The following is an 84,501-nucleotide window of genomic DNA, read 5'->3' on the forward strand; positions in this document are numbered from 1 at the left end:
AGGCCCGACGGAGCGAGGCCCGACGGAGCGAGGCCCGACGGAGCGAGGCCCGACGGAGCGAGGCCCGACGGAGCGAGGCCCGACGGAGCGAGGCCCGACGGAGCGAGGCCCGACGGAGCGAGGCCCGACGGAGCAAGCTGGTAACTTAGCGCGGCTAAGTTGGCTCGATCCTCGACTTGTCGTCTAGGATGCGGCACACTTGTCAGTGTGGTCCCCGGGTTTCCGGGTTCGCTGCGCTGGCAAATTCGAAGGGCGGGACAAGTGAGTGATGGCAGTGGCTTCGCCGGTTGGAAATCCCGTCGTCGCCGGGCGAATGTTGACGGCGGCCGGATGCACCGTCACGAGGTCAAGGTCAGCCCGGAAGAGGAAGCCCAGCTCCTTGCCCTGGCGGAGAAGCACCGTGTGACCATCCCGCGGCTTTTGATCGAGGCGGCGCTCAGCGAGGGCACAGAGAATCCGTCGGAGCGGCGGGATCAGTTCATGCAGCTCTCTACACTGCAGCGCCTTGTCGGGACCGTGGCAAACAACATCAACCAGATCGCACGTCACGCGAATGCGACGGGGGAAGTGCCGGCGGAAGCTGCCGCTTCCATCGCCCATGCACGCGCTGTCATCATCCGGATTGACCGTCAGCTCGCCGACATGGCCGGGCGGTAATTTCACCGTGATTCCGAACATCACCCAGGGCGACCGCATGGCGGGTCTGATGATCTACCTCGCAGGACCGGGGCGGGCAAACGAACACGAAGAACCGCACCTCGTTGCGGGCGATTCGGCGCTCATGGCCTGGCATGATGACAACGAGCTGAACCGCGATGCTGCCCTTGACGTCGCCAATGCACTTGACCGCGCCAAGCAGTTCTTTGACACCGACGTGGACGGCGGACACGTCTTCCACTGCTCCCTCAGCCTGGCCGCAGAAGAAGGCCAGCTCAGCGACGAGCGGTGGGGTGTCATCGCGAACGACTTCATGAAGGAAATGGACTTCACCGAGGACGGCGGAAAGGCCCCCGCCCGGTGGGTTGCGGTCCGTCACGGACTGAGCAAGAACGGCAACGACCACATCCACATCGTCGCATCGATGGTCCGGGACGACGGCACCAAATGGAACGGCTGGAAGAGCAAGTACAAGTCTCAACAGGCTGCCAGGGCGCTGGAGAAGAAGTACGGACTGAACGCTGTCGGGACCCTACGCGCCGAGCGCGGATTCACCCCGGCCGAACAGTCCAAAGCCATCCGCCAGGGGCTGCCGGAAGTCGAGCGCCACAGCCTCGCCCGCAAGGTGCGCGTCTGCGCAGCGGCATCGACAGATGAGGCGGAGTTTGTCCGGCGCGCACGCCAGGAGGGCATGCTCGTGCGTCCCCGCTACGCGGCCGGGCGTACCGACGTCGTGACCGGCTACTCCGTGGCCGAACGCCCCCGCAAGGGAGAACGCGCCGTGTGGTTCGGCGGCAACTCGTTGGGACGTGACCTGGCACTGCCCAAGCTCCGGGCAGAGTGGGAAAGCACCCCGGAGTCAGCGGAGAGCGCTGTCGCGGAATGGAACGCTGCGGCGCGCAACCGCCGGCCGGTAAGCCCCGGCCGGGAGACGTCGCAACCATCGGCTGAGCTGTGGAGCAAGTACGCCAACGACGTCAGTTCCCTCCGGGAGAAACTGGCCACCACCCCGCACGATGATCACGCCGCCTGGGCGCAGGCAGCCCGCGAGACTTCCGCGGCGTTCGGTGCCTGGTCCAAGCGGATCGAACCGACACCGGGACCGCTCGCAGACGCTGCCCGAGAACTCGCCAAGTCCGCCCAGCTGCGCCGTTACCCGGCACGCCCGGCAGTGTCCTTGCCGTCCGCACGCGGGGCCACCATGATCCTCCTCGCCGAGACCTCCAAGAGCGACCGCGCCGCGTACGCCCTCATGTTCCGGCAGCTCGCCCAGACGGCCCGGGCCATCCACGACATGCACAAGGCAACGGACGATCTGCGCCGGGTCCGGGGACTTGCCACAGCCGTCAGAGCGGCCAGCAAGGTTGTCGAAGCCAGCGCCAACGCGCAGACACTCAACGCACAGCCGATGTCCATGGAGGCGCTGCGCCAACAGCACCCGGAAGCGTCCGAGGAAGCCCTCAAATCAAGACTCCTGGGCGAACGTTCACGAGGCGGCTCACCCCTGCCTCCCGTACTGACCCGACCAGACGCAGCGCAGCTGCAGGGAGCGCAGCCACGGACCGAAGAGACCCAAGGTAAGAACAATCCAGGCATCGAGCGATAGGGGAAGAGCATGAGCGAAGCAGACGGAATGGAAGATGCAGTGGACGGGGCGATGCGTACCGGGCTGATGGTTGCCAGCCGAATCGGCGAGCAGCTTGCCAGAATGCGCGAACAGGAACAGCGCACCATCGCCGCAGCAGAGGAACAACGGGCCCGGGAGCTGCAGGAACGCTTCGACGCCCAGCGGGCTGCCGCCCGGGCCCAGCTGGCGCCGGTCTCCCGCGAGGACTGGTGGGACAAAGCCACCCCCGAAATGATCGAACGGGTTCACGAGACGGCCACGGCTTGGAAGGACTACGACCCCGAAGCTGCGCAGGCGGCCGAGAAAATCGGCGAACAGGTCCAGAGCCGTTACGGCATCGACGTGAACAACACCGGAGCGGACGAGGCCTCCGTATCCGAGGCCCTTGCCCGTGCACAGCAAGCCCGCCTTGAGGCCGAAAATGAACGGACCAAGGGAGCGGCGGCGCGCACCGATGAGGTCGTGGCCGGCGCAGCAGTTGCCGGCGCCAACCGACAGGACCGGGCAGACAGAAGCGAACCGGCGTGGGACACAGCAGAACGGCGCCAACAGCTGGCCGAAAGCCTCAAAGGCAAAGGGGACCGCGAAGCGGTCAACTCCAGGCTCCTGGCAGACAAGTACCAGGGGATACCGGCGACGGCTGCTGTGGCCAACAAGCCCTCGCTTGCCAAGACGTCGAAGATTGCCAAACTGGCCGGTCAGGGGAAGACATTGGAACGCGGCGGGATCGAACGTTAGGATTCCCGCCAGACACCGCGACAACAAGCCAGGCGGTGATCAACGCCGGGTATCAGGACGGACAGAGGAGAGTGCGTGTCTGAAAAGCAGTACCGCGACAAGTTAGTCCAGATTGCCCGCCAAGAGGGTGTCGAACAAACCAACCTTTCGAAAGCGCGCGCCGCCGCCTCTAAATACCGATCCAGTGCGGCCGCGGCGTTGAATAGAATAACGCGGACAACAAGCGAATCCATGTCTCGCTCCCATAGACGTACGGCTGAAACCGCGGAGAAGCAGGCAGCCGCTGAGGACGCCAAAGTGGCGAAAGCGTCCATGAAGCTAGCTCAGCTAGCCAAGGACTCCAGTACTGCCCGCACAAACCTGAAACGGGAGGAAAAAGCCACAGCCAGGAAAGCTGAAGCGCAGCGCAAACAAGCAGCGCAGGCCGCGACACGCGAACGACAAGTGGAAAAGGCTCACGCACGCGAAATCGCTCGCTTGGCACGCCCTGAAGTGCGATATGTACACGAGGTCCGCGTCATCCCCGAGCCCAAGCCCGAACCTCTGCGCGTGCTCTACATGACAGCCAACTCCGAAATGAACTTGAGGACCGACGCTGAAGTTCGAGGTGTGCAACAGGCCGTGCGCGGATCACTGCATCGAGATTTGATTGACATCACCTACAGGCCCTCCGTAACCCCCGAAGATATGCTCGACGGGCTAAATGACCTGCGTCCACATGTTGTCCACTTCTCCGGCCACGCTGGCGACGCTGCTCTGCTGTTCGACAATGGCGACGTCGCTGTACCGGAGGGGCGGGACGTTCCCTACGATTTGCTGGCCCTGGCGCTTTCCTCCACGGACACACCTCCCGCACTTCTCATCCTGAACGGGTGCGACACCTTGGAAGGAGCTGAAGTCCTTCTCGACGTCACAGGAACGATAATTGCCACCGCCGACTCAATCGGAGATTTTGCAGCAGCCACCTTCGCCGCAAGATTTTATGCAGCCGTGGCATCAGGCCAATCAGTTGCAGCGGCCGTAAAGCAGGGCAAGGCCGCCGTCGACTTCATGGGGTTGGGGGAAGGATGGAAACACGATGTACTCGCCCGTACTGATATCAACCCTGAAACCCAGGTTCTGGTAAAAGCGACCCAGGAATGACAGTCATCGCCACAAGGGTCGTTTGACCTGCGGGAACGTCGTTTTCGTCAAGGTGCGGGAGTTCTCGCAGCCGCTGCAACTCCCGCGCTTTTAACGCCGATAGCGGATATTCCGTCAACCATGCATGTTGCCCACTACATCCTGCGGTTCGGGCACTCCTTTCCTTTCCGTAGTCGATACAGTCAGCGCATGGGGATATGGGACAAGGTGAAGTCAGCGCTGGGCGGGCCAGCGCAATCTGTGACGGTTTCGGAACAGGATCTGCCTGCGGCAACGCCGGAAACGGCAAACGCACCTGCTGAGACTGTAGAGCTGACGCGTGAAGAACCAAGGGCTCCGTCTCAGCCCCCGCCGGCAGTGCGCAATTACGAGGCGGAGAAGGCCAAAGCGTCAAAAGCTATCGCGCAGGCTATGTCCCGCCTGCCGCGGCCAAGAGTCAGCTCGTGGCGGGTCCCGATGGTATGCCACCCCTGAGGTTGGTCTCCTCCCACAACGGCTTTGATCTGGCCCTGCCCGATGGGGAGTTGGTCGATTACAAGATCCTCGTCCTCAGGCACTTCCAGATTTTCTCGTTCCGCGTGGTGGGCATGGGCTTTTATGAAGACCCTGACAGGCCGTTCAAATTCCGGAATGGCCAGCGCGTTCAGGCAGTGCGGGAACCCGAGAACGAACACGATGCCAATGCCGTTACCATCACCACGGGGCGTCCAGCGAAGAAGATCGGCTACGTGAACAAGCAGCGGGCCGCCTGGGTCGCAAAACTGTTGGATGCCGGCCAGGAGCTCGACGGCATCATCATCCAGAGCAAGGCCGCTTCGCCACGCGTACTCCTGACCACTCCAGAGATGCTGGCATACCTTCAGCGCGGCTGAAGCTCTGACGGGACACGGCGACCCGACCTTTCATAGCTGGCGGTGATCAAAAGAAAGTGGCAGGAGAACAAATGGTGAACGACTCGAGGAAGGCTGCAGCACTTCGGACAGTCTCCCGGTTCGTGCTGCGCGCTCGTCTGGTTCAGGAGCACTCTTTGGCGGCCGACAAGGACAACCTGAAGAAGCACGCTGCCTGGACGATGTCCTTTCGTGTCGTCCAAAATTTGGCCACCGGGGAGCGCACAGTGGCTATGGTGCCGGCTCCTTTACTCCCCACCGAACAGGTCGAGTCAGCGGCGGCCAGAGTGCGCCCCGTCTTTCTGTTCAGCGACGGCGTCCATTACGACAAAGTGCTCAATGCGCTGGTAGAGGCAGCGACGGCCTCCACCGTCCTGAAGAAGGAGATCGAGGGGCTGCGGGCACAGTTCCGAGCTGCGGACCCTGACTATCCGAAAGGCCGCCCGACCGAGCCCCGAAGCGGACCGAGCATGACCAACAAGGAGGTCGCCGGCGCCTGGCTTTACGGTCAACTGTTGCACGAGGATGAGCTGCGGCGTTCCTACGGCGCCGGCATCAGCGCCGAAGAGATGCTGCTGAATGCCACAAAGACAGTCTGCAACGAGATGCTGGGGACCGTAGCAGCCCTGCACTTGATCGAGCGGCTCGTAGCCGATGGCTCATTGGATCTGGCCGAAGATCTGTTTATTGACCCCGTTAGTGTGACGGCAACCGAATGGGCCCCTCAAATTGCGGGCGCCTATGTTGCTGACGTTGGAACAGCCATGCCTGAAAGCCTTACAGAACCGCTGGGCAGTGAATGGAGCGAGGTTCATGAGCTCTTCGATTTCGGCACAGCCACCCCGGCTTCATCTGGCACCTCTAAAGCAAGCGGCCAGGTGTAGCCATAAGTGATGGAGAGATGACCTTTTGCTTAGGTGAAGGAGGGCCCTTTTCGGGCCTCTTGCCCGGCAAATTTCAAACGCCGATAATGGATCTTATGTCAACTCGCCGTATTAGATCGTTCGTCTTCAAGCTTCGGGAGCTCTGGCTCCGACCCCTATTGTCGTAACCTCACCTTGGTCCGAGAGTTGCCGTTAGGCGCTGGCTCTTCGTGTATTTCTAGATAGTCTCGCGATCGAACGAGCTGCCCGAGTCGAGCGAATCCGAAGTTACGTGAATCGAATGCAGGATAGTTTCCAACCAAAAACCATCCAATGTTCGATAGGAGAGACCAACCGTCGTCTTCTACTTTGCTCGTAACTGCTGCTCGAATCATCGTGTCAAGGTCAGGCAGGTCACCCGCCTCGGGCGCGGCAACGGCTGGCTCGCTTTGGATAGGACCTTCGGGAACTGATTGGCCGGGCGGCGAGGTAGCAGGAGCCATCGAATTCCCGCTCTCCTGAGAGAAGCTCGCATCGTCTTGGAGCAGTTCGAGAAACGTGAATCGGTCACATGCATTGCTGAAGGCCGCAGGTGTCTTTTTCTCCCCCATGCCGATCACACGTTTGCCAGCCTCTCGGAGCCTGATAGCCAAGCGGGTGTAATCGCTGTCAGAGGCTACGAGACAGAAGGTGTCAACGGCTCCGGAGTACAACAGATCCATTGCGTCAATGATTAGGGCCGTGTCGGTCGCGCCCTTGCCAGGAACGTATGCGACCTGATGAATGGGCTGCAGGGCCATGTCAGTCATAACCATTCGCCAACCGCTTAGTTGAGGGCTTCCCCAGTCGCCATAGCCGCGCTTCACACCGAGTACTCCGTGAGTTTGGGCTTCAGCGAGGATGGCGTGCCCACGGCGGGGGCTGACGTTGTCGCAGTCAATGAGAACTGCCACACGTGGGGACCGCCCCGTCGCGACGTGGTTGAACTGCTCCATAGAACAGTCTTATCCGCTGCCTCTGCTTACGTAAAGCCAAGTTTGGGAACGGATACAGAGATACCGGAAGGAAGCGCTGCAGGTGTTTAGCTGGTCCTTGCAACGCCTCTGGCCCGCGATCTTGGACCGTAGACGGTTTGACTTATGGGGTTGAAGGGGAAGGCAGTAAAGGCGAATTGCTCGATGACGCCGGCCCGGAAGAGGGCTTGTGTCGCCCGGGCTCGAGGCCCCTATTCAGCATCCGGATAGATGCTGCGGCTTTCAGCCCGATCGTTGCGGGTCCGGATCCATTCCGTCGGGTGGATTTTTGGCAGGACTTTTGCGAAGGCCAATGCCGCATACATCACTGTGTTGATCGCCACGAAGGTTGCGAGAATTGCGAACCAGTCCGTGTGGAGCACTGATTCCGGGAATAGCAGGCCAACTGGAACCCCGAGAGAAGTGGTCATGGGCGCTCTGCTTCCTCTGAATCTCGAATGCGAGTGGGGGTGAGGTGCTTCCACGTCGCCGTTCGGCCCAAGGCGATGTCAGCCACACCTTTGAGATACACAATGTTCAGGAACATATCGAAGAAGAGCTCCGGAAAGAGCGTGGCGGCCAAGACCCGGGCCCTCCAACCGCCAGACCACACGGTCACCACCCGCTCAGCCATGAACAGCATGCCGAGCCCAAGCCAGAACGGGAACCATATCCACGTGTCCAAAGAGACGACCATCAAAAATATCAATAGCAGGTAGGAGCCCAGAGCGATGACGCCGTAGCCGATTCCCAGCTGTTGGGCCCAGTACCGCATTGTCGGGGGAGTAAGTCCGTAAGCTCCGATGTTCTCCAGGGCACCGCGTTGCCAGCGAAGGCGTTGAGCCCAGAGGGTCCGCCAGCCTGGCATCAGTTCCGTCACGACAGTGCACTGGGTGGGTGAAATCATTAAACCGCCCAAGGACTTGAGGGCGATGGTGAGCTCGTTGTCTTCCGTCAAGGCTGCCGTGTCGTAGACGTCACCCAGGGTACCAGGTATCGTTTTCCCCCGGTTCGCCGCGACTGTGCGCAGTGCCCGGGACCGGAACATTGAAGCGGTTCCGGTGAGAACGAAGACTCGACCGCGGCGCCGACTGATTTCGCGGCCGTAGCGCAGGTATTCGTTGCGCTGGAACTGCCCGATCAGGCCATGGCCCTCCTCGCCATAGAAGAGACCGCCAACGGCCATGAGCGCCCGGTCCGCGGTAAAGCGGTTGACGGCAGCCTCGATAAAGCCGTCATCGAGCATTGTGTCCGCGTCCATGATCATAACGACATCGTTATCGCCCAGGTCCGGCAGAATTTGCTTGAGCACCTGGTTGAGGGCGCCCGCTTTTTTGTCGCTGTTCTCCACCGATTCGATGACTTCCACGCCGGCTGCTTGGGCCCGTTCGACGGTTTGGTCCGTGCAGTTGTCGGCTACCACGATCACCCTGTCCGGGCGCAGGGACTGCTGCAGCAGGGATGCGATCGTCAGGCCCACGGACGCTTCTTCGTTGTGGGCAGGGATCAACACCGTTACGGTCACCGGCCCGGCGAATTCTCCACGGGTCGCTCCCATCACGACCCTCGGCGCCAGAGGCCCAGTGAGAGGGTTCAGGGACCTGCGGGATCGGTTGACTATTCGGCGGTCGACGGTGGCAACGCCAGCGGCCAGGAGCAAAGCCAGAGCACCGGCTGCCAGGAGTACCCTCGGCGCGGGAGCATCAGTGTTGTAAAAGATCCGCCAGACACCGAAGAAAATTCCCTGTGCCGGCGACTCGCTGAGGGCCGGGCCCGCGGCCGCCACAGCGAACCAGAGGAGGGCGGCGGCACCAACTGCTATGAGAGCAATAACGACTCCGACGGCCCGGTTTAGCCTTCCCGTACGCATGGCAGCGATTTTATCAGCGTTCCCAGTAGCATCACCTGCCACATTGCCAAGTTACGTTTGGTCCGGATAGGCGGCCTTGGCAGCATCAATAGATTCGCCCGGCGACCCGGTCAAACTTTTCTGGCGCCCGGAGGCCCTGGCGTCTAGTCGGGTTCGGATGCCCTACTTATCGGCCCGGTAGAGGGCCCATTGGCTTTCGTCGGGGGAACAAACGGCTTGGTCCCTGCCTCTGGCCTTCGCTTCGTAAAGAGCCCCGTCAGCGGCCTGGGTCAGCCGTGTCAGGGAGCTATCTAGGGCGGTGGAAGCGATCCCGTAGCTTACTGTCGGAAAGACCACCCCGTCCGGGGCAGCAGTAGATCTGTAACGCTGGCTGATGCCGGCAGTGATTGCTTTTGCCTTTTCCGCGTCCGCCTCAGGCAGGAACAGGATAAATTCCTCTCCCCCAAATCGTCCGACAAGGTCTGTGCGGCGTACGGAAGCCCGCAGGGCGTCCGCGAAAGCATGGATGGCTGCGTCCCCGGCCGCGTGCCCGAAGGTGTCGTTAACCGACTTGAAATGGTCCAGATCAGCCAGGACCAACGTGGAGACGGACTTGCTTCCGTCAAGTCGGATGAGTTCTGCCCGGGCCTGGTCCAGGAAGGTTTCTCGATTCAATAGACCTGTCATTCCGTCCCGGGCTGCCCGCTCGCTGAGGGCAGTGACGAGGCGATCATTACTGAGAGTCGTCATGCTGAAGGAAACCGTCACCAGCAGGACGATGAGCAGGATGCTCGTAACCCCCGGGCCCAGATAGGTGCGGAAAAATTCTCCATCGGGCCCCGCGAGCCCGTACACGATTGCCCTGCACGTGAAAAAAATTACCAAGGCTGCGGCAGCGAGCAACACCGATCTTTGGGCCCGTGAATCCCCCGGGAGCAGGATGAGTTCTCTTGCCGCAAACGCCAGGCCGAAGCCCATCAGTCCGAAGTAAACCACACCCCCAGACCATGCATTTTCGGCCGGGTTAGCCAGAAATGAGGCGCCGAGAGTCACTATTGGTGCAAGCAGTAGGGGCCAACGTCTCGGCCCGATCCCGCGGAGACTCCGGCAGCCCGCCCAGGCGCTGAATGATCCGCTAACAAGAAGCGCGTTACCTAGCGGATTGGCCCACAGCTGATGATCAGTCCCGTTGAAGAGATAGACGATGTTTCCAGAAAGCCATGAGGCCAGTGCGACACACCACCACGCGCTGTATGGCGAGCCTGTGCGCCTCGATGACGCGAAAAAGAGCAAACAGAGGGTCAGGGTTACAGCACCCAATGCCATCTTCAGACTGAATGTATCCAGCACTGTTCCCCTATCTCGTCGCCGCCTCAGCCTAATGAGTTCCCGGCCACGTCGCCATGTCACGCTTGTGACGTTTTCCGGGGACAACTTGATCGAGACGCGGATTGGGTCCTCTTCGAAGATTTAGTCGGGCCCATAGCCGACCCGCCCGTCGAAGGTCATTCCGGACCGGAACGAAGACATTCTGGGCTTGGCTCAGACGCTATGGAGGCCATATCGAATGTGGGCTCCGCTGAGGATGTCGGAGGCAGAGTTCATCGGCGAGGACCTGAATCAACGCGTCGACAGTGTAGCGGAGAGTTCCGTCTGATTGAGGCATCAGAACCTCTGGTCTTGCGAGCAAAGAGGAAGCGGACAACATACGACGAAGCTTTGTGGCGTTCCAAACCCAGGTGCCGGAAGAGGTGCCCAGCGTCAATGATATTTCGGACCCCCACCCAGGACGAGGTGCCAGCCCGGTAGCGCTGAGGACGTCGCGGATGCCCTCCGCCTACGGTACCGAGTGGCGTTCACCTCGAGCCTGGAACGCAGTGTCAGCGGGCTAGTTTAACTCCTACGACGCAGTAGAGCTCCCCCGAATTATGTACAGGGGAGCTCTACCTCGCCGCTGCTAGCCGTCGCTGCCGGCAGGGGTGGTGGTTGCGGTGTATCCCTCCAGCTTGAGGGCCGCTTGGGCGTACTTCTGGTCGAACGTGTCAGCCATGTTGACCTTGGAGGTGTCGACGCCGATGGATTTCTCTTCGTCGAAGACCGTCTTGGGTCCGCCTGCCGGCATGATGCCGTCGGGGAGGAACTGGCCCTTGTCCTGATCGAGCGCCTTGACGTAGTCGGCCTTGCTGATGGTGCTGTTCTGGACGAAGTTCTGGGGCAGCTTGTCGGCAATTTCCTGCGCGGAGTGAGTGCTGATCCAGTGCATGGTGTCCACCAGGGCGTTGACCACCTTTTGCACTTCGTCCTGGTGGCTGTTGACCCAGTCGGTTTGGGCCAGGAGACCCGCAGACGGCAGCGCGGTGCCGAGGGCGGACTTGGAGCCCTCAGCTGAGGCAAGGTCAATAGCCGGGACAGCCAGGTTCTTGCTCTGCAGCGCTCCGACTGTTGGCTGGGTGGTCATGACGCAGTCTGCGGAGTTGCGCTGGATGGCAGCGATGGCGGTGGCGCCGGCACCGACGGCGATGGTGTGGTAGTCGTTCTTGGACAGGCCGGCCTTGGAGGCAATGAACTGGGTGAGTTCGTCAGTGCCTGAGCCCAGGTCGGTGACCCCGACGGTCTTGCCCTTGAGGTCGGCGCCGGAATGAACGTTGGCGTTGGGGTTGCACATGATTCGTTCGCCCGGGGCGCCGGATAGCTGGACGAGGTTGGTGACCTTCTTACCCTTGGCCTGAAAGTCCACGGTGTGGATGTACCACGCGCCGGCCATGTCGACCTGCCCGGATGCCATGGCTTCCTCTGCTCCGACGCCGCCCTGCTGCTCGGTGGAAAGTTCCATCTTGACCCCGTACTTTTCGTAGTAGCCCAGCTGCTGAGCCAGCTGGTACGGGAGGTAGATCTGCTTGTCGATGCCACCGACCATCATCTTCACAGTGGGCATCGAGCTGCTGTCGGCGGCAGCGCTGCCGCTGGCCGGCCCGCCGCTGGCTGCAGGGCTGGCGCTGCCGCCGCACGCTGTAAGGCTAAGGGCAATTGCCCCGGCAGCTGCTGCGGCAAAGAGTGGGCGCTTCATCATCATTGGTTTACGCATCCTTGTGTTTGTCCCTAACGGGATCCGTGTGTGAGGGGTGTTGCTGGGTGAAAATGTCATCCGGGTCAGATTGCCTGCGCCTCGGAACGGTTTGGGGGGCGCCACTTGAGGAGTCGGTGCTCAAGCAGGTTGATCAGGGATTCGGCGAAAAGTGTGACGACGGCGATGATCACCATGCAGGCGAAGACCGTGTTCGGGTCGAACGTTCCTTGCGCCTGGCTGATGATCAGGCCGATACCTTTCTGGGCGCCCAGCACCTCGGCGACGAGGGCGCCGATGATCGCAAAGCCGAACGCCGTGTGCAGGCTGGCGATAATCCAGGTCATGGCGGAGGGAATGGTCACGTGCACCGCCACCTGATAAGGCGACGCTCCCAGGACCCGCACGTTTGCCACGAGGTTCTGGTCCACCTCGCGGACGCCCTGGAAAGCATTGAAGAACACGACGAAAAAGACGAGCACGGCGGCGAGCAGGATTTTCGGGAAAACGCCGAGCCCGAAAGCCACAATGAAGATCGAGCCAAGCACAATTCGTGGAATCGAATTGACAATTCTGATGTAGGGCCCGACCACCGCCGAAAGGTATTTGTTGGAACCCAGGAGAATACCGAGGACCACGCCCACGAGCGTTCCAAGGAGGAAACCAAAGAACGCTTCCTGTGCCGTGACACCCAGGTTCTCCCAAATGGTTCCGAACGCGGTACCTTCGGTGAAAAGCTTGACCAGGCTGTCCCAGATTTCGGAGGGCTGGCCAAAAAAGAACTTATCCACCCACCCCACAGTGGTGAACCATTGCCAGCCGCCGACAACCGCGACGGCGAGCACCACCCGGCCAATCCAGATGGACAGGGAGCGTCGCCGTGCCTTTGTCCGGCCCTCATTCTTCGCTACTGATTCTGCTTCCACGGGCGTCTCGCTCTTGCGGTTCTCGGTCTGGGTAAGGGTTGTCATGCCGCACCTGCAGAGATGGCGTAGGCACGGGTGACCTCGTCCTTCAGTGACTCCCAGATACGGCCTTGGAGTTCCAGGAAGCGCTCCTCATGCCGGATTTCCTGGACGTTGCCGCGGGGACGGGGAAGATCAATGTCAAAGACGTCTTTGACCGAACCGGGACTGCTGGTCATGATCACCACCCGGTCGGACAGCGCCACGGCCTCGTCCAGGTCATGGGTTATGAACAGGACCGAGGGGCGTAATTCCTCCCAGAGCTTGAGGAGCTCGTTCTGCATGATGGCCTTGGTCTGCACATCGAGGGCTCCGAACGGCTCGTCCATGAGCAGGATCCGGGGATTGTTGATGAGGGCAGCCGCCATCGCCACGCGCTTGCGCATACCGCCCGAGAGCTGGTGCGGATAGCGATCCTCGAAGCCGGCCAGGCCAACCCGGCGAAGCCAATCACGGGCCAGATCCGTCGCTTGCCGCTTCGGCATTCCGAGCAGAATCGGCCCCATCATGACGTTGCCGAGCACGCTCTTCCACGGGAAAAGTGCATCCGCCTGGAACATGTAGCTCACGCCATTGGTGATGCCGTCCACGAGGTTGCCCCCCACCCGGACCGAGCCTGCGCTCGGGTTTTCAAGGCCTGAGACCTGGGCCAGGGTCGTGGATTTGCCGCAGCCGGTGGGGCCGACGACGGAGCAGAACTGACCCGCTTCGACGGTCACCGTGACGTCCCTGATGGCTGTGAAGGTCTCGCCCTTTGGGGTGAGGTACCGCTTGGTCAGCCCCGAGATTTCGATCCGTGCCCCATCGGCCGGGTGGTGCGCAGAGCCGGGCGGCTCCCGCGTGGGGTTGTTGTTCATTACAAAGACCTCGCTGTCTTGTGCTCGCACATTTCGAGTCCGTGATGTAGATCACCGGAACTGTGTGAAGCTTAGGGAGTGAGCATTCCCGCCAGAAAGACTTCAGTAACATGTGCGCTTTAGCCGCAAAAGTGCATGTTTTGTGCAATTTCTGCACAGGTGCAAGCAGGACGTTTCCGTGTCCCCAATGAGCCGTAAATGGGCGGCCAGCCGGCTGTGGGCAAGCCGGCGCTTTTCAACCCTGACCGCGCAGATCCTCTTGGCGTTGCTGTCGCTTTTGATTCTCACGGTGGCCCTGGGCGGATTTCTCTTCTCGATCATCAGCAATCAGACTCTCGACCAGCAATACCAACTGCGTGCCCTGGGTATTGCGACCACAACCGCGCAGATGACGGAAGTCCGTTCCGCCCTGAAAACCGGCGATCCTGACCACGTCATCAACGGAATTGCGAGGCAGGTGATGACCGCGGCCCAGCCCGACTATGTCGTCATCAGCGACAGGGAAGGCAAGCGGTTCTCGCACCCGGATCCAGCGCAGATCGGTCTTCGGCTGGAGGAACCGGTTGCCGTCCTGGACGGAAAGACCCACGTGGGCTTTGACCCCGGCAGCCTGGGACGTTCCGCAAATGCCAAGGCGCCCATCTTCGACTCCAACGGCGCGGTGATTGGCCAGGTTTCGGTAGGCATCGAGGACGCCCAAGTCCTGAGCAACCAGATGCAGAACATATGGCTGATCACCGGCTTCTCGGCGCTGGTCCTCGGATTGGGAGTTGCTGGGTCGCTTCTACTCTCCCGTCGGATCAAACGTGTCACCTTCGACTTGGAACCGGCAGAAATCGCGTCCCTCCTGCAGGAACGAGAAGCGCTGTTGCACGGCATCCGGGAGGCCGTCGTCGGCCTTGACGATAACGGCAGGGTGACTGTCATCAACGAGGAGGCCCGGCGCTTGCTTCACCTGGAGGGTGACGCCTTGGGGAAACCCATAGCGGACTTACTGCCGCAGGGCCGTCTGCGCGAGCTCCTGGCCGGCGGCCTCCCGGCGGCCGACCAGGTCGCACTGACCGAGGAGGCACTCCTCGTTGTCAACCGCATGCCGGTGTCGACCGCCGGACGCAGCATCGGATCCGTGGTGACGCTCCGGGACCGTACGGAAATCGAGGGTCTGGTTCGGGATCTTCACTCCATCAAGGGCCTTATGGAGGCCATGCGGGCCCTCGAGCACGAATACGCCAACCGGCTGCACATCGTTGACGGCCTGCTGGAGATGGGCGATCTCGGCCAGGCCAAGAAGTACGTCTCGCAGGTTTCGAGCATGTCAATGTCGCTGGGTGAGCGGCTGCGCGCTACGATTGCCCCGCCCGAACTGGCGGCCCTGCTCCTGGCCAAGGTGGCTGTCGCGGCCGAACAGGACGTGGAGATGACGGTGACGCCCGACTCCCGGCTGGAAAATCCGGACATCGACCAGACGGACTTGGTGACGGTGGTTGGCAACCTCCTCGACAATGCAGTCGATGCGCTTGCCAATACTCCCCGGCCTCGGACCGTGACGGTACAGTTCGACGACGCGGACGGCGTCTTCATCGCTGTCCGGGACAACGGACCCGGTGTTCCGGCGGACAAAATCGGCCAGGTCATGGTCGATGGCTACTCAACGAAGGACCCCCGGCCTGGAATGCGTCGGGGCATCGGTCTGGCGCTGGTGAGCAGGATCGTTCGACGGGCGGGCGGAACATTGGATGTGTTCCCGGGACCCGGCGGTAACTTTGAGGTGTGGCTGCCCGCGACGACGCAGGCAGCAGGTGAAGACAGGAGCGCAGGCGTTGATTAAGACGCTAGTAGTCGACGACGATTTCCGGGTGGCAGGCATTCATGCTTCCCGGGTGGCACGGGTTGACGGGTTCGAGTGCGTCGGTCAGGTCTACAGTGCCGCTGCCGCACGCGAAGCCATCGGGCGGTTACACCCCGACCTCCTCCTGCTCGATATACACCTTCCGGATGAAGACGGACTCTCGCTACTGAGAACGCTGCAGGCGGCCGGAACGCCAATCGACTGCATCGTGATCACCGCCGCCCAGGACCTGGTCACGGTAAGAGCTGCCATGACCAGCGGTGCGGTCTACTACCTCGTCAAGCCCTTCGGGTTTGAACGGCTTCGCGCCCAGCTCGAGGCTTATAAGGCGTGGCGGCAGGAACTCGAATCGGTATCGATGGCCAACCAATCCACGATCGATAACCTGTACAAAGCACGGCTGGCCGGAATTAAGGAACCCGCCGACGCGGCCCCGCGCCTGCAGCCGACCATGCAGAAAGTCTTCGACGCTGTCAGGGGCGCCCACGGCCCGGTGAATGCCGCCGAAATCGCCGAACAGCTCGGTGTCAGCAGGCCGACGGCGCAACGCTATCTGAGTGCCCTCGAACGGAAAGGCCTCCTCGCGTTGGACCTTACCTACGGAGGAACTGGCAGACCGTTGAACTCGTACACGGTGGCCGGCTGATACCAAGGTGATGGAATAGCGGGCGCAAGTGTCAACAGACTTTCACAGGTAATTCGTGGGCAACACCTTGCCGACGACCGGCCCCTGCGTGTCACAGTTGCCCGAACCGGATACTTCGTGTTCTAGGCCATCGGGAGACTCCATGACGGATCCACATCACTTCTCCAGAACCGGACACATGAGTGGGCGGCACCGCCGTCGCTTCCTGGGCCCGCTGGTTTTTCTGCTGTCGGCGATGGCGGCGGTATCGGGTTGCGCCTCGACATCGGGGTCTGATCCCTCGCAGGCGGGCACTCCTGCGACGCGTTCCGGCACCCCTGGACACGCTTTCGTCATCAACCTCGAGAACAAGGGCTATGACCGGGTCTGGGGCAGCGGTTCACCCGCACCTTACTTGTCGGGAACCCTCCGCTCCCAAGGAGTCCTGCTCAGTAACTACTACGGCATCTCGCATAACTCCTTGCCTAACTACCTCGCCCAGATCTCCGGGCAACTTCCAAACGACAGCACCAAACAGGACTGCCACACGTACACGCCGTTCACCTCCACCGGGGTCGACACCCAGGGCCGGCTTCAGGGCGACGGCTGCGTCTTCCCGGCCGACGTACCTACCCTCGCCGGTCAACTCACCGGCGCGGGAAAGTCCTGGCGCGGCTACATGGAAGACATGTCTTCTCCTTGCCAGCACCCCGACCTGGGCACCGCGGACGCGCACGTTGCCGCCACCCCAGACGATCAATACGCCACGCGCCACAACCCGTTCGTGTACTTCCGTTCCATCACCTCCAGCCCGGACTGCGCGAAGAATGTGGTGAATTACTCAACGCTCCACCAGGACTTGAAATCGGTAGGCACCACCCGGAACCTGTCCTACATCACACCGAACCTTTGTCACGACGCTCACGACAGTCCCTGTGCGGACGGCACCAGTGGAGGCCTCGGAACTGCCGACGCCTGGCTCAAGAGCCAGGTTCCCTCCATCTTGTCCTCCCCGGCCTTCCGGCAGGATGGAATGCTCATCATCACATTCGACGAAGCCGACGGCGGCGCCGTCGGTCCGTCGACGGGTGTCACCGGAGGCACGGAAGGAGGCAAGGTCGGAGCCCTGGTCATCTCGCCGTTCTCACCGTCCGGAGCAACGTCCGACCGACCGTACAATCACTACAGCCTCCTGGCCAGCGTGGAAAACTTCTTCGGCCTCCCGCGTTTGGCCGGTGCCTCCGAACCCGGCGTCAACACCTTCGGTCCAGACGTCTACCGATCGGGCGCCTAACTTCATCTCCGCCCCGTGAGCGACTCAGCGGCGTCCGACGTCGTAGGAGGCCACCACCAAGGGTAGGGAGACGAGACACCCGATCCCGGCCGGGAGCAGATGCAATGCCCCGGAATCCGGCACCAGCACCCAGATCAGCGAGCCGATCAAAGCTCCGCTCAGAATCTGCACAGCTGCCCGGACCAGGAAATACCGGTTCCGTTCCTCCCTGTTCATGAATCTCCTTCCGTGAACTGTGCTGAACCATAGAAAAGTCACCCCTCCATGCTGCCCCGGACTAGCCTCCCAGCGAAACCCTCCTTAGCCGAGTCCTGGGTCTTCGCATCAGGCGCCGGGAGCGGCGGAACTGTCAGGACTGTGAAGGATCCCTTGCCAAAAACTGCGCTGGTCTTGCGATCCGGCTACGTAGGCGCGGGAGACACTAATGGTTGAATTCCGCCCGCTCACCAACCGAGGAAAATGCGAAATCGAGTCGAGATCCAACGGAACAGCGAACGGGGCGCCGTCGCGATACTTGTCGCGCTTCTTCTGGTCGTGCTGTTGGGATTTGCTGCCATTGCGGTGGACATCGGGCTGATCGCCTGGACGAAAACCCAGTTGCAGACCGGTGCCGATGCGGCCGCATTGGCCATCGCCCAGGACTGCGCCAAGTCCGGGACAACCGTTTGCCAATCCACGGCTCCCGTCAAGGCGCAGACCCTTGCGACAGCGAATATCAGAAGCGGAAACGCGACCGCGGACGCTCCGAGCTATCCCACCCCCGCAACAGTCACCGTCCACGTTTCGGCCCAGGACAAAACCGGCCCGGGCCTGCAGCTCGGATTCGCGCAAGTCCTCGGAATCTCCCGAACAAGCGTCGATGCCACCGCGACCGCTGCGTGGGGCTCCCCCTACGCCGGAACAGCCTCCATCCCCCTGGCCTTCTCCGAATGCCAGTTCAACCTCACCGGAACCCCACAGCTGCTGCAGATCGGCGGGGGCCAAACCTGCAGTAGCTCCTCGAACTCCGGCCACACTATTCCCGGCGGCTTCGGATGGCTCAAACCGGACGCCGGCGTGTGCAGCGTGGCGATATCCCTGGCGCATGCCACCATCACCTCCAAACCAGGTAAGCCCGCCCCTCACGAATGTTCTTCCTCGGACTTCATGGCCCTCATCGGCCGCACCGTGCTCCTTCCCGTCTTTGACGACGCCGGCAGCCAGGGAGCCAACGGGTGGTTCCATATCAAGGGCTTCGCCGCATTCCAACTAACGGGATACAACTTCCCCGGGATGAGCTACAACAACAATCAAGGCGGCAACTCCTGCTCGGGCAACTGCGCGGGAGTCATCGGTCAATTCGTCCGGTTTGTGAGCCTGGATAACGCCTTTACCCCCGGCGGCCCGGACCTCGGAGCGGAGCTCGTCCGGCTGACGCACTGAAGACTGATGGGCCCGGCCGCGATCGCCTTCGAGGTGGTCCCGCCCGAGGCTGAGTAAGGCCACTACTAGATCAAGTGACGATGCCTGGTTCTTCCGGCGTGGGACCGAACGACCCTGTCCGCATGGACGGCCAGGTCTCGGGCCATCCGGGCGAAGGCAAGGGCATCTAGCGGGTCCGAACGTTCCACCACCGCCGCTGACCGGAGCGAACGCTCCGCCTCGTCGAGCCGCTGGCAGGCCCACCACCCAACCGAAGGACTAACGTCCGCTAAAGAAGCCCTCGTTCCATCTTTCCGCTGCCGAGCGTCAGAGAATGCCCCCGGTAGATCCAGAACGGCCCTGCGGACCCGGCCGGGCCGCCGCGCCACCACCCCGAGTCGAACGCACCCATCATCGGGCGCAAAAGACGCTGGAGGTACGTCATCCCACAGCCTCCCTTCTCTCCGCTTCCCTCTTCAGCGAGGTGCGCTCCACGCTGACCGGTGAGGCATGGCTCCGGGCGGCCCTAGGCTTTGGGAGCTGATCCGAGGGTGAGATCCACCTGCTGCTCTTTGCCCCCGCGCAGGACAGTGATCCTCACCGTGTCCCCAGCTGCGTGTTCCCGGATCGACGCCGTCGCTTCTTCCGCGTTCTGAATGGCACGCCCGTCAAGGGCAGTGATGACGTCGCCGCTGCTGATGCCGGCTTTGGCAGCCGGGGTGCCACCGCTGACGGCTGTCACCCGGGCGCCGGACGTGAACTGTGAACCGGAACCGGCCTGTACATCAGCCAAGCTGGCACCGAGTTGGCCGTGGCTGGCCGACCCACCGGCGATGATTTCCTGGGCGACGCGCTTGGCGTCGTTGACAGGGATTGAGAATCCGACGCCGATGCTGCCCGACTGGCCTCCCGACGTCGAAGCCCCGGCTGAGGCAATCGCCACATTGATCCCCAGGACGTCACCGGAACTACTGACCAGGGGCCCTCCGGAGTTCCCAGGATTGATGGGGGCATCCGTTTGCAGGACGTTGATACTGATATCTGAAGAAGGGGTCCCGCTACTGTTCTGAGCCCCCGGCTGAGAGTAGCGGTATCTGCGCCCGCTACCTCCGGCGCCATTAGCTCCAGAGGAGCCGGTCGTGTCAGGCGCCGCCGAAGACGCGATGCTGATGGTCCTGTTCACAGCGGAGACGATCCCGTCGGTTACCGTGCCCTGCAGTCCGAGGGGGGCTCCGATCGCGATCACGTTGTCCCCAACATTGGCTTTGGATGAGTCGCCCAAGGTGGCCGGGACCAGTCCCTGCGCGTCGATCTTGACCACAGCAAGATCCGATAGGGGGTCCGTGCCGACTACGGTGCCGGGGTAGACGTTACCGTCGTTTGTTCGTACCTCGATGCTCGCAGAACCGGACTGCCCATCGAGGGTCACAACGTGGGTGTTGGTCAGGATATGGCCCTGCTGGTCAAGAATGATGCCCGATCCGGTGCCCCCGGCACTGCCTGAGGTCGCCGAGATGGTTACGACGCTGGGAGAGGCCTTTTTGGCCGCGGCCGCCACGGTAGCCGCGCTGTCCGTGCTGTTGACCACCACCTGGGCGGTCACCGGCGAGCTCACCGAAGCGGTGGCACCGGCCGGGGGTTCCAGGAAGGACCCGGCACCGGCTGCCGCCGCTCCGCCCAGCACCCCACCGGCCAGGATCGCACCGATCAACACCGGAGCCCGAAACGTCCGGGCCCTCCGGATCCGATGGCCCGTAGAAAACGCCGGTTCCCGGCTGGTCATCGTAGAGGCATTGCCCGCCTGATCGGCTTCATCCTGAAACATGGGTTGCTCCTCCGTTGTGGTGACCCCAGTCTCTGCCCGGAGGATAGGAAACCTATGAGGGGCCCCTGTGTATCGGCTGTGCAATTTCTGGCAGAAAGGGCAGCCGCTGGACGCGGATGACCTCTAAGTAGAATTTCAGATCCCTAGTTTCCGACCGATGCACCCGAGCTAGACTAGACGGCCCTGCGGGCGGGCCAGGGAGTGAGGTGCATCGCGCGAGGCCACGGCAAAATCTCCGGCATCGCTGATGCCATCAGCTCAGACTCGAGAGTGCTCTGGGTGCGCCCACGAGGTCCCCTGCCTCGCCGACTTTTCTTGACCATCAACCTCGCGCCCATCCAATCGCCAGCTTGGACCAGGGCTCCACCGCCGCTCGGGCCCCCAAGCGCCGGAGCGGGAGACGCCCCCGCAAGAGCCGGGGGCAGCTTTTACGGGGGCGTCCCATGAGGCCACCAAGGGTTGGGGCAGATGGCCACGACCACATTATGGGATATGCGGATGGCCGTCTAGAACGAATAACCGCGCACGGCCCGCAACGCGCAGTATCGAGCTGCCATGACCTGGGACATGACCTCCTTCACAAGGCCTAAATGGGCGCCCCGAGTTCTTCAGCGTAAGTGAGGCCACTTAAACCGGCGCGGCAGCATCGTCACCTGCCGTTCCACATTGGGTCGCTGACACTACGTCGCCGTTAGGCTGGGTCTCCCCATCAGGTTTCACGACATGTGGTCTCGACAAGCCGGGCCGAGCCCGGGCAGGGTCCCCTCCGACAACGATGGACTGGTTCGTATGATTAGACCAAACTTGGGTCTTATGACCCCGACGCCGTTAGACCAAACGCGCAATAGTTGGGCGATGGAGCGAAAGGAGGGGGCCGCGGAGTCCGTTAGCATTCCGGATCTACTTCTGGAAACGCAGGCCGTCGCCGACTTCCTCGACGAACTCGCCTGTTATGCGTCCGCAAACCTACTGCTCGGCTCCGAGGAGATCTATTGCGGCATCACACTGCTCCGACAGGAGAACGTCGACACGATAGGGTGCAGCGGCGACAAGGCCCGGATGCTTGATGAGCTGCAACACACCCTCGGAGACGGACCTTGCCTTCTGGCAATACGGAGCCAACGCTTAGTACATGTCCCGGATACAAGAGTCGGAGACGTCTTTCCGGAATACACATCCCTAGCCGCGGCTCAAGGGGTTCGCTCCGTTCTCGCGGTGCCGTTCCACCTGCCTGACAATCTTGCCCAGGCTGGCCTTAACATATACGCCGAGCGGGAGAACGCATTCACCCCAACGGCCGTGAGTCGGGCGCAAAGCTTTGTTGCTCAGGCCGCAAAGGGGCTAAGGCTGGCCCTGCTTCTGGCCGAACATAGCCGGACCGAGGAGAACCTGAAACTGGCAATGGCATCACGCACGACAATTGATGTTGCGGTGGCGTAATCATTGCGCAGAATCGATGTACACAACAGGAAGCCTTCGAGATTCTCGTAAGCGCCTCAAACCACAGAAACGTGAAACTCAGTGAGGTGGCTTCTTCGGTCGTGGAATCCGCCGGCGGTGGAAAGGTAGCGACTCACTTCGACGCCTCTGCACGGCGGGCTTCATACCACTGATGGGCGGCGTGGGTATTCCGTAAATTCTTGGACAAGCGATTCTGAGCTAGAAACAAGGTCCCTCAGTGAGGTCGCATTTGGGCCAAACGGCTTCCGATCTCATACCAAATAAGTGCATCGTGCGCAGGATTTGACGTAGCCAGATACCTGAAGAGGGCGTCTAACAGATCTCTCAAATCAGGATCGCTCAGCACCATCATGGTCGCGTACGGCCCCCGGGGGTCCCTGAGAAGCTCAAGCATTCTGTGCTCGTTGATTCTCATCTCCGGACTCCTCTCCAGGCAGCAAAATACCATGCAATAAGGATCCCCGAAGCTGCGTAGGGCATCGTGGAATTGCTAGCCGTAAAGGCTATCTCGGGAGAGCGACACTTTCGACGGGCAAGGAGCGGCTCCCTAACCTCCGGTCAGTGTGTTTTGCAACGGCTAAGCGGGATCCACACCTTTGTCAGGCCAGTAGTAGAGGGTGCCCCGGTCCGGACCGGGCAAACCAATGGGGGTGAGATCAAATGTGTTTTCCCAACCCGCAGGCCCGCTTACCCTCCGGCGGCGCGCCTACCTGCGTGGTCAGTTTGATCGTTCCCACGCACCTGTCGCAGCTGACCTCGATGGGCGCCCCCCTCTTGGTAACCCGGCGGCCTGAGGGCTGATGTATGCATGGCTCTATGCCCACGAACGCAGCCTCAGCTCGTATCCCGGTTTGTTCTACCGAAGGGGCGGTCAGTCCGTTTCGGTCCATCCCAGAGCGGCCGTTAGGTGCTCTGCGTCCGGCAGCCCCTGGCGGACCTCCATGGGAAGTGAATCGTAGGTATAGGCGGCGACTGCCATGGGTGAAGTTGCGCGTCCGAGGCTGTATCGAACGCTGCGGTCGTTTTTGCTCCCGCAGATCAGGATCCCAATGGTCTCGTTGTGGTGATCCCGGCGGAGGACATCGTCGACGAGTGCGACGTAGAAGTTGAGTTTCCCGGCGAATTCGGGCCGGAACTTGCCGGTTTTGAGCTCGATGACGACGTAGCGGGATTGCTCGATGTGGAAGAAGAGAAGGTCCACGTAAAAGTCGTCGCCGTCGACGTCGAAGTGGACCTGCCGGCCCACGAACGAGAATCCCGGGCCGAGTTCGCGGAGGGTCTCGGTGATCCTGGCCGTCAGTGCGTTTTCAAGGTCGCGTTCGGCCACTTCACCGGACAAGCCGAGAAATTCGAAGTTGTAGGGGTCTTTGGCGACCTGCTGCGCCAACTCGGAATGTGGCGCAACAAGCTGTTGCGCAAAGTTCGAAGGCGCTGCCCCGGTCCGTTCGAGGGTCCTGTTCATGATCATATTCATCAGCACGTTGCGCGACCAGCCGTATTCGACGGCAGCGGCGGCATACCAGTCCCTGTCCTTCTGCGGCTGGATCTTGTCGAGCAAAACGGTGATGTGGCCCCAAGGCAATTGCGCAACAGGCTGTTGCGCAATTGCGGCTCCGGGCCAGGCGCGGGCAAAAGTAGTCATGTACTGCAGATTCCGTGCGGAGAATCCCTTCATTTCGGGGAATTCAGCGCGTAGGTCATCGGCCAGCCGTTTGATGACACCACTCCCCCACCCTTGGCTCTCTTGTTGAACACTCACGTCACGCCCGATGGACCAGTAGAGCTCGATCAACTGGGTGTTGACGGTCCGGAGGGCTGCCGTGCGCGCTGCCCTGACACGGTGCTTTAGGTTGCCCAGCAGATCGGTGTAACCGTTAGGAAGGGCGAGATGGGGCGGTGGGGTCATGGGTTCCATCCTAAAGAGCATCCAGGACTGGTCTGCGTGGCGTGCCGTCAATGGTCCCTAATAAAAGATGCCGGCCTCGGGCCTGACGTGGGGCAGCGCTGATTTCCCGGGCGTTGGGGTTTTGTGGCCGTCGTAGGCGCATTTTTTGAAAGGGCCTTCTTTGTCCATGAGGACGCGCATGTGGGGGTCTGCGTGGTTGAGCCACCAGGTACTGATCCCTAGGGATGGTTCCAGCCGGAGATGCTCCCAAGCCCGCCAGATGGCTTCCATCCGTATGAGAGCTTCGGGGTGTTTGTACCATTCCGGGCACCAGGCGAACGCGGCGCCTTCGTTGACGTCGCGGACGTATGACGGTGCCAGCAGCTCGACGAAGAATTCAATGACGCTGTCGAAGACCAGCACCGCCTCGGTCTCTTCATGCGGATCGGCTGCGCCGGCCTGGGGCGCGTCCTCGTCGGGAAAGGCGTCCTCGTCGGGAAAGGCGTCCTCTCCGAACTCTGCACTCATTGCCCGGTCCCGTCGACCCAGGGATTGTGCGCCGCAACCGTTACCGGTTGCGGCTGCTTCTTCGGGGCGGCGAGGGAGTCTTTGACCTTTTGAGCGTGGGGGCCGTTCATCCAGGGGATGGTTTCGATCATGGTTGCCGGTGCGCCGGAGGCGAGCAAGACAGCCCGGAACCTCGGCAATGCCGTCAGGTCGGCCACGGACAGGATCTCGTCTTTGTTCTCCTGGCGCGAGGATGAGGACCCGTGTTTGCTGTGGCTGCGGGAGATGTTGATGTAGCTGTACTGGCCGATCAAACGGGAGAGTTCATCGAGGTAGCCGACCTCGGACACGCCGCCGCCGTAGATTTTCACGTTCGACGCTGACCAAAGCTTCCGCATGCCTTCGAGGGACCAAACCTCAACGCCCTGGGACCAGGACTGCAGGATGGTCATCAGGATAATGCCACGGGATCCGTAGTGGCTGTACTGGTCCGGCAGCGCCTTCCAGCGGCAGACGTTCGCAGCCTCATCCAGGATCCCCAGCAGCGGGGTAGCTAGCCGGCCTCCGGGCTGGGAGGTCGCGTACTTTTCGGCCGCTTCTGCGACGGCGACCGTCAGCGCGGTCACGAGCGGGCCGGCGGTGCCGACTCCTTCCCGGGAGAGGCTGTAGAGCGTGCCCTTCCCGCGTACGAAGTCATCGGGGACGAACTGCGGCCGCGGGTCCGTGTCCACGGTCGTGTCCCGGGCCGGGGTGACCCATCGGCTGACCTCGCGGTCGGTCAGGCAGGAAACCATTTGTCGGGCGGTGCCGTAGACACCGGCCCGCTGCTTTTCGGGTTCCCGGATGTGGCCTGTCACCATGTCCGCGAGCAGGTCATAGCCGGCGGCCCGCAGCAGCTCTGCGGGCCTTTCGTCGTGCGGGCGGGTCAGCCAGGTGTAGACCTGCGTGACCGGGGCGGAGTCGAGGGAGGCGGCGAGCAGGAACGCCTTGAGGAGGTTCTGCCCTGCCGGGTCGAAGTAGGCATCCGGTTTGGTCCCGGGTTCCCGGGAGCCGTTGGCGAAGTGCTGTGCCATGTTCCCGGCCGTCGCTTCGTTCTTGACGTAGGAGAGCGGGTTCCACCACCAGGAGGGTTCCTCTTCTGCGACGGATTGCGGGTCAAAGACCCACACGGCGCCGGCCTCTGCCCGAACCGGGCGGGTCACGTCGACGATGTCGCGTTTGTTCGAGGTCGCGATCACGGCACCGGGAGCGTCGAGGATAGCCGGGACGGCGTAGGAGGTGGTTTTCATCGTGCGGGGGCCGGCGATGAGGATCAGCATGTCCTCCCATGAGGCCCACAGCGGGCGCTTTCCGGCGACACTGCGGCCAAGCCGCACTCCGGTGGATTTCTCTACGCCGAGGCGCACCGCGGTGGCTGAGGCGCCCTTGGTGCTGAGGTGGTCGAGGGCTTTGCCGCGGCCCATGTGGGCGGCGGCCTTGTCTACCCGGGTTTGTTTGTGAGCTGTCCGGGAGCGGACCACCAGCACCGTGATTGCCAGGGCAACGAGGGTTCCCAGGAGGACGCACGCGACGATGGTGGACTGAACCGGCCAGGGCACCCGGCCTTTGACCAGTCCGGCCACCAGATCAATCGGGTGGGCCGGGGGCGCGGCGAGGCCGGCCATCCAGGATCCGAGCTGAGCCGAGACCCAGGCCCCGCCCCCGAAGATGACAGCTGCGCCGATGGCCAGCCAGATTCCGACCGCGTCGCCGATCCCTGTGCCTTTACGGTTGGGAGCGCTCATGCTGCACCTTCTTCTTGGACCGGAGCGCTGGCTTCCAGCAGGGACTCTGCCGGGGCGTGCCAGCGTTTGTTGGTGTCGTTCAGGGATGCCTCGATGGAGGTGAGGCCGATCTGGACGGGGATGCCGGGGCGGCCGCCGACCTTGATCAGGAACTTTCCGCGGCCGGGGGGTTCGACGTCGCCGCCGCGGGAGTCCCAGGCGGGCGGGTCCTGCCAGGAGATGAGCTTCTGCTGTTCCTGCCGGGAGAGCGGTATTGCAGCAGTCAGCAGCGGCATTTCGGAGGCGGGGAGTCCGCCGCAGATGACCATGCCGGAGCGTTCGACGAAGCCGCGGGCCTTCATCCGGTCCTCTTCTGCAGGCAACGCGAGCAGGTCGGACATGGTGTGGGAGATCATGACCTGCCCGACGCCCACGGAGCGGTTCAGGCGGGTCAGGGCGTCCACACGGTCGACCATGCCTTTACCGGCGCGCAGGGCCCGCCACAGCTCGTCCAGAACGACGAAGTAGTTCCGCCGTGGCTCCAGGCCGGCGTCGGCAAGGGCGTTGGCGACGTTGACCGTGCCGAAGCCGTAGGACCAGCAGGCCAGCAGCACGGCGGCCTGCAGGTCAGTTTCTGTCTCGTCAATGCTGGAGACGTCGAAGACCACGGCCCGGTCACGGCTCATGGGGTTGGTGGTCTGGCGGGAGAAGATTTCTCCGAGCTTTCCGCCACCGGTCAGGCCCAGCAGTGTTGCTTCCAGCGCCCGGGTTTCCTGCAGGTAGACGGTCATGTTTCCGCGGTCCAAGGCAACCTGGCGCAGCTCATCCGGGGCGGCGGTGATGACGTCCAGCAGGTCTTTTAGGACCGGAACGCCGTCGAACCGGTCATCGAGGACGCGCAAGGCCCGGTCGAGGATGGTCTGTTCCTGGTCGGTCGGCGGGCTGTTCCGGCTGATCGTGATGAGGGAGACGACCATGTTCAGGCGCCGGCCGTGGGCATCGGCCCGGACCCGGACGGCGGCTTCGTGGTGGCCGCGCTCCTCGAGGAGCTGGGCGACCTCGATAGCCTGTCCCGGGTCGAGGATGTTCAGGTATCCCCGTCCGCGACCAAGTTCGATGACCTCGCCTCCGATGGCCCGGACGGCGTCCACGTGCTCGCCCTTCAAATCCCCGAGCACCAGCGGGTGGACCCCCCGGCCGGAAAGGCCCAGCATCATGCGGCGCACGAGCGTGGACTTGCCCAGACCCGGTTTTCCGAGGATGAAGGCGGACGGGTTGGAAATCAGGTGCGCGCGCTGGAACCAGCTGATCGGGTCGCAGCAGACCGTGGCCTGCGTTTCCTCGTGCCGGCCCAGCGGAACGCCAACCAAGGGAGAGGACGTGCCCGAGGAAAACGGCCACAGGCCGCAGACCTGAACCGTGGTCCCGCGATACTCACGTACCGCAGGGACCAGCGCGGTGGCCCCTCCCCCGCGCCCGGCCCAGCCGCGTGAGCCGGGAGCCCGCCCGCGGACCTTTGAGGACTTTGCCGGCAGAGACTGCGCGCCGCCGGCTCGCATTGCAGTCAATACTGTCTTTGCTGTCATTTTGACCGAGTGCAGTCGACGTCCCACTTAGAGTGCCTCCCTGATTTCGCTGGGCAGCAGGATGTGCTTGGGCAGGACGAGTCCCAGTGGCAAGGATGCGGCGAAGGCAGTGTCCTGGGATCCGTAGGCGCGGCGCAGCAGCACCCGGGCGCTCCCGGAGGTTTGTTCGATGGCGGCAACCGCATCAGGGAGCCGGGCAGGTTCGGTGACGGTGGCGGTAACGACCATGCCGAAGTTCACCAGCCCGGCGCCTTGGGCTTCTTCCTGGGCGGTCTGAGCCGCGGAACGGGCGTCAACCAGGGCACGGGCCGAGGGGCGGGTGCCGGAGGTAATGCGGACGTTGGCGTTGTTCTGGTCCCGTTCGACCACGGCCGCGGCGCGGGCCGAGTCCATCGGACGGTAGAGCAGAGAGATGCGCTTGCGGTCGATGTCCCCGTGCGGGGCCAACAGACGGGAAAGCACCGAGGAATTCACGGACCCGCGAGGGGCACCCGTCATCGTCCAGGACGCGGACAATGCGCTGTCGTGGCGGTAGTCGTCCCAGCCGGCCTGGGTGGCAGTGGGGCCGACTTCGCCCCAGCTCAGGGACACAGGGGAGCCGGCGGCGTGGGCTTCATCAATGATCAGGGCTGCCGGCGGGTCATAGGCGATCCGGACGACTTCGCAGAGTTCCTGCGCGGACATCGGCCGGGCGATGCCGGCACCGGTGGACTGGAGCCGGGCACCGAGGCCCGGGATGCGGGAGGCCAGGTCCCGGGCGACCTCTTCAGGTTCGCGCTTCCGGGATCCGGAGCGGAGTGCTGCGGTGAAAGTCAGGGACACCCAGGCCCGCACGGTGGCGGAGCCTTCCGGGTAGGTGCGGACGACCTCGCGGAGGATCGCTTTCGCAGCCTCCGGGGCGTCGGGATCGATGTTCATCTCCACCTCGTTGCGGAGCCGGTAGCCCGAATCGGGCGCGGTTTCGACGGTGACGGCCGCGGCTTCCAACCCGGCTTCATCGGCCAGGCCGGCCAGCCAGCCACCCCAGTTGGCCACCCACGCATCAACCTGCTCGGGATCGACCAGGGACGCGCCGTCGGGTTCGGTGGAGAAGATCACCGTGAAGTGGTTCGTGGTGGGGACGTGGAGCATAGCGAAGGGACGGCTATAGGAGTCGTTGAACTCGTACAGGCGCGACTTCGCCGCCAGCCCGGGGAGTTGGTACATGCCCCAATCGGTGACCCCGAGCGGGCCGGAGCGGTAGAGGTTTGTCCCGGAGGACTGGGCGAGGCGGAAGTTCATGCGCGTAGCGAAGCGGTCAACGATGGACTGCCCGTGCTTGTCCTTGACCGTCAGCAGGAGAACAAGCACGCCGGCGACCCCGAGGACGCTCAAACCCGGCAGCAGACCCCAGATGGCGAACGTGATGATGCCGACCAGCAGACCGGCCATGACAATGCCCGTGCCGATGGCTCCCAGGCTGCCGAGGCCGGCCGAGCGCGGAACCCGCCAGTTGCCGTAAGACGGTTCTTTGTATTCGGTATTAATTGCTGCCACTGGGGCCCTCCATGGATGCTGATTGGCCGGTTGAATCCTGTGCGGTTTGCTGTGCGGCCGACGCGGCCCTTGATGCTGCCTGCGCCCCGGCGGCGACAGCGATTCCGGCAGGGCCGGTAACGGTTGCCGCCTTCGACGCGGCACCTGCTCCTGCGGCCGAGCTGGGCGCACCCGTCCCCGCAGTTGAAGCGCTTCCGGGGGTGCCCTTGCCCGGCGCCCCGCCGGGGCCCATCGACCCGGGGGTAGGTTTACCGTTGCCGCCGCTGCTGCCCCCGGCGCCCTTGCTCCCCTGCGCTCCCGCGCCCTGGCCAGGCTGACTGGCCGGTGTGGGGGACGCATTACCGCGTCCACTTCCGGAACGGCCCATCGAGACAGCACCGGTGGCGATGGCACCTACAGCTGCTCCGGCTCCTCCACCGGAACCGCAAGCGACAGCTCCGACCATTGGGGTGACGAATCGCATCATTGCCGGCAGTGCCAGCAGCGCGACGATCATCAAGGCGAAGCCCGTAATGGACCCCAGCAGGACGTTGCCCCCGGAGGACCCCATGAGCTTGAAAGCCACGGCATAGACGATGGCCGCGGCGGGCTTGTAGAGAATGAAAGCGATGGTCCAGCCGATCGCCTTCTGGAACCACTGCCGTCCCATCTCAGTGTTGGTGAAGGCAGCGGTGGTTGGCAGGATGCCGGCCAGGATGACCAGCATGCCGCCGCGGACGACCATGAGGACGATCTGTACCAGTGAGGCAAGCAAACCTACGAGGCCCAAAATGATGAGAATAAAGACCCCCACCCCGGTTTGGTTTGTCATGACGAGGATGGCCATCGACTGAGCGAATCCCTTGCCGTCCGTTGCCCGGTCAATAATCGAGGCCGAGAACGCATCGGCAGCAATCACCAAAATGGAGATGACAGCGAGGCCAAGCCCGGAAACCAGCGTCAGGGTGAGCAGGGCCCGGAGCAGGTCTTTCAGCGGCGCCCCCCGCTGTTCCCAGATCATCCGGGTGCCCCCCAGGATCACCGAAAGAACCGCCAGGGCCAGTGTCCAGTAGCCCAGTTCAGAATTGATGAACCCAACCACCGGGCTGGCAGTGACCCCGTCCTCGGATGCGAGGTTGGCTGAAGGCATCGAGACCCAGAAAGTCGACAGAGTCGTCACCATCTGACTCATGCCTTCCATGATCGCTTTCGCCATGTTGGTCATGGCGTCGTTGACCATTCCGGAAACCGCGTTACCGCCCTTACAGATGAGATCCAGGGGAGCGCACTCGGCCACGTTAGGCACCGGCCCATGCAATAAAGCCACTCATGTCGCTGAGAGCAGCAACATCATTGATGAGCTGTCCGTCGTCGGACACCTTGATCTTCCAGTCTCCATCAAGCCACTGAAGCGGAAGAACGGCGTGAAAGAGCTTTCCGCCGGAGGTTTGGAATGCCAGGTCAACATTGGCGTCAGAGGCCGAGTACGACTTCAGCATGAAACCACGAACTTGAACGGTGTCAGTTGCGCCGGAAGTGGGATCCAGCGTTGATGCTTGTTGCTTGGCTGCATCCCGCCCGACGCCGGGGACCACGAGCTTGTCCGCCAGCTCCATATTCATCTGCTGCGACTTAGAGGACCCTAGGGCGACAAGATTGACAGCCGCATAGACAGCGCCGGTGGGTGAGTGGGCAAAGCAAGACCTAAAGCCGGCGGAGTCCGTGCGCCCTGGGCCGAAGGTCTTAGGGTCAGTGGGCGTAGCCATCTTCCCTACGAGCTCCCACTTGGACTTCGGCGCGACGCCTAGGGCCGTATCCGTGCTGGAGGGCAGCCCGCAGACGCTTCGGCCTGCCGCGTCCGCCGGAGCTGAGGTCGTTGAAGAGGCGCCCCCCGAGGCGGATGCGGGAGCGGGCTGGGCCGTGCCGTCGCCCTTGGGGAGCAGGAAGATGACGGCGGTGGCCGCGAGGAGCGCCAGGACCAGCGCCGCAGCGATGATGAACCCCGGCTTGGTGAAGGGGTTGGCCCCGGGGGTGCTTTCGGTGCACTGACTCATGGTGAACCTCCGTGTGGTGGTGGTTTAGGCGAACGCCTGGACGATGCCTGAGGCGCCGGTGATGATGATGCAGCCGGCCAGCACCCAACCGAGCTTCCCAATGGCTTCGCCACCTTCGCCGCGGCGGAGCTGGATCACCATGGTGATTCCGACGATGATCACGCCGAGCACGCCGAGGACCAGGCCGATTCCGGCGGCCCAGTTCAGGACGGTCAGCAGGCCCTTGGCCTGGTCGGGAACCGTGGGTGTGGGGTGAGGGATGACGCTTGAGTCGAAGACGGCGAGAGAGTTCATGGTGAGACCTTTCATTTGGTGGTGCTGGTGTCAGCTACGAGTGCAGCTATGTCGGTGGTGAAGCGCTGGTATTCGCGGGCCGCGGGGACACTGGGGGTGTCTTCGTGCCGCCAGGCCTCGACCCAGGGCAGGGTCCAGAGGCGGGGCGCTCCACCGCCGACAATGGCGGTGAAGTCGCGAAGGGCTTTGGGGGTTTTGCCGGGGGCGTCGGCCAGGACGGCCAGGCCGAGGAGGTCAACGGCCGGAGCTGCGCCGGAGGCCCACTGGGTGAGGGCGCTGCGGGCCGCGGTCAGTCCACGCATATCGGCGCGGCAGACCAGCAGCAGCTTCGGGGCGCTTCCGTCCTGAGGGACGGGCCAGCAGTGTCCGGTGGCGCGTGCCCCGTCCAGGAGGTCAGCGAGCCGGCTTTCACCGGAGCCGCCGTGCGCCCCGGTGATCCAGAGGCCTGCGGTTCCGGCGACGGTCCGGCGGCCCAACCGGTCAGCGGCGTCGGGTTCGACCATGCCCCGCAACGGAGCGGTGATGGCCGCCGCCGGCGGGGTGTGTACCTCCGGCTCCGGCGTTTCCGTCTCGACGGCGGGGCGGCTGATCCAGGGGTTCAGGGTCTGCTGCATGTGTCCTCCTTTCGAATGTCCGTTGCGTGGGTGGTTAGAAGCCGTCGGCGACGGCGGCGGCCGCGGCGAGCCAGGCCCGTTGGGTGGCCGGCTGGAGGGCTTCGTACCGGATGGGTCCGTTGACCAGGGCGGGGTCGTAGGGGATGCGGACGACCGTGCGGACGAAGGGTTCGAAGCCCTTGGCGATTCGCTCGGCCTCGTCCTTGGCCCGCTTCAGGGCGTCCCCGCTCATGGACCGTTTCGCGTCGGTGGACTCGGAGACGATCACGACCGCGTTGCGGGCAAGCTCCGCGTCGTGGCCGCCGCGGGATTCGAGGGTCTGCAGCGTCAGCCGTGCGGCTTCGGCGCGGTCCTCGATAGCGGTGACTGGGACGACGAGCTGGTTGGTGTGGTCGATCATGCGTCGCCAGTTCGCGGCGCGGGCGGTGTTGCCCGAGTCCATGACAACGAGCCGGTAGTACCGGGTCAGGACCTGGTGGGCGATATCGACTTCTTCTGCGGTGACTTCGTGGTCGCCTTCTTCGTTCTCATCGGAGCGGAGGACGTCGAACTTGTCCGCCGTCTGGTGGTGGACGAATTTGGCGATTTCGGCCGCGTTCGTGGACGGGGACAGCAGTTCGGTCGAAGAGTCGATCAGGTCCAGGACGCTGCGGTCGTGGGATCCCTTTTCGGTGCGCCAGCCCAAGGTCCCCTGGGATTCGTTGTTATCCCATGCGACCGTGGCCGCGCCGCTGTAGCGGGCGAGGATTGCCGAGAGCATGACCACGGTGGGGGTCTTGTTGGCCCCTCCCTTGCGGTTGACCACGGCGATGGTGCGCGGGCCGGGCCAGTGCTGGCTGACGGTGCGGATGTCCTCGCGTTCTGAAAGCTCTTCTTCGGAGGGGTCCATCCGGATGCCCAGGCGCGTGAGTGCGCCGCGCCAGCCCTGGGTCGCCGGCTCGAGGACCGGGGCGCTGACCAGGAAGGAAGTGTCCTTCAAGCTGCGCCGCGTCGGAGCCTCTTCCGCAGCAACCGCCGGTTGCTCCCGGGCGGCCACTGCCGACCCGTTCTGCTCTGCCGGCGCGGGAGGCCACGGCTGGTCCTCGGCCACGGCCGCAGGACCCTCCGCATGAACCGCCGACTTCGCTGCGGGCTCCGGATCCGCAACGGGAACGGTGCTGATCACTGCCGGGGCGACTGTCTCCGGTGTGGTGGTCGGGGCTTCCGCGCGGCGGCGGGGCGTACGGGGTTCGTAGGAGACGGATTCGATCTTGTTGTCCGGGTGGACGATCAGCTCACCGTGGCCCTCGGGATCCTCGATCTGGACCCGGACCGGGCGCTGGAGCGTCTGCGCTTCGCCAACGACCAGGGCCAGGGCGTTGTTGCGGAGGTCCTGCAGGGATTCCCCGACAGGCACGATGCGGGAGTTACCCGCGACGACGACCTCAGCGGTGCCGTTATCGCGGACGATGGCCTTGATGCTGGGGAAGGCCATGACCTCAGTTGGTGCAGTACCCATCGGCTTGTTCCTTAGGTGTGAGAAGGGAAAGGGGGTTGGCGTTCAGGACGCGGGCGGGGTGAGACGGTGGACCTTCCACGGAGCATCCTTGCCCGTGCGGAGCAGCTGCAGCGTGTAGGTCCCGGCGTTGGTTGGGACGGCCGCGGTGACCCCGTAACCGTTGGCCTCATCGACGGACAAGGCGGCAGCTCCCGTGACTCGGGATGCCGGAATATTGGAAGGGTCAACGGAGGAGTAATCCGCCGTGGCCTGAGGAGTCAACCAGCGTGCCAGGTCATTGGCCCACTGCTTCTCATCCAGGCTCGGACGCGCGAAGTCGGTCATCGCGTTCTCAGCAACGTCCAGCGCATCGTCCTTGCTGGCTTGATCCCACGTGATGGCAATGGTGGGAGGGACGGTGCCGCCGGGTGCCTGGGGGCCGCTGTTGGCGCTCAGAGAGACCGGCGCAGAGTGTGTGGTGCTGGCGCTGGAAGACGGCGCAGGCACGGTCCCGGTGGAGGCAGCGGGCGCGCAGGCCGCGCACAGCAGCGCCACGGCGAGCAGGGTCAGGGGCTTCTTCACTTCTTCTCCTCTTGGACGGGCAGGTACAGGAATGCTGAGGGAACCGTGCTGGCCACGGTCCGGGTGTAGTAGTTGTGGTCATCCGGGGCAGGGTTGCCGTTGTAGCCCTCTTCGACGTAAGTGCCGTTGTCTTTGACTTCCTTCACCACGCCGACGTGGCCGAAGCTGGGGTCCGCTCCCCCGGCCCCTGGCGCGTACCAGACCACTGCACCGACTTTCGGTGCGCGGCCGGTGGGCCAGCCCTTGGCATCCCAGCCTTCCTTCCACGTCAGCGCCGAACCCAGGCCCTGACCGTCGGGACGGAAGGTGCCGTTGAGGAACTTGAACGGGGCACTCGTTGAGCCCATCTGCTGGTTCACCCGCCACAGGGCGAAATCCACGCACTCCCGGTAGAACATGCCCAGCGGTGAGGTGCTGGAAGCGTTGGCACCGGCCTGCATCCAGGTCGGTGAGTTCTTCCACGGATAGTCGTTCCCGGCGCCTGACTGCCCCGGGATCCCACACTCGCTTCCCTGCAAAGAGAACTTCGAGGTTGAGAGAGCCTGGACGATCTTCACGGCGTCGGGCCAGTACTTCTGGTAGTGGTACGGGTCACCGTTGCGCTGGACCTTGTTGGCCGCGATCGTTGGCTCAAGCAACTCCCACCCCGGCACACCCTGCAGCGCCTTCATGAAGTTCGTCGCGCTCGTGGCCGGGTTCATGCGGTCCTCGTAAGAGCCCCATGCGCCGTTGCCACGCTGCTGAAACAGGCCGCGGGAGTCCGGGCCGGCGAGATCGCCGCTGTCGAGAACACGAAGGCCGGACTCCCCCAAGGCAACCATTACCGCGATCATCTGACCGTTCACGGACAGGTTCAAAGACTTACCAGCGCCCATGATCGACGCAGCATTCTTCAGCTGCTCCTGGGTGTAGCCGTCGACCTTGGTGTTGGCGTCCACGGACACGGAAATCGCTGGGCCGCAGGCGGCAGCAGGAGATGGCTCGGAAAGGAGCAGCACCATCGACAGGACCAGGCCAAGAAAGATCGAGAACAAGCCAACTGCGGCGCCTACTTGCAGCCGCGGCACCCTCAATTGCGCCACAATGATCGACCTACAATAACTCTATTATTTATTGATAGAGTGTGTCCTCGAAAAGGGTCAGGCAAGATTGAGGCATGCCGAATTTGCTTCGACCGAAGATGCCCGTCGATGTTGAGGCAGCAGTCAGCCTCATTGGCAATCGAGCCCGCGCTGACATCTTGCATAACCTCTCCAGGCTCGGCCCGTCCACGGTCGGGCGTCTGCACTCTGCTCTGGATATCAGCCGGCCGAGCCTGAACCGACACCTCGATGTCCTTTCCAAGGCGGGATTGGTCCAAACTGATCCACCTGCGGGTCTGCGGCATGGCAAGAATGTTGTATACGCGATCCACCGAACTCGGGTTCGCGAACTGGTTCAGGCATACGCCGCCTTTATCGAAGGCGCCTGACTGAGATTGGTGCGGGGTTGGGTGGTGGCAAGCGACCGCGCAGGACCGGATCTTGGAAGATGTCGAAGTGCGCACGCATCTACGATATCAGGATTGAAACATGTTTCAACCATGGTTCAAACTAGGGCAAATTGACGCCCTCATCGCCATCCACATCATCCAGGAGCGCGTTAATTGCCTCGAGGGTCTTGATGTCTATGTCGCCGAGAGTCCGCGCGGCGATGTTCTTTAATCTGTTGCGACGCATCCTTTTCAAGAGCTGCAACTCGCGCTCAATCCGTTCCGGAAGCTCGCCGGTTTCATCGGTCAGGTATGCCGGATCTACCTCGAAGAATTTGGCCAGCGCAACCAGAGCTTCTCTTGGGACAGCGTCAGGTGACTCACCGGAACGAATACGCCACCAGCGCGTCCGAGAGAGTTCGTACCCATTTTCGCGCACGCCCGCTTGGATGTCGGAGAACTCATAGGGTTCCCCGCCTTCGGCCACGACGACATCCAGGAGGAGGTTCACCTTGCGAGCGAGTGTCTCCGCTCGCTCCAGTCGAGTCTGGGGGCTGTCACCGCCAACCATAAATTCAACCATCTACTTTCATTCGCTGGCTGTCGCAGCTTGTTTTCCGGTCGGGCCAGAACGGAACCAATTCTCGTACCAGCGGCGGACGGCTAGGTTCCACCATACCGGGTCGGAATTCCATTCTTGAGTGTGCCCGGAACAGTCAAACTCAACTAGTTCGATCCAATCCTCGTGAGCCTGTGCGAATCGAGTCGAAATTTCAAAAGGGACAGACCAATCGTTCTTGTTATGGATGATCAGGACCGGAATGCCCAGATCGCCCGCAACCCTGGTCCTGTCAGCACCTCGTACATCGATCGGAGCCTCGAGGCCTACCAGTCTGCTGAATGAGCTGAGCGCTAGGAGACGGGCCATGAGCGAGCCCAACACCCGGGGCCACCCGTGATGGTGGGCGTTCGCACGCAGCACCTCCTCCCAAACCAATGCCGGCGAAACCATGACTAAGCCCTTAATCGTCCGAGCCAGCGGTGACCGCTGTACGGCATTTAGAGCCATAGTGGCCCCGAGTGACCAGCCAAACACTATGCACTCAGTTCCACCGCGCTCCGCAACAAATTGAAGAGCCGCTTCTATGTCGTGCCACTCTGATTCGCCCAGATGGCATCTCGCGTCCTTCGAGCTGGGACCCTCACCATCGTTGCGATATGAAATCACCAACGAGCTGAGTCCCAGCCCCGATGCGCTCTCAACCCCACGCAAAGTCTGAGCCTTCGAGCTTCCCTGCCCATGGACATGGATGGCCCAGCAGTTAGTTCCGCGGTCGATCACCCATGCAGGGGCTGAGCCGAGGGAAGTCTCTATAAAGGCCGCGGTCGCGTCAGGTGCAACGGACAAAGGGTTCACCGAGACGATGCCACTCCACCGCCCCCGGGAATAGATGGAAAGATCCGCGGGCCGAAAAAGAAGTTGGCGCAGGACCTTTCCCTTTTGGACAGATACGACCGGTCCGATTACGGCCGGCGGGCCGCCACTAGAAAGGTGAAACCCGAATTGGCCCGGCGCTAGTGTGCGTCGCGAGGCTCGAAACAGAATCTGGTCGTCGGAAATTTCTAAGGGGACGATGTCATAGGTGGGCTTGTAGGTCGGTGACGTTGCCTCTCGGGCCGCCCAAATCAGCGCGGCCCCACCTACTCCTGCAGCCCCGAAAAGGCCTGCTCGCAACACGTAGCTCAGCGAGGACGCCACGAGAGCCTCTCGAGGTGATCGGAGGCATTCGACAGCTTAGTGAGGCCTTTGGTCCCGATTTTGTCCCGTACGTCTGGATCCCGTGCAAGAGAATCCTGGATTTCTACAACCATGCGGTGCAGCTCCCTGCGCCGTCGATCTGGACGTTTCGGAACCACGCCAAGATCCAGTGTCAGCCCGGCATTCCCTGCTACTGCCTGCCCCCAGACTGGTTCCAAACCAGCAATCACAGAGCTGGTTCGCACTGTTTCGCGCATGGCCGCGACCTTGCGGCTGGCCGGAGGCAAGGCTAAGCCGGTGCAAAGCAAAAAGAATGTAAGCGAGTTCAACCCCGCATACACTCCGGACAGCACCGAGAGAGGCGCGACGATGTCGAGAACATGGAGGGTGTCCAGTAATAGAACATCTAGGACTAACAGAACCGCGGATAGGCATCCAAAACCAACCAGCGCGAACGCGATGGTATAGACCCTCGCGGTCCACGATTTTCGGAACCGCACGCACGTCCAACCTGCGGCTGCCATAACCGCGCCGATGTAGAGATACTGCACAGCGGAATATAGACCCGCCGCCCATGCTCCACCGAAGTCCCTCATAAAAGTGGTCGACGTTACAGGGGCATCAACCAAAAGGAACAGGGCAGTGGCCGAGATGGTGGCACCTGCAAGCCCCATCTTGGCCCACCTGTCATACGAAGATTCGTTGCCATAAGACGCCGGCCCCGCAGCGCGATGGATGGCTCGGGCAAGAAAATAGATCCCTGTGAGCAGAAATAGATTTGATGCCAGGTCCGCGAAGTTCTTCCCCCCGACCCAGCCGTCTGCAAGCACGTATAAAGCGTCAACATTGAGAAGCATTGCCACTGAGATCAGCATCGAGGCGAACAGAATGCTGGTGTCCTTACCCTGGCCACGCGACGCGATAACAACAAGAGTCAGGGCCACCATGAGCCCTGCGGCGATGATCTCCATTAGCCGAACACATCCTCAAAGGCACCCGGTTCGCGGGGCCCCTTCCTCAAGGCCTCCGCCAAGAGATCGGCAAGATACTCGGCCGTCGCCTCTTCGAGGGTCCGATATTCGGTCCGCATAAGCGCCCTGCGCACGATTTCGGGAGAAAGACCGCGAAAGCCGCTCTTCAGAACGGTCCCTGCGCCCGGTGTTGTGTCATGGCCAAGAACCATGTGGGCAAGCTCGTGAAGGATGAATTGTTGACGCTGTAGCTCCCAGGGCGTTGGAGGATGAAAGACCCACTCGACCTTCGTTCCAGGAAGCCAGAGACCACAGATGGAAGTCCCGACGAGTTTTTCAGTGGCACGTATCCGGATTTGCTTGCCACGGATCCCGGCAACGACGCTGACGAGGCGGTCTAGAGTCAGGGCGCTTGGAAGTTCCAAGGATGAGAATGCGGACGATGCATCGCGGAAAGCCCGCTGAGAGGTGGTCACAGGCAGGGATCGCAAGGGTTGCGTCACGACTACTGGCCCTTCGGTATCTTCAACGGAACATGGCTTGAAACATGTTTCGAACATGGTTTAGGCTGTTTCAGGCATCCCGGATGGAACGGGGACAACCATATCAAGCGGCTTGGGGACGCCGCCCTCACTCCACGAAAAGGGGACGAGCATGCGCGATCAACGGTCCTGCGCTGGGGCGCCCCGGGTCCACCCGGCAGTCGTGAACGTCAATTCGCTGATTTCGCTGGGCATTCGGGGCCGGAGCGACGCGACACGCGGGTTTGTTTTCTGTAAACAAATCCCCGGATGCCTTCGAAAGCAGTGCTAGTTTCGACTCAGTCGATAGCTGTAAACAGAAACCTGATAGTGATCGACCGCAAGTAGCACCAGCGATGAAGCAGCCGCAACCGCAGGTTGTGCGAGATTCAAAGGACATGACCATGAGCGCAGTAATCAATCGTGGAGGCGGACGGCCCAGCAAGGGACTCCGCAAATACATTGGCTTCCGCACGCAGGCTAAGACCGCGGAGGACGTTCAGATGATCGCTGCCGCCAAGGGCATGACTGTCACAGACTACGTTTCATCCGCCGTAGACCGTTCCCTGCGCGAAGATCTGGCTCTGCTGGATCACTTCGCACACCAGGAGGAACTGCCGATACGCATAGCCTCATAACAGAAGAAGGCCCGCACTAGGCGGGCCTTCGAAGCTGAAGATCCACGATCCGGGAAGCTTGCCGGCGAACAGATCGTAGATCGGATAGAAGACCTTCACAGGGCTTCATTTGTGTTGCAAACCGATCTTGCAGGATCGGTCCTTAACCATTCCCTCGACAGGAACATCATCATCGTACAACAGCACGGTCGCGTGCTGCCAGCCCAATACGGGGATGGCGTGTCGCGCGAGCCATCCTCTGCTCACAGCCCCGCTCAGGCCTGGGCTGCCCTGGCACCTATCCTTGCTGGCCAGCCCCGTGTTCGACTCTCCCGGGACGCCGGCAAGACCTACCCGCAGAAGCACGAACGCGCCCTCTGCGAGACGCTACCCACACTTCCCGCCGCGGTGCGTATTTTCGGTAAAGACGGCACATGCGCTGCGATCTTCCTCGACTTCGACTCCTCGGTAGCCGGTGTCGACTGGGTTTTGGCGGACGTCCGCGCCGTCCAGGCCTGGCTCCACTCGTTCGGGGCGCGGTGGATCGAGGACTACTCGCCAAACGGCGGCCGCCACATCTACATCCCGCTTGCTCAAAGGGTCACCTTCTCTGAAGCGCGCGATCTTGTAGAGGCCCTGGGCACCCGGTACCGGACACTGGACAAGACCCCGCACCAGAACCTTCTCCACGGCTGCATGCGGACCCCGGGTTCCCCGCACAAACGCGGCGGCCACCAAGAGCTAGCCATGTCGTTATCCATGGCCTACGACGTCGCCCGCCGGCCAAACCCGACCGACATCTGGGCAGCCATGACCGCTGACCTGGCGGGCGAAATCAACGCTGCGCGGGCGCTCCGGCTTGAGGAACCCTTCGCTCCGGCAGCCGATGCGGCACCCGCGGTCAAGCACCCGGCCGGCCGAATGTCACGGGTTATGCAACTTATGGCGCAGACCGGACTCTACGACACCACCCGGTACGCCACCGACTCAGACGCCCGTCAGGCGATCGTCACCGGAGCAGCCGCCGCTGGCCTCCAGCTCGTCGACGTGGAACGCCGCATGAAGCAAGGGACCTGGCCCGGGCTGGCCTCCTTCTACGCCCGGTACGCCTCCCGCCACCGGATTCCGGCTCTGCGCCGGGACTGGATCAACGCCGTCGCCTATCTCAAAAAGAGTGCACCCGCGGACGGGAATGACAATGTCCGTAGATCCCCCACAAGCCAGCCAAATACACAGCCCCCTGTACTAAAGGGTTCGAATCCAATTTCGCTGAATCCTGGTGCTGAGCACCAGTTCATTAGGACATGGAGGAACGCGCTTCGGATCAGTGAGGTGCACTACCAGGAATCCAGAACAGGAATGGCACGAAGAATGGTGCTGAGATCTCTCGGTGAGGCAGCCCACATGACCGGGTCCCGGTTTATTGAATTCGGGGTGAGGTCAATGGCTGTGGCCACGGGTCTGGATCACACCACCGTGGCTCTCCACTTGAAGGCGCTTCGGACAGAGAAGGACCCGCTCGTTACCTTGGTGGAAGAAGCTCGCGGGACTAAGGGCGATCTGTACATGCTGACCGTCCCCGAAGAACTGAAGACGGCCGCCGAGGATGCAGTATGGCAGAAAGGAAAGATCCACGCAGTACGCCCCGTCTTCCGGGAACTGGGCCTGCCGGCGGCGTTCGTCTACGAAGCACTCGAGAACTCCCCCGCCATGCCGATCGCCGAAATCGTGCGCGTTACCCGGCTCTCGAGGTCAGCGGTAAACGAAGCACTGGAAATCTTGGCGGCCTGGAACTTGGTGGCGCGGAATGCCGGGAAGTCCTGGGCCGTGGTGTCATCGACGTCGTTGAGACAACTCGCTGAACAACTCGGCGTCCTGGAGGCGGTCGCTGCGCAGCTGCAGCGCTACAAGCAGGACCGGATAATCTGGCGCGAATGGCTGGCCAAACACGTCAACACCGTCGCCGAGCTCCTCTCCCCCAGCGAAGACTACCCGTGGGAGACATTCGAAGGGCCGCCCGATGAATGGACCCTCGCAGACGTCGCATTCAGTAGAGCCGGCTAGGGTCAACGCCGAAGTTTTGTGTGTTCAGCATTCCTCTGCCGAGGGCCAGCCCACTAACTTCGTGCCATAACCTAAGCCATAAGAACTATAGGAGGGATGGCCGCATCCCATAGCGATGAGTCCCTCACTCCTTCGCGGTTAGGCGTGCGGGGACGTGAAGCTTGAAGACTGCGGAGACAAGGGCGCTGCGTGACGGAGCGCCGAACTCCACGACTTTCTCATCCAGCCAGGCGACCTGCAGACCGTCGAGTCGCAGCTGAATTTGGATGCCGGCCTCTCCCCTTTTTCGAGGTGCGCGCCGCGGCATGCCCGATCTCGTCAACATCGTCTCCACCGTGAACTCCCCCGATATCTGCTCTTCATCCAGAGCCTCAAAGGCATCGATGAGCAGATCCGCGTATGTCGTTCGGGCGTGGTACACAGCATCCTTGACGTCGGCGAGCAAGGCCGGCGGCAGGTAGACCCCGACGTTGCGCAGCCCCCCAGGCACCGTCTCGGAGGCCTTCACTGCAGATGCGGCGCCCCGCTTAGCCGCCGGTTGCTGCCGCGGAGCTGGTTTCTGAGTCTGAGTGGTCGCAGAAACCAGCTCGGGCTCAACAGTGCTGCGCTCCCGCTCTTTCGTCGATGTCTGCTCGACGGTACGACCCTGTTCGATATTGGACTCGAGTTCAGACGTGGGCGGAACTTGGACGGTCTTCTCCGCCAGCGCTTCCGCTGATCTCTCAGGCGACTCGGGTTCCTTGGCCGGGGCTGGCGCTTGGGCAGCGCTCCCCCGCCGCTTCGGTGCGAGTAGGCCCTGCAACGCTGCCCCGCGCGCGGGAGCTACGGATGGCGCGAAAGCACCAGAAAGGTTAGGCCGGCCGCTCATGCCTGGTTCCCGCTTTCGATCTCGTTAAGGCGGGCCAGTATCTCGCCGGTCAACTGCTCGTATTCTTCAGCCAGTCCCCCGGCGTTGCGTGAGAAGAACCCTTCTGCGGGCTTCTCCCCTGCCCGGAGGGCCTTTAGGCGTTTCTTCTGGGCGTCGGTGACTGCACCCTCCAACTCGTGGAACAGCAGGCCCTTGCGGCGTGCGTCCGCGCTGGCGCTCTCCAGGTTCCGGATCCGGGTTTCGAAGACGGGGGCGACGGTGCCGAGCATCTCTTCCAGCGTGTCTCGTACGCTGCGTTCCAGGCGCAACGAGCGGGGTCCGACGCCGAACAGGACGATGCCGGCCAGTTGCAAGTTCGGATTCCGGTCCCGGACGGCCATAAAGCGGCGGGCGATGCGTTCCACGCCGTCGATGCTCGCGTCATCGGAGCGTGTAGGAATCACGACGGCGCTGGAGATAGCGAAAGCGCCCTCAACGAGAATCCGTTCTCCCGGAGGGGTGTCTATCAGGATGAGGTCATAGTCGTCCGCCAGAGGCGCGAGGACGGTGTAAAGCATGTCGCCGAAGTCGCCGGCGTCCGAGCGGCTGGAACGCGAGAGCATGATTCCTTGGATATCTTCGAGGTCTTGACCGCCGGGGATGACATCTAGATTCTCACGGACGTTGCGGAGGATCATCGGCGCTGTCCCGGCGATGAGTGCTTGGAACAGCTCCCGACCGCTTTGACGTTCATAACCGAGATCCCGAGCCAGGTCGCCCTGGGGGTCGAGGTCGACCATTAGAACCCGCGAACCGGCTAAGGCGACGTATCCGCCAACGTTTGCCGCGGTCGTGGTTTTACCCACTCCCCCTTTGCCGTTAGCCAAGGATATGACCCGGTCAATTGCCCGTGTTTCGCGGGATTTCGGGGGTACTGAGGCTTGCAGTGATCGTGCCATCGGCCGGTCATTCTCCTACGTACTGGAAGGCGGACGTTCCTGCCTCTAAGGCTACGTGCGCTGATGCGTGGTCCTTGGTAGTGACACGCGTTTGAAGCGAGGCGGAGCGTGTTGTCGGACGTCTAACCCTGCTATCCATGGGTTCACTCGTGCGGTTGCATGCCTGAAAGCGCGTCGGGTAACTGGCACGTACGCACGTTGGTTATAAGGCGGAAGAACAAGCGTGAATAGATGCATTGGCTCAAGTACGGAAGCTAGCGGTGCGTTCGGTATGACGCTACGCCGCATCTAGTGCTTTTGTCTGTGCATCACTTATGGCGCGCCTTATGGCATGGCGTATGGCGCATGAGTGGAAAAGTCGGCGTGAAAGTCTGGCGGCTTCCTATGGACGGAAAATCCAGTCCTGACGCAGCCAATGCTCCTTTGACGGTAAAGACGTCAATAACGGCATTGGAGTCAAAGCAAGGGCGGAGGGCGGCCGTCTCTAGAACTGGCTATCCGGAGTGGACTAGTCGCCGGTTCGGATCACGAGAAGCTTATGGCCCTCTGGAATGCTGCCATTGAGAGCTTCGCGGGCATCTTCATAAGTTGCCTCTTGGGCGCTCACGCGCTCCTGGCTGCCCTCGGGTGCTTGGATTGTGCCAATAATTTCCACCTAGTCACCATATGCCTGGGTTGGAAGGGCGTGCCGCGCGAACTTCCGGACTTGCCGGTCCCCGGGCGGTAGTCTTTGGCCCAGCGGCCCTCGGCGGCCGGCAGATCAACCGAAGGAGCACCTGTGGCAGGCAGGTTCGAGGTCTACAAAGACAAATCCGGCGGATACCGTTTCCGTCTCAAGGCCGGTAACGGCGAAGTGATCGCCTCATCGGAGAGCTACAAGTCCAAGGCCAGCGCTCTGAACGGCGTCGAGTCCGTGAAGAAGAACGCAGACGCCGCGGTCGTGGACGTGACCGAAGAGTCCTGACCGTAGTCCAGGTCCCTAAAGGACCCGGCCGCCCCAAAAGGCGGCCGGGTTCTTCCTCGTCCAGGCCCGGCTCGGCACTCCACACGTGCTTTCAAAGGGGTCTACTGCCAGTGAAACGACTCAAGGGCGTTCATCAGGGGAGTGGGGGCGGCGTTCAAACGGTCCACGGGCCGGGCTCCGGCCAGGTCTCGGGACTTGGTGACCATCCATACCGTGAAGTAGTTGTGCGGGAGCTTCAGCTCCATCGCCCGCCGGAACAGCAGCGTGACCGTTGGGTGGAGATGGCCACCGGGGAGGAACTGGAATCCCGGGCAGAAGGTCCCGTCATCAATGAAGACTCGGACGAGCTGGCGCATGATCGGTTCCGGGTCTTCCACGAGTTCAGAGAGCCGGCGGCGGACCTGGTCGAGGGTTGGCAAGGTGAACTCGGTGCGGATTTCCGCCCAGGTCTGATCGCTGATCGTTTGATGGATCACTGTGGCCTAGTCGCTGAGGCTTTCCAGCAGCCACTGGGTCGAAAGGGGGTTTCGGCGAAGGGTGAAGGTCCGCAGTGGGGAGTTGGATCCGAGGCGGACCTGGACCTGCCAGTATTCGACGCTTACGACGTCGCCTGCGCCCACCGCTGCGGTCCGGCGGGTGTCCCACCAGGCGTCCCGGGCGAACCAGTGCACCGGGTCCGCAGCCACGGCCCAGATGCGTCCGTCGAACCGGACGGCGAGGGGAGCGCCGGCGGCGGTAAAGCGGACGTCGACCTCGACGTCCAGGGTTGTTTCATTCGCTACTGCTGTCACGGTCTACGCGCTCTCCCAAATTTCTGGTCATCATGTCTTGCCGGCGGGTCACTGCCGAGCTCCACACCCAGGTCCGGTACGTCACCGGCCCGTCCTTCCACGTCACTTCAGCGGCTTTGGCGGTCCAGGCGTACACCTCGCCATCGACCAGCTCCGCACAGTTCGGGAACCGGATCCACGCCTTCACCGGGATGCCGGGGAAGCCGTTCTTGACGGGGAAGTGCTCGAAATCGAGCTCTTCCACTGTCAGCCCTATCGGGCCGGCCCGCCGCGCGTACTGCGCTTGCAGCCTGCTCGCCTGCTCCGGTCCCATACCACCACTTTAGAACATATGTTCGAATAGACACGCCAAAGAAAAGCAGGAATCCGGCGGATTGCATCAGATGCCGAAGTCCCGCGAAAACCAGTATGGACGAGGGGTACGACAACTACTGCACGCAGCGGGACGGGCCTGTTGAGAGGGAATACCTACCGCTTGGTGGAGTCCGTACCTGGTGAGGGTTCCGAGGCCACGATGTCCAAGACGTGTGCGTAGTTCTGGAGGAGGGTAGGTGTCCTCATGTTGAGGCGTCTCTCGGCTATCGAAACCACGGAAACCGCGGTGGTTCGCGTGACGCGCACACATGGGCTGCCTTCCACGATGACTTCCCAGTAGGCGCCCGGAACGGTGTGCGTGAGGAGATCACCGTAAAACATGCCGATGGCAGGGGCTAGCTCTGCCAAAGCTGCTCTGTCATCGAGTCCGTCTATGAGACGGTCGATGACGCAAAGACCCTCTTTGGTGCGTGGAAGCTCGGTCCCGAGTGCGTGGAAGTAGATGAGCAGCTCTTCATAACCGCCGACGTTGGTTGGTCGAGGAGTCGATGCGGGATTCTGAACTGGTTTGTAGTCGGCGTAATAGCGGGCGATCCCCGCTGGGAGTTCCTGAAGAGGCTCGCCCGAGGGGACTGGGTCCGTCATCTGGAAAGAATACTTCCGGGGGCTATTCGCCGGAAAGCTACTCGCCGGATTACCGATACCGCTTCCGACCGCTGAACTAATTATGGGCCACCCCTACGACAATCTTCGCCAGTGCGTTCTGAGCGCCCGGTTGTGCCCATTGGGGACAGCTCTGAGCTGTGCGGAGGGCTCCACCTGCCCCCAATGGGCACAACCGGGGAGGACTGAGCCGTACGGGGCCGTTCAGCGACGCGCAGCGCGGCCCCTCGTTCTTCCTTGCTGCCAGCCCGGGATTGCAGCGTCGAGCTGGGCGGCCTTGTCGGGGGAGAGGGTGCCTTCCCTGAACTTCTGGCGCTGGCCGTGGGTCCACACCCCGAGGACGCGCTCCTCCTCGGTGTCGTATTCGCGGTGACGCGGCCAGTCGTTCCCCTCGGCACGGTAGCGCACCAGCTCTGCCAGCCGGGCATGCCAGCGTGCTTCATCTGCAGCTGTCCTGGCGTTGGTGTCCCAGCCGGGGATCCGGGCCAGCCCGTCCCGGTAGGAGGGGTGAAGCGTCCCGGCGGCCGCCTCGCTGCGGCGTTGCCTGATCCACGCCTCCATGGAACGCTCTGCCTGGTCCGCGGAACGACCGCGCGGCAGCCGGCCTGCCCCGGTGACCCAGGCGATGACTTCCTCCATTCGCGCCACAGCCGCCGCAGACGGCGCTACCCCGGCGGCGCGGTGCGCCGCTTCAAGCTGGGGATCCTGGAAGCGGGCTACGCGCAGGTGGTAGCCGACGGTCGCCGGCGGGGCGCGGACCAGAGCGGCGATGCGGTCCCGGCCCAGCCCGAGACGGTACATCAGCACCCACTCCGGGTACGGGGCCTTCCGCATCAGTCTGTCCATGATGGGGCTCATCCTGCCACGAGGATTCGCGTCGAAGAAGGGAACCGGGCGGGTGCCGCGGCGTCCGGGGAGGGACTGGCTTCCGCTGCGCTCCAACCAGTTATCGGGCGTCCGCTGGCGCGGCCGGCTGTTGGGTCCAGGGCTTCCGTCGCAGAGCTCCGAAGTCCCTGGCCCTGGTGTTTACGTCTTCGACGATGCTCCTATAGTCGTCAAATTGCTGTTGATCGTGCTTTTTAGTGGTTGGCTCGCTCAGCTGGTGCGGACGGTGGGAGGCAGGGGTTGGCTGCGTCGTAGGTGGGCGGCCGTTATTGCCAGCCAGGTCCAAGCGAGGACTACGGCTGCTGTGAAGCTAAGAACGATGACGGCTGACGTTGACCCGCTGGCAATGCCGACGAAGGCGGCGAGAAAGAGGATTCCGGTAGCAAGGGAGAATGCTCCGAGCCTCCGGTTTTCGGATGTGTAGAACCGGCGGGCCATAACGCAGCAGGCAGCGATGAAGGCGGCAAAGCCAATCCCTGCGGTAACGAAGTGAAGAAACCCGTGGAGGGACCCGGAGATAGGGGGTCCGGGAGGTGCGCCTTGAGGGAATCCGTTCATGGGATCGGCGGTGAAAATCCCCGCACCCACTAATCCGGCACCGTAGATTCCGACGAGAACCGGCCCCCAGGTGGCTCCTCGTCCGGGGTTGAGTGCGCGACGGAATCCGACGGCGGTCAGGAGGGTTAGGGCGCCGGTGAGGATCAGGTTTGTGGTTTGCATCCAGCCTAGGTCGCCGTTGGCTAGGACGCTGAGGTCGTTATGTGCCGCGTCGAAGCCCGGGCGAAGAAACGCCTGGGCATAGCTGACCAGAAGGTATAGGGGGCCGGCGGTGATGCCACAGGCCAGCAATACCCGCGTGGCAGAGGAGGCGGGCGGGCGTCGTTGGGATCCCTGATGTTCGGTCTGATAGCTGATTTTGGGCATGGTCTATTCCGGTCTGTGGGCGAAATGAATTTGGTGAGAGTGGTCAACGGGTCAGTTGGTGAAGAACCCGCGGAGTTCGGCTGCCATTGCTGCGTCTGAGACTTGGTGTGTTTGGCCCTCGAGGGTGCGGTGAAGGGCCTGGGGGATCGCGGCGGCTGTTGTTGCTTGAGCTGAGGTCATGACCGGGGCGGCTTTTCCACCGACCATGACAAGGGTCGGCACCGTGATTTTGGCGAACCGGCCGGTGGGTGCGGTGAAGTTGTTGGTAACGGCAATTTCATTGGGGAGGGTGTTGGCGGCGTCCTTTTGGCTCTTCCAGATCTTTGGCATGAGGCGCAGCATGAGGGGCACAAATGCAGGGACGCCGATCATCTTGACCAAGAAGTAGGAGACCATCGCGCCGCGCTTGTTTTGGGCGAGCAGTGAGTTCAGGTGCCCGGCGTGGTCGACGGGCGTTCCGTCGACGTTCCCGATTCCCGTGTAGGGGGCCTCGTAGGTGGCGAGCTTGCGCATCGGGATACCCGCCGCTGCTGCTTCGAGGGCGAGGGCCGCACCGGAGGAGATGCCATAGACGTAGGGGTCTCCGCCCGCATGGGTGATGACGGCGGCTAGGTCTTCGATTTCGCGTTCCACGGAGTAGGGCCGTGTATCACCGCTGTCGCCGCGGCCGCGACGGTCGTAGAAGTACACGGTGAAGGAGTCGGCCAGCGTGGTGGCCAGGGCCCGCGCCGGGCCGAAGGACCGGCCGCAGAAGGCGCCGTCAACCAGGACCAGGGAGGGGCCGGAGCCGATGTGTTCGACGGAGATGGGGGTTCCGTCCGCTGAGGTGATCTGGGTGACCTGGCTTTGGGCGGCGCTGGTTTTCATGCTGTGGGCCTTTCGAGGAGGGTGTCGAGTTTGGTGAAGGACAGTATCCATCCGGCGTGGGTCATGTCCCGGATCTCGTCGGTGAACGGGCCTTGATGGAGGGTCATGCGCGTCCGGTCGCCGTGATCGTGGAACTGAAGCCGCAGCACGACGTCGTCCACGGGCCCAGCCTCGGTCAGCGCTGTCAGTTGAATCTCGAGGGATTCCGGTGCCTGAAAGGCGGTGATGCGCCCCCGGATGGGGTGGCTGGCCCCGGTAGCGTTGTCGACCATGGTCAACTCCCACCGGCCCTGCTCCACGAGCTCCACGATGATGCTGTCCACGGGTACGTGAACTCCTTCAGGCCCGAACCATGAGGCGAGGAGTTGGGGTTCGGTCCAGAACCGCCAGACCGTGTCCCTGGGGGCGGCGAAAGAGCGGGAAATGAAAACATCGTGTTCTGTGACTTCCTGCTGGCGCCCCTCAGACATCTCGGCCCTTTCCCGTAGGTGGGGTGTCGCGCTGAAACGAGGCCAGCGCGCCGTCGAGTTTGTCGAAGGACTCACCCCAAAACTTCTTGTACCGCTCCATGTACTCGCTCGCTTCCTTAAGCCGGTCGGGCTCCAGATGACTGAACCGGGCAGTCGCTACCCGGTTCCGGGAGATCAGGCCAGCATTTTCCAATACCTTCAAATGCCTCGAAATCGCCGGTTGGCTGATCCTGAAAGGCGCCGCGAGGTCGGACACCTGCGCGTCACCGTCAGCGAGCCGCTGCAGAATAGCCCGCCGAGTCGGATCGGCCAACGCCGCGAACACTGCACTCAATTCATCAACCATCAAAACCATAACCTTGTCGTTATATAACCTTGTGGTTTTAGAGTAAGTCTGGTTTGAGTAAAGCGTCAAGCCTTGAGTCTCAGCTAACGGCGCCCGGTAACGCATTTGTCCTTGCTGCAGCTGTCGTCGGAGGTGTGCGGCGTGGCATTTCGGCCTGGTCGATGAGCCATTTCCGGTAGGCGCCGGCCAGGGCATCGTTGCGGATATGTCCGCGTTCCAGACGCGAAATGATGGAAACCCATTGACCAAGTTCGCCGGCGACGGTCGTTAAGGTCATGCCGAGGTCTGTCCGCCTGCGGCGGAGGTCGGAGTTGTCGGGTGCGGGCCGGGGATTGGTGATCTGACGGTAGATTTCCCTGGCTGCGTAGCGTTTGAGGCAGCGCATGATTTCGCGTTTGCTCTTTCCCTCGGACGTGCGTTTAGCCACGTACTCCTTGGTCCGTTGGCACGAGCCCATGCGCACCAGAACAACCTGGTGCAAGGCATTATTGGCGCTGCGGTCGCCGCCCCTGCTGAGCCGGTGGCGGGTTGTCTTGCCCGATGAGGCTGGCACCGGGGCGACGCCGACGAGCGAAGCGAACTGGGCCTCGTTCCCCAGACGGTCCGGATTGTCCCCGACGGTGATCAACAACTGGCTGGCCACTTCGGTTCCGACTCCTGGGAGATCACAAAGCATCGGAGCATAGCCGTCCAGGATTTCCTTGAGTGCAGCGTCAGCAGCCGCGATTTCCGTTCCCAGCGCTTGGCATCGGGCTGCCAACGCCTTGAGCGTCAGCAGAGTCACGTACTCGGGGTCAGCCATATGCCCGGAAGGTCTCGTGCGCTGCAGGGCAGGAATCAGCGCTGAGGTGGCCAGCGCCCGGTATTTCGCCCGGATCTTGTCCCGGGCTGAAACGAGGAGCGCCTTGATCTGGTTGATGGCCGCAGTGCGGGCCTTGATGGCTGATGCGCGCCCGGAACGTACGATCCGCAGGCATTCGACGGGGCCGTCTTTGGCCTTAGGGATCGCCTTGGTCCGCCCCTCGAGCACGGACTTGGCGGCCTGGTAGGCATCCAACGGGTCTGACTTCCCTTTGAGGCGACGGGCGGCCCGGTTCGGGCGGTTTACCTCCAGCACGGTGAGCCCTTCACCCCGAAGAGTTCGGGCGAGTTCGGCACCGTAGGAGCCTGTTCCTTCGACCCCGACGGCTACGACTGTGCCGTAGGAAGTGATGAAGTCGATGATTTTCCGGTATCCGGATCCCACGGCCAGGAATTCCCTGTCTGCAAGGGGTTTGCCGTGTTCGTTGATCACGGCTACGTGGTGTGTGTCGGCGTGGGTGTCGATACCCGCGATGACTTTTATTGGTTCGCTTGCCAAGATGGAAATTGCCCCTCAGTCGCGTCGAATGCTGATTGATCGGGCGCGGGCCAGGTGGGCAGACAAAACGGTAATGGGACTGGTCGTATCAGGCTCCTATGAGGTCATGTCCGCCTGGCCCGACACCCCTTTTAACGGACCTTGAGCCGGCGGACAGATCGTCGGGAAGACAGTGCCGCCTGGTACGTCAATTTTTGGCTGGGTCACGCCGGCTCAAGGACTGTTCCAGTATTACCGTTTTTTGGCTGCTGTCCTTATGTTGTTACCGGGGTCAGTTCCTCGGCCATTGTAGGGTCGTGGCTACCCAGGGGAGGAGGGTATGGCTTTGGTTGCTGTGCCGGACATTTTGTGTGACGGCTTCGAAGGATTGGCCGCCCGCCACCCCGCGATGACCTGACCGCTGATTGAGAGACGCGACATGATCGCCGAATAAGGACACGACGGCGCGGTTATCTGCTGGGCCTTGACCCAAACCGACAGACTGGAGGCTGTTCTTGGTGCACCTATGGGCCGGAATCGACGCCGGCAAAGCCCACCATCACTGCGTCGTGATCGACGCCGACGGAAACCGGCTGCTCTCCCAACGAGTCCCTAACGACGAACCAGCCCTGCTCGACCTCATCGCTGCCGTCCTGAGACTCGGGAACGGGGACGAGGTCATCTGGGCGACCGACCTGAACCACGGCGGACCCGCGCTGCTCATCGCCATCCTCCTCGCCCACGGCCAGAACATCCTCTACATCCCCGGCCGGATCGTCCACCACGCCTCCAAGCTCTACCGCGGCGAAGGCAAGACGGACGCCAAAGACGCCGCCGTGATCGCCGACCAGGCCAGGATGCGCAAAGACCTGCAACCCCTGCGCGCAGGGGACGAGATCAGCACCGGACTGCGGCTCCTCACCGCCCGCCGGGCCGACAAATCCGCGGACCGGGTCCGGGCGATCAACCGCCTGCAGGCCCAGCTGCTCGAATACTTCCCCGCCCTGGAACGGGCCTTCGACTACAGCCGTTCCAAAGCCGCTCTGCTGCTACTGACCAAACACCGCACCCCGGACGGGATCCGCCGCACCGGCCAGACCAGGCTGCATGCCTGGCTGAAGAAAAACGGCAGCCGCTCCGCCGCCGCGGTCGCCCAGGCCGCCGTCGACGCCGCGAAATCCCAGCACACCACCGTCCCGGCCCAGCACCTCGGGGAACAGATCGTCGCCGCCCTCGCCCGGGAAATCATCACCCTCGACAAGGAGCTGGCAGAGCTAGATGCGCTGATCAGCGAGAAAGTCACCGAACACCGGCACACCTCGTCCCTGCTCAGCATGCCCGGTTTCGGGCCCGTCCTCGCCGCCGAGTTCCTCGGCGCCACCGGCGGAGACCTCACCGTCTTCGAAACCGCGGACCGGTTCGCCGGCGTCGCCGGCCTCGCGCCCGCACCGCGGGACTCCGGCAGAATCAGCGGCAACCACCACCGCCCCCGACGCTACGACCGCCGGCTCTTGCGGGTCTTCTACCTCTCCGGCCTCTCAGCCCTAAAAAGCTGCCCCGCCTCCCGCACCTACTACGACCGAAAACGCACCGAAGGCAAAACCCACATCCAAGCCATGCTCGCCCTGGCTAGACGACGCCTCAACGTCCTCTGGGCCATGCTCCGCGACGGAACCCTATATACGCCGGTACCCGTGCCGACGCCGGCGCCGCCACTGGCCGCCTAACATAGGACGCGTTCGGAGAATCCGCTTTTCAGCGCTGACGGCCGACGTCCGGGCTGGCGCCCGCCTTGTATGCTCTGGTCAGGGGGTGTGGCCATGGCTGAGGACCTGTTGACTGGTCCGCGAGGACGGCGGTTCTGCTTGGGCGTTCTCACGGCCGCCCGACCGGAGATTTGGACGTTGGCATTTGGATCTGCCATGGCTCCCGGTGATCAGAGGCTTATGGATGAACTGGTCCGCGCTCTCGGCAGCGCTGATGCACTGGCGGTGGCGGAATCTGCCGCAGGATCCGGGCTGCTGGCCGGGCTCGCGGAGGCAGTTGATTCTGCCCGTTATTGGCAGGAACCCGACGAGACCGATCAGCTCCTCACGCACCGACCCGTGCTGACGGCGCTCGGCCCCGTTGCCACTTCGCTGTCAGGTTCCCTGGCGGCATGGTTGCGCCCAAGCACGGCGGCTCTCGACCGGCAGTGTTTCGTGCAATGGACTGATGAACACCGGCTGCCACCTCCAAGCCTCACCGGTGCCGCCGAACAGCTCGCCCGCTGGAAGGCCTCGACTCTCGCGGACGAACGTCAGGCAGCTGACCGCCCAAGGGACCCCGCAGCCCTTTGGAGCGGACGATGGTGGTCCACGCCGGCACTGTCCGACCTGGTGACAACTACCAGGAGCATCACCGGGCTGGGGGCCATGAAACTGGTGCTGGTCGAAGACAGCATCGGCTGGAAGCACGCCATGGTCTGGCCGCTCGAACCGGCCTCAGGGTCGCGCATTTACGAAATCTCGGAGCCAGCGGCGTGGACAGGCCTTGTGGCTCGCTATCCTCTGGACGTCAGCCTTGCGAAGCGCCATGACTGGTGGCGAACAACAAGGGTGGAAGGGCCCTGGCTCATGCCTGACTGGTCAGCCGTCGCCGCCGACTACGACGGCGTTCACCTCACCGTCGCCGGCTACCTAACGACCGCCGGGAGATACCTCCCCGTCGGTCAGGCCGGCACGGTTCTAGCGGGCTGGAGCCCTGACGAGACCTATTGGCTCAACGACGTGCTCCGTCCTGGCACGGCCCCCTCAGAGTGGCACAGCAACGAGTCCCAACCGCCCACATGGACGGGCAACGCCACCGCACTGTAGACACCAAGGCCTCGCGAGGCGAACGAAGCGGGCCTCGCTGCGCTCGGGCAGCACAAGCATTTTCTTTCCTTTTTTGCTGCTGTCCGTCGGATCATACGTGCCCGCTCCACCGCTGCAACCGTCCTGCGGACGGCAGCGCACCGGATGCCTTGGGTCGGCGCTGCGCTTATTTCCTCCCGCAATCCATCCACTGCTTGCCCTTCGGGTTGCCTCGGCTCCGTCGGGCACAGCTACGCGATGCTCCGCCAGCAGGCAAAAAACATGGTGGGGGAGAGGGAAGCCGTTAGGTCAGGCACCCGCCCCGCCCCAGCGGAACGGAACATCGCCTCATGAACACAGAAACCATGACCCGCACGGCCACAGCCGACACCGCGGAACCGGTCACCGCCCCGGCCCTGCCCGCCGACGACCGGACCGGGGACGGGTACGACTGGATGGACACCCTCGAAGGCACCGCCTGGTCCGTGCTCCCGAACTGGGGCAGCGAAGGCTGGGACGCCGGAGCCTGGCCCTACATCATCTTCGCCGTCGCCCGCACCCGCGACAGCAACGGGGAACTGTTCGGCTACGGTACCTACGTCGAGGGCGACACCGCCACGCACTGGTTCCGCTCCGAGGACGCCTGCTTCGAAGCCATCACCGCAGAGGTTTACTTCCACTGGGCCTCAGGCCAGTCCGACGGCCCGGACAACCTCCCCGCTACAGCCGCCGAACTCCCGGCGCAGGACCGCAGGCCCTACCCCGGCTGGACGAAGTAGAAGCTCCTGAGGTGTCCCGGCCAACACCGGCCGGGACACCTCACGGCACGCCAACATTCGTTGACAACATCATTGAGATTCCTTCGGATCGTACGTGCCCGCTCCAGCCCGTCTAGCCCCTCCGTTCCTCCGGGGCCTGCGGTGCGGGAAGTTCCCTGCGGCGCTCCTTCGTCGCTTATTTCCTCCGGGAATTTCCCGCCCCTTGCCTTCGGTAGACAGGCCTCCGTCGGGCACAGCTCCGCAAGCTCCGCCAGCAGCCAAAAAACAACTGTGAGTCTTGCAGTGGCTGGTCTGGGACTAGCTGGCAGTGTTGATGCCGGTCGTTCTGCCTAGCGCGTGACTCGAAAAAACAATTGCCCCTTGAGGGTGCGTTTCCCCCGACTTGTCCGCGCCAGGTGGGACGGCCGGCGTTGGTCTGTCCCACGACGGTGGCTTGATTAGAAGCTTGCCCGGCCCCCTACGGTTGTGGCTCATCACAGTATTGCCTCGAAGTGACTCCTCCCAGGTCAGCGCCGGTCGCGATGCGACCAGTCTTGCCCGCTCGAAAGGAAGGAGGTGGCCGCGTTGACTATCGTTGCGCAGACCCGCCCATTCGTCATCGGCGTGGACTGCCACGCCCGCACACACACCTACGCCATCATCGAGGCCAGCACCAAGCGACAGATCGCATGCGAGCAGTTTCCGACCACCCCGGCAGGGATTTCCCGCGCACTTGCCTGGGTAGGCCGACGGACAGACGGCGACATGGCCTGTCTATGGGCCGTTGAAGGCATCGGCTCCTACGGGGCACGTCTGGCCAGGACAGTAACCGACGCCGGCTATGACGTCGCCGAAGCTCCCCGGATGAACGCCCGGGGTCGCCGGGGGATCGGCAAATCCGATCCGCTGGACGCCGCCGCCATCGGAACCGCAGTCCTGGCCATAGAGGAGTCCCGGCTTCGTGCGCCGCGACGGGATGAAGGGATCCGTGCCGGACTCAGGATCTTGAGCGCTGCCCGGGATCGGTTGACCCGGGAACGAACAATGAACGTCAATGCACTCGTCGCCTTACTCCGTCCACACGATCTGGGAATTGACGCTCGTAAACCGTTGGTTCCAGCCCAGATCGGCACGATCACCAGATGGCGGGAACGACAGGAGCAGCTCGAGCTATCGATCGCGCGCGAGGAAGCAGTTCGGTTGGCGCGCCGCGTTCTCGAAGTGACCACCCAGCTGACTGCGAACCAGAAGCGCATGACAGAGCTGATCCAGCAAAGTCCCGCGGCGCCGCTGTTGGAGATGGTCGGTGCTGGGGCTGTCACAGTCGCCATCGTCCTGACAGCGTGGTCGCATCCAGGAAGGGTTCGCAGCGAAGCTGCCTTCGCCTCACTGGCAGGGGTGAATCCCTTGCCGGCCTCAAGCGGTAACACTGTCCGGCACAGGCTCAACCGGGGTGGTGATCGGCGCCTGAACCGGGCTTTGCACACCATCACCATGACCCGGATGGTCCACGACTCCGGAACACGGGACTACGTCACCAAACGCACCCAAGAAGGCCGCAGCTACCGCGAAATCCGCAGGTCCCTCAAGCGCTACATCGCCCGAACACTCTACCGCCAGCTCAACGCCCTTTACGCAACGACGGAACCGGCCTCATCCCACGCTGCCGGGGCAGATGGTTCAGGTGGTGTCCCTTAAAGGAGGGTCTATCGGGCGCGGTTCAGCTCGTGGGTGAGTTTCGAGCGTGGACCGCTCGGAGGGCCTGCAGTCCCTCTTCTCGCCAGGCTCGGGCGGAGGCCATGACCTTAGTGAAAGCGCTGGATCCGTGGATGTGCCCGAGTTGTAGGGAGAACGTGGCGTGCACTCCAGCGGCGGTGAGGCGTTCGGCGTAGCGTGCGCCGTCGTCGGCGATGGGGTCGTATTCGGCGGACATAATGTGTGCCGGCGGCAAGTCGCTGAGGTTCTCGGCGAGCAGCGGTGATGAGTAGGGGTTCGTCGCTTCTGTTTCTGATTTGAGGTACAGACGTCGGCAAAGGTGCAGTGTTTGTTCGGTGAGTCCGTAGCCGGTGCCGTTGGAGCGGATGGAGGGGCTCCTGAAGGTGAAGTCGAGCGCGGGGACTTCCAGCAGCTGGAAGGCGATCGCGGGGCCGTTGTTGTCTCGCGCTTTCAGGCAGAGGGCGGCGGCGAGGTTGGCGCCGGCGGATCCTCCGCCGACGGTGATCAGGTCGGCGCGGGCGCCGAGGTCCTCGATGTTCTCGGCGACCCAGAGGAGCGCGGCATAGCTGTCGTTCAGGGCGGTGGGGAAGGGGTGTTCGGGAGCTTTGCGGTACTCGACGGCGACGACGATGCAGTCCGCTCCGGCGGCGCGTTCCTGGCAGAGGTTGTCGATGAGGATCGAGTGGATGGTGCCGCCGATCCAGCCGCCGCCGTGGAAATAGAGGTGCACGGGGTGGGGGCCGTCGCTGTCGGGGTGGAAGACGTTGAGGGTGGTCTCCCCGTCCTGGACGGGAAGGGTCACGGTGCGCTTGCTGCGGACGGGTGGGGCGGGTTCGAGGAGCTGCTCGGCGAGTGCGGCAGAGCCTGCGTTCTCCTGCGCGCGGAAGGCGGCGATGTCCTCGATCTCGGCGGGGACGGTCGGCAGGGTCTCGAGCAGGGGAACGAGGAACGGGTCGAGGGGCATCGGGTCTTCTCCTTCGAAGAGGTGGGGTGTCAAAGACTGCCGCGCAGTGCGCGGCAGAGGGCTTCGGCGCGGTCGTCGGGGTAGCCGCCGGGGCGGATGGTGGCGTATCCGAGGGAGACGCCGGATTCGGGGTGTGCGAAGCCGAGCTGGCCTCCGGCTCCGTCGTGGCCGAAGCTGCCGGGGCCGGCCATGCCTCGGGGGATGGAGTCGAGCATGAATCCTGTGCCCCATCGCAGACCCGCGTCGGGGCCGAAGAACGGTGCGCCGACCGATTGGGGGAGGCGGGCTTCGCGGGTGGTGGCGGGCTGGAGAAGACGGATCCCGTCGACCTCGCCGATGGTCGCGGCGTAGAGGCGGGCGATGTCGTGGGCGGTGCCGACGATGTTCGCGGCGGGGTTCTCGAAGCCGAGGAGGTCGGGGGTGTTCGCGGAGGCGAACAGGTTGAGGCCGTCGATGGCTCCGTTCATCCCCATGACGCGCGCCAGCATGTCCGGGTTCGGGCTCTTCCACGGCGGTACGGCAGTGTCGGGGAGTGGCTGCTCCTGCAGCGCGAAGTTCGAGTCGGTGTCGGGGTCGGTCCCGAAAGTGAGTCCGAGGCCGAGCGGGCCGGCGACGTGCTGGTGGAGCCACTCCGCGGGGCGCAGTCCGGTGGTGCGGCGGAGGACTTCGCCGGTGAGCCAGCCGAAGGTGAGCGCGTGGTACGAGTGCGCGGTTCCAGGCGCCCAAAGCGGGTTCTGCCGGGCGAGGGCTTCGGTGACCGGATGCCACGCGCGTAGGTCCTCCACGGTGAGGGGCTCATCGGGGGCGATGAGTCCGGCGCGGTGCGCGAGGAGCTGGCGGACGGTCAGTGCGCTCTTGCCGCGTTCGGCGAACTCTGGCCAGTAGGTGGCGACCGGTTCGTCGAGGGCGAGATGGCCGGCTTCGACGGCCATGAGCAGGCAGATGGTGGTGACACCTTTGCTGACGGAGAAGAGGATGCTGCGGGTGTCGGCCGTCCACGATCCATGGCGGAAGGCGCCGGCGTGGAGGTCGACGACGGGGACGCCGTGGAGGTAGACGGTGCAGGCGGCGCCGGTGTCGCCGCGTTCGGTGAAGTTCTGCGTGAACGCGTCGGCGACGCGCTGGAATCCGGGCTCGACGTGTCCGTAGATGGTGGGGGCAGGAGCGGTCATGGGTGGCGTGGAGGCTTTCTGGGTGGAGGTGATCATGATGCTGCCAAGGACGCGGTGGCGGCGGCGACGTCGATGCTCTCGGTCTCGTGGTGGAACTCGTTGATGAGGCGTCCGCTGCGCACCCCCCACCAGCCGACGGCGATCCCGGCGGCGGCGAGGACGGAGAGGGCGATCAGGAAGCCGTTGATCGAGTTCGCGAGAAGGACCGGCACAGGGGCCAGGAGCAGTGCAGGCACCAGGCGGGCGGTGGCGAAGATGAAGCCTTGGCCGGTGGAGCGGAGCATGGTCGGGAGCGCTTCGTTCACCCAGACGCGGAAGATGGGCTCTCCGCAGAAGACGGTGCCCATGCCGGACACGAGCACAGTGGTAACGAGCGTGGCCAGGTTCATCCCGAGGACGACGGGAATCAGGTACGCCGCGACGTACAGGATTCCGCCGAGGATGAAGAAGGTGAGGCGGAAACGGGTGTCGACCACCCGCATGAAGATGACCTGCACGATGATCGCGAGCGGCACGAGGAACAGCACGAACACGGAGAATTCGGACACGGGCGTGCCGGTGAAGTTCGCTCCGATGTAGGCCGCGTAGGAGCCGAACAGCGTGATCGGGATGCTCACCAGCGTGAAGAAGCCGACGAGGATGAGGAACGGGAAGCGCAGCGGAGGTGTGATCAGGTCCCGCAGCTTCGAGCGGTCAGCGCGCACGGTGTGCACGCCCTGTGTCTGTTCCAGGCGGGCAGCGCGCCAGCTGGTGGACTCAGGGATCGTGAGCCGCAGCGCGAGCACGATAATCGCGACGACGGCGATGAGGCCGAAGATTGCCTGCGCGGCGAAGATCCCGGTCCCGCCGGTGAGGGTGGCGACGAGGACGACGGCTCCGATGCCAACTCCGGCGAGGAGGTTGGACATCACGAGGATCTTCCCACGGTTCTGATCTGTCGCCGCTTCGGCGATGGTCGCGAGGGAGACGGGGATGTCGGCGCCGATCGCTACCCCGAGAACACCCAGACCCAGCAGCAGCAGCGGGAACGCGGTGGCGAAGATCGGGACCGACGCGCCGAGGGCGATGAAGATCATCGTGACCACGAACACCCGCCGCCTCCCGAAACGGTCGCCGAGGCGACCGCCGATCAGAGCGCCGACCGCCACCCCGAAGGTGAGGGCGCTGGTGAGCACCCCGATCTGCCCGGGGGTGAGCCCGATCGTCTGCTGGAGGATCACCAACGCGAAACCGATACCGTTCAGGGCTGCTCCATCGACGAAGGACGCCATGCCGGCCACGGTCCCCACCCACCAGGCGTTCAACGGGCGAGGGGGTGCCGGAATCGCTTCTGTCATGACCTTCTCCTTTGAAGACGTCGAGGCCTGGCCTCGTCGTGGGTGCCGGCGAACCCGGCTGCAACTGACAGTAGACCAACATTGTCCAGTGTGGCAAGCATTCACTGTGGTAAATATTCGGTTTGGCAAAAGTTTGTGCGAGGATGAGGTGTCGGGCGGGGTTCCCGCGGATCGAAGGAGAGCCGAGATGACGGTGGAGACGACGGAGCAGCCGGCGTCGGTGAAGCGGCGCGGGCGCTACGCGAACGGTCTGCAGCGGCGAGACGACTTCATTGACCGCGCGTTCGAGATATTCGCGACGCACGGTTTCCAGCGCCTGTCGTTGCGGAAGATCGCGGAGGAGCTCGGGGTCAGCCACGCCGCCCTCAGCTACCACTTCCCCTCGAAGGAGGATCTGCTGCAGGCAGTCTTCGATCGCCAGGCGGAGCGGGACCGGCCCCTACTGGAGCAGTCGCTCGCCGAGCGGGGCTTGCTGGCAGCACTCCCGGAGCTCGTGCGACAGAACGAAGATTTCCCGGGACTGGTCCAGCTCGACGCCACCATGCAGGCGGAGGCGATTCGCAAGGACCATCCGGGGCACGAGTTCACCCACCGCCGGATCGACCTGTTCAATGCCGACGTTCGCCGGGAGCTCGAGCGCGAGCAGGAGAAGGGTCGTCTGCGCACAGACCTCGACCTCGACCTCACCGCGCGTCAACTCACCGCCATGGCGCGAGGTCTCCAGATGCAGTGGCTCTACGACCCCACCGTCGACGTCGCCGCGCACCTCGACGGGTTCCTGGCGTTCCTGCGAGCCTGAGCACGCGATCGCCGCGAGGGCGGCGCGACCTGCCGTCAGTTTGAAGAACGGCTGCTTCGCCTGACCGCGTCGACAGCGCCTGTCAGGGCGTCGTGAATAAGTGCCAGGGTCTCCTCGTTCTCGCGGTCGGATCCGAGGAGCAGCTCCACGCGCACGACGATCCCCGCCACGATGCCCAGGGTGATCTGCACCCCCGGGTGATCGGGCGGGACCCCGAGGTCCTCCGCGATCGCGTCCGCCGCGATGGCGAGCAGGGGAGGAGGGTCCTCCGGTCCAGATCCCTGCAGCACCGGATTCCGCTCGAGCATCGCGGCTCTCAGCCGCCACTCCTCCTCGGGAACGAAGGCCGGTTCTTCGCGAAGCCACTGAACGACACGATCGACGACCGACGCGCCCTCGTCGCGTGAGCGCAACGCGAGGATCAGGCGATCAGCCGCCGCGGACGAGGATGCCGTGGCGATGTGCAGCTTCGTCGGGAAGTACGCCGACACGGACCGGGCCGACACCTCCGCCTCCTCGGCGATCTGCGCCACCGTCGTCGCGTCATAGCCCTGCTCGGCGAACAGCCGCATGCCGGCGAGGAGAACAGCACGGTACCGGCGCTCCTTCGAGCGCTCTCGAAGCGAAGTCGCAGCCATACAGCAACCTTACCTTGTCTGCATTTCTGCATTCAGATGTATAATTGCAGTGAACCGCAACTTTGGAGGACTTATGGTCGACCCCACCCCCACCCGAATTGAACGCCCCCGATGGACCCGCTGGGCGCTGCTCGTCGTCGGCCTCTGCGTGCTACTCATCGCCTGGGCCGAGCCGTTCTTCGTGCGGTATCCTCCGGCGGGATCCTTCCTGCTCGTAGGCCTGCTCGCCGCAGGTGTGGCCTGGCGCCGCCCGCACGGCAGTAAGGCGGCATGGGTGACGATCCTCTCGGTGATCATCAGCGCCGGCGCGCAGCTCGCGTGGCTCGTGACCGCCTGGTACCCCGCGTGGGCGCTGGCCCTGGGGTTCGCACTGGTGGTCGCCTTCTCCTGCTTCGCCGGTTTCTGGGAGCTGAGCAGGACACGTCGCCGCGCCCTCACCCAGGACCGTAGTACTCCGTCGGCTCGATCCCTCCTCAGCATCCTGCGGAGCGTTGTGAACAGCGTCCTCGTCGTCATCGCCGCCGTGACCTCCACTGTCGTTCTCCTGGTCGCCGCGGCCCCCGCGGCGGTGGCCATCCCGATCCAAGCCGCCGCCGGTCAGACACCGTCGTTCCAGCCCCGAGGACCCGAAGGAGCTATCAGCGTGACAGCGAACGGAGACGGGCTCACGAGCGACGTCCGATACGGCGACGAGTACCCCAGCAGCTATCTCGACGTCTACATCGCCGATGACGACGCATCCGTCACCCGACCCACCTACATCTACATCCACGGTGGCGGCTGGATCGGCGGGACCAAATCCGACGGCGATCCCAACGCACCCGGCGGCGGTTTCGCCGTCACCACAGACCCCGTCCTCGACGGGGGATTCAACTTCGTGAGCCTCGACTACGGCCTCGCCCCGACCGTCGAGTACCCCACGCAGGTGAAACAGATCTCGCAGGCAGTCGCCTTCCTCCAGCAGAACGCCCAGCAGTACGGCCTCGACATGTCCGAGGTCGTCATTGCAGGAGGAAGCGCCGGCGGACAGCTCGCCGGCCAATTCGCCAACATCCAGACCAACCCGACCTACGCCGCGCAGATCGGAGTGCAACCGGTCATCGATGACGCTCTGCGAGCAGTCGTGCTCGACAGTCCTGCGCTCGAGCTGGAGAAGACAGGCGAGACGCAGACGCCGCAACCGGTGAAGGACCTCATCTTCGGACTGTCTGCGCGCAGCTACGTAGGCACCTCCGTGGCCCTGAATGAGGAAGCATCCGTCACCAACCACGTCACCGTAGACTTCCCTGCCACCTTCATCGCAGACGGCAACACCGGCACGTTCCCGGATCAGGCCGAGAACCTGCACGAGCGCCTCGACCAGCTCGGAGTGACGAACGCTGTCGACGTCCCGCCGGCGAGCTCGGTGATCCTGGGCCACGGCTACATGGCGATGCCGGGCACATGGACTGACACCTACAACGAGAAGAAGCTCGCGTTCTTGTCGGCACTCGGCCTTTGACCACTCACCCTGCACCGCAGTGCGTCCGAACACGCCCTTGCGGAAGTCTGGTCCGATGACCAGGGGCGTCCCGTATGGGGATGGCGTCATGGTGGAGCTCGTCTGAAATTCGACCTCGGATCTCGCTGTCACACCGGCGCCCCGTCCGCCGTAGCCCAGATTCGCTTTGCCCGAACGCTGTTTTACGGTCTTTTCCACGATGTCGGCTTGAACCGGCATTCGCACGCCGTTGTACTCAGCTTGCGCGAGCTGGGTCTCTAAGTCGAGGTAAGCATGGTTTTTGAGGGCCATGAGTAAAGCATCTCAGGCGTAAAAGACATCCTCGGTGACAACGCCCGTAAGCCGGTCGATCACCGTGCCGCGGAAGCCCGCCGCCACGGTCCGGGCGATTGCTGGCGTAAGCCAGGTACGTGAGACCCGCACGGTGATAAGCGCGGTGACGGGGGGATTACTGCAACCCTGTTCGTCATGACTGGAATGAAGATCGGCTATGCCCGCGTCTCGACGAACGACCAGGACCTGACCGCCCAACGAAATGCCCTCTTTGCCCTTGGCGTTGAAGAGAAGCAGATCTTCGTCGATCACGGACTTACCGGAGCGAACCGGGTCCGCCCTGGACTCCGTGAAGCGATGGCGGCCTGCCGAACCGGCGATACCCTCGTGGTGACCAAGCTCGACCGACTGGCCCGGTCCCTTTCAGATGCCAGGGACATTGCCGATGAGCTCACGGCCAAAGGGGTTGTGCTTAGTCTCGGCGGCAACAGTCACGACCCGACCGACCCGGTAGGCCGGTTGCTGTTCAACATGCTGGGAATGGTGGCCGAGTTCGAGGCGGATCTGATCCGGGCGCGCACCCGCGAGGGCATGGCGGTCGCAAAGGCCAAGGGGCGGCTGAAAGGCAAGCAACCCAAATTGTCCAAGACCCAGCGGAAGCACCTCCTGACACTGCATGACGCCGGCGAGCACACGCAGGCCGAGCTGGCCGAACTGTTCGGGGTGTCACGGACGACTGTGTACCGCGAGCTCCAAAGGCGCACCATCTGAAAACCTACGTGGCGCCGCCTGCCAGGAGTGCCACTTATCGCTGCAAAAAGAACACGATTTAGCGCCGCGATTCGCAGGTTGGAGCCGCGCAGCGCTCTGCGCGACCAGCAAGCCCGTGCTGCGCGCGAGAGCACCACAACGAAGCCCGGAACGACGTGCTGTCTGAAGACTCTGGGTTCCGGCGTCGCCCAACAAGCGCCCAGGCCTACTGCACGGACCTCGCTTCGCTCGGGCTGTAGAAGCGCTATTTCTGTTTTCGCTGCTGTCCTGTCGGATTGTACGTGTCCGCTCCGGCCCGTCTAGCCCCTCCTTCGTCGGGGCCTGCGGCGCAGGAATTTCCCTGCGGCGCTCCTTCGTCGCTGATTTCCTCCGGGAATTTCCCGCCCCTTGCCCTGCGGGTAGACGGGCCTCCGTCGGCCACAGCTCCGCAAGCTTCGCCAGCAGCCAAAACAACGGTGGGGGAAGGGAAGCTGGCCGGCCACCAAAGCCGCCCCACCCACCATCATCCTCAGCAAAGGACTCTCAAAACCATGACTGATGCAATCCGCATTTCCAGCCCCGCCGACATCCTCGGTTTCATCCCGCACTCCCTCGGGTTCGTACCGCGTGAATCCTTCGTGTTCCTGACCATGCGGGGCAAGACGCTGGGCGCGACACTGCGCGTCGACGCCCCCGCGTCCGCGGAACCTGCCGGGTTCGCCGCCTCCATGACGGAGTACCTCGCACTGGACACGCAGGCCACGGCGGTGCTGCTGGCAATCTACACGGCCACCACCCCCGAGCCCGGGAAGGAGCGCCCCTTCCACGACCACGTCGAGGCCGTCATCGAGGCGCTGGACAGCGCAGGTGCCCCGCTGCAGGACGCCTGGCTGGTCACACCGTCGCACTGGCAAAACCTGCTGTGTGACAGCGAAGCCGGGTGCTGCCCGCCCGAACCGCTCGAATCCATCACCGACGGACAACTGAATGCGGAACTGGTGTTCCGTGGCAGCAGCTACCAGAAGACGCCCGGCACCAGCTACGCACCGTTCGCCGGCCCGGCAGACAGGGAGGAGCAGATCCGTCACGCGCTCCCGGGAGTGCTCGGCGCAGAGCTGACTCCGGGCCGGGAACTGTGGGCCCAGACCCTGACCCGGGGCGGCTGGTTGGACCCGCAGACCGCGGTGGAGCTGCTGGCGTGCTTCCAGCGTCCGGACCTGCGCGACACATTGTTCTGCAACGTGATCGACCCGGAGGCCCCAGACGCCGAGGGAAGCGGGAATCTGCTCGTGGGGGAGGGGATCGCCCCGGACTGGGACCGCGCGGACCGGGCGCAGGAAACCGCCCGCGACCTCATCGACGCCGCGCCGGAAGGGTACCGGGCGCCCCTGCTGACCCTGATCGGCTGGCTGGCGTACCTCAAAGGCCAGTCGTCGGTAGCCGGAGACCACTTCAAGCTCGCCCTGACTGACACGCCGGGCTACCGGCTCGCGGAACTCATGGACCAGCTGGTGAGCCGGGGAACCATCGCCCCCGTCGCAAAGAACCAGGCAACCGCCTACAAGCGGCACCGCTAAACGGGTGGGGCCGGGCCGGGGAAGGGTCCGGCCCCCCTGGGGTGCGGGGGCGGCCTCCCCCGCGTGCGCTCCTCCGGCCGCCGATCACGCTGCCGCGGGCGCAGCCCCAGAAGCCCAGCAACGGACGGACGCCGGGCTACAGTGGAAAAGGAACACAAATCCACTAACAGCCCGGGGGCAGCACATGAGCCACGAGTACATCCTCACGGACGACGACGCCGCACCCGCCGATGCCACCCACGCCCAGGACGTTCTTGAGCTCTCGATGTTGACCATGCCGCAGCCAGGCGCCCCCATCGTTGATATCTCCTGGGAGAAATCCCCGCTGGACCTATAACTTCATGCAGCAATGACGCTGCAGCACTGGTTTTCCTTTTGCTGAGGGAAAAACTGAGGCCGGCCCCAAGGGGCCGGCCTCAGCCCCTTTAACCGCTAAAGGACCTCGCTCCGCTCGGGCTGCAGAAGCGCTTTTCTGTTTTGCTGCTGTCCTGACGGATTCCTTAGGCGCGTCGCCGACTTGCAGAAGCCATCCACCAGCAAACGGCGGCCACAGCACTGTTAAGCACCGCAATATAGATATCGCCGGCAGCAGGCCGACCAATGTTCAGGTCCACGGCTACCAACACCACTGAGGTGCCCGCTGCAACACTGAACACCACCGCCACGATCTTCATGGACCTCCCGGTCGGCGGCCTCCGCCCGTGAATGGTGGCTTGTTTAGCTGTCATCAGTTCGCGTCTACTGCTAAAGCCGGTGTCCCGTGTTGGGCTACGTACCAGATGCGCGGAGGGACAAAACCGCACGAGCCGCAAAAGTGACTCCCGCGAGAAGCAGGATGACTGCCGAAACGACGGAGTACCAAGCCCCGTTGGAACTCAGTGCGATGTATACGCCGATGAGAGAGAAAACAACTGCCCCCAGCGACCAAATGAGCGTTGCTCTTCTGGTGTTGTTCATGGCCCCAGCCTAAGGGACCAAAGATCAGAATGGGCGTCCGCTGGCGCGGCCGGCTGTGGGGCCAGTGCCGGCTCCGCAGGGCTCCGCCGCCCCTGACCCTGTCTTGTCTTCGACATTTTGGCTGCTGTCCTGACGGATTGTACGTGTCCGCTCCGGCCCGTCTAGCCCCTCCTTCGTCGGGGCCTGCGGTGCAGGAAATGTCCCTGCGGCGCTCCTTCGTCGCTGATTTCCTCCGGGAATTTCCCACCCCTTGCCCTGCGGGTAGACAGGCCTCCGTCGGCCACAGCTCCGCAAGCTTCGCCAGCAGCCAAAACAACGGTGGGGGAAGGGAAGCTGGCCGGTCACCAAAGCCGCCCCAGGCGACAACAGGGTCCACGCCCGCACCCATTCCACCCGCTTGACAGACATAGAAGCGTCGGGGGGAGAGGGAACGCTGGCCGGTCACCTGAGCCGCCCCACCCACCGGAATCCTTGGGCAAAAAGGAGCAACACCACATGAACACCAACCCGACCCTCGAAATGCTCGACCCGGCCACCCTGACCGTCGACATCAACGTCCGCAAAGACGCGGCCCTGACCGCTGATTTCATCGCCAGCATCAAAGAACACGGCGTCATGGAACCGGTTATTGCCCACCGCAAGGACGACGGCACCGTGCACGTCCTGATGGGTCAGCGCCGCACCCGCGCCGCCGTCGAAGCGGCCCGGCCCCTGATTCCGGTGATGATCATCGAATCCCCCGAGGAAGCCGAACGCATCGTGACCCAGGTCGTGGAGAACATCCAGCGGGCCGAACTGACCGACGCGGACGAGGCCGACGCCTACCACCAGCTGTCCCTGATCGGCGTCTCGGCCGCCGCGATCGCCAAGAAGACCGGACGGACCAAAACCACGATCGAGGACGCGCTGAAGGCCAAAGCCTCCGACGCCGGAGCCGCCGCCCTGGGCAAGGGCTACACCATCGATGAAGCCCTCATCATGGCCGAATTTGAAGGCGACGAAGACGCCACCGAGGAATTGGAGTCCGTGCTGGCGGATGAAGCCGACCAGCTCCTGCATGTCGCGCAGCTTCTGCGCGACCGCCGGGCCAGCGAAGCCGCCCGGGCCGCGCTCGTGACCGAGCTCGAGGCGGCAGGGAAGACCATCGTGGAGGACGCCGGGTACTACGACGAGGACGAGAACCTGTACGTCTCGGCCGCCAAGCGTGCCGACGGGGAACCTGCCACCGACGAGGACGCCAACGCCTACAAGATCAGCACCGACTACCGGGGCCAGCACACCGCCACCCCCGTCATCACCGGCTGGAAAGACCTGGGCTTCACCCCCAAGTACGAACGCTATGACGGCGGCACCCAGGCCCAGAAAGGCCCGATGACCGAGGACCAGAAAGCCGAACGCAAGACCCTGATCGCGAACAACCGCGAGATGGAAAGCGCGACCAAGGTCCGCCGCGAGTTCGTGAAGACCCTGCTGTCGCGGAAGACCGCGCCGAAGGGCTGGCAGTACTTCACCGTCCACGCCATCACCCACCACCCCGAAACCGCCAGCGGCTACGACGGCAAAGTCGCCACCGAAATGCTCGGGGCCAAGACGGGGGAGGACACCGACCGGTGGGGCTGGAACCCGCTCCGGGACCACACGGCCAAAACCACCGCACGCCCCGAGTTTTCCCTGATCGCCCTGATCTGCGCCGGGTACGAGAAGACCATCCAGAAAGACTCGTGGAGGTCAGCGGAGAAGCGGCACTTCGACTACCTGAACCAGCTCACCCGGTGGGGATACACCGCCAGCGCAGTCGAGAAGATCATCCTCGACAAGCACACCGCCGAGACCGAATAATTGGAAGTGGGCCGGGCGACTGGACCCCCAAAACAGCCGCCCGGCCCAACCATTCGCGGGGACCGGAACCTGCCGTACGCCGGGCGGTCCGCCGCCCAGGGGGAACCTCAGCAGCCACTCACCAGCGACGGACCGCCGTTCACCGCGACCACGCGACCGGCTAGCCACCAACCGCGGGATCAAGGACCAACGAGGTACCAGGCCACGTCAGCACCACAACTCATTCAGCTAAGCTGAACCACAAATTTCCTTGCCCAAGAGAAACCAGTCAGGGCGATTAGGCCGGACCCAGTCTCGGCGAAACATCTGTCGCTTTGAAGAACTCATCGAGATTCAGAATCGCCCTCCTTAGTGCTCGAAGGTCCTGGAGGGGCACGTCCACGTAACCGTCTGAGCCGTCCTCCAGCTCCATTGGGAGCACGCCTTGCGGGGCGTTCTGAGTACTGATCAAGTCGACGTAGGCGCCGTAGTCGATCACATATACGTCAAATCGCTCGCCAGGCGAGTCCTGGGCGGAGTACCCGCGCTTTACGAGGTGCAAGACTCGTGCATCGAACAAAACGACCAACGGGCGAGCGTTGCGGTCCTTTTGATTGACGAGGAATCCGCGGGCCCTCTTTCCACGGATCACCTTGTCGATTATCCAGTTCAGCAACGCCTGGGCTTCGGGTACTTCAGCAAGTGCCCGCTCTTTGTCGTTCTGGAACCATTGCCGAGCAGCCTTACGAACGTGGGGTATGGAAATGGGCTTGTCGCCGGCGCGCCAAGCCGCGTTGGCAGCGATATTGATAGCGTCCCTCGGGACGCCCTCCGCCGCGCGGACCAGTTCGTCAAACGCGCGGCTATCGGTGAAAGCTTCCTTAATCAGGTCTGATTCACGTGCGAGGCCGAGGTCTTCCCGTTCGTCGCCGCCGGCGGTCAAGTGCTTGAAGAACAAACTACGGAAGAACGAGCGCGCCTTCTCTTCCTCTTGCTCGAAAACCATAAAATCGTCCAGGTTAAGGTTCGCCGACATGTCAGCGCCAACTTCGATGCCGATCATTGAGCCGTTTTCAAGTTGTTTTCTGAAGGCGGACTGCTGCTCGATCGCCGCGATCTTGACGGTAAACGGTTGAAGTGGCAGCACACATCGAACGAGGAAAGCTCCCAAGTATGGCTGCGTCTCCAGCGGGACACTCGTCCATTCATCTAAAAGGAGCCAGATTCGGCGAGCCGAGATGCTTTCTGCCAACGAGCGAAGAGCCCTTGCAACGTCGGAGAAGTTAAGCGAGACGCGTTCCTCTCCGTTCCACTTGTCAGTGGTTCCAGTTTGCTGCTCAGCCTCATCACTAGCGCCGGCCGTCACCGAAAGTTTCGGTATAGCGCCCTGGGCGGTAGCACTGACGCCAATCGACCCCTTTTGTTGAGCGCGCTGGCTGTCTTGGATCGTCCGCTCGACTGGGCCGTTGATTCGGATTCCACTGATGGAGTCAAGTAGGGAGTCAAGAGCGTTTACGAAATTGGCGTTGCCTGAGAGCCGGTCGTCATCGAGGGCAGCGCGGAGTATTTCGTCATGGACCTGATTCAACAGATCAACGAGGAGCCGGGCAGTGCGCTCCACGGGGCTTACGTTCTGCCCATCAAAGACGCCTTCGGCGGACCCGATAGTCCGCAGATCGACGTAGATGGCGATGTTGTCCTCGTCTCCCCGCGTCGAGGTCAAATAGCGAAGAGCATGGGTCTTTCCCGTCCCGCGACGACCATACATAATCTGGTGGTCGACCGTATCAAGAGCCTGCCCTACGCCCGAGTCTTCGAATGTTGACCGAAGTTCGGCCTCTGCGCGGGATTCCGCGCGTTTCGGGATCCTGTTGAGTGCTGCGTTGATAACGGAGGGGGTAGGCATGGGACGAGACTACCTTTTCGCTTGCGACGCCAAGGTGCAAACTGCGGGCGTGGCGATTTGTTCAGTGCATATCCATCAAAACGAAAACGACCCTCTATGCCTGTGTCGACGCGGCAGCCGGCGGACCCTCCATATGTGACCTATATCGGTAAACGGCCGCGTTTTGGCGGCGCTATATGGCGCCTGAATCGAAGGTCGCAACCGGAAAGGTTGTCGATGGCGTCCCCAGACAGAGGGTTCCGGGTAGCTTACCGCGGGACTACAACAAACAGGCACACAGCTGTTGCGATGATCCCAAAAATACCGAGAGGTTCGCTTGCGAAGATGAAGGCAAAGACGAGTGAGGCGATTCCGGCTATAAGTCCGACGACAAAAATCCACCCACCTCCCTTATCGAGCACCCATGAGAGACCCCCCATTATTGCGAATCCGGCGATCACGATGACGACGAATACTCCCAAAAGCGCCAGTAGGGGGCCAACGATGCTCCACAGCGAAGCAGCCCGGGAAGCGGGGTCGTCGTCAGCCAGAACGACTGAAAGACTGGACATAGCCGAGAGGGTACGCCCGAACCAACCCTCCTGCAAGAAGAATGCGCACCTTACCGGCTCCGGTCACCAGTACTAATTCTCAGAAACTCTTGCCATCCTTGATCAGAGCAAGAGACCTAACACCGGTGGGCGAATCGAACGGCTGATACATCGAAGGAACTCCCTGGATTGGGTGTTGCTTAGATCAACAGAATCCCGCGGGCGCTAACAGCAACTGCCGTAGGGGAGTACGCGGTTCGCCCCATCTCGGAAGCTCATTTCAGCAAGTCCGAACACTGGTCACATTCAAAAACGACCGATATCTATAGTCCTGCTGGATCACAGCCGTGATGGCGGGGCGTGTCCGTCCTGGACAGTGTCCAGGACGTGGATAGTTGGCGCTCCGGGGTCCTTCAGCGCTGGGAAGAATCGTGATGCACTCGAGATGCTCACGGTGCCCCCTCGTTGCTGAATGGCTGCAGCCTTCGGATGACGTGATGGTCAAGATCCGCCGGTCTGAACGGTGTCGCCGATATGCGTCAGATTGCTGGGGTCCGCCCGCTGGATTTGCACCGAACTGAGTGGACGGTAATGCCGACACTGACAGCCAGGCTAAGGAACAGTGCCAGGAATCCGGCGCCGGCGGCGACATAGTAGCTCGCCGGGTCTGGCACTGAGTCGACGACAGGTTCCATGTAGAACCATATGGTCGCTCCGGCGCTGATTCCGAGTAGCGCGATGAGGCCAGTCACGACCCATGCGGCGATTGCAAGACTAACCATTTTCATATCTCCCCCAAATTGAACGGCAGTCCCGTTCTACCCAAATCCTAGTCAGCGCGCGACGCGGGAGGCCGACTGTCCCGTTGAGGGGTTCCCTTAGAGTCCGCTGGTGTTCCGACTCCGCGAGTGTCCCAGTGCAAGCGCCAACTGGTGTCTGAGGTGCTCGATTTCTGCGGAGAGCTCGCGGTTCCGCTCCAGCGATGCATTGAGGCGGGCGCGCAGGGACTCCGTACTGGCGCTGCTTCGACTCGCTCTGGGTTGTTGTGGGCGGTCCTCGCGCAGCCCGATGATGACGGTTCGCAGGTCGATCTGGGAGTAGAGCCAGGACCGGGATACGCCGGCTGCCGCGGCTACTGTTTCGAAGGTGACGGGGCCGCCCTGGCTTTGGAGATCGCGGAGTGCGGCGACGGCTTTGGAGCGGGTGAGTTCGTGCCGGCGTTCCGCGGCCTGCCGGATATGGCGGCTGTTATCTGCCCGCACGGTTGTCCTCCTCGAGTAAGTGGCTGCGGCCTTCTGGCGTTCCGTTGTCGAGTGTTTGGATGATGCGGTCCAGGTTGCCGAGGACCCGTGTGTTCATTTCGGCCAGCCGCTGCTGGCCTCGGGCTTCGGCGGCGGAGATTATCTGCACGACCTGCGTCCGGTGTTCGCGGTGTTGCGGGAGGAAGTCGGCGGTGGTGATGAACATGGGACAGGTCAGGCAGGCGTTGGCGTGCGGGCAGGTTTTCTGGACCGGGAGGCCGCAGTAGCCGTTGGGAAGTGCCTGGGTGGCCCTGCCGAGGCGTTGTTTGGACCAGGCGGCCTCGGCGAGGGGGCCGTCGGGATCAAGTTCTACGACGCTGCCGGATGCGTTGACTTTCCGTGCGGCTTCCCAGTGTCGCCGGATTGTTGTGTCGCTGAGTCTGGCGTAGTGGGCTGTCATCTGGTGGGAGTCGTGGTCCAGGATCCGGCGTACGACCTCCTGAGGGACGTCGAGGTTGATCAGTCTGGTGCCCAGCGTGTGGCGAAATCGGTGTGGGCTGACCACGGCAGGGGTGCCGTTTTCGTCGGTGACGTTGCAGTCCTCGACCCATCGCCGAAGAGCGGTGCTGTAAGAGCCCGGGCTGAGGTGTCCGGCGCCGTAAACGTCCACCCGGTCATGGGCGAAAAGCTGGCGTGTCCCGGAGTTGCCCGTGCCATTGACGTAGAGGATGTGCTCCGCGATGGCCCGTTCGAGTTCTTCATCGATGGGGACGAGCGCCTCGCGTTTCATCTTGTGGTTCAGATAACGCAGATACGGGGCACCGTCCCTGTCGCGGGTGATGCAGTCCTGGGTCAGGGCCACGGTGTCGCTGATCCGCAGCCCGCACCGGATCAGAATCACGGTGATCAGCCGGTGATGCGGGTTGGTCATTTTGGCGAGATTTTCCCGGTTTTCCAGCTGGGCCATGACGTGTTCGCTCAGTGCCCGGGGTTGCCGGACCGTCTCTTTGGGATAGTCCTCGGTGTAGATCTGGGCCGTGCTGGGCAGATCGGTCACCCATCCGTGACGGCGCATGGTGAGGAGAAACGTGTTGAACTGGCCGATCCGCATCCGGTGCGTCGTCGTCCCGGCGGCATGGGTGTGCAGGTAGGCCAGGAACCTCTCGATCAACTCGCGATCAATGTCGGCGGTGCCGGTGACTGGGATCCTCGTTGAATCCAGAAAGGCGTTGAAGCTCTCCACGGCTTTGGTTCCCAGCACCGCGGATTCGACCGTTAATCCGGTCGTCAGCCGCCAGCGGGCCCATCGTTTGGCCAGCTGCTTCAACCAGGGCCGGGTGATGTTTTCGAAGTGGACCGTGACTTGGCTGCGGGCCGCGATACCGAGGGCCCTGGCATGCCAGATGTCCTTGGGGAACTCGGTCTCCCACGGCGCTGCGGCGCCCAGGGAGGGTCCCGTCCGGACCGGCAGTGGGTCGTTTCGTGAGGGCACGGGATGCAGGGTGGTCATATCGTCACCGTTCTGGAGGCGAACCAGCCCGCATCGGCCAGTGCGCGGCGGGCATCATCGCTGGAGATATGGGCGTAGGTGTTGACCGTCGTCGTCAGGCTCGCATGGCCCAGCAGCTTAGAGACCACCTCGATCGGGACGTTCTCCCGGAGCATCCGAGTGGCATAGGTGTGCCGGAACCAGTGCGGGTCAAACCCGATGCCCGTCTGCCGCCGTAGCCGCCGCACCAGGTCGTGGACGGCGGCATATGTCATTGCCTGCCCGTAGGGCCTGCCCCACAAGTTGACGAAGACGTAGTCGGAATCCAGGTCACCGTATTCGACGTCGAGGTAGTCGGCATACAGCCGGATCAGTTCGACGGTGACCGGGACCGAGCGCGAATGAGGCGACTTTGCGCGCGCACCATTGGTGTTGTCGCGTCGGCGGACAGTGATTTCCCGTTCGGCCACGGCGATGTCCTCATGCCGGAGCCCCAGGGCCTCACCGATCCGGATACCCGCGTCATGGAGCAGCGCGAACAGCAGTCGGTCCCTGAGGTGCCCGCACGAATCCAGAATGCTTTGGACCTCGTCGGGGGCCAGCAGGCGGGGAATCCTTGCCGTCACGGGAAGCTTCACCACCCGGCGCTGTTTCGCGGTGCCCTTGCTGATGTGGTGCAGGAAGGGTTTCCACCCTCCCTGCCGGGCGCCGGGGTCCCAGCACGTGATCAGTTCGCCCAGGTCAAGGCCCTGGCGGGCGGCATGCTGATAGAAGATCGACACGGTTGAAAGCTTGCGGTTCACCGTTGCCTCGCCGCAATGGTGCCCGATCGTGGGGAGCACCGAAAAGACCTGGCCACGCATGTCCGGCGGACGCCGCAGCCACCGGATGAACGCCCCCACGTCTTCCAGCTTCACCGACTGCCAGTCGAGCCCGTATTCGTCCAGGAAAACGAACCAGTCCTTCAAATCGTGGGCGTGGGCCTTGATCGTGTTCGGTGACCGCTCGGTCTCGGCCAGATACCGCAGATACCGCTCCGCCGGTTCCACAACACCGGCCACGCCGACCACTGTGTACGACACCGCATTGCTTGCCGGATCCAACACCTTCGATACCCGCATCGCCGCTCCCGTCAGCTGCCTCGTGGACGGACAAGACGCTAACCCATCCACAACGAAGCAACCAGAGCCCCAAACCCCAGTGAACTACATGACGGACAGCTGGCAGACGGCTAAAGATATCGACCCTTTGTGTTTGGTCCAGGCAAGCGTCCCCACGTGCGTCCGGGTAACCCTTCAGGCACCGATATGAAGCCGGAGAACCCGACTGCGGAACGTTCCAGGAGATTCCTGGTCAGAACCCCAAGAGGGATGGGTTCTGAGGCGATCGCCGGGAGGAACGAGGGTGAACCGCGAGTTTGAAATAGTGTGGTGTCTTAAAGACTGGCGTTGGCATGGGGGAGCAGCACCGCTAATCCGAGCAAAGGAATCTCATTGGCCCGCAAAGTTCATGTTCAGCTGATCGACGACATCTCAGGGGAAGACGCCCAAGAATCAGTGCGTTTCGCCCTCGACGGTGTCGAGTACGAAATCGACCTGGCCGAAGAAAACGCGGCCGGGCTGCGGAAAGCGCTTGGATCCTACATCGCCCACGGCCGCCGCGTTCGCGGCTCCTCGGCCGGCCAGAAAACCGCCGCCAGCGCATCCAACCGGGAACAGACGCAGCGGATCCGTGAGTGGGCCGAGGCAAACGGGTACAACCCCAGCGCCCGTGGCCGCATCAGCCGGGACATCATGAAGGCATACGACGACGCCCACTAACGGCGGAAGGCGGAGGCCTTGGACTAAGCCTCGAATTCCCCGAGACGAGAGCGGTTCGTTGGCATTCGCGCGGTGCGCTCAGTACGGGGCGCACCGTTCGCACGTCCTTTGACGCCCGCTTAGTGGCCGGCCCCGCTGGTACCGTTCAATCATGGGGACCCAAAACAAAGCTGCCCGATCTGTGATCGTCTTCATGTCCGGATTTCTGCCTTGGGCGCTCCTGTGGTCATCGTTCGGAGCGTTGCAGGCGTTCCCGATTGGGGTCGTCGTTGCGGCCGCAGCGGCATTCGTCTTGACCCGTCCACGCAAGCAGGTGGGACGGTGAGCTTCCTCAGGGGAGCCCTTATTGGGCTGGCAGCCTTTCTCCTTCTCAGCGCCGTCGGCGCCATGATGTACGGCCGAACCGAGGTGTGGCCGACTGCTGTCGCCATGATCCTGATCATCGGGTCGATGATTCTCGGTGGCCGCCGGGCCGCGAAAGAGCGCGGCCGGGGTTGAACGATCTGATGACCCGACCGTAAAGGTTTCGGAACGCTGGCGCGTTAGGTCGAAAGGGACTGGGAGCGTCGATAGAACGTCGCGCGGGACATCCCGAGGTCGCGGGCAACCTGGGCGGCTGGGGCGCCGCCCTCGACCAGGCTCAAGGCGCTTCGGATCTGGCTGTCGGTGATCCTCCGGGGCCGGCCGCCGAGGTCCAGCCCGGCTTGCCGTCGTTTGCTGATGGAGTCGATGACGCGTTCGCGTTTGATCTCATGTTCCATTTGGGCGAGAGCGGCCATGACGGTGAACAGCATCGAGCCCATGGGTGTGGAGGTATCGACGTCGCCCCCGCCCAGGTTCAGGACCCGGAGGCCGGCGCCGCGGGTCCGGAGAGCATCAGCGAAGGCGAGCATGTTCTGCGTGGAGCGCCCGAGTCGGTCCAAGGTGGTGATGACGAGGGTGTCACCCTCGACCAGCGCCTCCAGAGCCCTGTCGAACTGCGGCCGCGAAGATCGGGCGCCGGAGACACCGTGGTCGATATAGAGGTCGTCGCGGCGGACGCCGGCAGCCAGGAGGTCTGCTTCCTGCCGGTCCGTGGACTGCTGCCGCGTCGAAACGCGTGCGTAGCCGATCAGTTTCGCCATGCCTGCCCTTAATATGTCTCATAACTAACGTTTAGTACACCGATTCAACCAGAGGGTTTCGAGACGTAGTTATGAGAATCGCCGCGGTCGAGAATTTTCCCGAGATCCTGCGGAATGTTGGCAGCCATTGCCGTGGCTCTGGCGAGGTCCTGTGAGACGTCTCGTATCGCTAGGGTTACGGGACGCTGGCGTGCATAACCGCGTGCGATGAGTCATTGGCGGTGGCCCGTGTTATCCGGCCCTTCGAAGTGCGAATGGCCCAAGGTCTGCCGCGGTGAAAGTCCCGCAGCTCCCGCTCCATACCTGGCCACAGCCGGCACGCCTAGCTTTCCGGCGCTGAGGTGCCTTCGCGCTGTTGACGTTCCTTGAGTCCTGAGCGAACGGTAGTGAAAATCGCGATTCCCATGGCGACTGCTGTGAACCACAGACCGGGAGATCCTCGCAGGGCGAGAGATACCGAGACGATCAACAGCACTATGGCAAGTAGGAGAAATGCCCACCGTCCTGCAGCCATCAAGTCCCCCGCTCGGCGGATTGGTGGAGCGTGCGGATCTTCGTGTCGCGCCAGCGAAACATCAGCGTGCAAACCAAGGTCGCTACGAGGCCGACCGCTATAGACGGCACGAAGCCGATGGAATGCCGGAACAGAGCAAACGGCAGAAACCCGGCCGCGTAGACCACCAGGCTACGGAGCGTGCGGGTCCTGGAGTTCATCGGCTTCTTTCATGCAGTGGTCTCGTGAGACCGGTGGGCGGCCGATGAAGTGGTTGATGATCAGTGGCAGGCCGATCGGCGCAAAGATAATCCCGTCGGGCGCTGATGATTGCTAGTCCGATAACGCTTCCTGCTGCAAGAAGGAAGAAGAACAGCACCAGGAATGGACCCATCATCCCCGGGAAGAACCCGATGTGGCCGCTCATGAAGATCGCAGCTGCTAGGCCCGCCATCGATAGGCTGAATGTCAACTTCAGCGCTTTTGGCATGCCGCTCCGTTGTTAGTTGTGTCTGTACCGTTCCGTTCGGTGTGGAGGTGGAGCAACCTTTGATCGAAACTCATCGGGGAGTCCTCGGGCGTGCCCTGAAGCCCAGAACTGAGCGATTACGGCCGCTGGATTCACTGTCCCACGCTCCGCGAGTGGAAAGCGCCACCAGTCCAGGGCCCACGGTGCACAGAACCCAGGATAAGACGTGCGACTGATCCAGCAGGACCCGGAAGAGGCCGGTCAGAGTCGACATGATGCCCAGTGAGAACAAGACACGGGTCACCTGCCACCCAAACAATTCACCGCCGGCTCGCTCGCGACTAGCGGCCCGGCGCCCGAAAAGACCCTTGAGGATCAGAGCCAGACCGATCGGTATGAAGATGATGCCGGTAACCAAACGCAGGGCATCCACCGCCGTCCACGTCAGAAAGACCGTCGCCCAAACCAGAAAAAATGCCCCGGCGGCAAGCTTCGTGCCGGGTGTTTGGCGACTCATTGGTTTCCCCTCAGTGTGACGCATCGCCTCATTCTCCGGCGACAGTTCACAGCCCAGTATCGTGACATCCGGCGAGCCTACCCGCTGGGGCAGCGAACGCAAGTCACAGCGGAGCGCTCCGGTTAGGGACTATTTCTTCACGCGGGAGGGTCGGTAGGGTGGCGCTGAAGTCGTTACGACCTTGCACGAAGAGGGGAACAGGTATGCGGCCGCATCCATTAGTTCGACGTTGCACGGAACAGGACCTGGCCGCGTTGGAGGCGGGCGAACCGCCCGGTTCAGGGATGGCTCGCTATTTTCTCGGTGAGCAGGCCAAAGGAAAAATTGTGTTCGCCGCGGCATGGCAGGATCAGCAGCTGCTCGGCTCAGTGGTTTTGGATTTCCGCTCGGACTTTTCACCGGAATTGAAACATCTCTTCGTTCAACAAGCCTTGCGGGGCTTGGGTACGGGAACGGCTATGTGTGCCTGGGTTGAACAGCGGGCACTGCTGGATGGGTTCGACAAGCTCTACCTCGGAGTCGGAGTCGAAAACGCTGCGGCCCGCAGGCTTTACCAACGACTGGGATTTACGCCGGCAGGGCGGACGAAGACATCGACGTATCAATACGTCGATCAAGACGGACGCAAGCAATGGGCCACTGAAACGGACGACATACTTGAAAAGGCCCTAGCTTGATGGTCACCACGCTCGGGACTGCCCCAAGACTAGCCGTAGCTAGAGGGTCGTCCGACCCGGCCTCTCCACGGCGTCCATCGTTGATCGGTCGGTTGGTCGATGTTAGCGTGAGGGCGATTGGGGGAAATAGTGCTATTGCTCGGGTGGGGCTTGTTGGAGAGATTTGTCCGGGCCGACGTTGCGATCCGCACGACGGTCTATGCCGGTGTGCCTCCGGTGCCGGCTCTCGTTCTCATGGCTATGGTCGTTGCCCTGGCAATCCTCATGGCGCGTACCTTCCAATCGCTGCTCTGCACCGTTCCGGCTCCAGGTGTCCCCTCTGTCGCCCTGGGTCTGAGTGACTTAAACGGTCCAGATTTCCTGTCTTCGGTCCTATCCGCACCAGTCGGTGGGTCAGGTCCTCGCGCTCCGGGCGGACGTCCCCGTCGCCCCGGGAGCCTCCAGGCAGCCCTCTAGGATCCGACTCCGACTGTTTCCGCACTCTAGCCGTACCCGGTCGGAACGTGCCTCCGTGCTGCGTGCATTACTCCTCTCGGGCGACCCTCAGAACACCTCTCTGACTGTCGCTACAAGGAGCTCATCGCCATGTCCCGCAATAACCTCTTGCCCTCACATCGCTCCAAGCCCCCGCGGTACCGATCACCGGCTCTCCGTCGCCTTGGACTGGTGTGCAGGCTGGTCCCTCGGCTCTGCCGCCGTGTGGCTATGCGAGCCACTCTGTTCGGCGGGTGGGTCTGGTTCGCGGCCGGCTCGCTGGTTGGATTCGAGGCGTTCGACATCATCTTCGGCACGTTCGCCCTCGCCCCGGAGCTGCTTCCGCTCGTCATCCTCGGGCTCGCACTTACTTGGTATTTCCGCGGTCAGTTTCGGAGGTTTTCGACGCGTGCCCGCGCGTATCGGCGCCTCCGACGCCTGCGTGCCGGTCGCAGCTGACTCTGCCCGCAGCCCTTGGTTCTGCAGACGCCCTGGCACCCGATAGTGGATCCCTTACCGGACAATTTGGGAGCTACGGTAGTGCGTCCGTGTCCGCCCTCAGCCCTGGAGGTGCGCGCGGATACGCGCGACCGCATCTTCCGGGTCAGCGCACGTGATAAGCAGCCAGGTGCCGGCGCACTGTATCCGGATGGTCGGACCGCCCACCAGATAACCGGTTCCTCCGCCGGGGAGTATGCGCAGGCCCATCCCCTCACGAAGTCCGGTGGACGGGCCGGTGGAGACGGCCGATATCTCCTTGTAGGCGATCGTGGTGGAAAACAGGGCCGCTACCCGCACGGAAAGGCCGGCCTCTTCGAAGCGGATGCGGGCGTTCATCCGCAGTGCCGGCACGAAGACCAATGCCATCGTCAGCCCCAGCCAGGGCTGGCCCGTCACCGACAGTACGATGGCAGCTGCGAAACCCACTCCTGAAAGCACCGCCTGGTAGCGCGGGGGCATTCCGGTCCGCAGTTCCGCGCGCGCGTTTTCTCCCCCGCTCATCCGGGCAGTCTCCGGGGCCTACGTTCTGCCGGCAACTTCAGGCGGGTCGAGTGACACCCTGCGCCAAAGGATGAACCCTGCGGAGTTGATTTTCTCCGCGGTGGTCGGGGAGGTGGCAGGGTGGAAGTTCTCAGCGGCAGGGTACGCTCAAAGCCACCACAGTCTGAGGGGGCAGAGGGATGAGGCAGCGTGCGACCACGCCGAAAACGGACGATGAACGCCGGTCCTTCAAGGCAGGGGCCCTGATGGGCGTCGGTGCGGCCGTTTTGGTGATGGTCCCTTCGTTGTACCGTCTCTTGAACGGACCGTTTCAGTGGGTTGATGCCACCCTCGTAGCCGGCGGTATCGGTCTGATTGTGTTTCATGTTGCCCGTCTGGTCCGGCTGCACAGGTCACCTTGAGCCTGGCGCCGTGGGGGTCACGGTAGGGCCGCCGGCGTTCGGGGCGGCTTCAGTCTCTGGTTTCCAGTACGGCCAGCACTTGTCTGGCGTCGTCCAGGTGGCGGGCCACTAGGTCGGCGGCGTTGCGCGCCGTGCCGTGCACCTGTTCGGCGTCCCGGGCCAGGGTCAGCCGATCTTCTCTGACCAGCTCACCGAGCCGGTCCTGTACGGCCAGCAGCATCCGGTACAGCTCGTCCGCTGTAGCTGTTTCGATTTTCACTGGGAGTCCTCTGTTGGACGGGGCGGTGTCATTTTCCGGTGAGGGGGGTGCGTTTGCGGAACGTCCCGGCGATGGAGAGCTTGCCGGAGTACTGGATGGAACCGTACCGGAAGAGGTGAACGGCGAGGCGGAGGATGAGGAAGCCGACGATGAAGAGTTCGGCGATGACGATGCCCGCCTCTACGGCGGTGAGGGTGCCGAAACCGTTGCGGAGCAGGGCGGTCACGGGTGCTGAGAGCGGGAAGTACGTAAAGATCTGCACGATGGGTGCCCGCGGGTCGGAGATGATGAGGCTGATTGCGTAGAACGGGACGAAGATCAGGGCCATGAGGGGCCCGAAGATCGTGCCGGCGTCCTTGGCGGTGGGCATGACCGCGCCGATCGCGACCAGGACACCGGTGAAGACGGTAAACCCGCCCAGGAGCAGCAGCCCCCCGACGATCATGGTGCCGGGTTCAAAGGTGATCGTTGACAGGTCCAGGTCGGGGAGGGCCAGTTTGTCGCGGAAGAAGAGGTATCCGACGAGGATCGGTGTGAGGAAGACCAGGATCTGGACCAGGCCGACCATAAACAGGGCGATGACTTTGCCGACGATCAGGGTGGTCGGGTTCAGGGTGGTGAGGATCATCTCGGTGACCCGGTTTTCTTTCTCTTCCAGGGTGCTGTTGAGCATCTGGTTGGAGAGCAGAATGATCGAGATGTAGAAGATCAGCAGGAACATCAGGGGCGGGACGGCTGCGCCGAAACCGCCGGATTCCTTGCCGTCTTTGAAGGTCGTGGCTTCGGTTTTGACGTCGCCTCCTGCCGCGGCCATCAGCTGCGGGGAGCCGACTTTGATCTGGGCTGAGGCGGTGAGGAGCTGTTTGGCGACGGCGTCGTACTTACCGTTCTCAAAGATCCCCTTGTCCGCCCCGTAGACCTTGACCGGCTGGGTCGCGGGTTCGGCCGGGTAGGCGAAGTACGCGTCGGTGAGGCCCTTTTTCACCTCCTGCAGCGCCTGCCCTGGGTCAGTTACCTTCTTACCGCCCATCGCCGTGGCAACGCCCGGGGCGATGAGTCCGGAGTCGTCGGTGTAGGTGAAGGACATGGAGGCTGTTTTTTGGGCGTCGGAACTGGCCGCGGTGGAGGAGTTGCTGAGGTAGACCAGGGCGAAGACGATGGCCATGACGACGGGGATGGCAAGGGTCGCGATCCAGAAGCCGCGTTTCTTCATGGTGCGGGTGAACTCGAACTCCACCACGGTGCGCAGGTTGTGCCGGGCGAAGGGGCGCTTGGGCGACGGCGGCGGGGTGGCGGGGGAGGGGTGCTGGGTGGTGGTGTGCTGTGTCATGGGGGTTATGCCTCTGCCAGTTCGTGCTGTTCGCCGTAGACCTTGATGAAGACCTCGTCCAGGGAGGTCCTCGCGGTGGTGAAGGACCGCACGGCGACGCCGTGCTCAACGAGTTGACGCAGGACGGTTGTTTCGTCCCCGCCCGGGAGGGGTGAGAGCTCAGCTTCTCCGCCGGCATCAGTGACGATGTCATACAGGGCGGAGGCGGGCAGGTGCCCGGTGTATTTGATCCGGTAGAGGGTTCCGCCGAATTGTTCCTGGACGTCGGCGACGGTGCCGTAGGCGCGGGCGGTGCCGTCCTTGAGCAGGATGACGCGGTCGCAGAGGCGTTCGACTTCTTCCATCTGGTGGGTGACCATGATGACGGTTGCGCCGGCGAGTTTTTGTTCTTCGATGATGTCCATGAGCAGGCGCCGGTTGACCGGGTCGAAGCCCTTGGTGGGTTCGTCCAGGATGAGCAGCTCGGGGTCGTTCATGATGGTGACGCCGAGCTGGACTTTTTGTTGTTGTCCGCCGGAGAGCTTGTCCAGCCGGGTGGTTGCTTTGTCGGCGAGGTCGACGCGTTCCAGGTACTCCCGGGACCAGGCTTTGGCGCGGGTTTTGTCGAGGCCTTTGAGCCTGCCGAAGTAGACCATGACGTCGAGGACGTTTTCCTTTTTGTAGAGGCCGCGTTCTTCGGGCAGGTAGCCGAGCCGGGCGCCGTCGCGCGGGGCGAAGGGTTTCCCGCCGATGTGCAGGGTCCCGGCGGTGGGCTGGTAGATCCCCAGCAGCGCACGCAGCGTGGTCGTTTTTCCGGACCCGTTGCTGCCGAGGAACCCGAAGGTTTCCCCTGCCCGGACATCGAAGGACAGGTCCTTGATGACCGTTTTGTCTCCGAAGTCCATTCGGAAGTCTTTGATGTGTACAAGCGGCTCCGCGGCCGCGCCCCCCAGCGTCATGAGCACCAGCCTAGCTGCAGGTGGGTTCCGCCGTTCTCAAGGACATGCAGGGGKAGCGTGGGCGACGGGCAGCCGGGCTGACGGGGGAGTCAGGGGCGGTTTTGCTGGTTGCCCGGTTCCGGAGGCTGGGTTGTCTTGAGCTCCTGAATGCGGAGGCGAAGAAAGATGATGACGAGTACCAGCGCGTAGATCACCATGACGGCGATCGCTGCCATCACTACGAAGTACAGAATGCCCAGAATTCCAAACATGATTCCCCTGATCTCGTGTGCCGCAGGTCGCGGCGCAAGGGTCCGAGACTAGCACCGCGGGAGGGCGTTCTATAGTCACGTCCGACCCGGCGATGTCCTTGGTTCTGCGGGTCAGGCTTCGCAGTCGATGCAGTAGTGGTGTCCGTCTTTTGTTCGTGCGATTTGGGAGTTGTGGCGGACGAGGAAGCAGGAGTAGCAGGTGAACTCGTCCTGGGCCTGGGGGATGACCTGGATGATGAGTTCTTCGTTGGAGAGGTCGGCGCCGGGGAGTTCGACGCCGTCGACGGTGTCTGTTTCGTCGAGTTCGAGGACGACGCTGCGGGCGTCGGGGGAGTTGGCCTCTTTGAGGGCTTCGATGGAGGCGTTGCGGGATTCGGCGACGTCGGGTTTCACTTCGTCGTAGTCGGCTGCCATGGGGCTGGTACTCGCTTCCTTTAGTGGTGTGTTCGGGGTTGGACATTACCCGACATCGCGCGCACGCGACGTGCCGGCGCGGACGGGCGAGGATGGAACCAAGAGGGTGTTACGCCCGGGTAAAGGGGTGCCGGTTTTGCGGTCCTGGGCCGGGTCTTATTCTGTGCCACGGCGGTGGGAGGCTGTGCACGATCGCCGGTCCCGGTGGCGACGTGCCTATCCGTGGTGACCTGGCGGTGGTGTGCAGCCGGCCAGATGGGTCCCGTCGTCCACGTGGGTGCGGGAAAAGCCCGAAGGAAATTGCTTTTGCCGTGCCCAGGTGGGCGAGGGGAAACCTACTCAGCCGCGGACGCCCCATTGGTGGAAGACCGGGAACCCTCGGTTGCAGATGAGGAGGTTGCCGGTTTGCGGCGGCGGGCTGCGGCGCCGGACTCGAGCCCGAGTTTCTTCAGCTCTTCGGGGCTCCAGCCGTCCTTGGTGGCGCGGACGTAGGCGCGCTTGTCTTCGCGTTCGGCCTCGGTGAGTTGCTCGCGCAGGTCGGTGATCCGCTGCCGGGTCCTGACCAGGGCGGTGACGGACTCGATGCGGGTGTCGAGGAGGGCGCGGGCCTGGTTTCGTGTCTGTTCCATATCGATCGTCGGCATGCATCCACCCTAGCCATGAGGCACCACGAGTTTCGTGCATCGACTCGCTCCGTCGGGCCGGGCATTTCACAAGCACTCGCCAAAGCCGGCGAAGACCCACCTCCGCAAGGCTCCGACGGAGCRAGGCCCGACGGAGCGAGGCCCGACGGAGCGAGGCCCGACGGAGCGAGGCCCGACGGAGCGAGGCCCGACGGAGCGAGGCCCGACGGAGCGAGGCCCGACGGAGCGAGGCCCGACGGAGCGAGGCCCGACGGAGC

Annotated in this window: 89 protein-coding genes and 1 pseudogene; 30 read left to right on the top strand and 60 right to left on the bottom strand. The window is 63.1% G+C overall.

The window, feature by feature from the left end:
• Window positions 1–136, bottom strand: a 136-nt coding sequence (locus AC1DBD_RS16785) for a pentapeptide repeat-containing protein (protein ID WP_476982632.1), incomplete at its 3' end; no start/stop codon positions are given.
• Between the two features lie 125 nt (window positions 137–261).
• On the opposite strand from AC1DBD_RS16785, the gene mobC reads away from it, so the two are divergent.
• The 6 genes from mobC to AC1DBD_RS16815 all read left to right on the top strand — a co-directional run bounded on the left by mobC (window position 262) and on the right by AC1DBD_RS16815 (window position 5,939).
• A complete protein-coding gene (gene mobC, locus AC1DBD_RS16790; RefSeq protein ID WP_476982557.1) occupies window positions 262–657 on the top strand; it encodes a plasmid mobilization relaxosome protein MobC in 396 nt (131 codons plus the stop codon).
• Window positions 658–664: 7 nt separating this feature from the next.
• Window positions 665–2,263: a relaxase/mobilization nuclease domain-containing protein gene (locus AC1DBD_RS16795; protein WP_476982558.1), complete on the top strand. Its 1,599-nt coding sequence runs from the start codon at window positions 665–667 to the stop codon at window positions 2,261–2,263.
• A gap of 9 nt (window positions 2,264–2,272) precedes the next feature.
• Window positions 2,273–3,022, top strand: a complete 750-nt coding sequence (locus AC1DBD_RS16800) for a hypothetical protein (protein WP_476982559.1) — start codon at window positions 2,273–2,275, stop codon at window positions 3,020–3,022.
• Window positions 3,023–3,097: 75 nt separating this feature from the next.
• Window positions 3,098–4,165 (top strand): hypothetical protein, encoded by a 1,068-nt coding sequence (locus AC1DBD_RS16805; protein ID WP_476982560.1) that lies wholly within the window; start codon window positions 3,098–3,100, stop codon window positions 4,163–4,165.
• Between the two features lie 443 nt (window positions 4,166–4,608).
• Window positions 4,609–5,037: an HIRAN domain-containing protein gene (locus AC1DBD_RS16810; protein ID WP_476982561.1), complete on the top strand. Its 429-nt coding sequence runs from the start codon at window positions 4,609–4,611 to the stop codon at window positions 5,035–5,037.
• A gap of 71 nt (window positions 5,038–5,108) precedes the next feature.
• Window positions 5,109–5,939, top strand: coding sequence for a hypothetical protein (locus AC1DBD_RS16815; RefSeq protein WP_476982562.1), 831 nt, complete (start codon window positions 5,109–5,111; stop codon window positions 5,937–5,939).
• A gap of 155 nt (window positions 5,940–6,094) precedes the next feature.
• Here AC1DBD_RS16815 and AC1DBD_RS16820 read toward each other — a convergent pair whose 3' ends face one another.
• The 7 genes from AC1DBD_RS16820 to AC1DBD_RS16850 all read right to left on the bottom strand — a co-directional run bounded on the left by AC1DBD_RS16820 (window position 6,095) and on the right by AC1DBD_RS16850 (window position 13,666).
• Window positions 6,095–6,913: an NYN domain-containing protein gene (locus AC1DBD_RS16820; protein WP_476982563.1), complete on the bottom strand. Its 819-nt coding sequence runs from the start codon at window positions 6,911–6,913 to the stop codon at window positions 6,095–6,097.
• 230 nt (window positions 6,914–7,143) lie between these two features.
• Window positions 7,144–7,362, bottom strand: a complete 219-nt coding sequence (locus AC1DBD_RS16825; protein WP_476982564.1) for a hypothetical protein — start codon at window positions 7,360–7,362, stop codon at window positions 7,144–7,146.
• Window positions 7,359–8,801 carry a glycosyltransferase family 2 protein gene (locus AC1DBD_RS16830; RefSeq protein ID WP_476982565.1) on the bottom strand — a complete coding sequence of 481 codons (1,443 nt, stop codon included), beginning with the start codon at window positions 8,799–8,801 and terminating at the stop codon, window positions 7,359–7,361. The genes AC1DBD_RS16825 and AC1DBD_RS16830 overlap by 4 nt, the downstream gene beginning before the upstream one ends.
• 162 nt (window positions 8,802–8,963) lie before the next feature.
• Complete coding sequence (locus AC1DBD_RS16835) at window positions 8,964–9,776, bottom strand: GGDEF domain-containing protein (RefSeq protein ID WP_476982566.1); 813 nt, start codon at window positions 9,774–9,776, stop codon at window positions 8,964–8,966.
• A 961-nt stretch (window positions 9,777–10,737) separates the two neighbouring features.
• Window positions 10,738–11,853, bottom strand: coding sequence for an ABC transporter substrate-binding protein (locus AC1DBD_RS16840; RefSeq protein WP_476982567.1), 1,116 nt, complete (start codon window positions 11,851–11,853; stop codon window positions 10,738–10,740).
• A 77-nt stretch (window positions 11,854–11,930) separates the two neighbouring features.
• On the bottom strand, window positions 11,931–12,815 hold the full coding sequence (locus AC1DBD_RS16845) for an ABC transporter permease (RefSeq protein WP_476982568.1): 885 nt from the start codon (window positions 12,813–12,815) through the stop codon (window positions 11,931–11,933).
• Window positions 12,812–13,666: an ABC transporter ATP-binding protein gene (locus AC1DBD_RS16850; protein ID WP_476982569.1), complete on the bottom strand. Its 855-nt coding sequence runs from the start codon at window positions 13,664–13,666 to the stop codon at window positions 12,812–12,814. The genes AC1DBD_RS16845 and AC1DBD_RS16850 overlap by 4 nt, the downstream gene beginning before the upstream one ends.
• 187 nt (window positions 13,667–13,853) lie before the next feature.
• Between AC1DBD_RS16850 and AC1DBD_RS16855 the strand changes: the two genes are divergently transcribed.
• The 3 genes from AC1DBD_RS16855 (at window position 13,854) to AC1DBD_RS16865 (ending at window position 17,434) form a co-directional block, all read left to right on the top strand.
• On the top strand, window positions 13,854–15,494 hold the full coding sequence (locus tag AC1DBD_RS16855) for an ATP-binding protein (RefSeq protein ID WP_476982570.1): 1,641 nt from the start codon (window positions 13,854–13,856) through the stop codon (window positions 15,492–15,494).
• Complete coding sequence (locus AC1DBD_RS16860) at window positions 15,487–16,161, top strand: response regulator (RefSeq protein WP_476982571.1); 675 nt, start codon at window positions 15,487–15,489, stop codon at window positions 16,159–16,161. Before AC1DBD_RS16855 ends, AC1DBD_RS16860 begins: the two co-directional genes overlap by 8 nt.
• A 178-nt stretch (window positions 16,162–16,339) precedes the next feature.
• Window positions 16,340–17,434: an alkaline phosphatase family protein gene (locus AC1DBD_RS16865; protein ID WP_476982572.1), complete on the top strand. Its 1,095-nt coding sequence runs from the start codon at window positions 16,340–16,342 to the stop codon at window positions 17,432–17,434.
• 24 nt (window positions 17,435–17,458) lie between these two features.
• Here the strand turns inward: AC1DBD_RS16865 and AC1DBD_RS16870 are convergent, their stop codons facing one another.
• Complete coding sequence (locus AC1DBD_RS16870; RefSeq protein ID WP_476982573.1) at window positions 17,459–17,650, bottom strand: hypothetical protein; 192 nt, start codon at window positions 17,648–17,650, stop codon at window positions 17,459–17,461.
• A gap of 243 nt (window positions 17,651–17,893) precedes the next feature.
• On the opposite strand from AC1DBD_RS16870, the gene AC1DBD_RS16875 reads away from it, so the two are divergent.
• Window positions 17,894–18,856 carry a pilus assembly protein TadG-related protein gene (locus tag AC1DBD_RS16875; protein ID WP_476982574.1) on the top strand — a complete coding sequence of 321 codons (963 nt, stop codon included), beginning with the start codon at window positions 17,894–17,896 and terminating at the stop codon, window positions 18,854–18,856.
• Between the two features lie 505 nt (window positions 18,857–19,361).
• Here the strand turns inward: AC1DBD_RS16875 and AC1DBD_RS16880 are convergent.
• Complete coding sequence (locus AC1DBD_RS16880) at window positions 19,362–20,549, bottom strand: S1C family serine protease (RefSeq protein ID WP_476982575.1); 1,188 nt, start codon at window positions 20,547–20,549, stop codon at window positions 19,362–19,364.
• Window positions 20,550–21,515: 966 nt separating this feature from the next.
• Here AC1DBD_RS16880 and AC1DBD_RS16885 point away from each other — a divergent pair.
• Both AC1DBD_RS16885 and AC1DBD_RS16890 read left to right on the top strand, forming a co-directional pair.
• Window positions 21,516–22,100 carry a GAF domain-containing protein gene (locus tag AC1DBD_RS16885; RefSeq protein ID WP_476982576.1) on the top strand — a complete coding sequence of 195 codons (585 nt, stop codon included), beginning with the start codon at window positions 21,516–21,518 and terminating at the stop codon, window positions 22,098–22,100.
• 41 nt (window positions 22,101–22,141) lie between these two features.
• Entirely contained in the window at window positions 22,142–22,273 is a 132-nt protein-coding gene (locus AC1DBD_RS16890) for a hypothetical protein (RefSeq protein ID WP_476982633.1), read from the top strand.
• 719 nt (window positions 22,274–22,992) lie between these two features.
• On the opposite strand, the gene AC1DBD_RS16895 is transcribed toward AC1DBD_RS16890, so the two are convergent.
• From AC1DBD_RS16895 to AC1DBD_RS16950, 12 genes are read right to left on the bottom strand one after another with little or no spacing between them, the layout of a single operon-like run.
• Complete coding sequence (locus AC1DBD_RS16895; RefSeq protein ID WP_476982577.1) at window positions 22,993–24,027, bottom strand: PDDEXK nuclease domain-containing protein; 1,035 nt, start codon at window positions 24,025–24,027, stop codon at window positions 22,993–22,995.
• A 57-nt stretch (window positions 24,028–24,084) separates the two neighbouring features.
• On the bottom strand, window positions 24,085–24,534 hold the full coding sequence (locus AC1DBD_RS16900; protein WP_476982578.1) for a DUF4913 domain-containing protein: 450 nt from the start codon (window positions 24,532–24,534) through the stop codon (window positions 24,085–24,087).
• Window positions 24,531–26,297 (bottom strand): type IV secretory system conjugative DNA transfer family protein, encoded by a 1,767-nt coding sequence (locus AC1DBD_RS16905; RefSeq protein ID WP_476982579.1) that lies wholly within the window; start codon window positions 26,295–26,297, stop codon window positions 24,531–24,533. The genes AC1DBD_RS16900 and AC1DBD_RS16905 overlap by 4 nt, the downstream gene beginning before the upstream one ends.
• Complete coding sequence (locus tag AC1DBD_RS16910; protein WP_476982634.1) at window positions 26,294–27,835, bottom strand: helicase HerA domain-containing protein; 1,542 nt, start codon at window positions 27,833–27,835, stop codon at window positions 26,294–26,296. The genes AC1DBD_RS16905 and AC1DBD_RS16910 overlap by 4 nt, the downstream gene beginning before the upstream one ends.
• 54 nt (window positions 27,836–27,889) lie before the next feature.
• Window positions 27,890–29,398, bottom strand: coding sequence for an SCO6880 family protein (locus AC1DBD_RS16915; RefSeq protein WP_476982580.1), 1,509 nt, complete (start codon window positions 29,396–29,398; stop codon window positions 27,890–27,892).
• Window positions 29,385–30,617 (bottom strand): TrbL/VirB6 family protein, encoded by a 1,233-nt coding sequence (locus tag AC1DBD_RS16920; RefSeq protein ID WP_476982581.1) that lies wholly within the window; start codon window positions 30,615–30,617, stop codon window positions 29,385–29,387. Before AC1DBD_RS16920 ends, AC1DBD_RS16915 begins: the two co-directional genes overlap by 14 nt.
• A gap of 58 nt (window positions 30,618–30,675) precedes the next feature.
• On the bottom strand, window positions 30,676–31,431 hold the full coding sequence (locus tag AC1DBD_RS16925) for a DUF8175 domain-containg protein (protein ID WP_476982582.1): 756 nt from the start codon (window positions 31,429–31,431) through the stop codon (window positions 30,676–30,678).
• A gap of 24 nt (window positions 31,432–31,455) precedes the next feature.
• Window positions 31,456–31,725, bottom strand: coding sequence for a hypothetical protein (locus AC1DBD_RS16930; protein WP_476982583.1), 270 nt, complete (start codon window positions 31,723–31,725; stop codon window positions 31,456–31,458).
• 11 nt (window positions 31,726–31,736) lie between these two features.
• Window positions 31,737–32,339 (bottom strand): DUF6668 family protein, encoded by a 603-nt coding sequence (locus tag AC1DBD_RS16935; protein ID WP_476982584.1) that lies wholly within the window; start codon window positions 32,337–32,339, stop codon window positions 31,737–31,739.
• Window positions 32,340–32,373: 34 nt separating this feature from the next.
• The gene (locus tag AC1DBD_RS16940) at window positions 32,374–33,837 is read right to left on the bottom strand and encodes a MinD/ParA family ATP-binding protein (protein ID WP_476982585.1); all 1,464 of its coding nucleotides are present in this window, start codon (window positions 33,835–33,837) and stop codon (window positions 32,374–32,376) included.
• Window positions 33,838–33,879: 42 nt separating this feature from the next.
• Window positions 33,880–34,398 carry a hypothetical protein gene (locus AC1DBD_RS16945; RefSeq protein WP_476982586.1) on the bottom strand — a complete coding sequence of 173 codons (519 nt, stop codon included), beginning with the start codon at window positions 34,396–34,398 and terminating at the stop codon, window positions 33,880–33,882.
• The gene (locus AC1DBD_RS16950; RefSeq protein WP_476982635.1) at window positions 34,395–35,399 is read right to left on the bottom strand and encodes a CHAP domain-containing protein; all 1,005 of its coding nucleotides are present in this window, start codon (window positions 35,397–35,399) and stop codon (window positions 34,395–34,397) included. Before AC1DBD_RS16950 ends, AC1DBD_RS16945 begins: the two co-directional genes overlap by 4 nt.
• A gap of 155 nt (window positions 35,400–35,554) precedes the next feature.
• Here AC1DBD_RS16950 and AC1DBD_RS16955 point away from each other — a divergent pair, with 155 nt between their 5' ends.
• On the top strand, window positions 35,555–35,869 hold the full coding sequence (locus AC1DBD_RS16955) for an ArsR/SmtB family transcription factor (RefSeq protein ID WP_476982587.1): 315 nt from the start codon (window positions 35,555–35,557) through the stop codon (window positions 35,867–35,869).
• A 121-nt stretch (window positions 35,870–35,990) separates the two neighbouring features.
• Here the strand turns inward: AC1DBD_RS16955 and AC1DBD_RS16960 are convergent, their stop codons facing one another.
• The 4 genes from AC1DBD_RS16960 to AC1DBD_RS16975 are packed head-to-tail and all read right to left on the bottom strand — an operon-like array spanning window position 35,991 to window position 39,075.
• Window positions 35,991–36,452 carry a hypothetical protein gene (locus AC1DBD_RS16960; RefSeq protein ID WP_400160543.1) on the bottom strand — a complete coding sequence of 154 codons (462 nt, stop codon included), beginning with the start codon at window positions 36,450–36,452 and terminating at the stop codon, window positions 35,991–35,993.
• Between the two features lie 6 nt (window positions 36,453–36,458).
• Window positions 36,459–37,628 carry an alpha/beta hydrolase family protein gene (locus AC1DBD_RS16965; protein ID WP_476982588.1) on the bottom strand — a complete coding sequence of 390 codons (1,170 nt, stop codon included), beginning with the start codon at window positions 37,626–37,628 and terminating at the stop codon, window positions 36,459–36,461.
• Complete coding sequence (locus AC1DBD_RS16970) at window positions 37,613–38,599, bottom strand: hypothetical protein (protein WP_476982589.1); 987 nt, start codon at window positions 38,597–38,599, stop codon at window positions 37,613–37,615. Before AC1DBD_RS16970 ends, AC1DBD_RS16965 begins: the two co-directional genes overlap by 16 nt.
• Entirely contained in the window at window positions 38,599–39,075 is a 477-nt protein-coding gene (locus tag AC1DBD_RS16975) for a hypothetical protein (protein ID WP_476982590.1), read from the bottom strand. Before AC1DBD_RS16975 ends, AC1DBD_RS16970 begins: the two co-directional genes overlap by 1 nt.
• A gap of 449 nt (window positions 39,076–39,524) precedes the next feature.
• Here AC1DBD_RS16975 and AC1DBD_RS16980 point away from each other — a divergent pair, with 449 nt between their 5' ends.
• Complete coding sequence (locus AC1DBD_RS16980) at window positions 39,525–39,758, top strand: hypothetical protein (protein ID WP_011689691.1); 234 nt, start codon at window positions 39,525–39,527, stop codon at window positions 39,756–39,758.
• A gap of 111 nt (window positions 39,759–39,869) precedes the next feature.
• Window positions 39,870–41,801, top strand: a complete 1,932-nt coding sequence (locus AC1DBD_RS16985; protein WP_476982591.1) for a MarR family transcriptional regulator — start codon at window positions 39,870–39,872, stop codon at window positions 41,799–41,801.
• A gap of 124 nt (window positions 41,802–41,925) precedes the next feature.
• Here AC1DBD_RS16985 and AC1DBD_RS16990 read toward each other — a convergent pair whose 3' ends face one another.
• The 3 genes from AC1DBD_RS16990 to AC1DBD_RS17000 all read right to left on the bottom strand — a co-directional run bounded on the left by AC1DBD_RS16990 (window position 41,926) and on the right by AC1DBD_RS17000 (window position 44,262).
• Window positions 41,926–42,309: a hypothetical protein gene (locus AC1DBD_RS16990; RefSeq protein WP_476982592.1), complete on the bottom strand. Its 384-nt coding sequence runs from the start codon at window positions 42,307–42,309 to the stop codon at window positions 41,926–41,928.
• Window positions 42,310–42,665: 356 nt separating this feature from the next.
• Window positions 42,666–43,607 carry a ParA family protein gene (locus tag AC1DBD_RS16995; RefSeq protein ID WP_400160549.1) on the bottom strand — a complete coding sequence of 314 codons (942 nt, stop codon included), beginning with the start codon at window positions 43,605–43,607 and terminating at the stop codon, window positions 42,666–42,668.
• A gap of 508 nt (window positions 43,608–44,115) precedes the next feature.
• Window positions 44,116–44,262 carry a hypothetical protein gene (locus AC1DBD_RS17000; RefSeq protein ID WP_476982593.1) on the bottom strand — a complete coding sequence of 49 codons (147 nt, stop codon included), beginning with the start codon at window positions 44,260–44,262 and terminating at the stop codon, window positions 44,116–44,118.
• Window positions 44,263–44,385: 123 nt separating this feature from the next.
• On the opposite strand from AC1DBD_RS17000, the gene AC1DBD_RS17005 reads away from it, so the two are divergent.
• Window positions 44,386–44,571: a YegP family protein gene (locus AC1DBD_RS17005; RefSeq protein ID WP_476982594.1), complete on the top strand. Its 186-nt coding sequence runs from the start codon at window positions 44,386–44,388 to the stop codon at window positions 44,569–44,571.
• Between the two features lie 101 nt (window positions 44,572–44,672).
• On the opposite strand, the gene AC1DBD_RS17010 is transcribed toward AC1DBD_RS17005, so the two are convergent.
• From AC1DBD_RS17010 to AC1DBD_RS17055, 10 genes are all read right to left on the bottom strand, one after another.
• Window positions 44,673–45,047: a hypothetical protein gene (locus tag AC1DBD_RS17010; protein ID WP_476982595.1), complete on the bottom strand. Its 375-nt coding sequence runs from the start codon at window positions 45,045–45,047 to the stop codon at window positions 44,673–44,675.
• A gap of 6 nt (window positions 45,048–45,053) precedes the next feature.
• On the bottom strand, window positions 45,054–45,362 hold the full coding sequence (locus AC1DBD_RS17015) for a hypothetical protein (RefSeq protein ID WP_476982596.1): 309 nt from the start codon (window positions 45,360–45,362) through the stop codon (window positions 45,054–45,056).
• The gene (locus AC1DBD_RS17020) at window positions 45,343–45,675 is read right to left on the bottom strand and encodes a hypothetical protein (protein WP_400160553.1); all 333 of its coding nucleotides are present in this window, start codon (window positions 45,673–45,675) and stop codon (window positions 45,343–45,345) included. Before AC1DBD_RS17020 ends, AC1DBD_RS17015 begins: the two co-directional genes overlap by 20 nt.
• Window positions 45,676–45,830: 155 nt before the next feature.
• Window positions 45,831–46,322 carry a DUF6278 family protein gene (locus tag AC1DBD_RS17025; protein WP_476982597.1) on the bottom strand — a complete coding sequence of 164 codons (492 nt, stop codon included), beginning with the start codon at window positions 46,320–46,322 and terminating at the stop codon, window positions 45,831–45,833.
• Window positions 46,323–46,544: 222 nt separating this feature from the next.
• A complete protein-coding gene (locus AC1DBD_RS17030; protein ID WP_476982598.1) occupies window positions 46,545–47,186 on the bottom strand; it encodes a helicase associated domain-containing protein in 642 nt (213 codons plus the stop codon).
• Window positions 47,187–47,435: 249 nt separating this feature from the next.
• Window positions 47,436–48,149 carry a DUF998 domain-containing protein gene (locus tag AC1DBD_RS17035; protein ID WP_285242556.1) on the bottom strand — a complete coding sequence of 238 codons (714 nt, stop codon included), beginning with the start codon at window positions 48,147–48,149 and terminating at the stop codon, window positions 47,436–47,438.
• A gap of 51 nt (window positions 48,150–48,200) precedes the next feature.
• Window positions 48,201–49,016: an alpha/beta fold hydrolase gene (locus AC1DBD_RS17040; RefSeq protein WP_285242557.1), complete on the bottom strand. Its 816-nt coding sequence runs from the start codon at window positions 49,014–49,016 to the stop codon at window positions 48,201–48,203.
• Window positions 49,013–49,486 (bottom strand): SRPBCC family protein, encoded by a 474-nt coding sequence (locus AC1DBD_RS17045; RefSeq protein ID WP_441410705.1) that lies wholly within the window; start codon window positions 49,484–49,486, stop codon window positions 49,013–49,015. Before AC1DBD_RS17045 ends, AC1DBD_RS17040 begins: the two co-directional genes overlap by 4 nt.
• Entirely contained in the window at window positions 49,479–49,901 is a 423-nt protein-coding gene (locus tag AC1DBD_RS17050; protein WP_441410706.1) for an ArsR/SmtB family transcription factor, read from the bottom strand. The genes AC1DBD_RS17045 and AC1DBD_RS17050 overlap by 8 nt, the downstream gene beginning before the upstream one ends.
• Before the next feature lie 10 nt (window positions 49,902–49,911).
• A complete protein-coding gene (locus tag AC1DBD_RS17055) occupies window positions 49,912–51,192 on the bottom strand; it encodes an IS110 family RNA-guided transposase (protein WP_476982599.1) in 1,281 nt (426 codons plus the stop codon).
• A 494-nt stretch (window positions 51,193–51,686) separates the two neighbouring features.
• On the opposite strand from AC1DBD_RS17055, the gene AC1DBD_RS17060 reads away from it, so the two are divergent.
• The 4 genes from AC1DBD_RS17060 to AC1DBD_RS17075 all read left to right on the top strand — a co-directional run bounded on the left by AC1DBD_RS17060 (window position 51,687) and on the right by AC1DBD_RS17075 (window position 56,461).
• Window positions 51,687–52,898, top strand: a complete 1,212-nt coding sequence (locus tag AC1DBD_RS17060; protein WP_476982600.1) for an IS110 family RNA-guided transposase — start codon at window positions 51,687–51,689, stop codon at window positions 52,896–52,898.
• 195 nt (window positions 52,899–53,093) lie between these two features.
• The gene (locus AC1DBD_RS17065) at window positions 53,094–54,026 is read left to right on the top strand and encodes a hypothetical protein (RefSeq protein WP_476982601.1); all 933 of its coding nucleotides are present in this window, start codon (window positions 53,094–53,096) and stop codon (window positions 54,024–54,026) included.
• Window positions 54,027–54,355: 329 nt separating this feature from the next.
• Window positions 54,356–54,784, top strand: coding sequence for a hypothetical protein (locus AC1DBD_RS17070; protein ID WP_476982602.1), 429 nt, complete (start codon window positions 54,356–54,358; stop codon window positions 54,782–54,784).
• A gap of 564 nt (window positions 54,785–55,348) precedes the next feature.
• The gene (locus AC1DBD_RS17075) at window positions 55,349–56,461 is read left to right on the top strand and encodes an IS110 family RNA-guided transposase (protein WP_476982636.1); all 1,113 of its coding nucleotides are present in this window, start codon (window positions 55,349–55,351) and stop codon (window positions 56,459–56,461) included.
• Between the two features lie 22 nt (window positions 56,462–56,483).
• On the opposite strand, the gene AC1DBD_RS17080 is transcribed toward AC1DBD_RS17075, so the two are convergent.
• Genes AC1DBD_RS17080 through AC1DBD_RS17090 form a run of 3 tightly spaced genes read right to left on the bottom strand, consistent with a single transcriptional unit; the run spans window position 56,484 to window position 59,952 of the window.
• Window positions 56,484–57,443, bottom strand: a complete 960-nt coding sequence (locus AC1DBD_RS17080) for an alpha/beta hydrolase (protein ID WP_476982603.1) — start codon at window positions 57,441–57,443, stop codon at window positions 56,484–56,486.
• Window positions 57,444–57,472: 29 nt separating this feature from the next.
• Window positions 57,473–58,651, bottom strand: coding sequence for a serine hydrolase domain-containing protein (locus tag AC1DBD_RS17085; protein WP_476982604.1), 1,179 nt, complete (start codon window positions 58,649–58,651; stop codon window positions 57,473–57,475).
• The gene (locus AC1DBD_RS17090; RefSeq protein ID WP_476982605.1) at window positions 58,648–59,952 is read right to left on the bottom strand and encodes an MFS transporter; all 1,305 of its coding nucleotides are present in this window, start codon (window positions 59,950–59,952) and stop codon (window positions 58,648–58,650) included. The genes AC1DBD_RS17085 and AC1DBD_RS17090 overlap by 4 nt, the downstream gene beginning before the upstream one ends.
• Window positions 59,953–60,139: 187 nt before the next feature.
• Here AC1DBD_RS17090 and AC1DBD_RS17095 point away from each other — a divergent pair, with 187 nt between their 5' ends.
• Window positions 60,140–60,751, top strand: a complete 612-nt coding sequence (locus AC1DBD_RS17095; protein ID WP_476982606.1) for a TetR/AcrR family transcriptional regulator — start codon at window positions 60,140–60,142, stop codon at window positions 60,749–60,751.
• Between the two features lie 35 nt (window positions 60,752–60,786).
• On the opposite strand, the gene AC1DBD_RS17100 is transcribed toward AC1DBD_RS17095, so the two are convergent.
• Window positions 60,787–61,389, bottom strand: a complete 603-nt coding sequence (locus tag AC1DBD_RS17100) for a TetR/AcrR family transcriptional regulator (protein WP_476982607.1) — start codon at window positions 61,387–61,389, stop codon at window positions 60,787–60,789.
• Window positions 61,390–61,438: 49 nt separating this feature from the next.
• On the opposite strand from AC1DBD_RS17100, the gene AC1DBD_RS17105 reads away from it, so the two are divergent.
• From AC1DBD_RS17105 to AC1DBD_RS17120, 4 genes are all read left to right on the top strand, one after another.
• Window positions 61,439–62,890 carry an alpha/beta hydrolase gene (locus AC1DBD_RS17105; protein ID WP_476982608.1) on the top strand — a complete coding sequence of 484 codons (1,452 nt, stop codon included), beginning with the start codon at window positions 61,439–61,441 and terminating at the stop codon, window positions 62,888–62,890.
• A 468-nt stretch (window positions 62,891–63,358) separates the two neighbouring features.
• Window positions 63,359–63,934 carry a recombinase family protein gene (locus tag AC1DBD_RS17110; protein WP_476982609.1) on the top strand — a complete coding sequence of 192 codons (576 nt, stop codon included), beginning with the start codon at window positions 63,359–63,361 and terminating at the stop codon, window positions 63,932–63,934.
• 530 nt (window positions 63,935–64,464) lie between these two features.
• Window positions 64,465–65,490: a DUF4192 domain-containing protein gene (locus AC1DBD_RS17115; RefSeq protein WP_476982610.1), complete on the top strand. Its 1,026-nt coding sequence runs from the start codon at window positions 64,465–64,467 to the stop codon at window positions 65,488–65,490.
• Window positions 65,491–65,674: 184 nt separating this feature from the next.
• Window positions 65,675–65,827, top strand: coding sequence for a hypothetical protein (locus AC1DBD_RS17120; protein ID WP_174182301.1), 153 nt, complete (start codon window positions 65,675–65,677; stop codon window positions 65,825–65,827).
• Between the two features lie 163 nt (window positions 65,828–65,990).
• Here the strand turns inward: AC1DBD_RS17120 and AC1DBD_RS17125 are convergent, their stop codons facing one another.
• Window positions 65,991–66,164 (bottom strand): hypothetical protein, encoded by a 174-nt coding sequence (locus AC1DBD_RS17125; RefSeq protein ID WP_476982611.1) that lies wholly within the window; start codon window positions 66,162–66,164, stop codon window positions 65,991–65,993.
• Between the two features lie 778 nt (window positions 66,165–66,942).
• Here AC1DBD_RS17125 and AC1DBD_RS17130 point away from each other — a divergent pair.
• Window positions 66,943–68,286, top strand: a complete 1,344-nt coding sequence (locus tag AC1DBD_RS17130; RefSeq protein WP_476982612.1) for a ParB/RepB/Spo0J family partition protein — start codon at window positions 66,943–66,945, stop codon at window positions 68,284–68,286.
• Between the two features lie 277 nt (window positions 68,287–68,563).
• On the opposite strand, the gene AC1DBD_RS17135 is transcribed toward AC1DBD_RS17130, so the two are convergent.
• The 5 genes from AC1DBD_RS17135 to AC1DBD_RS17155 all read right to left on the bottom strand — a co-directional run bounded on the left by AC1DBD_RS17135 (window position 68,564) and on the right by AC1DBD_RS17155 (window position 74,552).
• The gene (locus AC1DBD_RS17135) at window positions 68,564–70,171 is read right to left on the bottom strand and encodes a hypothetical protein (protein ID WP_476982613.1); all 1,608 of its coding nucleotides are present in this window, start codon (window positions 70,169–70,171) and stop codon (window positions 68,564–68,566) included.
• Between the two features lie 248 nt (window positions 70,172–70,419).
• Entirely contained in the window at window positions 70,420–70,722 is a 303-nt protein-coding gene (locus tag AC1DBD_RS17140) for a hypothetical protein (RefSeq protein ID WP_476982614.1), read from the bottom strand.
• 857 nt (window positions 70,723–71,579) lie between these two features.
• Complete coding sequence (locus AC1DBD_RS17145; RefSeq protein ID WP_476982615.1) at window positions 71,580–71,963, bottom strand: DUF6262 family protein; 384 nt, start codon at window positions 71,961–71,963, stop codon at window positions 71,580–71,582.
• Window positions 71,950–73,452, bottom strand: a complete 1,503-nt coding sequence (locus AC1DBD_RS17150) for a tyrosine-type recombinase/integrase (protein WP_476982616.1) — start codon at window positions 73,450–73,452, stop codon at window positions 71,950–71,952. Before AC1DBD_RS17150 ends, AC1DBD_RS17145 begins: the two co-directional genes overlap by 14 nt.
• Window positions 73,449–74,552: a site-specific integrase gene (locus AC1DBD_RS17155; RefSeq protein ID WP_476982617.1), complete on the bottom strand. Its 1,104-nt coding sequence runs from the start codon at window positions 74,550–74,552 to the stop codon at window positions 73,449–73,451. Before AC1DBD_RS17155 ends, AC1DBD_RS17150 begins: the two co-directional genes overlap by 4 nt.
• Window positions 74,553–74,924: 372 nt before the next feature.
• On the opposite strand from AC1DBD_RS17155, the gene AC1DBD_RS17160 reads away from it, so the two are divergent.
• Together AC1DBD_RS17160 and AC1DBD_RS17165 are read left to right on the top strand one after the other, a co-directional pair.
• Window positions 74,925–75,251, top strand: coding sequence for a histone-like nucleoid-structuring protein Lsr2 (locus tag AC1DBD_RS17160; protein WP_476982618.1), 327 nt, complete (start codon window positions 74,925–74,927; stop codon window positions 75,249–75,251).
• Window positions 75,252–75,572: 321 nt separating this feature from the next.
• Window positions 75,573–75,749, top strand: coding sequence for a hypothetical protein (locus tag AC1DBD_RS17165; RefSeq protein WP_476982619.1), 177 nt, complete (start codon window positions 75,573–75,575; stop codon window positions 75,747–75,749).
• 44 nt (window positions 75,750–75,793) lie between these two features.
• Here the strand turns inward: AC1DBD_RS17165 and AC1DBD_RS17170 are convergent, their stop codons facing one another.
• From AC1DBD_RS17170 to AC1DBD_RS17180, 3 genes are all read right to left on the bottom strand, one after another.
• Window positions 75,794–76,375: a recombinase family protein gene (locus AC1DBD_RS17170; protein ID WP_476982620.1), complete on the bottom strand. Its 582-nt coding sequence runs from the start codon at window positions 76,373–76,375 to the stop codon at window positions 75,794–75,796.
• A 513-nt stretch (window positions 76,376–76,888) separates the two neighbouring features.
• The gene (locus tag AC1DBD_RS17175; RefSeq protein WP_476982621.1) at window positions 76,889–77,089 is read right to left on the bottom strand and encodes a hypothetical protein; all 201 of its coding nucleotides are present in this window, start codon (window positions 77,087–77,089) and stop codon (window positions 76,889–76,891) included.
• A gap of 339 nt (window positions 77,090–77,428) precedes the next feature.
• Entirely contained in the window at window positions 77,429–77,854 is a 426-nt protein-coding gene (locus AC1DBD_RS17180) for a hypothetical protein (RefSeq protein ID WP_476982622.1), read from the bottom strand.
• A gap of 203 nt (window positions 77,855–78,057) precedes the next feature.
• Between AC1DBD_RS17180 and AC1DBD_RS17185 the strand changes: the two genes are divergently transcribed.
• Entirely contained in the window at window positions 78,058–78,531 is a 474-nt protein-coding gene (locus tag AC1DBD_RS17185) for a GNAT family N-acetyltransferase (protein WP_476982623.1), read from the top strand.
• Between the two features lie 705 nt (window positions 78,532–79,236).
• Window positions 79,237–79,464, top strand: coding sequence for a hypothetical protein (locus tag AC1DBD_RS17190; RefSeq protein WP_476982624.1), 228 nt, complete (start codon window positions 79,237–79,239; stop codon window positions 79,462–79,464).
• 99 nt (window positions 79,465–79,563) lie between these two features.
• Here the strand turns inward: AC1DBD_RS17190 and AC1DBD_RS17195 are convergent, their stop codons facing one another.
• From AC1DBD_RS17195 to AC1DBD_RS17230, 8 genes and pseudogenes are all read right to left on the bottom strand, one after another.
• The gene (locus tag AC1DBD_RS17195) at window positions 79,564–80,007 is read right to left on the bottom strand and encodes a hypothetical protein (RefSeq protein WP_476982625.1); all 444 of its coding nucleotides are present in this window, start codon (window positions 80,005–80,007) and stop codon (window positions 79,564–79,566) included.
• A gap of 450 nt (window positions 80,008–80,457) precedes the next feature.
• Window positions 80,458–80,667: a hypothetical protein gene (locus AC1DBD_RS17200; protein ID WP_476982626.1), complete on the bottom strand. Its 210-nt coding sequence runs from the start codon at window positions 80,665–80,667 to the stop codon at window positions 80,458–80,460.
• A gap of 28 nt (window positions 80,668–80,695) precedes the next feature.
• The gene (locus AC1DBD_RS17205) at window positions 80,696–81,997 is read right to left on the bottom strand and encodes an ABC transporter permease (protein ID WP_476982627.1); all 1,302 of its coding nucleotides are present in this window, start codon (window positions 81,995–81,997) and stop codon (window positions 80,696–80,698) included.
• 5 nt (window positions 81,998–82,002) lie between these two features.
• A complete protein-coding gene (locus AC1DBD_RS17210) occupies window positions 82,003–82,881 on the bottom strand; it encodes an ABC transporter ATP-binding protein (RefSeq protein ID WP_476982628.1) in 879 nt (292 codons plus the stop codon).
• A 143-nt stretch (window positions 82,882–83,024) separates the two neighbouring features.
• Window positions 83,025–83,186 carry a hypothetical protein gene (locus AC1DBD_RS17215; RefSeq protein ID WP_476982629.1) on the bottom strand — a complete coding sequence of 54 codons (162 nt, stop codon included), beginning with the start codon at window positions 83,184–83,186 and terminating at the stop codon, window positions 83,025–83,027.
• Between the two features lie 111 nt (window positions 83,187–83,297).
• Entirely contained in the window at window positions 83,298–83,600 is a 303-nt protein-coding gene (locus tag AC1DBD_RS17220; RefSeq protein ID WP_476982630.1) for a DUF4193 domain-containing protein, read from the bottom strand.
• Window positions 83,601–83,935: 335 nt separating this feature from the next.
• A complete protein-coding gene (locus tag AC1DBD_RS17225) occupies window positions 83,936–84,244 on the bottom strand; it encodes a hypothetical protein (protein ID WP_476982631.1) in 309 nt (102 codons plus the stop codon).
• Window positions 84,245–84,368: 124 nt separating this feature from the next.
• Window positions 84,369–84,501: pseudogene (locus AC1DBD_RS17230) on the bottom strand (pentapeptide repeat-containing protein); the annotation flags it as partial.

It is taken from the genome of Arthrobacter sp. 10T419, from assembly GCF_056394105.1.

Bases quoted from the DNA above. Each gene is read 5' to 3' on its own strand.
- AC1DBD_RS16930 (WP_476982583.1), bottom strand. From the start codon at position 31,725: ATGAACTCTCTCGCCGTCTTCGACTCAAGCGTCATCCCTCACCCCACA.
- AC1DBD_RS16980 (WP_011689691.1), top strand. From the start codon at position 39,525: ATGAGCGCAGTAATCAATCGTGGAGGCGGACGGCCCAGCAAGGGACTC.
- AC1DBD_RS16960 (WP_400160543.1), bottom strand. From the start codon at position 36,452: ATGGTTGAATTTATGGTTGGCGGTGACAGCCCCCAGACTCGACTGGAG.
- AC1DBD_RS16920 (WP_476982581.1), bottom strand. From the start codon at position 30,617: ATGGTCAACGACGCCATGACCAACATGGCGAAAGCGATCATGGAAGGC.
- AC1DBD_RS17100 (WP_476982607.1), bottom strand. From the start codon at position 61,389: ATGGCTGCGACTTCGCTTCGAGAGCGCTCGAAGGAGCGCCGGTACCGT.
- AC1DBD_RS16815 (WP_476982562.1), top strand. From the start codon at position 5,109: ATGGTGAACGACTCGAGGAAGGCTGCAGCACTTCGGACAGTCTCCCGG.
- AC1DBD_RS16895 (WP_476982577.1), bottom strand. From the start codon at position 24,027: ATGACCCCACCGCCCCATCTCGCCCTTCCTAACGGTTACACCGATCTG.
- AC1DBD_RS17095 (WP_476982606.1), top strand. From the start codon at position 60,140: ATGACGGTGGAGACGACGGAGCAGCCGGCGTCGGTGAAGCGGCGCGGG.
- AC1DBD_RS16900 (WP_476982578.1), bottom strand. From the start codon at position 24,534: ATGAGTGCAGAGTTCGGAGAGGACGCCTTTCCCGACGAGGACGCCTTT.
- AC1DBD_RS17090 (WP_476982605.1), bottom strand. From the start codon at position 59,952: ATGACAGAAGCGATTCCGGCACCCCCTCGCCCGTTGAACGCCTGGTGG.
- AC1DBD_RS17120 (WP_174182301.1), top strand. From the start codon at position 65,675: ATGAGCCACGAGTACATCCTCACGGACGACGACGCCGCACCCGCCGAT.
- AC1DBD_RS16955 (WP_476982587.1), top strand. From the start codon at position 35,555: ATGCCGAATTTGCTTCGACCGAAGATGCCCGTCGATGTTGAGGCAGCA.
- AC1DBD_RS16970 (WP_476982589.1), bottom strand. From the start codon at position 38,599: ATGGAGATCATCGCCGCAGGGCTCATGGTGGCCCTGACTCTTGTTGTT.
- AC1DBD_RS17215 (WP_476982629.1), bottom strand. From the start codon at position 83,186: ATGTTTGGAATTCTGGGCATTCTGTACTTCGTAGTGATGGCAGCGATC.
- AC1DBD_RS17205 (WP_476982627.1), bottom strand. From the start codon at position 81,997: ATGACACAGCACACCACCACCCAGCACCCCTCCCCCGCCACCCCGCCG.
- AC1DBD_RS17140 (WP_476982614.1), bottom strand. From the start codon at position 70,722: ATGTCCAGTCTTTCAGTCGTTCTGGCTGACGACGACCCCGCTTCCCGG.
- AC1DBD_RS17155 (WP_476982617.1), bottom strand. From the start codon at position 74,552: ATGCGGGTATCGAAGGTGTTGGATCCGGCAAGCAATGCGGTGTCGTAC.
- AC1DBD_RS16870 (WP_476982573.1), bottom strand. From the start codon at position 17,650: ATGAACAGGGAGGAACGGAACCGGTATTTCCTGGTCCGGGCAGCTGTG.
- AC1DBD_RS17045 (WP_441410705.1), bottom strand. From the start codon at position 49,486: ATGTCTGAGGGGCGCCAGCAGGAAGTCACAGAACACGATGTTTTCATT.
- AC1DBD_RS17070 (WP_476982602.1), top strand. From the start codon at position 54,356: ATGAACACAGAAACCATGACCCGCACGGCCACAGCCGACACCGCGGAA.
- AC1DBD_RS17220 (WP_476982630.1), bottom strand. From the start codon at position 83,600: ATGGCAGCCGACTACGACGAAGTGAAACCCGACGTCGCCGAATCCCGC.
- AC1DBD_RS17085 (WP_476982604.1), bottom strand. From the start codon at position 58,651: ATGATCACCTCCACCCAGAAAGCCTCCACGCCACCCATGACCGCTCCT.
- AC1DBD_RS16925 (WP_476982582.1), bottom strand. From the start codon at position 31,431: ATGAGTCAGTGCACCGAAAGCACCCCCGGGGCCAACCCCTTCACCAAG.
- AC1DBD_RS17225 (WP_476982631.1), bottom strand. From the start codon at position 84,244: ATGCCGACGATCGATATGGAACAGACACGAAACCAGGCCCGCGCCCTC.
- AC1DBD_RS17030 (WP_476982598.1), bottom strand. From the start codon at position 47,186: ATGGACAGACTGATGCGGAAGGCCCCGTACCCGGAGTGGGTGCTGATG.
- AC1DBD_RS17125 (WP_476982611.1), bottom strand. From the start codon at position 66,164: ATGAAGATCGTGGCGGTGGTGTTCAGTGTTGCAGCGGGCACCTCAGTG.
- AC1DBD_RS17210 (WP_476982628.1), bottom strand. From the start codon at position 82,881: ATGGACTTCGGAGACAAAACGGTCATCAAGGACCTGTCCTTCGATGTC.
- AC1DBD_RS17150 (WP_476982616.1), bottom strand. From the start codon at position 73,452: ATGACCACCCTGCATCCCGTGCCCTCACGAAACGACCCACTGCCGGTC.
- AC1DBD_RS16825 (WP_476982564.1), bottom strand. From the start codon at position 7,362: ATGACCACTTCTCTCGGGGTTCCAGTTGGCCTGCTATTCCCGGAATCA.
- AC1DBD_RS17190 (WP_476982624.1), top strand. From the start codon at position 79,237: ATGCGAGCCACTCTGTTCGGCGGGTGGGTCTGGTTCGCGGCCGGCTCG.
- AC1DBD_RS16840 (WP_476982567.1), bottom strand. From the start codon at position 11,853: ATGATGATGAAGCGCCCACTCTTTGCCGCAGCAGCTGCCGGGGCAATT.
- AC1DBD_RS16855 (WP_476982570.1), top strand. From the start codon at position 13,854: ATGAGCCGTAAATGGGCGGCCAGCCGGCTGTGGGCAAGCCGGCGCTTT.
- AC1DBD_RS16865 (WP_476982572.1), top strand. From the start codon at position 16,340: ATGAGTGGGCGGCACCGCCGTCGCTTCCTGGGCCCGCTGGTTTTTCTG.
- AC1DBD_RS16905 (WP_476982579.1), bottom strand. From the start codon at position 26,297: ATGAGCGCTCCCAACCGTAAAGGCACAGGGATCGGCGACGCGGTCGGA.
- AC1DBD_RS17175 (WP_476982621.1), bottom strand. From the start codon at position 77,089: ATGAACTCCAGGACCCGCACGCTCCGTAGCCTGGTGGTCTACGCGGCC.
- AC1DBD_RS16885 (WP_476982576.1), top strand. From the start codon at position 21,516: ATGGAGCGAAAGGAGGGGGCCGCGGAGTCCGTTAGCATTCCGGATCTA.
- AC1DBD_RS17185 (WP_476982623.1), top strand. From the start codon at position 78,058: ATGCGGCCGCATCCATTAGTTCGACGTTGCACGGAACAGGACCTGGCC.
- AC1DBD_RS16800 (WP_476982559.1), top strand. From the start codon at position 2,273: ATGAGCGAAGCAGACGGAATGGAAGATGCAGTGGACGGGGCGATGCGT.
- AC1DBD_RS17110 (WP_476982609.1), top strand. From the start codon at position 63,359: ATGACTGGAATGAAGATCGGCTATGCCCGCGTCTCGACGAACGACCAG.
- AC1DBD_RS17020 (WP_400160553.1), bottom strand. From the start codon at position 45,675: ATGGGACCGGAGCAGGCGAGCAGGCTGCAAGCGCAGTACGCGCGGCGG.
- AC1DBD_RS17115 (WP_476982610.1), top strand. From the start codon at position 64,465: ATGACTGATGCAATCCGCATTTCCAGCCCCGCCGACATCCTCGGTTTC.
- AC1DBD_RS16875 (WP_476982574.1), top strand. From the start codon at position 17,894: ATGCGAAATCGAGTCGAGATCCAACGGAACAGCGAACGGGGCGCCGTC.
- AC1DBD_RS17065 (WP_476982601.1), top strand. From the start codon at position 53,094: ATGGCTCCCGGTGATCAGAGGCTTATGGATGAACTGGTCCGCGCTCTC.
- AC1DBD_RS17170 (WP_476982620.1), bottom strand. From the start codon at position 76,375: ATGGCGAAACTGATCGGCTACGCACGCGTTTCGACGCGGCAGCAGTCC.
- AC1DBD_RS16845 (WP_476982568.1), bottom strand. From the start codon at position 12,815: ATGACAACCCTTACCCAGACCGAGAACCGCAAGAGCGAGACGCCCGTG.
- AC1DBD_RS17080 (WP_476982603.1), bottom strand. From the start codon at position 57,443: ATGCCCCTCGACCCGTTCCTCGTTCCCCTGCTCGAGACCCTGCCGACC.
- AC1DBD_RS17180 (WP_476982622.1), bottom strand. From the start codon at position 77,854: ATGAGTCGCCAAACACCCGGCACGAAGCTTGCCGCCGGGGCATTTTTT.
- AC1DBD_RS17135 (WP_476982613.1), bottom strand. From the start codon at position 70,171: ATGCCTACCCCCTCCGTTATCAACGCAGCACTCAACAGGATCCCGAAA.
- AC1DBD_RS16995 (WP_400160549.1), bottom strand. From the start codon at position 43,607: ATGGCACGATCACTGCAAGCCTCAGTACCCCCGAAATCCCGCGAAACA.
- AC1DBD_RS16935 (WP_476982584.1), bottom strand. From the start codon at position 32,339: ATGCAGCAGACCCTGAACCCCTGGATCAGCCGCCCCGCCGTCGAGACG.
- AC1DBD_RS16820 (WP_476982563.1), bottom strand. From the start codon at position 6,913: ATGGAGCAGTTCAACCACGTCGCGACGGGGCGGTCCCCACGTGTGGCA.
- AC1DBD_RS17040 (WP_285242557.1), bottom strand. From the start codon at position 49,016: ATGAAAACCAGCGCCGCCCAAAGCCAGGTCACCCAGATCACCTCAGCG.
- AC1DBD_RS16940 (WP_476982585.1), bottom strand. From the start codon at position 33,837: ATGGGTACTGCACCAACTGAGGTCATGGCCTTCCCCAGCATCAAGGCC.
- AC1DBD_RS16850 (WP_476982569.1), bottom strand. From the start codon at position 13,666: ATGAACAACAACCCCACGCGGGAGCCGCCCGGCTCTGCGCACCACCCG.
- AC1DBD_RS17035 (WP_285242556.1), bottom strand. From the start codon at position 48,149: ATGCCCAAAATCAGCTATCAGACCGAACATCAGGGATCCCAACGACGC.
- AC1DBD_RS17025 (WP_476982597.1), bottom strand. From the start codon at position 46,322: ATGACGGACCCAGTCCCCTCGGGCGAGCCTCTTCAGGAACTCCCAGCG.
- AC1DBD_RS17130 (WP_476982612.1), top strand. From the start codon at position 66,943: ATGAACACCAACCCGACCCTCGAAATGCTCGACCCGGCCACCCTGACC.
- AC1DBD_RS16910 (WP_476982634.1), bottom strand. From the start codon at position 27,835: ATGCGAGCCGGCGGCGCGCAGTCTCTGCCGGCAAAGTCCTCAAAGGTC.
- AC1DBD_RS16950 (WP_476982635.1), bottom strand. From the start codon at position 35,399: ATGGTGCTGCTCCTTTCCGAGCCATCTCCTGCTGCCGCCTGCGGCCCA.
- AC1DBD_RS17195 (WP_476982625.1), bottom strand. From the start codon at position 80,007: ATGAGCGGGGGAGAAAACGCGCGCGCGGAACTGCGGACCGGAATGCCC.
- AC1DBD_RS16830 (WP_476982565.1), bottom strand. From the start codon at position 8,801: ATGCGTACGGGAAGGCTAAACCGGGCCGTCGGAGTCGTTATTGCTCTC.